This window comes from Tenacibaculum gallaicum (assembly GCF_003387615.1).
GTDB classification, from domain to species: domain Bacteria; phylum Bacteroidota; class Bacteroidia; order Flavobacteriales; family Flavobacteriaceae; genus Polaribacter; species Polaribacter gallaicus.
On record NZ_QUNS01000006.1, the window covers coordinates 115,344 to 227,957 of the forward strand.

A 112,614-nucleotide genomic window follows, 5' to 3' on the forward strand; every position below is an offset into this window, starting at 1 on the left:
AGCTTTTCGTATAGCTGTTTTGTTTTTTGATATACTTTCTTCACTTCAGTAAATTCAGAAGCATTTTCTAAGCTTACTATTTTATGAGTTAACTCATTAAGTTGTTCTTCTGTTTTAAGGTAGAATTCGTTTGTATCTAACACATCAAATACTGGCGGAACAAAATGTTGGTGTTGTGTACTATCAGCTAATTTTCCTGAAAAAGCAGCTAAATACCCTAAGGTTCCATCTTGTTGTTGTACAATCAAAACTCCAAACATTTTTCCAAGTACTTCTGCATCCTCAGGGGTTTTGATTCCGAAGTTGTGAGAAAAGTGATTTTGGTTTGTTAAATACTCTTGTAATTCTTCAGCAGCTATTTGGGCTAGGATATGAGGATAATAATTATAAGGATAATCGAATTTTTTAGGTAATTCAATGTTAGAAATATCCGAAGAAAAAGAAATGAGTTTTGTCATGTTAAAAAGAAAAAAGTGTTGCTTTCACAACACTTTAAACGATTACTGTCTGTAAATCTTATCGTATAAGTCTTTGTAAATATCTTTTATTATTTTTCGTTTCATTTTCATAGTAGGAGTAAGGTGACCACTATCAATAGACCATTCTTCTGGGGTTAATTCAAACTTTTTAATAGTTTCCCATTTTCCAAATTTAGTGTTGGCATAATCTACTTCTTCCTGAATACGTTCTATTACTTTAGGATTACTTACTAAATCTTTATTGTCACCTAAAGTAACATTATGTCTTTGCGCCCATTCACGTACAAACTCGAAGTTTGGTTGAATAAAAGCTGAAGCCATTTTTTCTCCTTCACCAATAACCATCACTTGTTCTATAAAGCGAGATTGTTTTAATTGCCCTTCTAACAATGGTGGAATAATATATTTACCACCTGAAGTTTTAAACATTTCTTTGGTACGTCCTGTAATTTTTAAGAATCCATCTTCACATAATTCACCTTTATCACCTGTGTGGAAATATCCGTTTTGTAATGCTTCAGCAGTTTTTTCAGGATCTTTGTAATACCCTTGCATTACGTTTGGACCTTTTACTAGAATTTCTCCAGTATCGGCAATTTTAACCTCAACACCATCAATAAGCCTACCTACAGTCCCTAATTTGAAGCCACCATCGCGCATATCATTTACAGCAATTACAGGAGAAGTTTCAGTAAGACCATACCCTTCCATTACAGGCATTCCAGCAGCTGTAAATACCCTAGTTAAACGTGGTTGTAATGCGGCAGAACCTGAAACCATTATTTTTAATTCTCCACCTAAAGCAGCTTGCCATTTAGAGAAAATAAGTTTGCGAGCAATGCTTAGTTTCTTTTCGTACCACCAGCCATTAGCTCCGTATGGTTCGTATTGTAAACCTAATTCTATAGCCCAAAAGAATAATTTCTTTTTAACTCCTGTTAATTCAGCCCCCTTAGCATATATTTTATCATAGATTTTTTCATAAAGCCTAGGTACAGCAGTCATTACATGAGGTTTTATTTCTTGCGCATTTTCACTTAATTTATCAATAGCTTCAGCAAAATAAATAGAAATACCACAGTATTGATATAAATACAAAATCATACGTTCAAAAATGTGACAAACAGGTAAGAAGCTTAGAGCTCTACCTTGACCGTATTCTAACGGAACACGTTTTTCACTGCTTAATACATTTGAAACTACATTTTTATGACTTAACATAACTCCTTTAGGACGTCCTGTTGTTCCAGAAGTATAAATTAAGGTGGCTAAATCGTCAGTTGTAATAGCATTTTTACGCTCTTCAACTTCATTTTGATTGCTGTCATCTTCACCTAAGGTTAAAATTTCTTGCCAGCTTTTTTCTCCTTGGATGTCATCAAAAGTAAAAATTCCTTTAAGCTTTGTATTTCCTTTTATTTGGTTTAGCTTTTCTAAGATGGTTTCATCTGAAACAAAACAATAAGTCGCTTCAGAATGATTTAAGATATATTCGTAGTCTTCTTTGGAAATAGTTGGATAGATTGGAACGTTTTGAGCTCCTGTTTGTAATATTCCAATATCACAAATATTCCATTCAGTTCTATTGTTAGTTGAAATTACAGCAACTTTATCATTAGGTTGTACTCCTAATCGTAATAAACCTCTACTTATAGCGTTGGCTTTTTTTATATATTCGTTTGTTGATATAGATTGCCATTCACCATTGTATTTAGTGATAAATGCTTTTTCTAAATTATATTTTTCTTGTTGATAATAAGGAAAGTCAAATAAACGAGTAATTTCAATCGACATATGTTCAAATTTTTGGGCTTTGCAAAGTATGAAAAATACCCCGATTGCACAAGTTGTAGTTTACTGGTTGATTTATTGAGGATTATATATTTTTTGGTATAAACTATTATATTTTTCTAAGATAATTTTTCGTCTCATTTTCAATGTCGGAGTTAAATGCCCCGAATTTATAGTCCATTCATCAGGGGTAATTTCAAAACGCTTTATTTGTTCCCATTTACCAAACTTTTCGTTACAAAAGTTGATTTCTTTTTGAATTCGTTCGATTAGTTTTTCGTCGGAAGTAATATCCGTTATTGTATGATTGTGTCTTTTCGACCATTCTTGAACAAACTCTGAAGCTATTTGAATAAGTGCAGCGGGCATTTTTTCTCCTTCACCTATCACCATAACTTGTTCTATAAAACGAGATTTTTTTAGCTCACTTTCTAAAATAGCAGGAGCTATGTATTTCCCTCCAGAGGTTTTGAAGATTTCTTTTTTTCTATCCGTAATCTTTAAAAAGCCCTCATTATCTAGTTCTCCAATATCTCCTGTATGAAAGTAGTTATCTACAATTGACTCACTAGTTTTTTCCGGAGACTTGTAATAGCCTATCATTACGTTTGGACCGTTAACTAAGATTTCTCCATCTTTAGCTATTTTTACAGTTACATTTTCAATTATCTTTCCAACAGTTCCTATTTTAAAACCGTTGTTGCGCATATCAGTAACAGAGATAGCGGGCGAGGTCTCGGTAAGTCCATAACCTTCATAAACAGGTATTCCTGCTGCTGTAAATATTCTTACTAATCTAGCTTGTGTTGGAGCACTTCCCGCCAGCATAAATTCTAATTGACCTCCTAGGGCTTCTTTCCATTTAGAAAAAATAAGTTTCCGCGCTATGGAAAGTTTGAACTCATACCACCAACCATTTTCTTTATAAGGTTTGTATTGTTCACCTAATTGCAATGCCCAGAAGAACAATCGTTTTTTTATTCCAGTTAGGTTACTTCCTTTATCAACGATTTTATCAAAAATTTTTTCTAACAACCGAGGAACTACAGCCATAAAGTGAGGTTTTATTTCACGTAAACTCTCTCCAACCTTTTCTATGCTTTCTGCGAAATGAATTTCAAAGCCCATGTATTGACAATAGTATGAAGCCGCACGTTCAAAAATGTGACAAATGGGTAAATAGCTTATTACTCTTTTTTGATTGCCTTGTAAATTGAGCCTTTTACCAACAGCAAAAACATTACTAACAATGTTATGGTGTGAAAGCATAACCCCTTTTGGAGTTCCAGTAGTACCCGAGGTATAGATAATTGTAGCTAAGTCAGATGGTTTTATAGTTTCTTTTAATTCATTCACTGTTGTTTGATGGGTTTCATCTTTACCAAGGCTTAGGAAAGAGTTCCATCCATAGTTTGTCTCTAGTTCTTCAAAAGTAAATACTTTTTTAAGCTGTGTTTGCCCTTGAACTTTGATTACTTTTTGGTAGAGTTCATCATCAGAAACAAAACAATACATACTATCGGAATGGTTTAAGATATAAGCGTAATCTTTTTCTGAAAAAGTAGGATATAAAGGAACGTTTACTGCACCAATTTGCATAACTCCAATATCTAGCAAATGCCATTTTGGTTGATTTACAGAAGTAATTACTGCTATTTTATCTCCAGGGTTCACTCCAAGATTTAATAAAGCTTTACTTATGATGTTAGCATCTTCAATATATTTTTTAGTAGAAATACTTTTCCATTCATCATTCTCTTTAGAAACTAAGCAATCTTGTTGCGGATAGTTTTGTAATTGGTGGTATGGAAAATCAAAAAGGCGCGTAACTTTTGAAGATATATGCATGTAGTTAGTTTTGATGATGCATAAATCTATGAAAATAAAAGAGATAAATGAAAAATAAAATTACTCCTAATTGTAGAGTTTACCAACGGTGCTTTTATAGGTTTGACCAATGGGTACTTTATGTTCGTGGATAATGATACGATTACCTTCTATAAACTTTATTTTATCAATAGCAACAATAAATGATTTATGTACTCTTAAAAAGAGAGTAGTATCTAATATCGATTCATAATGAGAAATCTTTTCGTGGCTTACAATCATTTCATCGGCTAAAAATAGCTTCGTATAGTTTCCGTAAGCTTCTATAAATAACAAATCACTTAAATCAATTTGATGGTGTTTTTTGTCTCCTTTGATAAAAAGTCGAGTATTTGTTTGATTTGTGTTTATTATTTCTTTGTGAATGATTTTTTCTGATGATATATCAGATACTTTATTAACGGCTTTTACCAAACGGTCAAAACTAAAAGGTTTTAAAAGATAATCTACAACATTTAATTCAAACCCCTCAATAGCATATTCCTTATAAGCAGTTGTGATAATGGTTTTTGGTGGATTGGATAATGTTTTTAAAAAGTCTAAACCTTTTAGCTTAGGCATGTTTATATCCAAAAACATAAAATCAACGGTGTTTTCATTTAAAAACTGCATAGCTTCCATAGCATTGTAACAACTTTTTTCTAATTGTACATGCGGTAGCATGCTGCAAAACTCGGTAATGATTTCATGCGCTAAAGGTTCATCATCAATAATTATATATTTAAGCATGCTTAGGAGTTTTTAACAGTGTTTTGTAGATATTATTCTTAGAATCAATAATTAATTCGTGCTGTTGATTGTACAACAAAGATAGCCTTCTTTTTAAGTTTTGTAAACCAATTCCACCAGTGCTATTTCTTTCGTTAGGATCAAAATTATTTTCTATTTCAAAGTAAATGTAATCAGTATCTTCATACAGGTTAATGTGTATGAAAGCGTTTTTTGTAAGTGTTTCTATACCATGTTTAAAAGCATTTTCAAGCAAGATGATATAGAGTAATGGAGGGACAGTTAAATTAGTATCAGTGTCATGATTAAAGGTAATTTCTACTGTTTTTTTATATCGTATTTTATGTAATTCGATGTAATTTTTCAGGTATTCTATTTCTTCTGAAATTTTCACTCGTTCCTTTTCTCCATCATAAATAGTATAGCGCATCATGTCAGATAGTTTTAAGATAACTTCTGGTGCTTGTGGGGAGTTTTTTACCGTTAATGCATACAGGTTGTTGAGCGTATTAAAGAAAAAATGAGGATTCATTTGTGTTTTTAAGAGTGATAATTCTGTATTAGATTTTTCTTTTTTTAACTCTTGTACCCATTTCCATTGCTCAAAAATCCAAAGAAAGAAGAAGATTGGAATGGGTAAGAAAAAAATGTAGAAAGGTGTTTCTTGCTTAACTTTTAAATAAGCTTCTAAATCACCAGAAAATAATCGTAGATAAAAAAAGTATAAGAGTAACGGTGTATATAGAAGAGCTATAAATTTCCAATATTTTTTTATGAAGTTAGGCACTAAAAAATAGGCAAGTCCACACCAAAATACTATTAATAAAATGAAGGTGATAGGGTTGTCTGGGAGTTTCATAAAAGAATCAATCAAGACTGTAATAAAAAGCAATACAAACAGAGTAGTAATACCTATTACAGCTTTCTTTTTCCTTTTTAAGTATTGATAATTATGTAAAGGCAAGCCTATAACTAATGCCCAAAAGACAGTAATCACAATAACTTCACCTGGTTGGTCTCTCGGAATATTTATTAAATTGAGATAGTCCAATAAAACGAATATTGGGACTACAATTATAAATCCGATAAAAAAGGCGTTGTACTTCTTTAAAAAATCAATCATACACCAAAATTACTCATGTAAAACTGTTCTCACAATTATATTGACAAACACTATTGTTTTTAATACCAATAAGTAGTTTTTTTAGTCGAACATAGGTTAGCAATTAAATGAGTACTATGTATGCTAAAAATACCAAGGTATATCATTTTTAATTTTTACGGAAGGGAAGATACTAGAGATTTGTTGTAAACAAAAAAACGAATCTCATATGAATACATTAACTATAACAAACCTTACCAAGACATATTCTAACGGAGTTAAAGCACTAAACGGAATAAATTTAAATATTTCAAACGGAATGTTTGGTTTGTTAGGTGCTAACGGAGCAGGAAAATCTTCTTTAATGCGTACCATAGCTTCTTTACAAGAGCCTTCTTCTGGAAAAATTGTATTTAATGACTACGATATTATTAATACCCCTCATGAAATAAGAAAAGATTTGGGTTATTTACCACAAGAGTTTGGTGTGTACCCTAAAATATCAGCTGAAAAATTGTTAGACCATTTAGCTATTTTGAAGGGAGTTACAAACAATACAATGCGTAACAACCAAGTGACCTCTTTATTGCAGCAAGTAAACTTATATCAGCACAGGAAGAAATCGGTACATACATTTTCAGGAGGAATGCGGCAGCGTTTTGGAATTGCTCAAGCTTTATTAGCAAATCCAAAACTAATTATTGTTGATGAACCAACAGCAGGATTAGACCCTGAGGAAAGCAATCGATTTTTAAACCTTTTAAGTGAAATAGGAGAGAACGTAATTGTTATTTTATCTACTCACATAGTAGAAGACGTTAGAAACTTATGTACTAAAATGGCAATTCTATCAGAAGGGCAGATTATTTCTCAAGGAAATCCAAGAGAATTAGTAGCCGGTATACAAGATAGCATTTGGACTAAAATTATTGCTAAAAGTGATATTGAACATTACAAAAAGGCCTATGATGTTATTTCAACCAAATTAGTATCAGGAGAAACACAAATAAGAGTCTTCTCAGAAACCACTTTATCTAATGGATTTGAAAAAATCAATCCAAACTTAGAAGACTACTACTTCGCTACATTATTTCATCAAAAAAACGCCTAATCTATGTTTAAGAAATTATTACAATTTGAAATTTACTATCAGTTAAAACAAAGAGCTTTCCCAATATTTGCAGTCTTATTTTTAGGTTTAGGATATTTTACAGGAAGTCAAGGTTATGCACCTACATCGGTAAACTTTAATTCCGTTTATCAAGTGTATTTTCATACAGGCCTTTTTACATTAGGTAGTGTTTTTATTACCATGTTTTTTGCAGTAACAGCTATCATAAGAGATAAGCAACACAACATGGAAAGCTTAATTTATAGTTCGCCTATAACAAAGCATCATTACTTTTGGAGTCGTTTTTTAGGGACTTTAATCTTTAGTGTCGTAGCTTTTTCTCCTTTTGTTATTGGGTATATTTTTGGAAACTATTTTTCTGGTTTAGATACTGAAAGGTTAGGAGCTTTTAATTTATTGAATTATCTACAACCATGGTTGTATTTAGTGTTACCTAATATTTTTATCTGTACTTCTTTAATATTCTCTGTAAGTACGCTTACCAAGAATAGTATTGCTACCTATGCAAGTGCTGTATTTATTTACATGTTATATTTTGTGAGTTCTATCTTTTTAAACTCACCATTATTAGCACAATCTGTTCCAGCATCACCAGAAATGATGTCTGTAGCAGCAATTGTAGACTCTTTTGGAGTAGCCGCTTTTTTTGAACAAACCCAATATTGGACTGCTTATCAAAAAAACACACAGTTACTTTCTTTTTCAGGTTTGTTTTTATTGAATAGATTAATCTGGGTAGTACTTTCTATAGGGATACTGTTACTAACGTATAGAAGTTTTTCTTTTAGAAAGATCACAAAAAAAGTAAAGAAAGAAAAAGAAATAAGCAATAAGGATAAACAACTCATACCTTATAAACCTATAGATGGAACATACGGTGTAAAAGCGCAAATAACATCATTGTTATCTCTAATACGATTAGAGCTAAAGAGCGTATTTAAAAGCTTGCCTTTTTTAGTAATTGTAGTGATGTGGCTGATAATTGTTTTTTCAGAGCTGTATGCAACTGTTGTTGAAGGAAGTGAATATGGAGTAAGTATATATCCTTTAACTAACCAATTAATAGAATTAATAACAAGCCCGCTAACACTTTTTGGACTCATACTACTAATTTTTTACGGTTCTGAGATTGTATGGAGAGAGCATAGTGTGAATTTTAATTTAATCATAGGAGCTACTCCAGTAAAAAATTGGGTTCTTTTTACGGCTAAATTTATCAGTTTATCCCTGTTACCTATGTTGTTAATTACATCAGGAGTACTTATGTGCATAGCTTTTCAAATAAGTTTAGGTTTCACAAATATAAATTTAGGCATGTATGCATCAGTGTTTTACTATTACGGTTTGCAATTAGTTACATATGCTATGTTAGCCATATTTATAAACAGTATAGCTAAAAGTAAGTATATAGGAATGGGAGCTTTTGGTTTGTTAGTTATGGTAAGTATGAAAGCAAACCTTTTAGGGTTAGCACATCCTTTAACAAGCATCGGTTTTATGCCTAGAGTAACTTTTAATGGTATGAATGCCTATGCCAATAATGCTAAGTTATTTAATCATTTAGGATTGTACTGGCTAAGTATAGGAGCGCTATTAATTTTATTAGCATTTAAGATATGGAACAGGGGAATGGTAAAAGGTTTTTCGTATAAAGTAGAGCAACTAAAACAAGGATGTAATTTAAGCGAAAAGGTATTGTTTTTAACTTTCTTTTCCGTAGCTGTTGGTACGGCAAGTTTGGTCTTTTACAATACCAATTTTGTTGGTGATTATCAAACTGATAATGATAACTTAAATTTTAGCGAAAATTATGAACGCATGTATAAGCAATATCAAGTATTAGAAAAGCCTTATCCAATTTCACAAAAAACAGAGGTAGCTATTTTTCCAAAAGAGAGAAAATATACAATCAAAGCAAATTACATTTTAAAAAATACGAGTAATGAAGCAGTGTCCAAACTACTAATAACCGAACGAATCCCTGTAAAGCGTATTCATATAAAAAATACTCGTTTGACTACGAAAGATACCATACATGGAGCATATGTATTTGAATTTAAAGAAAAACTACAACCCAACGATTCTGTAGCTTATACTTTTGTTATAGAAAAAGAACTAAAAGGATATGAAGAAGACAAAAGTATTGTTAACAACGGTACTTATATAACTTTTAGGAATTTTGAGCCTATTATAGGGTATGCTTCTGGATTTGAAATTTTGGATAAAACAGAACGTAAAAAAAGAGGATTACCAGAAAGAGATGAGGATGATAACTCAGATGTGCATATAGCCTTAGAAGATATTAAAATTGAAAAAGTGCGTTTTGAAACAGTTGTTTCTACACATAAAGACCAAATAGCCATAAGCTCAGGAGATTTAATTAAAACTTGGTCAGAAAACGATAGAAACTATTACCACTACAAATCAAAAGGAAAAATATTACCTATGGTAGCCTATTTTTCTGCAAAATATACAACTAAAAAAGCAATATATAATGGAATCTCTATAGAACAATATTACAACGCTAGTCACGATTTTAATATTGATGAAATAGAGAAAAGTACAAAAGAAACCTTAGCATATTGTCAAGAAAATTTTGGAACGTATAATTTTAAACATGTTCGAATCGCAGAAGTTCCTTCACATTGGGGGTTTGGTGGATTTGCACATCCAGGGGTTATTAGTATGACAGAAGATCGTTTATACTTGTCAGATGTTCGTGATGAAAATACCTTTAATTTAGTCGCTAAAAGAACAATTCATGAAGTAGCGCACCAATGGTGGGGACATACATTAACAGCCAAACCTGTTGCAGGAGGTTCTTTATTTGTAGAAGGGCTAGCGAAATATACTGAAGCTATGGTACTAGAAAAAATGTATGGTAAACGAGCTTTATACGAATTAGCAGAAGCAGCAAGAAGGCGTTATTTCTTTGGAAGAGCTTTTGGCGGAACTCCAGAACCACCAATTTATAAAGTACAGGATGAAGGGTATATATCATATGGAAAAGCATATACCGTATTCATGGCATTAAGAGATTTGATAGGAGAGAAGCAAGTAAATAAAATATTAAAAACTATTACAGACCGACATCGATTTGAAAATTCTCCCAAAGTACATACTCTTGAGTTGTTAGAAGAAATATATAAGGAAACGCCTAAAGAAAATCATCATTTGATAGATGATTGGTTTAAAAAAGTAATTACCTATGATTTGGCTGTAGAAAAAAGTTCATACAAAAAACTACCCAATGATACATACGAAGTTACTGCAACCATAAAAGCTAAACGAGTTGAAACACAAGAAAACGGAGAACCTAAAGAAATAGGAATTCATGAGCCAATTAAAATAGGAGTTTTTACAACGCATCCATCACTTGTAAAAGACAACAGCACTGTGTTACACTATGCTTCTAAACAAATCAACAAAGAGCTCACTGAAGTTTCGTTTATAGTAAATGAAAAACCTAATTATATAGCTATAGACCCCTATGGTACTAGGAATGATGAAAATTTAGTAGATAATATAGAAAATTTTTAATTTTAGTTAAAAAAATTATAAAAAGACTCAAATGCTAATTATATGGCAATCATATTTTTACATTTGAGTTTAAACCTTTTACAAATGACTAAATATATTACGCTATTACTAACTTTAATTTACTCCATTTATTCATTCTCTCAAACACAAGAAAACAAGGTTGTTATAGGAGCTAATTACACTATTAAATCGACTATTTTAAATCAAGATAGAGAGATTCAAGTTTATTTACCTGATAACTATACTACTTCAAAAGAAGCATATCCAGTTCTGTACATTTTAGACGGTCAATGGTTTTTTACCAATGGTGTTGCTATTCAGAAATCATTGAGAACTCCAGGAGCAATTCCAGAAATGATTGTTGTAGGAATAAAAAATGAAAATCCTTTAAGAAGAACATTATTTAATGGAGAGAGACAAAAGTTCACCTCTTTTTTAAAAGACGAAGTAATCAAATTTATAGATGATAAGTTTAGAACTACGAACGAACGTGTTATTTATGGTTGGGAGGCTGCTGCATATTATATAAGTAAGCTTATTTTAGAAGAAAAAGACTTATTTCAAGGAGCAATTATAACGGATGGAGGCTATGCTTCTGAAAAGCTAGTTGAAAATTTTAAATCAGATAGTCATGTGTACTTATACATAGCGAACTCTAAAAGAGATATATATTATATTGATTCTACAGAAGAGTTTAATAGAATATTAAAAAAACACAACCCTAAAAATTTACTTTGGAAATATGAGCTGTTTAATGATGAGGTACATGAAACAATGCCGCATTTGGCTATGTATAAAGGAATCATGTATTATTATCACAATTACGATTCATTGGTGTTTGAGAGTATTGAAGCCTATGAAAAAGCAGGAGGAACCCCTTATCTAAAATCTTATTTCAAAGAAAGAGCTAAACGTTTTGATGGTGACGGAAAAATAGATAATAGTACAAAAAATGCATTGATTTGGTTAGCATGGAAACGTGATAACTTTAAATACTTTAGTTTTTTTATGGAAGAATTTAAAGACGTTTTAGAAACCAATAGATATAAAAGCGCATACTGGCAAAACAGGCTGGGGCAGTTTTATTTAAAGTATAAGGATTATAATAATGCCAGTAAGTATTTTGAAAGAGGTATAAAAGATTATCCAAACTCTCAATTTGACGAAGTTATGAAAGAAGGCTTACAAGAAGCAAAGGGCAAATTGTAAATGAACCTTATAAAATTTAAAATGCCTCACTTTTGAGGCATTTTTTGTGTTAAGCATTTAAAAAATCTTTCAATTCTTGATAGGAACTAATTTGTATAGCTTCTTTTTGTTTGTCTATTACAGATGCTATTTGTGGTGGAATTTCAACAGTTACATTTAAAACTTCTTCTACAACATCTAAAAACTTTACGGGATGTGCTGTTTCTAAGAAAATTCCATACTCGTTTTGTAATTCGTGTTTTTTCAAACCTAAATACCCAACAGCTCCGTGTGGATCGGCAATATAACTTGAGTTCTTATAGATGTTCTTCATAGTGTCACGAGTTTCGTCATCAGAAAAAGAAAAAGAAGAGAATACTGATTTTAAAGTATTTAAATCATTATCAAATAATTCTTGTATCCTGATAAAATTACTTGGATTCCCAACATCCATGGCATTAGAAATGGTTGCTTTAGATGGTTTAGGGTGATATTCACCACTTGCTAAATAATTAGGAACTGTATCATTTACATTGGTCGAAGCCACAAAATGTTTGATAGGTAATCCTAGTTTTTGCGCCATAATTCCTGCGCAAATATTCCCGAAATTTCCACTAGGTACTGAAAAAACTACTTCTTTATGTTGCTTATAAACTTGTTTATAGGCAAAGAAAAAGTAAAACATTTGGGGTAACCAACGAGCAATATTAATAGAGTTTGCTGAGGTTAACGTACGGTTGATTTCAGCATCTAAAAAAGCAGTTTTAACCATATCTTGACAATCATCAAAAACACCATCAACCTCTAAAGCAGTAATGTTTTGTCCTAAAGTAGTCAATTGCTTCTCTTGAATATCACTTACTTTTCCGCTAGGGTAGAGGATGACCACATCTACACCTTTTACTCCTAAAAATCCATTAGCAACAGCACCTCCAGTATCGCCTGAAGTAGCTGCCAATACGGTTACTTGTTGATTTTTATCGCGATTAAAGTACCCCAAGCAACGAGCCATAAAACGAGCTCCCACATCCTTAAAAGCCATGGTTGGTCCGTGAAATAATTCTAGTGTACCGATATTTTCTTCAATAGATACCACAGGAAACTCAAAATTGATGGTTTCTTTAATGATTTTTTGTAAAATGCCTTGCGGAATTTCATCACCTACAAATTGTTTAATGGCTTCATACGCAATTTCTTCATTAGAATACTCATCAATGTTTTCAATAAATTCTTTAGGTAATGGAATTATGTTTTCAGGGAAATACAATCCTCTATCTGGAGCTAATCCGTTTACTACAGCTTTTTCAAAGCTAACGTTAGGTGATGTATGATTGAGACTATAATAGTTCATAATTTCGTGTTTGTTTTTCACTTCGACTACGCTTAGTGAACATTTAATATTAGTTAGTTTCTAAAATTTTAATTCCTTCTGTATTGATTTTTGAAAGAATCATGTTAAAATCAATTTGTTTGCCTTGATACGTGTTTTGAATGGCTTTATAAATGTTTTCGGCAGTTGCATCTCCTTTACACAATGTGAAAATAGTTGGACCCGAACCTGAAATTCCTGCTCCTAAAGCTCCTGCTTTAATTGCTTGTTGCTTCACTTCATCAAAATGAGGAATCAGATGTTTACGAGCAGGTTCAACAATGATATCTGTTAAAGAGTCTGCGATTAATTGATAATCGTTGGTATACAATCCACTAATCAATCCGCCAACATTCGCCCATTGTGTAACCGCATCTTTTAAAGGAACTTTTTTCGGTAATACCTCTCTAGCGTCTTTGGTTTTTACTTCAACTTGAGGATGGATAGCCACCACTCTTAAATCAGCAGGTACAGGAATCTTTACAATACTCAAAGGTTTGTAACTACGTACCAATGTAAAACCACCATAAATAGCGGCAGAAACATTATCAGCTATCGGAGTTCCGCAAGTGGCTTCTTCTCCTAGCATAGCAAACTGAGTCAATTCAAGAGGAGAGAAGCTATTTCCTAATAACTGATTTACACCAAACGCAGCTCCCGCAGCACTGGCAGCACTACTTCCTAAACCACTTCCTGGAGTATATCCTTTGTGAATGGTGATGTCGATACCAAAATCAACTGGATGCTTTTCTAACATCGCTAGCGCAACCACTCCCGCAGCATTTATTTGTGGGTCAGATGGTAAATCAGCTCCAGTTATTTTTGTGATTTTAACACCTTTTGTAATTGTTTTGGTAAAAGTCATCGTATCACCAACCGTTTCGAGCGCTAAGCCTAAAGCATCAAATCCGCAGGAAACATTGGCAACGGTTGCTGGTGAAAATATTTTTAAATAGTTCATTTTTATATATTATTTCCAATTCGTATCACATCAGCAAAAATTCCAGAAGCAGTTACTTCAGCACCTGCACCGGCTCCTTTTATTTGTAGTGGATTTACAGGGTATCTATCTGTAAAAAACAATACGATATTGTCACTTCCTTCTAAATTGTAAAAAGGATGGTCAAAGGGAATATGCTGAAGTCCCACATTAGCTTTTCCATCGTTAAATTCAGCGACATATTTTAAGCGACAATTTTTATCAGCAGCTTCTTTGTATACTTGTTGAAATTGTGCCTCAAACTCAGTCAAAGAAGCGTAAAAATCATCATTATTGGTAGTTTCTAAACTCTTTTTAGGTAAAAAAGCATTGTTTTCAATATCTGAAAGTTCTAGTTCATAACCACTTTCACGAGCGAGAATCAATATTTTTCTGGCAACATCTACACCGCTTAAATCAATTTTAGGATCTGGTTCCGTGTATCCTTGTTCTTGGGCTTGTTGCACAACATCATGAAAAGAAACATTCTCATTAAAATTATTGAAAACAAAGTTTAAAGAACCCGATAACACCGCTTGTATTTTATGTACTCTGTCACCAGAAGCAATTAAGTTTTTAAGCGTATCAATAATAGGTAAACCAGCACCCACATTGGTTTCAAATAAAAATGGTGCACTGTATTTTCGTGAAATGTGTTTTAACTTTTTATAATTGTTGAGTTCAGAAGCACAGGCTATTTTATTGCACGTAACCACTCCAATATTGTTGGCTAAATAGTGTTCATATACTTCAGAAACTTTTTGATTAGCCGTATTGTCAATAAAAACTGAATTACGAAGGTTCAACGCTTTTGTTCTTTGGAAAAAAAGCTCTAAAGAACTTTTTTCTCCGTTTTGTAATTGTTTTTTCCATGATTTTAAGCTGATACCATCTTCATCAAAGACCATTTGTTTAGAATTGGAAATCCCTACAACACGTACATTCAGTTTTAACTGTTCTTTTAAGTATTTTTTCTGCTGATGTATTTGCGCTAAAAATCGCTCTCCTACATTTCCTACACCCGTAACAAACAAGTTTAATTGCTTAACATTCTCTTCAAAGAACTGTTCGTGTAGGGTATTTAACGCTTTTTTGGCATCTGAACTATTGATAACAGCAGAAATGTTTTTTTCTGAAGCACCTTGGGCAATGGCACGAATATTTACGTTGTTTTTGCCTAAAGAACTGAACATTTGTCCACTCAAACCTTGGTGATTTCTCATATTATCACCTACTAAAGCGATAATTGCCAAGCCTTGCTCTATACTAATCGGATCTATTTTATGGCGTTCTATTTCTACTGCAAAAGCTTCATTAATTTTTAAAGTTGCTTTTTCTGCATCTTCATCATAAATCCCCACACAAATAGAGTGTTCAGAAGAAGCTTGCGTAATTAATACCACATTGATATTATGTGTCGATAACGTTTCGAATAAGCGTTTAGAAATGCCAGAAACGCCCACCATGCCACTTCCTTCTAAGGTTAATAGCGTAATATTTTCGATATGAGAAATTCCTTTTACTGGTTTTCCGTTTTCGGTAATTTTTGAAATAAGAGTACCCACACTTTCTGGTTCAAACGTGTTTTTTATTCGAATGGGAATTTCCTTTTCCAACACTGGTTGAATGGTAGGAGGGTAGATAACTTTTGCTCCAAAATGTGACAATTCCATGGCCTCTTGATACGAAATATGTGGAATAGGAAATGCCTGCTTTACCATATGTGGGTTTGCAGTGTACATACCACTAACATCTGTCCATATTTGCAATTCATCAGCATTTACAGCAGCCGCATAAATGGCAGCAGAATAATCAGAACCTCCACGTCCTAAAGTAGTTGATTTCCCTTCTTTTGTACGAGCTATAAACCCAGGTAACAAAGTTACTCGGTGTTCGTTATTTTTAAAATACTCCTTGCAATTAGCGTTGGTTAGTTGAAAATCAACTTGTGCTTTATCAAAGGCATTGGAAGTGATGATTAACTTTCTACTGTCTTTATATACGATATCCAGCTCTTTACTGGCTATACTTGCAATGATGTATGAAGATAATAGTTCGCCAAAACCACTAATGGTAGCTAGTGTTTTAGGGGTAATTTCGTTTAATAATAAACAACCTTCTAACAAGGTTTTCAATTGTTTAAAAAGCGATGCTATATAGGTTTTAACCTCTTCTTGCTGATTTTCAGGGACTAATTTTTCAATTACGTCAAAATGTACTAACTCAACTTCTTGGTAGTTTTTAAGGTAATTAGTATTGTTTTGGGCGGCTAGTTCTGCGGATGCAATGAGTTTATTTGTTGTTTTACCAAAAGCAGAAACCACTACAATAAGTGGACTATTTACAGACGCATTGGTAATAATTTCTACTACTTTTTCTATATTTTGTGGATTGGCTACTGAAGAACCACCGAATTTTAAAACGTTCATTTTAAAATGAATAATAAATTAAAAATAAGATTTTTTAAGCTATTTATCTGTTTTCAAGTCTTTTGAAAAAATAAATATATACGAATGATGATATGTAGAAAAATAACCCCTAAAGGGTTGTAATAATAATTGTAGCTGTTGTGCCAACAAAAGAAGCCGTAGTTACAGCTGGAATAGAAATGATATGTCTTTTGTTATTTAACATTGAGCCAAATGTATACATTATGTTCTAAATAACAAGAAAAGTTGTTGTTTTTTTGTTAAAAAAATATTTGGATAGTACATATAACATAATCTTTTTGCTAAAAAAATAAGAAGAATAACATTGCTAAGAACTTCTGCACATCCTGCCAAAAAAGGAGTATAACGGTAACTTATGATGCATATAAACTAATTGTAAACAATACCAAAACACCAATTAAATTGATAAAACTTTTTGACCAAACTGAAGAAGTTATAAAAGAACCATCTAAAAACAATGAAAATATCTTTAGCTTATATCCTAAGAAAAAAATAATAACATAGTAGTGAAAAGTATTAACTAATCGTGCCGTGATAGTAGCGACCCGTGCCGTGGTGTCTTCGGAGCACGCCGTGATATCAGCGACCCATGCCTTGGTGTTAACGGAGCATGCCGTGATATCAGCGACCCGTGCCTTGGTGTTAACGGAGCACGCCGTGATATTAGCGACCCGTGCCGTGGTGTCTTCGGAGCGCGCCGTAGTATCAGCGACCCGTGCCGTAGTGTCTTCGGAGCATGCCGTAATATCAGCGACCCGTGCCGCGGTGTCTTCGGAGTACGCCGTGATATCAGCGACCCATGCCGTGGTGTCAACGGAGCATGCCGTGATATTAGCGACCCGTGCTGCCGTAGTGTCTGGGAGTATTCAGTAAAGTGTGTCAACTTGTTTAAAGTTACTTCTATTACTGAGGAGGGAAAAGCGACCCGATTAGGCTTCGTTTATAGTCCGATAAAAAAAATGCACTTTTTTATCTTATTTCCTTATATTTGAAAGTGTTAAAAAAATTGCTAAAAGTTCCGCATATCCTACCGTAAAAGGAATATATAAGTAATTTTATTACGTATATAAACTAGTTGAGCATTATTTAGGAAATGACAATCATAGAAAAATTTTGTAAAATATTAAGAGCAAGGTCTATCGAGAATAAAAAGTCATTTGATGTTTTATTTGGGGATAAACTTTATGGAAATTGTTTTTCCATTTTGAGACAAGAACTAGATTCAATGATTCGAGTGATTTATTTACTAAATATTCCTCAAATTTCGGAAAGAGAATTGTTGATTCAAAAAACTTTGAATGGAGATAAATGGACTTTTGTAAATCATAATAATAGAGTGCAACCAATTACTGATAGAGATATGGTCAATATTGCAAGCGAATTGTGGGGATGGACTCAAAATGTTTACAAATTTGGTTGTGCATTTATTCATTTATCTAATTATCACAACTATTTGACTGAAGACCCATTTATGGCATTATCAGAAAATGAAAAGGAAGATATAATTAATCAAATCAATAACTATCACTTTGCGAACTTAAATCTAAATTCAAACCTAGATGATATAATTCCTTATTTACCTAAAATAATGGAGAAAATCACAGCTAATTTTGAATGTAATATTTCGAATCTTGAAAAGAACGGTAATAACGATTAATAATAAATGGCTGAATTAGTAAAAAATTTTCCAGAATGGTTCAAAGTCCTAATAGTTCTAATACCTGTTATTAGTGTATTAGTTGCGTCTTTAGCCTTTATCCTTAACCTTAGACAATCACTTCTTAATAATAAAGTTGCAAGGTCAAAAATAATTTCTGATACTCTACATTCTTTTATGGACGATGAAACAATTCAGAAGGCATTCTATCAAATAGAATATAATGAATTTAAGTATACATCAAATTTTCACGGGTCTGATGAAGAAAAAGAAATTGACAAACTACTAAGACATTATTCGAACTTAGCACTGATGTGGAAAAATGGACTTTTAACCTTAAAAGATATTTATCCTGTTCAATATTATATAACGAGGATATATCAAAATCAAGAAATAATTAAGTATTTTGACTTTATGAGAAATTGGACTAAAACAGCAAGAATATCTAGCCATCCATTTTTAGCACTAGAAGAACTTGGAAAAGAAATAAGTAAGAAAAATAATGTCTAATAAGATGTCCTATGAAAAGAACTAGTCCAGTTATTCAAAGTTACTATATTTATTTTTTAACTCTTACATATTAATAATTTTAGGGTGTTGAATTGTTGGTGAACTACAATTTGTCCAACTCACTTACAATAAGATCACATCCTTTTTCTATTTCCTCGTCAGAAATAGTTAGTGGAGGCGTAATACGAATTGCTCTTCCTTCAAAAAGTAACCAGAATAAAATTAGCCCTTTGTCTAAACAGTTTAAAATTACTTGTGAGGCAGCTTCAGGAGTATCTACTAATAAAGCAAGCATTAATCCTTTTCCTCTAATTTCTTTAACAACAGGATGATTTTTAAAGGTATCTCGAATAATTTTTTCTTTTCGTAAGGCTTCATCCATTAGGTTAGTAGCAATAATTTCTTGCACCGTAGCTAAACCAGCACTCGCAATAACAGGATGACCGCCAAACGTGGTAATATGCCCTAATTTCGGGTGTTCTTTTAAACAATCCATTATTTCAAAAGAAGCAATAAAAGCTCCGATAGGCATTCCGCCACCTAATCCTTTACCTGTAATAATAATATCTGGGGTAACATTGTAATTTTCAAACCCCCAAAATTTCCCTGTACGTCCAACTCCTGATTGAATTTCATCTAAAATTAACAAGGCGCCAACTTCTTCACAACGTTGTTTTACTTTTGTTAAATAATTATTTTTAGGTTCAATAAATCCTGCACCACCTTGAATAGTTTCAAGGATAATACCCGCTGTATTGGTAGTGATTTTTTCTAAATCTAGCTCGTTGTTGTATTCAATAAACTTACTTCCTGGAATTAACGGACGAAAAGCACGATTTTGTTGTTCTGCTCCACAAACACTCATAGCACCTTGTGTATTTCCATGATACGCATTTTTAGCCGCAATAACTTCACTTCTGCCTGTAAAACGTTTGGCTAATTTTAGAGCTCCTTCAGTCGCTTCGGTACCTGAATTTACTAGGTAAACAGATGATAGGTTAGGAGGTAAGGTAGCAGCTAAAGTTTTACACAATTCTAATTGTGGTTTTTGGATAAACTCTCCATACACCATTACATGGGTATATTGTTCCAATTGATTTTTTATAGCTTCATTTATCCTAGGGTGGTTATGTCCTAAACTATTTGCAGAAACTCCTGCAACAAAGTCTAACATCGCTTTTCCGTTGCTATCATAAATATAACTTCCTTTGGCGTGTGAAATTTCAATAGCTAATGGGTGAGGTGTGGTTTGACCTTGGTATTTAAAAAAATCGTCTTTCACAGGAACTATTTTAACTTTTTAAGATTTGGATTTTGTTGTTCTTTCTTGTTTTTTGAAGTTTCTTCGATAAACTGTTCCCTAGCTTCTTTAACAACATCAGGTTGTTTTTTTCTTTTTGAAGGAACGGTAGAAGTAGCGTCTTTCAAAAAAATATCTTCAACAGTTAGGGGCTGTTCATCTCCTCTCCATAAAAAGCCTTTAAATTTTTTCTCATCTGAAGGGAATTCAGAAGGAGGAAAAGTTTTTCCTTCAGATTTTTTAAAGTATTTAGTTTGTGTTATTTCTCCATCTTCTAAAATAAACTCAATATCACTTGCAATTTCTTTTGTGATAGTTTCTAATTCTTGTGTTTTTTCGTTATTACTGTAGTATAAAGATTCAGCATTACCCTTAACTAACATTGTTCTTAATTCTCCTTTTTCAAACTTTCCATAAATATTCCTTCCTTTAATTTGATTAAAGTTTTCTGTATGAACGGAGTCTTGTTGAATCATAAAACCATTTTGTAATACTTTTAAAGAGTCAAGTTTGTTTGTTTCTTTATTAGATACTAACTGAATACTGTCACCTGTTATTTGGCTATTATTAGACCACAGAATAGGTCTGTTAAACATTCTGGTTAACCCTGTTTCTTGACTAGTATGAATGGAGTCACATTTACCCTGTAAATCGGACTTGAATATTTTTACATTGTTAAAAATTCTAGCAATTCGTTTTTCAGGTTTACCGGTTAATAAAATTTTATCGCCTGCAACATGCATAGAATCTTTTTCAAATACAGAAATAGCAACGGCTCTATCAATTATAAATAATGAATCTTTGAGTTCATATAACTCAGCATAATTTCCTTTAGCAACCATATTTTGAACGGTATCAACTACTTTTATATTGTTGGTTGCTGAGGCAAAACCGTTACGTTTATCGTAGTACAAGCTATCAGCAGAAACGGTTCGCTCTTTCAAGAACAATTTTGCGCGTTTTACAAAATAAGAAATATCGGTATTTGTGTCGTAAAAACCTCTTTCAGAATATACTTTTGTACTATCTTTTAAATTAGTAATGGTACTTGGCCCGTATAAGTAGGCTAAGTTAGTATTGGTATAATAGTCTAAATGGTCAGACTCTAAATGGTTTTCTGGATTAACAACTGTTACTTTAGATTTTGCAGTGAACTTTTTTTCTCTTAAAAGATAGGTTCCTTTTTCACTTTTTAAGGTGTTTTTAGTATCGCGAATAGTTCCTCCGTTGGGATAATATAATATTTGATTAATTCTATCAAAATGAAGCGTATCTGTTTTTAGCGTCATTTCTTTATCGTTTATTTCTACATTTCCCCAAGATTTAGCTTTTTTAGTGTTTCCGTTATAGGTAGCAAAATCACTATATTGAATAATACTATCTCCTTGTTCGATAATAACTTCTCCAATAGCTTTAAATAAATTTTTGTTTTTATAAAGTAACGCTCTTTTACAATCTAAAGTAGCTCCTTCGTGAGACATTTTAACTTTCCCTATTAATAAGGTAGCTCCTGGGTATTTACTTTCATCAGCAGTACTTATTTCAGTAGAAAGTATTTTTATTTTTTTTGTTTGAGAAAAACTTACAACAGAGAATAATATAAAAATTAGTAGAAATAGTTTTTTCAAAATAATACGATTTAATGCACAAAAATAATGAAAAGAATATGCCAAAATCTTAATAAAGAAATAAAATTATCAAGATAAATAAAAGGTTGTCACTTAGTAAATGGTTAATTTTGTAACAAATTAAAAAATTATAAAGATATGAGCGCTCATTTTGATTTATCAAAAGAAGAGATGAAATCTTACGGATATAAAATTGTTGATATAATTGCAGAACATTGGGCTACGTTAGAGCAAAAAAAGCCTGTAGCCAGTGCCTCTAGAAAAGAAATGGACAGTATTTTCTTACAAGAAGCTCCAAATGATGGTATGCCAGCCGAAAAGGTGTTAGATTTTGTGATGGACAATGTAATACCTAATAGTACTGTTGTTTCGCATCCTAAAGCGTATTCATTTGTACCTGGACCGAGTAACTTCATTAGTACCATGGCAGATAGCTTAGCAACAGGATTCAATATTTTTTCTGGTGGATGGATGGTTTCTCCTGCAGCAGCAGAGTTAGAAATTGTTACAATGAACTGGTTATTAAAAATGTACAATTTTCCTATAGAAAAAGGAGGAGGGATTTTTACCAGTGGTGGTTCTATGGCAAATTTAACAGCTTTGGTTACTGCTAGACGCTTAAAATGTGGAGACGATTTTTCTAAAGCCGTAATTTATTTGTCAGATCAGGCACACTCTTCAAATATTAAAGCAATTCGTGTTTTAGGATTTAAAAAAGAGCAAATTAGAGTTTTACCAACTGATTTAGAGTTTAGAATTAGTATTAACAAACTAAAAAATGCTATCGCAAAAGATCGATTAGAAGGTTTACAACCGTTTTGTTATATCGCTTCTGCAGGAACTACAAATACTGGTACTGTAGACCCTTTAGATGAAATAGCAGATATTTGTGAAGAAGAAAATTTATGGTTCCATATTGATGGGGCATATGGTGGAGCAGCTATTTTATCAAAAAAAGGAGCAAAAGCTTTGCGTGGAATTGAACGTGCTGATTCACTTACTGTAGATCCGCATAAATGGTTTTATCAACCTTATGAAATTGGATGTTTATTAGTAAAAGATGCTTCTTGGTTAAGTGGCACTTTTAGTGAAAAACCTGAATATTTACGTGATATTGAAGGAAATGAATCTGAGATTAACTTTTACGATTATGGAATTCAGTTAACAAGACGTTTTAGAGCACTAAAGTTTTATATGTCTATTAAAACATATGGATTAAATGCTTTTAAAGAAGCTGTAACTTACAACATTCAATTAGCTGATGATGTAGAGAAAATGTTACGCAAGAGTAGAGACTGGGAAATTATTTCTCCTGCAACCTTAGCAGTAATCAATTTTAGGTATAACCCTATCGGGTTGAATTTATCAGAAAAAGAAATTGATAAATTAAATCAGAAAATTTCTCAAAAGATAATGGACTCTAGAGAAGCGTTTTTAGTAACTACTATATTGAATAAACAGGTAGTGCTTAGAATGTGTTTGATTAACCCTAAAACGACAATGGGAGATATTAATGAAACCTTGGAGCTGTGTAGCCAATTTGGTGAAGAAATTTTAAAAGATAAATAATTAAAAAGGGGCTAAAAGCTCCTTTTTTGTTTTCATGATAAAAATCATATTTCATAAGCTTTTCTGTTAGTAGTTTTGTTTAATAAAAGATAAAAAAGTCTTTTATTAAAGGTATTAATAACTACATCAATAGAGAGAAATGAAACAAGTGAAAACAATTTCAATGATTTTAGCAGCTATGTGTTTAATAACAAGCTGTAAAAATGAAAAACCTGAAGGCTTAGCCATGAAAGATGCTTCAGGTATAGCAATTAAAGGAACTATAGAAGCTGAGTTAACTGCTCCACCTCATGTTCCAGCACCTGTAGGCAACAGAACAGCTAAAAAGTTATTAGTAAACATGGAAATTCTTGAAAAAGAAGGAACTATGACAGATGGTGTAGAGTATGTGTATTGGACGTTTGGAGGCTCTGTTCCAGGGAGTTTTATAAGAACTAGAGTAGGAGATGAAGTAGAATTTACACTATCAAATCACCCAGATAATAGATTACCTCATAATATTGATTTACATGCAGTAACAGGTCCAGGTGGGGGAGCAACTTCTTCATTTGTAGCTCCTGGTCATGAAAAAACATTTTCATTTAAAGCCTTAAATCCAGGGTTATATGTGTATCACTGTGCTACTGCGCCTGTAGGAATGCATATTGCTAACGGAATGTATGGTTTAATTTTAGTGGAACCAGAAGGAGGATTACCAAAAGTAGACAAAGAATACTACATTATGCAAGGTGATTTCTATACAAAGGGAGAGAATGGAGAACCAGGTTTACAGGCTTTTGATATGAGAAAAGCAGTAAAAGAAGATGCCGATTATGTAGTGTTTAACGGAAGCGTAGGAGCTTTAACTGGAGATAATGCAATTACTGCTAATGTAGGAGAAACAGTACGTTTATTTGTTGGTAATGGTGGACCTAATTTAACGTCGTCTTTTCACGTAATTGGTGAAATTTTTGACAATGTTCATGTTGAAGGGGGTTCTGTAATTAATAAAAATGTACAAACAACATCAATACCAGCAGGTGGAGCTGCTATTGTGGACTTTAAAGTAGATGTTCCAGGTACGTTTATTTTAGTAGATCATGCTATTTTTAGAGCTTTTAACAAAGGAGCTTTAGGAATGTTGAAAGTAAAAGGTGAAGAGAAAAAGAAAATTTATTCAGGAGTAAAACAAGAGGGAATTTACAATCCTGAAGGAGGTACTATTCAAGAAATGCCTAATGGTAAAGAAGAAGAGGTTGTAGTAAAGCCACAAGATAAATCATTAGCACAGAAAATAGCAGACGGAAAACAAATTTATACAAAAACTTGCTTTGCATGTCACCAAGCGAACGGAGAAGGAATTCCAAATGCATTTCCTCCTTTAGCAAAATCAGATTATTTAAATGCTGACGTTAAGAGAGCTATTGATATTGTTTTACACGGTAAAACAGGAGAAATAACAGTAAATGGTCAAAAGTATAATAGTGTAATGACCAAACAAGCTTTAAACAATCAAGAAGTAGCAGATGTTCTTACTTATGTTTACAATTCTTGGGGTAATAATAAAACCAATGTTAGTGTAAATGCTGTACTAGAAGTAAAAAGCGCTCACTAAAAACGTAGTTAAAATTTAAATTAAAAGAAATGAAAACTATTTTAAGATTGACAATTTGTATATTTTTCTTAGGCATTTCCCATATGAATTGTCAATCTAAAATGGTTCCTATTAAAGGAGGTGATTATATTCCTTTGTATGGAAGGGATTCAGCAAGAGTAACTATTCAAGAGTTTTTAATAGATGTATACCCTGTAACGAATGAAGATTTTTTACAGTTTGTAAAAGAAAATCCGAAGTGGAGAAAATCTAAAGTAATTAAGCTGTTTGCAGATAAAAGCTACCTTATTAATTGGGAAAATGATATTGAAATAGGAGGTAAGCTTAAATTAAAATCACCAGTTACCAATGTTTCATGGTTCGCTGCCAAATGTTACTGTGAAAACAAAGGAAAACGTTTGCCTACAGTTGATGAATGGGAATATGTAGGAATGGCTAATCAAAAATTAGCAGATGCAAGAACCTTAAAAACATACAATGAGTACATTTTAGGATGGTATGAAAAACCTAGAACTTTTAATGATGTTATAGGGTCAACATTTAAAAATTATTGGGGAGTTTATGATATGCATGGTTTAGTTTGGGAATGGACTTCCGATTTTAATTCGGTATTGGTATCAGGAGAATCTCGAAAAGATGTTGATAATGATAGTAATTTATTCTGCGGTAGTGCAGCAATTGGGTCGACAGATTTAATGAATTATGCAGCTTTTATGCGCTATGCTACTCGAGGAAGTCTAAAAGCTAGGTACACGATGCGAAACTTAGGTTTTAGATGTGTAAAAGATAAAAATACAGAACAATGAAAGTAGTAAAATATATAATGATACTTTTTTTTTCAATTACGCTATTAAGTTCTTGTAAGAGAGAAAAAAATAATACAAACCTAACAGCATATGAATGTCCTATGCTTTGTGAAGGTGATAAAACGTATGCTGAAGAAGGAAGTTGTCCAGTTTGTAAAATGGATTTAACACAAAAGAATCAAAAAGAGGTTAAAGAGTTAGCTACTGATATTTCTGAAAGTTCTATATTTAATTTAACGTCCGTTTGGAAAACAGAGGAGAATGAAAGTATTCATTTAGAAGATTTAAGAGGGAAAACTTTGGTAATGGTAATGATTTACACAACCTGCAAAGCTGCTTGCCCAAGATTGGTTGCTGATATGCGTAATATTGAATCAAAGATACCAAAAGAGTATAACGACAATTTACAATACGTTTTAATTAGTATTGATCCTAAAAATGACACTCCAAAAAGGTTAAAAGTATTTGCAAAAGAGAACTATATGGATGGTGAGCATTGGACTTTTTTACAAGGAACAGAAGAATCTGTTAGAGAGTTTGCAAATGTATTAGCAGTAAAGTACAAACAAATTTCTCCATTAGATTTTTCACACTCAAATATTATAAGTGTATTTAACCCAGAAGGAGAGTTAGTGCATCAACAAGAAGGTTTGGGGGTAGATAACAAAGAAACAGTAGCAAGTATTTTGGAAACAGTAAAAAATTAGCTGCCATATATTTCCTAATTAAAAACGTCTTTTAGAAATTTCTAAAAGACGTTTTTTTTATTTGTTTTTGTCAAATTGAGTCTGTATAAACTCTTTAGACTTTCCTTTGGCAATCGAAGCCGCTTGCCATTTGTCATTTAAAATCATTTTACCAATATAGGCTATTTGACCAATGTGATAAGGGTAATGAGCTATTTGCCTTGTAATGCTTTCAATTAACTTAACTTGTTTATTTCTTATAAGTATAGGTTGATTGAAGTTTTCTTCATTTAATGAATCTAACGCTGAAAAAAGAGAATCCCATCCTATTTCCCATTGAGCTATCAATTCTTTTTTTGATAAATCATGAGTTTCAAACTCAGCATCTCTATCTCTCCATTCTTTTTCTCCATCAGAAGTAAAAAAATCTGTCCAACGCGACAACATATTTTCTGAAACATGCACAACAATAGCAGCTATACTATTGCTTTCTTCATTGTATTTCCAGTGTACGTCTTTTTCTCCTAGTTGGGCAATCGTTTTATCAGCTACTTCTTTATATGATTTAAATTGAGTAGTGATATTTTCTAAATATTCTTTTATCATCATAAAAAAGGAGCTCAATTGAGCTCCTTTAAATTCTTATCTATTAATTGTTTGTTTTCTATCAGGTCCTACTGAAACTATTTTTACAGGTACACCCGTTTCTTTTTCAATAAACGAGATGTAATCTAATAAGTTTTGAGGTAATTCATCAGAAGAATTCATTTTTGTTAAATCATCTTCCCAACCTTTGAATTCAGTATAGTTTACACTTACGTTTTCTGGTTCAATATTATAAGGTAAATGAGAAATTTCTTCACCTTTGTAATTGTAAGAAGTACAAACTTTTAAAGTGTCAAAACCAGATAAAACATCACCTTTCATCATCATTAATTGTGTAACACCGTTTACATCAACAGCATATTTTAACGCAACTAAATCTAACCATCCACAACGACGAGCACGTCCAGTTGTAGCTCCAAATTCATGACCAACTTCTGCCATAGTAGCTCCGTCTTCGTCAAATAATTCGGTAGGGAAAGGCCCAGAACCTACACGAGTAGTATATGCTTTAAAAATACCGAAAACCTCACCAATTCTGTTAGGGGCAACTCCTAAACCAGTACATGCACCGGCAGCAGTGGTATTTGAAGAAGTTACGAAAGGGTATGTTCCAAAATCGATATCTAATAACGATCCTTGAGCTCCTTCAGCTAAAATAGTTTTCCCTTCTTTAATAGCGCTGTTTAAAAATTCTTCAGAATCAATAAACTGTAATGTTTTTAATTTTTCAATTCCTCTAGAAAATTCAGCTTCTAACTCGTCTAAATCATAATCGATTTGAACATCAAAGTATGCTAACATACTTAAGTGCTTTTCAGTTAAAGCTCTATATTTTTCTTTCCAGTTGTCTAATTCTAAATCACCCACACGCATTCCATTTCTACCAGTTTTGTCCATGTATGTTGGTCCAATTCCTTTTAATGTAGATCCGATTTTAGCTTTTCCTTTTGAAGTTTCAGAAGCTGCGTCTAATAATCGGTGCGTTGGTAAAATTAAGTGCGCTTTTCGAGAAATTAATAATTTAGAAGTATAATCAATATTATGCGTATCTAAATTCTCTAATTCTTTTTGAAAGATAACAGGGTCAATAACCACTCCGTTACCTACTACATTTAAAGCTGTTTTATGAAAAATTCCAGATGGAATAGTATGTAATACATGCTTATTTCCGTCAAAAATTAGCGTGTGACCAGCATTTGGACCTCCTTGAAAACGTGCAATTATATCGTAGTTTTTTGTTAAAACGTCTACAATCTTACCTTTTCCCTCGTCTCCCCATTGTAGTCCGAGTAATAAATCTACTGCCATTTAGTGTGTTGTTAAGTGTGTTTTTATTTGTTGTTTCTTTTTGTTCCGTAGAAATAAAGTGAGTGGTTATGAATATCTATATCAAAAACATCTTCAATTGTTTTTTTGATAATTTGAATTCGAGGATCGCAAAATTCTTTTACTTCGCCACTATCTGTAAGTATTACATGATCGTGGTTTTTATCGAAGTAACTTTTTTCGTAGCGCGCCATTGATTGCCCTTCAAATTGATGTTTACGAACCAAACCACAGTCTAACAATAAATCTATCGTATTGTAAAGTGTAGCTCTACTAACACGATAGTTTTTATTTTTCATCTTAATGTATAAAGATTCGATGTCAAAATGTTCTTCAGCATCGTAAATCTCTTGTAAAATAGCGTAACGTTCTGGTGTTTTACGATGTTTATTCTCTTCTAAAAAAGAAGTGAATACTTTTTTTACAATTTCTTGATTTTCGGCTGAATTACTCATTTATTTTTAAATTTTACGAAAGGACAAATTTACGTTTATTTCTTGATAAAATACAAGGATGTTAAAAACGAAATTTACAAAGTATTAACACGCTCAACTTTTTGAAGGCCTTCTACTTGTTTCATGTTATTAATTAATTTATCAAGTTGGGTTTTATTTTTTACACTTAACGATAGCTTTCCTTCAAACACACCATTATCTCCAGAAATATTTATACTATGAATAAACACATCCATACTATTAGAAATTATTTTGGTAATGTTGTTAACAATTCCTTTATTATCAATACCAGAAAGGTGTAAAATAACTGTAAACTCTTGCTTAGTAGAATCAATCCACTTCGCAGGCATAATTCTGTAAGCATAGTTTGACTGTAGCGAAATAGCATTAGGACAATCGTTTTTATGTACCTTAATTCCTTCGTTAATAGTTACAAAACCAAAAACTTTATCGCCAGGAATAGGGGAACAGCATTTAGCTAAAGTATAATCTAATGTTTGTTCTTCTTTACCAAAAACTAAGGCATCATATTTATTAGTAACCTCTTCTTTTTCGGATATTTCTTTTGAAGGAGAACGTTTAAATGTACTTTTAATAAAGCCCATAATACGGTTACTTCTCTGGGCAACAAAATCTTTAAGCTGGGTGTTGTCTATAGCTCCATTACCTATTCGATAAAATAAATCAAAGCTAGTTTTTAATCCGAAATAGCTGGCTAATTCATGAATTACTTTTTCATTAGAATTAATCTTTAAGTGACGTAGTTTTCGTTGTAAAATAGCTTTTCCTTCTTCTGCTATTTTCTTTTCTTCTGCTTTTAAAGCTGATTTTATTTTAGCACGTGCCCTGGCTGTAATAACAAAATCTAGCCAACGTACATTAGGCTTGTTGTTAGATGCAGTAAGTACTTCTACCTGATCTCCACTTTTTAACTCGTAACTCAACGGAACCAGTTTTCCGTTTACTTTTGCTCCACGACACTTTAATCCAACGTCGGTATGTACAGAAAAGGCAAAATCTAATGCTGAAGCTCCTTTAGGAAGTGATTTTAGGTCTCCTTTTGGAGTAAATACATAAATTTCTTTAGCATAAAGGTTCAATTTAAAGTCTTCAACAAAATCTACTGCATCTAAACTATGGTTTTCTAAACTTTCTTTTAAACGATTTAACCACCCTTCTAAACCATTTTCTTTTACAGAGCCTTGCTTGTATTTAAAGTGGGCAGCATAACCTTTTTCAGCAATTTCATCCATTCTTTCAGAACGAATTTGAACTTCAACCCATTTAGCTTGAGGTCCAATTACTGTTATGTGTAATGCTTCATATCCTGTTGATTTTGGTTGTGAAATCCAATCTCTTAATCTGGCAGGATTTGGTTTGAAAAAATCAGTAACTATAGAGTATATTTTCCATGCATCGAACTTTTCATCGTCAGAAGTAGGTTTGTAAATAATACGAATCGCAAACTTATCGTACACTTCATCAAAAGTTACGTTTTGCTTACGCATTTTTCTACGGATAGAAAAAATAGATTTAAAACGTCCTTTTATTTCATAATTAAAGCCTTCTTTATTTAAGGCTTCATTTAAAACACTAGTAAAGCTATCAATATATTTTTGTTGATCTTCTTTACTATCTTTAATTTTAATTAAAATATCCTTATAAACATCGGGTTCGGTATATTTTAACCCTAGGTCTTCCAACTCAGTTTTTATGTTATAAAGTCCTAAACGATGAGCTAATGGCGCGTAGATATACAAGGTTTCAGATGCTATTTTTACCTGCTTGTGAGGTGGCATAGAGTCCATAGTTTGCATATTGTGTAACCTATCAGCTATTTTAATCAGTATTACTCGGACATCATCATTCAGGGTCAGTAACATTTTTCTAAAATTCTCTGCTTGTATAGAGAAATCTTGATCCTTTTTTAAATTAGAAATTTTAGTGAGTCCGCTAACAATACGAGCAATTTTTTCACCAAACAAGCGTTCCATATCATCAATTGTATAGTGGGTGTCTTCCACAACATCATGAAGTAGGGCAGAAGCAATAGAAGTGGCTCCCAAACCTATTTCATCAGCAACGATTTTTGCCACAGAAATAGGATGGTAAATATAAGGTTCACCTGATTTCCTACGTTGTTCAGAATGTGCTTCTACAGCAATATCAAAAGCTTTACGTATCAATTTTTTATCATTTTCTGATAACGTTTGATATGTACCTTTTAATAAGTTTTTATACCTATTTGCTATTTCTTTGTTTTCTTCCTCTATCGTTGCATTATAATTCATATAATAAAAACTCTTTTACTCATTAGGTTTATAATAAAAGTAGTACAAAGAATTATATTGGGCAAGTTTTGTAAGAAAATGTTTTTAAATGAATTTTTAATGTATATCTAGGTTTTTTCCTGTAAATATATTTGTTGATATAGCATAACTTTGCCACATAATTCAGAGGAGACAACAAAAAGAGCTAGTCCCCCTGAAATATCATTTAATTATGGTATTTGAACCTCCGGTCTTATAACAAGTTCGGAGGTTTTTTTATTCTTCAGGCAACCTTTTTTCAAGTTCGGTAGTCTTTATATTTGTAAGGCTATAAAAAACGTAACTATTGATTTGAAAATTATTTTATTACATAACAAAGAAGCTTCGCTTATAAAACAAGCAAAAAAACAAAGTAGAGAAGCTCAGCAACAAATATTTGAGCAACATTCTCCAAAAATGTTAGGAGTTTGCAGGCAGTATGTAAAAGATTTACATCATGCAGAAGATTTAATGTTACAGGGCTTTTTTAAAGTTTTTACGAATATTGAGAAGTTTAAAGAAATGGGGAGTTTTGAAGGTTGGATTCGTAGAATCATGGTAAATACCTGTATAAGTTATTTACGAAAAAAGAACCCTGTTCAAGTATCGGATGAAGATTTTGTTTTTAATGAAGCTGCAACAGTAAACCTTGAAAATACCTCGGTAGAAGATATTCAAAGATTAATAGATGAGTTACCTGAGGGGTATAAATTAGTGTTTAATTTATATGCTATTGAAGGATATAAACATTCAGAGATCGCAGAAAAATTACAGATTTCTGAAAGTACCTCAAAGTCACAATTATTTAAAGCTCGTAAATGTTTACAAGCTAGTTACGAGAAAATTAATAAAGTAAGAAATGTCAAGCAATAATATTGATAAGCATATAGCTGAAAAGCTTAAAAACAGAGAACTAAAACCATCTAATTCAGCATGGGAAAGGTTAGAGACTCGTTTAGATAGTCGAGAAGTAACAAAAAAAAGGAGCTGGTTTTTATATGTAGGGTATGCAGCAGGTTTTACTTTGTTAATAAGCTTTGTAGCCTTCTATTTTACAGATTCAGAGTCAAAAACACCAATTGAAGATGTTATAGTTGATACTCCAATTGATGCACTGAAAATTAATAATAAAGGCATAGAAAAGTTCCTTAGAAATACAGATGAAGCTGTAGTGCAGACAGAAGAAAATCAACAAGAAAAACAATTAAAGAAGAAGAAAAAGATTACTGTAATTAAAAGTTCTACCTTAAAAGAAGAAGATAAAGTCTTTAAAAACATCCAAAAAGAAGAACTACCAAAAGAAGAAGTAGTAGTAGGAAAATTGGATAAGCCAATAGAAACAAAAAAGAAAGAATCTAATTCAAGAGTAAAAGTAAATAGTGACGATTTGCTATTTGCAGTAACACATAGTTCTGAAGAGGTTAAAGAATACTATGCAAAGCATAAAGTAAAGAGAGAAGATGTGTTAAAAACTATTGAAGACGAACTAAAAAAGTCTAACTTAAAAATAGATCCTAATACTATTTTAGCAGAAGTTGAAAGAACGATTGATGATGAAGAGTTTAAGGGAAACTTTATGCAAAAACTAAAATCAAGAATATCCGATATTGCTGTAGCAATTGTAGAGAGAAATAAATAAAAGCGCTTATTTAATTATCGATAATTAACCATTCCAAATTATTATCAATTTAAAATTATCAAAATGAAAAGAATACTATTGTTAGTGTTGTTTGTAACAACTATTGCCCAATCTCAAGAAAAAGTATTTGAAAAAGAAGTCAAGAAAATTTCAATGAGTATTGATAGTATTACTAAGCAGCAAAAAGACTCTTTAAAGGTTAAAATAAAAGAGATTAATGCAAAATTAGAAAAGAATACAATATCGTTTGATGAAGCAACAGCTTTAAAAAAAGAAGCAGCGGTTTATCACGCAGCTAAAATAGAGAAAAAAGTTAGTTTTCAAGAACAAAAACTACAACAACTTGTCCAAGACAAAATTGATGGTAAAATATTTAGTAGTGAAGAAAATTCAAACGAAAGTACTTTTAGTATAGCAGGAGCTAAGTTTAAATTAGATTTTTCTAAAGATGACATAGAAAAAGAAAAGAAAAGAAGAAAAAAAAGGACCACAACACAGTTTGTTTTTGCTTTAGGCGTAAATAATACATTAACAAATAATAAGTTAAGTTCTTTAAACGATTCAGACTATAAGTTTTGGCAATCGCACTTTTATGAGTTAGGTTTTACATGGAAAACACGTTTATCGAAAGAACCATCAAGAACATATTTTAAATATGGTTTATCTTTTCTGTGGAATAATTTAAGAGCTGAAAATAATCAATATCATGTTGTAAATGGAGAAGAAACGAGTTTGAATGTTCATCTAGAGCAACTTTCTGAAAGTAGGTTACGTCATGTACAAATGTCATTTCCTATGCATTTAGAATTTGATTTTTCAAAAAACAAAAAGTATTCTGATGGAGAAGTTGTCGATAGAACAAATAAAGGATTACGTGTGGGAGTAGGAGGTTTCTTTGGTTTTAAATTAGGAACTCGCCAATATTTAGAATACAAAAATGCGCAAGGAGTTACGGTTGAAGAAGTTCAGAAGAATAATTTTAATATGAATAAATATAACTACGGATTAAGTGCTTATGTTGCTTACCAAGGAATTGGGTTATATGCTAAATATGATTTAAATCTATTATTTAAAGATACTGATACAAGAAATATTTCATTAGGAGTTCGATTTGATATTAATTAGTAAAATTAAGGCAAACCCAAGAGGTATCTATAGGACAATTAAATTAAATTTTGAGGTAAACCTCGGGGAATTATATCCCTTTGGAGGTGACAATAAAAAAGGAGAAGTTTAAACTTCTCCTTTTTTATTTTCTTCCCATTCTTTACGTAAATGCATTGAAAGCTTTCCAGTACCGTCGTGTTTCCAACCAGGAGGTTTAAAAAAATACAGTAGTCTTTTTCTTAGTGTAGTTTTACTGGTAAAAACATCGTTAAACATATTGTACCATTCAATAAAAGCCACTTTAATAGGGTTGTAAGTATTGATGTTTTTAACTAAACCATATACCGGTTTTTCAACTTCAGGTTCAAAAGTTCCAAAAAGTTTATCCCAAATAATAAAGATTCCTGCATGATTTCTGTCTAAATATTGAGGGTTGGTAGCATGATGTACTCTATGGTGACTTGGTGTGTTAAAAACAGCTTCAAACCATTTAGGTAGTTTATCAATGAGCTCGGTATGAATCCAGTATTGATATAATAAACTAATACTCATTTGAGTAACTATCATTAATGGATGAAATCCTATAATTGCTAGTGGCGCCCAAAATATAAATGTATAAAAACTACCTGACCAAGTTTGGCGTAATGCCGTACTTAAATTATATTTTGTTGAAGAATGATGCACCACATGACTCGCCCAAAATAGTCTACTCTCATGTGCAACCCTATGATTCCAGTAGTACGCAAAATCTTCAGCAAATAATAAAATCAACCAAGCCCACCAAGTAAAAGAGATAGTGAACAATCGGTATTGATATAAAAAGAAAAACACTCCAAAAATTAATCCTTTTGTAAGTAATCCTATAAAAACATTACCTAATCCCATAGTAATAGAAGTAGCTGCATCTTTAAATTCATAATCTTCTAGTTTTACTTTAACCGTTAATATAACTTCTATAATAACAGTCAAAATAAAAAAGGGAATAGCGTAATGAACCAAATTAGGGATTTCAGGGATTTGCATAAAAAAGAGTGTTTAGTTACAAACGTACACAAAATCATTAAATTATTTAAGTAGTAGAGTTTGTTTATGGATTAAAAAGCAGTATATTTGCAGGCTTAAAAATAAATTTTAAATAATTTAATTATGAATCATTACGAAACTGTTTTCATTTTGAATCCCGTTTTATCTGAAACTCAGATAAAGGAAGCAGTAAAGAAGTTTGAGGACTATTTACTTTCTAAAGGTGCAGAAATGATTTCTAAAGAAGATTGGGGCTTAAAAAAATTAGCGTATCCAATCGAGAAGAAAAAAAGTGGATTTTACCACTTATTTGAGTACAAAGTAGCAGGTGATGCAATTGCTCCGTTTGAATTAGAGTTTAGACGTGACGATAGCGTTATGCGTTATTTAACTGTAAAGTTAGATAAGCATGCTGCAGCTTGGGCTGAAAAGAGAAGAAACCGTGTTAAATCTGCAAAAAAGTAAGAAATGGCATCTATAGAACAACAAGCAAAAGGAAACAAGCAAGGAGAAGTACGTTACTTAACTCCGCTTGATATCGAAACTAAAAAGGAAGCTAAATACTGTCGTTTCAAGAAAAACGGTATTAAATACATCGATTACAAAGATGCAGACTTCTTAATGTATTTAGTAAACGAACAAGGTAAAATTTTACCAAGACGTTTAACAGGAACATCATTAAAATATCAACGTAAAGTGGCTCAAGCTATTAAGAGAGCTCGTCACTTAGCTTTAATGCCTTACGTTGGAGATATGTTAAAATAATAAAGAAGTAGAAACATGGAATTGATATTAAAACAAGACGTAGAAAACTTAGGTTTTAAAGACGATGTTGTAACTGTTAAGAATGGTTATGGACGTAACTACCTAATACCTCATGGATATGCAATTTTAGCTACTTCTTCAGCTAAAAAAGTATTAGCAGAAAACTTAAAGCAACGTGCTTATAAAGAAGCTAAATTAATAGAAGACGCTAACAAAATAGCTGAAACTGTTAAAGGTTATGAAATCAAAATAGCTTCTAAAGTAGGTTCTGGAGATAAATTATTTGGTTCAGTAAACAACATTGATGTTGCTGCAGCATTAGCTAAAGCAGGTACTGAAGTAGACAAGAAATTTATCAAAGTTACTGGAGGTAACGTAAAAAGATTAGGAAAATACAACGCTGCTGTACGTTTACACAGAGCTGTTGTAGCTGACATCGTATTTGAAGTAGTTGCTGAATAGTAGCTAAATTGTTAAATACATGTTAATAAAGAATAAATCCGCTCGGTCGAGCGGATTTTTTTTATGCTTAAATTTGAGATGTAACATAAACAAAATCAGAACTATTATGAAGAAAATACTAATTTTTTCTTTTGTTTTTTTGAGTTTATCCATCTATTCCCAGGTAACCACATCAAAAATAAAAGGAGTTGTAACAGACAATCAAGGTGAACCTTTGTTTGGTGCTAACATTGTCGTTTTGCATGAGCCAACAGGTACTATATCAGGAGCTGTAGCTCAAGATAATGGTAGATATACCATACCTAATTTAAGAGTAGGAGGGCCATATAAAGTAACGTTTAGTTACATAGGGTTTGAATCGCAAGAAGTAACCAACATTTATTTAACTTTAGGTAAAACAACCAATATTGACGGTATTTTATCTGAGGATGGAGAGCAATTAGAAGAAGTTGTTATTTCTTCTTCAAGAAGTAAAGTTTTTAATAATGATAGAACAGGAGCACAAACTAGTGTTAGTTCAATTCAGCTAAAGACATTACCTACTATTTCACGTTCAGCTGCAGATTTTACTCGTTTAGAGCCAACTGCTAGTGGAAATTCTTTTGGAGGGAGAAACGACCAGTTTAACAATTTTTCGTTAGATGGATCTATTTTTAATAACCCTTTTGGTCTAGACTCTCCAACACCTGGGGGACAAACAGGTTCTCAACCAATTTCGTTAGATGCAATTGAACAAATTTCAGTTTCTACAGCGCCGTATGATGTAACTTTATCAGGGTTTACAGGTGCTTCTGTAAATGCTGTAACCAAAAGTGGTACTAACGAATTTACAGGTACAGTTTATGGGTTTTACAGAAATCAAGATATGACTGGAGGAAAAATTAAAGGGCAAAAAGTCGTAAAACCTAAGTTAAGTCAAAGTCAATATGGAATTAGTTTAGGAGGGCCTTTAATTAAAGATAAGTTATTTTTCTTTGCTAATTTTGAAAAAGATGATAGAGAAGATTTAGGTACAGCAGGTTGGGTACCGAATACTGGTAGTGGAGCTATTAATGAATCTAGAGTATTAGAATCTGATATGATAGCTGTCCGTGATGCGTTAGCAGCTTTAGGATATAATACAGGAGCTTATAAAGGGTTTACCTATGGTTCGGAATCAACTAAAGGAATTTTTAAGTTAGATTGGAACATTAACGATAAAAATAGATTAGCATTAATTTATAACTTTTTAAGAGCTTCAAAAGAAACTCCAGCTCATCCAACAGCTTTAGGTAATAGAGGTCCAAGTTTTTCTACATTACAATTTGCAAATTCTGGGTACGAAATTAATAACAATCTAAACTCTTTTCAGCTAGAGCTAAACTCTAACTTATCAGAAACAACAACCAACAAGTTACAAATAGGGTATACGCATTTTGATGATTTTAGAAATCCGTTATCTGCACCTGCACCAGTAATTACAATACAAGACGGGAATCAAAGTAATTACATAATTGCTGGTCATGAGCCTTTTTCTATTAATAATAAATTAGATCAACGAGTTTTTCAATTGACTAATAATATGAATTTTTTCAAAGGAGACCATACGTATACTGTTGGTTTTTCATTTGAACAATTTGAATTTGAAAATTCATTTAACTTAACAAATTATGAGTCTTTTAACTTCGGAATTTTCCCATATTACGGTTTGTTTAGCCCTTATCCAGATGTAGCCACTTTTTTATCAGCAGCACAATCAGGTGGAGTAGTAGAACAATATCTGACAGCCACTCAAAATGCTTATAACTCTTTTAATGCTAATGGAGATGGTAATGACGGCGGTTGGAAATTATCTGAATTAAATGTAGGTCAATTAGCTTTTTATGTACAAGATGAATGGGAAGTGAACGATAAGTTTAAGTTAACTTATGGTGTTCGTTTTGATAAGCCTTTGTATTTCAACACTTCTAGTTTGATTCAGAAATTTATAGATACTGATAATGGCGCAACAAGAGATAATTCAGTATTGTACTACAACCCTAATACAGGTGAAGAACAACAATTACTTTCAACCAAAATGCCTACAAATCAATGGTTAATTTCACCGAGAGTAGGTTTTAATTGGGATGTAAAAGGAGATAATACGATGCAGCTTCGTGGAGGTTCAGGTGTATTCACAGGACGTTTACCTTTTGTGTGGATTGGAAATCAGGTAAGTGGAGCAGATGATGGTTTTTTCCAATTGGTTGATCCAGATTTTAAATTTCCACAAGTATGGAGAACAAATTTAGGTTTAGATTGGAAGTTTGAAAATGGAATTATAGCGACTACTGACATTTCTTATACAAAGGATATCAATGGTGCACATGTACAAAACTGGGGACTAAGAGAGCCAAGTGCGACTTTAAATACGCCATTTGATACTAGAGAAATATATGACGGAAGTGATAAAGGAAATAATGCTTACGTATTTACAAACTCTGATAAAGGTCGTGTTTGGAATGCTTCTTTAAAGCTTCAAAAAACTTTTGATAACGGGTTGTATACAAGTGTAGCCTATAATTACTTAAATGCACAGGATGTAAACTCAATTGAAGCAGAAATCACGGGAGATGCTTTTGCATTTAATCCTGTTGTAGGAAATGCAAATAACGACATCTTATCATATTCTAAATATGGTGATACGCATAGAGTTATTGGTATACTTTCTAAAAAGTTTACTTATGGAGGAAATAAGTTTGCAACAACTATCTCAACTTTCTTTGAGTATGCACAAGGCGGAAGGTTTAATTATACTTATGGAGGAGATATTAATAACGATGGTTCAGCTGTAAATGACTTACTATATGTTCCAACGAGTTCAGAAGTAAATCAAATGCAATTTAGTGACCCTGCCCAAGCAGCAGCTTTTGAAAGTTATATACAACAAGATGATTATTTAAAAGGAATTAGAGGGCAATATGTAGAGCGTTACGGAGCTTTAGCACCATGGAGAGGTAAATGGGATTTAAAAATATTACAAGACTTTAATTTTAATGTGTCTGATGAAAAACAAAATACAATACAGTTAAGCCTTGATGTTTTAAATGTAGGAAATTTAATTAATTCTGATTGGGGAGTGGTTCAGCAACCTAATAATTTACAGCCTTTAGGTGTTAGTTTAGACGCAGGTAACACTCCTACATATTCATTTAACACTAATCAAGAGCAAACATTTGGTTTTGATTCTAGTTTATTGTCTCGTTGGCAAATGCAAATAGGATTACGTTATATTTTTTAAACATAAAATTAAATAATTTATAAAACCGTTCTTATTTTTGAACGGTTTTTTGCTTATTACTAATAAATCTAGTAATAAAGGGTGCTTTTCCTGTGAAAAATTTAAAATAAATAAGTGATATTTGTAGATGTAAATAAAGATAGGGGACTTTAATTACAACGTTTTAAAATATAGTCTTTGAGGGGTTGATTATATTTTAAAAAAACTCTGGCCTTATTAGGTCAGAGTTTTTAAGTGTAGAATTATAGTGTAATACTTTCTTGATTCTTAAGAAGATCTTCCATAGTTTCTCTCTTCCTAATTAAATAATCTTTTCCTTTATAAATCATAACTTCAGCGGGTTTATACCTTGAATTATAGTTAGAGGCCATAGAGAAACAATAAGCACCTGAATTATGGAAACATAAAATATCATCTTCAGATATTTCACTTATTCTTCTATTAGATCCAAAAGTATCATTTTCACAAATATATCCAACTATACTGTAAAAACGTTCCCTTCCTTTTGGGTTAGACAGGTTTTCGATGTAATGATAAGAATTGTAAAACATTGGACGTATTAAGTGATTTAAACCGCTATCAATACCAGCAAAAACAGTTGAAGTTGTTTGTTTAATAACATTTACTTTTGCTAAAAAATATCCAGCTTCACTTACCAAAAATTTTCCAGGCTCAAACATTAAAGTAACTTCTCTTCCGTAATTTTTACAGAACTCATTAAACCTCGTAGATAGTTTTTTACCTAATTCATTTATATCGGTTGAAATATCGTCTTTTTTATAAGGAACTTTAAAACCACTACCAAAATCAATAAAATCAATATCTTTAAACTGTCGAGCAGTATCAAATAAAATTTCTGTAGCTCTTATAAAAGTATCGATATCCAAAATATCAGAACCTGTATGCATATGCATTCCGTTAATATGCATTCCTGTATTTTCAACAACTCTTTTTATATGAGGTACTTGGTGAATTGAAATTCCAAATTTAGAATCTATATGCCCAACAGATATTTTACTATTTCCACCCGCCATTACGTGAGGGTTTATACGAATACAAACTGGAATTTTAGGATGCTTTTGCCCGAATAATTCTAAAATAGATAGATTGTCAATATTAATTTGTACCCCTAATTTAGCAACTTCCTCTATTTCCTGTAGAGAAACTCCGTTAGGAGTGTATATAATTTCATGAGGTTCAAAACCTGCAAGTAATCCAAGTTTAACTTCTTGAATAGAAACTGTATCTAATCCGCTGTTTAGCTTATTAAAAACCTTTAAGATATTAATGTTTGATAAAGCTTTAACTGCATAATTAATTTTTACATTTTTTATTTTAGAGAAAGCGGTTGTTATTTTTTTATACTGAGAAATGATTTTTTCTGTATCGTAAACATACAAAGGTGACTGATACTTGTCAGTTAGCTTTAAAAGGTCTTGTCTATTCATTTACTTTAATATTTATCGGCAAAAGTATAGAGGAGAACTATGACAAAAAATAAAATGAAAGAAATTCACAAATTTGTGTTTTTTTGTAAAATTAGGGGTTTTACGTCTAGGCAAAAGGGAGTTTTCCTATAATATTATCTTTTAAAAAGACTCATATTTGCGACGAAATAAATTTAAGGGGATTTATTTCAAACAGAATGATATTTTTTTAAGGGGTAAAAATATCATAAAAAAACTCTAGCGAAAGCTAGAGTTTTTGATTTTATAAAGTGATGTGAAATTAATTAAACTTTACAGCTACTTTTTGAGTAATTCCTACAATTACCTCACTAGCTTTTACGATACTTTCAGCAGGAACATACTCGTAACGTCCATGGAAATTGTGTCCGCCAGCAAAAATGTTAGGACATGGTAACCCCTTATACGATAATTGAGAACCATCTGTACCACCACGAATAGGTTTAATTAATGGAGTCATTCCCATGTCTTTCATTACTTCTTCAGCAATATCAACAATATGCATTAAAGGAGTTACTTTTTCTTTCATGTTAAAATATTGATCTTTAATATCAACACTAATTAACTTTTGCCCACGTTTAGCGTTTAAAACTTCTGCTAAATCTAACATTGCTTTTTTACGGTTGTTAAACTGGTCCATATCATGATCTCTAATAATATAGCTCAACGTAGTTTGTTCAACTTTACCTTCCATATGATGTAAGTGGAAGAAACCTTCGTAACCAGTAGTTTTTTCAGGTACTTCATCTTCAGGTAAAGCATTTATAAACTCACTAGCAATAAGCATTGAGTTAATCATTTTTCCTTTTGCATATCCAGGATGTACAATTTTACCATTAATAGTAACTGTTGCACCAGCAGCATTAAAATTTTCGTATTCTAATTCACCTATTTGACTTCCATCCATTGTGTAAGCCCACTCAGCTCCAAATTTTTCAACATCAAACATATGTGCACCTTTACCAACTTCTTCATCAGGAGTAAAGCAAATACGGATTTTTCCATGCTTAATTTCTGGGTGTTGGATTAAGTACTCCATTGCAGAAACAATTTCAGTAACACCAGCTTTATCATCAGCACCTAATAAGGTAGTACCGTCAGTAGTGATTATAGTTTGTCCTTTATATTGTAGTAAATCATCAAAATAATCAGGAGATAAAACGATGTTTTCTTCTTTGTTTAATAAGATATCTTTTCCGTCGTAATTCTCATGAATTTGAGGCTTTACATTAGCTCCTGTAAAATCTGGACTTGTATCAATATGAGCAACAAAACCAATAGTTGGTACTTCGTAATTTAAATTACTAGGTAAAGTTGCCATTAAATAACAATTCTCGTCTAACTCAACATCTTCCATTCCTATTTCCTTTAGTTCTTTTTCAAGGACCTTAGCTAAATTCCATTGTTTTTCGGTACTAGGAAATGCAGGGTTGTTAGGATCACTTTCAGTATCAATAGTTACATATTTTACAAATCGGTCGATTATATGTTGTTTGTCCATCGTAGTATTTTTAAAGCATCAAAAATAGCCAATTCAAATGTATTTTGTCAATTGAAATACAATGAAATTTTCAGGAATCTTTCTTTTTATAATATGCTATTAATAAATCAACAACATAACTGTATGATTGAATTCCTTTTGATTGATTATTGGCTTTAAGGTAAGAGTTGTACCCTTTTTTTAAATACGGCTCAATAGGGTTTTTAAACTGCTTCCAATGTAAATAAGTCGCTTTATAGTCCTTATATACACCTTTATTTACTGTTTTGGCAATTTCTTTACCTAATGTTTTATCTCTCTTGTAAACTTGACCAATACAATAATTATAAGCCATACGATATCCAGAATACTTAAAATACAAGTCTTTATTAGCTATTGAAGCTAAAAAACTTACAAAATTAGCATCGTTTTCAGCAGCCCAACCAATTTGATGCGCCATTTCATGACAAGTAGTTGCGGGATAACCAGTTTTAGGAATCATATTATTTACTTGAGCTTCTCCCGTTATTGGATTTAAATACCCAGATGTTCCATTGTATGACTGAAATAAACTTACCAACGAACTTTTAATTGAGGAAGTTTGATAAGCTAATTGAGGATAAGTTTTTGATAGCTCTTGAAAACCGTTAGGAGCTAAACTGTAAATTTCTCTTTGAGAATAAGGAACAATTATAGCTACTGAATCATTTTTTGTTATTTGTAAATGAACTTTGTTTAATTCTGTTACAATCTTCTTAGTAGTTGAAATTAATTCTTCAGTTGTATAGGTAGATTGTTTTAGTTTAAGATTTTTAGCTAAAGGCTCTCTAAAATAATTTAATCCCCAAAAAGCATAAAAACAAAAATAAATAATAGATAGAATTGCGATAAATTTTACTAACTTAGGGAGGAAGTTTTGAAACCTTTTTTTAATTAAAAAATAGATAGATTTTAATAAAAGGTATAGTAAATAAAAACCAATTACATCCCCAATGGAAAAAGGAATCCAACCTAGAAAGGATCTGAAAAACTGTGAAATATATGGGTAAATTCCATTGCTATAATAAAACTCAATCCATTGTGATTTTTGACTTAAAAAAAGTACTAAAATCACCTGAATAGGTAAAAATAAAGCGACAAAAAAATATTTTTTTAGGTTATGCATGCCCTCAAAAATAAGAAAGTTGTAACGTTATCAACAAGTTAATAACAGTTTATTTACAAAAAATGTGCATAAAGAAAATTGAGCATAGTCTCTACAAATATCATCTTAAAAATTTACTTTTGCTGTTATGGAAAAAACCCAATCTCTTAGAGGAACAAAAATAGATAAAGCTAGAATTATAAGCTTAGAAAAAGGGAAATTACCACCGCAGGCTTTAGAATTAGAAGAGGCTGTTTTAGGTGCTATGATGATTGACAAAAAAGGGATTGATGAAGTAATTGATATTTTACACCCTGATGCTTTTTATGATAAGAGACATCAAGAAATTTATGCGGCAATTTATGCGCTCTTTCAAAACTCAGAACCAATTGATTTACTTTCAGTATCAAATCAGTTAAAGAAAAATGGAAAATTAGATTTAGCAGGAGGAGATTTTTACTTAATCGGTTTAACTCAAAAAGTAGCCTCATCTGCACATATTGAATTTCACTCTAGAATTATTCTTGAAAAATTCATTCAGCGTAAGCTAATTACTATCTCTTCAGAAATTATTGAAAATGCGTATGATGAAACAGTTGATGTTTTTGATTTATTAGATGACGCCGAAGGAAAACTATTTGAAGTAACACAAGGAAACCTAAAAAAAGGAGCAGAAAGAGCTGATTCGTTAGTACAACAATCGATTAATAAAATCCAAGAGATTTCTACCAAGGAAGGAATGAGTGGTTTGGCCACTGGATTTACAAAACTAGATGCTTTAACATCAGGTTGGCAGCCTTCCGATTTAATTATCATTGCAGCTCGTCCTGGTATGGGTAAAACGGCCTTCGTAATATCGATGGCAAAGAACATGGCAATTGATTTTAATCATGCCGTAGCTGTATTTTCATTAGAGATGTCATCTGTACAGTTAATTACCCGTATGATTTCTTCTGAGACAGGATTGACATCAGAAAAATTACGTAAAGGAAATTTAGAGCCACACGAATGGGAGCAGTTAAACGTGAAAGTGAAAAAACTTTCTGATGCACCTATTTTTATTGATGATACACCTGCATTATCTATTTTCGATTTACGTGCAAAAGCTCGTCGTTTAGTGTCACAACACGGAGTTAAAATATTAATTATTGATTACTTACAGTTAATGACAGCTGGGGGAGCAGGAGGTAACCGTGAACAAGAAATTTCGACGATTTCACGTAACTTAAAAGCACTAGGTAAAGAATTAAATGTACCTGTAATTGCACTTTCTCAGTTATCGCGTGCGGTTGAAACCCGTGGAGGAAGTAAACGTCCGTTACTATCCGATCTTCGTGAATCTGGAGCGATTGAGCAGGATGCCGATATTGTATCGTTTATTTACCGTCCTGAATACTACGGAATGACTGAATGGGACGATGACGATCATTCACCATGTGAAGGACAAGGGGAGTTTATCGTTGCAAAACACCGTAACGGTGGATTGGATAATATCCGTTTGAAGTTTACAGGACACTTAGCAAAATTCTCAGATTTAGAAGAAGGTTTTAGTAGTGAATTCCAATCGAGTATGAACTCAGGGTTTAATGAAGAAGTATCTTCTAGTAATTTTGCTTCACCAGAAGATGCTTTTGGACCTAGCGACGATGATGTTCCGTTTTAACCTTTAAATAAAACTTAAAATACAACTAAATACACAATTGCTAAAAAGTAATTGTGTATTTTAGTTTTTGATATGAAACAATTTCTTTACATACTAACATTTTTCCTTTTTTCAAACTCGTTATGGGCTTCTTTTATTTATGTACCTATGAGTAATGAAAATCAAAAAAATCACTTAAAAGCATACGGCATTGTATATTATGCTTTAGAAAATGGTTTAAAAGCCAAGTGGTTGTTAAATTATGATGGAGGAGCTTTTTTAATTGAAAACAATGAATCAGTTGAAAAAGAATGCAAAATACGTGGCGTATCGTATCAAATTATTTCAGATGCTAAATCAGCATTAATTTTAGAAGAAATTTCTTCACCTTCAAAAAACCAAGAAGCAGTAACTTTAGAAAAAGCACCAAAAATAGCGGTGTATTCTCCTAAAGATAAAATGCCGTGGGATGATGCGGTAACGATGGTATTAACGTATGCTGAAATACCTTTTGATGTAATATATGATGAAGAGGTGTTGAATGATAAATTGTTATTGTATGAGTGGCTGCATTTACATCATGAAGACTTTACAGGGCAGTATGGACGTTTTTATGGAGCTTTTAGAACAGCTCCTTGGTATATTCAACAAAAAAAAGATGCTGAAGCTTTAGCGAAAAGATTAGGGTATAGTAAAGTGTCTGAAGAAAAAGGAGCAGTAGCCAAAAAAATACGAGATTATGTAGTTGGTGGAGGGTTTATGTTTGCGATGTGTTCTGCTACCGATAGCTTTGATATTGCACTAGCTGCTGATGGGGTAGATATTTGTGAAGGAATGTTTGATGGAGATGCTTCAGAACCTAATTATCAATCGAAAATTAACTTTAATAAAACACTTGCGTTTAAAGATTTTGAATTGATTCGTAACCCTACTACCTATGAGTTTTCTTCAATAGATATGACTCGTAAGCGAAGAATCAGAAAAGAGGTAGACTATTTTGTGTTGAAAGAATTTTCGGCAAAATGGGATCAAGTTCCAACAATGCTTACCCAAAATCATACTATGTTAGTTAAAGGTTTTATGGGACAAACAACTTCTTTTAATCCTAACACAATAAAATCTACAGTCATTGTTTTAGGAGGCAATAAAACCAATGGAGAGGGACGCTATATTCACGGAACTAAAGGGAAAGGAATGTTTACTTTTTATGGTGGTCATGATCCTGAAGATTATCAGCATAGAGTAGGAGACCCTAAAACAGAGTTAGACTTACACCCAACCTCTCCTGGATATCGTTTAATATTAAACAATGTATTATTTCCTGCAGCTAAAAAGAAAAAACAGAAAACATAGTTTATACATGTAATTATCTGCTTTTTAGTGTCTTATGTTGTTTTTTAGTTAAGCCTTGTACCTTTTTAATACTACTTAATGTATTAATAAACAACGTTTAAGGTTTTTGTAAAGTGATTCGTTTGTTATTTATATAACTTAGTAAAAGTAAAACCAAAATTCGTATTGTATTGAATGGTTTATGATTAGCGCGCAACTTTATACTTCATATATCATTCTTTAATTTAATAGCTTGATCATCTGTTAAATAGTTTTGGATTTTTAGGCGTATACCGAAAAGCCTAAATAGAGTAGGTAAAAACTAAACTTAAAACTAAATTATCATGGCAACAAAACTTACAGAACCATCTAATGGTGTCGTAAAAGAACAAGTTGGAGCAAATATGGAAACTCCAACTAATGGAATGTACAATACCCTTTGTCAATCATTAAACTTAAGTGACAAAAGCTTTCAAATGATACAAGGTGTATTACCAGTTCAAAGTTCAGCGTCAGAACTATATAACTATTTTGATGGTGTTCCCCCAAAATCTGTAGGAGTATTGTATGAAGGTAACCCTTTAAATACTTTAAGCGGTAATTATGCTACAATGCTAAGTAAAACAGAAGATACAGGTACATTCTTGTATAAAATAGCAATGAGTAATTATACAAACTCTAACAATTGGATTGGAGGTAACATGGGAACTAACCCTATATATACTCCAGTCTTTGAAGAGTTAAAATTACAAGTTGAAAAAGGTTCTTCTGCGGCAATTCATTTTGATTCTCAAACGTCTAATGATGATATTCAAAACTCATGGGCACAAAGCAACGGTTCTTCAGGAGTTGGTTTCTGGGGAAAGAAGTCTAATAGTGTTTCAAAATCATTAAATGAAAAAGCTTCTGCAAGTAGAATTACTGTAGATATGAATTTTAATAAGTATGCTTTTCTAGCTGTTAGAGCAGGAGGATGGTTTTTCTCTGGTTATTTTACAGATATGTACCAAAACCCTGATCAATTTCAAAATCAAGATGATTGGAATAATTTATTTGGTCCATCTGGTTCTTTACAAAGAGTAACCAACCAAGCTTTACTTGTTTCTGGTTACACAATTACTGTAAAATCTTGGGCTACTTATAGTCAATCTGACTTTGAAGAAATTCAAAAAAGTACAGAGACCAATGTATGGCCATTCTATACATCAGGATCATCATCAAAAGCTACATCTAGCTATAAGTTTAATGATGATAAAACGATTTCTGTAACAATTACATCTGCACCAGGAGATTTACAAATTTTTGGTATGGGAGTAATTCCAACAGATAGAGCTGTAACAGGTGGTAGCACAAATCATGCTTTAAAAGCACCTTCAAGATTAATTTAATCTTATAGTTAAGAGAGCACATGATTTTCATGTGCTCTACTTAACCTTTTACATAAATTTATTATAGTTAACTTAAAATAATGAATAATGAAGTCCCCCGAGAGTTTTAATTATTTAGTATTAAACGAACTGGCAGAGTTATTTAACGCACAATTAAGTAGTTTTACATTCTATGCATCTTTACCAAATTTACCCACAAACGAAGCTGATTTTTCAGTTTTATTAGATACTATTCCAGTAGGAACTGAGTTTTTTGATAGCGCCCTTCCACTAAATTATTTTAGTGAGGTGTATGGAAGAATTTTAAAAGCTCAAATAAAACAACCTTTAGCCATTCAAATAGGACTGAATGATTATTATGATGCAACAAACTGGATAGTTCCATATACAATACCAAAGTATACACCAAGCTTAAGTACTTTTAAAGGAGCAATAGAAAACTCCTTGCAGTCAAAAGTTGTTATAAAGTCAAACGAACAAACTATACGCATTCCAGTTTACCCAGAATTTCCTGTTTTAGTTGTAAATACCTCGTTAGATAATTTTACTAATGAAGTGGCAAAATCAGTTGTAACTGTAGCCATAGCTTTTAGTGAATCTACTACACAGAAAATTAACTTTGGAAATTGGTTTTCATCTGCTGCTTTTTTATACGCATACCAGACTCCAAGCAATTGGGATGACTCTGTAATATCTTGGGATGAAGTTTTTAACCCCAAAACAGGAATATTAAAAAATATTAATTCATATATATCTGCTGTTTCAGATATGACAATAAAAATTCATATCTCTGGAACATATACAGAAGAAACAGTAAGTTTATTAACATCTATTCCAGAACAAGTAATATTCCCTTTTTATCAGCAAATAAATGGAGCTACTATAGAGTACACTTTAGAAACTGACAAAAGCTTAACAATAACGTTAAAAGTTCCTAAAAATAACGAATACTATCTTTTTGGAGTTCAGTATCAAAATGTAGAGGAATTGTTAACTTAATACTTAAAAATTAAGAAGACTTATAGCTATTTACCTTTACTAATTCTTTTATAAAATAAGATGGTTTTAGGCCTGTATGTTTAAAAAACGCCTTAGAAAAAGATTCAGCATTTTTAAAACCAACTTCTTGTGCGATGGCTTTTATAGTATATTTCCTCCACAGAGTATCATTTTTAAGTTTTTCAATCGCGTATTTAATTCTAAGTTGATTGACATAATTAGAAAAAGAAGTGTTTTTATATTGATTAATGACTTTTGATAAATAGCTAGTATTAGTATCTAACCGGTCAGCCAATAGTTGTAAGTTGATTTTAGAGTCTAAAAAATCTGTGTTTTTTTCAAAAGTTTCAAGCCCTTTCATAATAGCGCTAATTGTTTCATAAGAAAGTTCGTATTTGTTGGTCGTTTTTGTAACAGGCTGTATTTCTTCTTTATCTACAACTTCTTTTTGATTAACTAATGCTATAAAACGCTTTTTAAAAGTTCTCTTTCTTTTAATTTGATACCCTATTAAAACAAATGATAGTAGTAATAAAGAAATATAAATTATTTTATTTTTTCTAGACTCACCTACTTCATTTTCTAGTTTCTCTATAACCTGTTTCTTTTCTAATATTAGGTTAGGGATGTCGTATTCTTCAGTAAACGTTTTATTGATTTTATTTTTTTCATTTAAATTGAATTTTTTTAATTCTAATAATCTATTTATGTAAAATAATTGCTTCTTTAAATTATTTTTTGCTTTGTAGTGTTTTAAAAGAAACTTAAAACTGTCTTCTAATCTTTTAGAAGATATATTTTTTATAGAATAAATAGAATCAGCTTTTTTATGATATTTTAAAGAATAACTATAATTATTAATAGAATCATAAGTTATACCTATAAGGCTGTATGTTTGATTAAGTAAAACATAGTTTTCATCTTCTGTTATAATTGGTACAAATCGAAGAAACCCAGTAAGGGCTTTTTCATATTTTTTATTATCAAAATCAATCAACGACCTCATAAAATAAGAAAAGTTTTCGAAAAGAGTATCTCTTGATTCTATACTTGCTCTAATGCTTTTTTCATTATAGTAATATGCTGAATCTAAGCTTCCTTTTCTTAAATGTATTGAGGTTATATTGTTAAGCAAAGAAAGGTATTCACTTGTCTTATGTAGCTTGTTCTTATTTTTAAGATAATTAAAAGCTTTTAGATAAAAAAAGAGAGCATTTTCTTTTTCATCTACTGACGACTTTATCAAACCTAAGTACATGTTTTTGTATGCGCTAGTGTAACCTTCTGCATTATCAATTAAAAGAAATTCTTTAAGAGCTTCACCATTTCTTCTTCTATGGAAGAAAAACTTTCCTTTACGAAAGTGGATAATTGAAGGGTATTTTTTTGAAAGATATTTTTTAGTTATTTCAATTAACGAGTCACAAAAATTTAAATAAATATTCTCATCATTTAAAATATCTGCTAATAAGTATTTTCCATTCAACATTTCTAATGTGTCTTTTTCATGTAAAGCTTTTCTATATTTTGCTTTTGCGTAAATAACAGCTTTTAATGTATCAGGTTTACTATTATAAAATAAATCGGATAATTCTTGAAAACTTTTTCTTAGTAAGGTGTCTTGTTTTATATGATTTTGAGAATAAACTTTTAAACTTAATCCAATAACTAGGAGTAAAACAAATATCTTTTTCATAAAAAATAATTAAATAGAGGCCAAAAGTACCAAAAAATCATGATTTTTTGGTTTTTATTAATATGTTGTAAATAAGTGTTTTATTCGTTTTTAAAAGTCGTTTTTTATAAAATACGTGTACAACTGTTTGTGTATCAAACAAACAAATAAGTTATTTGAATCACGTAAATAAAGGGTTCAATAACGATTCATTTAGAAAAGGGAAAATTAAACGAAAAAGAAAACGTAACTCACTTGAACCCTTTTTCTTTTTACTTAAATAAAAAAGTAATTGCTCATTTTTACATAATCAATTACATTTGTGGGCATAAAACAAAACAATAATGCCAACAACACAACAATTACAAGAGTTTACACAACAAGTTCGTAGAGACATCGTACGCATGGTACATGCTGTAAATTCAGGACATCCAGGAGGTTCTTTAGGATGTGCAGAATTTTTTACGTGTTTATACCAAGAAATCATGGACTATTCTACTGATTTTTCTATGGATGGTAAAAACGAAGATTTATTCTTTTTATCAAACGGGCATATTTCGCCAGTTTATTATAGTGTTTTAGCCCGTAGTGGATTTTTTCCGGTAGCGGAGTTAGCTACTTTTAGAAAATTAGACTCTCGTTTACAAGGACACCCAACTACACACGAGCATTTACCAGGAATACGCATTGCTTCAGGATCGTTAGGTCAAGGTATGAGTGTTGCTATTGGTGCAGCTCAAGCAAAAAAGTTAGACGGCGACAACAAAGTGGTATATTCATTACATGGTGATGGGGAATTACAAGAAGGTCAAGTTTGGGAAGCTGTAATGTATGCTGCAGCTAAAAAAGTCGACAACTTAATCTCTACAGTAGATGTAAACGAAAAACAAATTGATGGTTCTACGGATGAAGTTTTAGCTATGGGAAGCTTAAAAGCTAAATTTGAAGCTTTTGGTTGGGATGTTGTAGAAATTGCTGAAGGTAATAATATAGAAGCTGTTTTAGCAGGAATGGCAGAAGCAAAGTCACGTACAGGAAACGGAAAGGCAGTTTGTGTATTATTACGTACAGAAATGGGGAATGGAGTTGACTTTATGATGCATACACATGCATGGCATGGTAAAGCACCTAACGATGAACAGTTAGAAGTTGCTTTAACTCAAAATACAGAAACTTTAGGAGATTACTAAAGATATAATCAATACCATAAACGCCATTACGAATTACGTAATGGCGTTTTTTTTTATGAAAAACTTTACAAAAAAAAGTAAGTAATACCGTAAATTTACGTCTGTAATCATATTCAAAAAATAATCAACAGATACAGATGAAAATAGGAATTGTATGTTACCCTACCTTTGGAGGAAGTGGAGTAGTGGCGACCGAATTAGGAATGGCATTAGCAGATAAAGGGCATGAAGTACATTTTATAACTTACAATCAGCCTGTTCGATTAGATTTCTTTTCTCATCGTTTACATTTTCATGAAGTTGTTTTAGAAGAATATCCACTATTTCAATATCAGCCTTATGAATTAGCTTTATCAAGTAAAATGGTAGAAGTAGTTCAAAAATATGAACTTGAAGTGTTACATGTACATTATGCTATTCCGCATGCATACGCTGCCTATATGGCAAAAAAAATGCTTGAAGATAAAAGTATTGATATAAAAGTAGTAACAACACTACACGGTACGGATATTACTTTGGTAGGAAGTCATCCAACCTATAAAACTGCTGTAGAGTTTAGTATAAACAAATCAGATGAAGTAACAGCTGTATCCAATAGCTTAAAAGAAGATACACTTCGATTATTTAATATTGAAAAAGATATTAAAGTAGTATACAACTTTATTGATGGAGAAAAATATGACAAGGCGCATGAAGGAGAGTGTAAAAGAGAAGCGTTGGCACAACCCGAAGAGAGAATTTTAACACATATAAGTAATTTTAGACCTGTAAAACGAACCGATGATGTAATTCGAATTTTTAATAAGGTTCAAAAAGAAATTCCTTCAAAATTACTAATGGTTGGTGATGGTCCTGAACGTTTAAAAGCGGAGAATTTAGCTAAAGAATTACAAATAGAAGATAAAGTACTATTTATGGGAAATAGTACAGAAGTAGCAAAAATATTATGCTATACAGATGTGTTTTTATTACCGTCTGAAACGGAAAGTTTTGGGTTGGCAGCCTTAGAAGCCATGGCAGCAAGTACACCTGTTATTTCTACAAATACAGGAGGGTTACCAGAAGTAAACATTAATGGTAAAACAGGTTTTTTAAGCGAATTAGGCGATATTGACGGTATGGCTAACAATGCTATTGATATTTTGAAAGATGATGTGGTTTTAAATAAATTTAAAGAAAACGCTAAAGAACATATTAAGCTATTTTCACTAGATAATATTCTACCAGCTTATGAGAAACTCTATAAAAAATGTTCAGTAGAAGCATAAAAATTATACTATCTTAAAAAAAGCTAATAAATAGAGAAAGATGATTAAAGAAAAGTACCAATGTTCTCTTGAAAAAATAAAAACTTTAGACACTAAAGTACCTATAAATTTAGTGCTAAGTGGAGGAGCAGAAAAAGGAGTAGCACATATTGCTTTATTAGAAAAACTGGAAGAGTTAAATATTAAAATTAATGCTATTTCGACTTGTAGTTCAGGTTCTTTAGTAGGATCTATGTATGCTTCTGGTATGAGACCAAAAGAAATATTAAACTTTTTTAAAACGACTGAGATATTTCAATTTTCTTGGATAACAATAGCTAAACCAGGAATTTTTAATTCCTCCAATTATGCAAGATTAATTGAAGACAAAATTAAATCCACATTTGAAGAGTTAAAGATACCCTTAACGGTTTCCACAACTAATTTAAATAGAGGAACCACTCAGTATTTTCATGAAGGTTATTTACTAAAACCTGTATTAGCCTCATGTGCATTACCAGGCTTATTCAACCCTGTAAGGATAGATGGTATGCTTTACTCTGATGGTGGAATTATAGATAACTTTCCAACCACACCATTTAAAGATTCAGAATATCCCATTATTGGAAGTTATGTGGTGTATCCTTCAGAAAAAACAAGCGAAGAGTTGAATACCACCTTAAAAGTTTTAGCCCATACATCTAAATTATTAATGTTATCTTCTGAAGAGCATAAGTTTTTTAAAACATACGCTACTATTTGTTTTCCTTTAGGAGAATACAGTGGGTTTAGCACAAAAGAAGTAGATGCTATTTATGAAACAGCTAAAAAGTATATAAACGGAAGACTAAAATAAAGAAAAGAGGTGTAAAAACTCTTTATGAATTATAAAACTGTAAACTCTCTTTGATTAATTCATCAGAAGCCTTACTATTTATTTTAAAGCTTTCATAATCGTTAAGGAGTACAAAGTTAATTTCTCCACCAACATTCTTTTTATCATGTTTCATCAACTCAAGAATTGGCTGAAAATCATCTTCAGATAAACTAACTTTACCATATATTTTAATAATAGCTTCTTTTATTTCAAACACTTTATCTTCTGGGAAGTTTAAAACTTTTGAAGATAAGTAAGCTTCACAAACCATTCCAATAGCAATAGCCTCACCATGTGTTAAAGTTTCTTTTTCAGGAGCTTCTAAAAAATATGATTCTACACCATGACCAATGGTATGTCCCCAGTTTAACACCTTACGAACCCCTTGTTCTTTAGGATCCTCTAAAACAACTTCATTTTTAATTTCTATTGAACGATGAATCAAGTCAACAATATTGAGTTTATCGTTATTTTTAATTTCGTTAAATAATTGAATGTCGTGTGTCATTCCATATTTAATGATTTCCGCAGTACCAGAACGAATTTCCCTTGCGGTAACTGTATGTAAATATTCAGGATCTATAATTATTAATTCTGGATTTGCAAATACTCCAATTTGATTTTTTAAAACCCCTAAATCAACACCTGTTTTACCACCAACAGAAGCATCTACCATACTCAACAAAGTAGTAGGAATATTTACAAAGTCAATTCCACGCTTAAATGTAGAAGCAACAAAACCACCCAAATCAGTAATAACACCTCCACCTAAGGTAATTAATAAGCTTTTTCTATCAGAACCTAATTCAGTCATTACATTCCATACACCCATACAGGTTTCCATATTTTTATGAACCTCGCCAGCATCAATTTGAATGACTTCAATAGGTTTATCGGTAGCAAATAACTGTATAAATCGAGGATAGCAACAATCTAAAGTGTTGTCATCCACTAAAATAAAAACTGAAGAATAGTTTTTACTAGAAATTAAAGAAGTTAATTCATTATACCCTTTTTCATTAAAATGAATAGGGTATGTTGCTGCGTTAATTGTGGTCATAATAACAAAAAAATATAAGGCGAAATTAAATAGAAAAAATTAAAATATATCAGTCTACTCAATTATATTTGTCTCAATAAATTAAAGATATAATATTACCTCGATAATGAGACTTTTTGACAATACAGAAACTGCTTTTAAATTAAAATCTGACTCAGAGTTAGAACGTGCATATTTTTTGTTTAAAATGATTCAGAACCAACCAATGGTTCGAATAGGTACTGCGGTAACAAATTTTGCTTTAAAAGCACATTTACCAGTTGAAGGGTTAATCCGTTCAACAGTTTTTGATCATTTTTGTGGAGGAGTAAGTGAAGATGATTGCTTACCAAATATCGAAAAAATGTACGAGCAAGGTAACGTACATAGTATTTTAGATTATTCAGTAGAAGGTAAAGAAGATGAAGCGCAGTTTGATGACGCTTTAAAAATGACGTTAAAAACGATTAATTTTGCTGAAGAGAAGCAATCTATTCCTTATGCTGTTTTTAAACCAACTGGTTTTGGTCGTTTTGCTTTATATCAAAAATTAACAGAAGGAAAAGAATTAACTTCAGAAGAAAAAGTAGAGTGGGATAGAGTTGTAGAACGTTTTCACATTGTGTGTAAAGCAGCAAAAATAAAAGATGTTCCGTTATTAATAGATGCAGAAGAAAGTTGGATGCAAGATGCGGCTGATGATTTAATTGAAGAATTAATGGAAATCTACAATAAAGAAAAAGCCATTGTTTTTAATACATTACAAATGTACCGTCATGATCGTATGGAGTATCTTCGAAATTTACACAAAAGAGCACATCAAAAAGGATATCATATCGGAATGAAAGTTGTTCGTGGTGCTTATATGGAAAAAGAGCGAGAAAGAGCCAAAGAAAATGGTTATGAATCTCCTATTTGTGTAGATAAACAAGCAACTGACGACAATTATAACGAAGCTGTTCGTTATATGATGAATCACAAGAACATGGCAATTTTTGCAGGAACTCATAATGAAGAAAGCTCATACTTATTGATGGATTTAGCCAAAGAACACAATATTACAGCTAACGATAAGCGTATGTGGTTTGGTCAATTATATGGAATGAGTGATCATATTAGTTTTAATTTAGCTAAAGAAGGATATAATGTTGCAAAATACGTTCCTTTTGGACCCGTTCGTGATGTGATGCCATATTTAATACGTAGAGCAGAAGAAAATACTTCAGTTGCAGGACAAACTTCAAGAGAATTGAACTTACTTAAAACTGAAAAAGCACGTAGAAAGCTTTAATGAATACAGTTGATGAAATAAAAGAAGCAATCTATAAAAATAAAAAAAGATTAGCTAAAGAGCTCCAAGAAAGTAGGGAGCTTCTTTTTCTTGTGAGAAAATCGCTAACTACATCATTAACAGACGAAGAAAAGGCAAAAGTAAAAGAACAAACACTCGATATTTGTAAAGCTATTCCAGCTTTTGCTGTGTTTATGCTTCCTGGTGGGGCTTTACTTTTGCCTTTACTTATAAAATTAATTCCTGATATTTTACCAAGTGCTTTTAAAGCAGATGATGAGGAATTAGAAGATTCTAACCCAGAATAATATTTTTCAAACTCCAATATTTACAATTTTATCCTAAAAAAGAAGTTAATTAAAATTACTTGAATCTCTTTTAAAACAAGAGAAAAGTACATAAAATGATGTTTTTATAAAGCTTCGAATGAAACATTACGAATTCATAAATAAAAATTCGTAATTCATAAATAATAAAACACTACTTTTGCAGCTTCAAAATAAGCACGAATGCAATCAATAAGAAACATTGCTATTATAGCACACGTTGACCACGGAAAGACAACCTTGGTAGACAAAATTATAGATCAAGCTAAAATTTTAGATGAGCGTAAAGAACGTACTGATTTATTATTAGATAACAACGACTTAGAGCGTGAACGTGGTATTACCATTTTATCTAAAAATGTATCAGTAAACTATAAGGGAGTTAAAATTAATGTAATTGATACTCCTGGGCACGCCGACTTTGGTGGTGAAGTAGAACGTGTATTAAAAATGGCAGATGGAGTTTTATTATTGGTTGATGCTTTTGAAGGACCAATGCCACAAACACGTTTCGTATTAGGAAAAGCAATCGAATTAGGATTAACTCCTATCGTAGTAGTAAATAAGGTCGATAAGGAAAACTGTACACCAGATTTAGTACATGAAAAAGTATTCGATTTAATGTTTGCTTTAGAAGCAAATGAAGATCAATTAGACTTTACAACTATTTATGGTTCGGCTAAAAATGGATGGATGAGTACTGATTGGCAAGACCCAAAGGAAGATATCATCGATTTATTAGATGCTGTTATCGAGACTATTCCTGAAGCACCTTACCGTGAAGGTTCTCCTCAAATGCAAATTACATCATTAGATTATTCTTCTTTTAAAGGAAGAATTGCTATTGGACGTGTATATCGTGGAGACTTAGAAAAGAATCAAGAATACATGCTTTGTAAAGCAGATGGATCGACGAAAAAAGTACGAATCAAAGAATTACACGTTTTTGAAGGAATGGGTAAAGCAGAGACAGATAAAGTACGTAGTGGAGATATTTGTGCTATTACTGGTATTGACGATTTTGAAATAGGTGATACAATCGCTGATTTAGAAAACCCAGAAGCATTACCAAGAATTGAAGTAGATCAACCTACCATGAGTATGTTATTTACAATTAATAATTCTCCATTCTTTGGTAAAGAAGGTAAATTTGTTACTTCTCGTCACTTACGTGATCGTTTATTTAAAGAAATGGAGAAGAACTTAGCGTTACGTGTTGATGAAACGGATACTGAAGATAAATTTAACGTTTTCGGACGTGGAGTATTACACTTATCAGTATTGATAGAAACAATGCGTCGTGAAGGGTATGAATTACAGGTTGGACGTCCACAAGTAATTTTAAAAGATGTTGACGGAGTTAAGAGTGAACCATACGAAACATTATCTATTGATGTTCCTGAAGATGTATCTTCTAAAGCTATTAACTTAGTTTCTTTAAGAAAAGGTGATTTATTAGTAATGGAGCCAAAAGGTGACTTACAACACTTAGAATTTACAATTCCATCTAGAGGATTAATTGGTTTACGTAATAAAATATTAACTGCAACTGCAGGTCAAGCAATTATAAATCACAGATTTAGCGAATACGGACCATATAAAGGAGAATTTGCTGAAGAATTAAAAGGAGCTATCATTTCTTCTGAAACAGGAAAGGCTACTGCATATGCAATTGACCGCTTACAAGATAGAGGACGTTTCTTTATTGACCCTAACCAAGAGATTTACAAAGGTCAGGTAGTTGGAGAAAATTCGAAGTCGGATGATATGGCTGTTAACCTAATTAAAGGAAAAAAATTAACAAATGTACGTTCATCAGGAAACGATGATAGTGTTAAAATTGCTCCAAAAATAGATTTTTCTTTAGAAGAATGTATGGAATATATTAGAGCTGATGAGTACCTAGAGGTTACTCCAGAAAGCTTACGTATGCGTAAAATTGATTTTAGATAATAGAATATTTCTAAAAGAAAATATAAGAAGAGCCACCTAGTTTTAGGTGGTTCTTTATTTTTATTAAAAATAACTTGCATAATTAAAAATAAATAACAAATATTTGTAGCAACAAAATAAAAGACATGAGTTTTATTCAATTACATCATCATCATTTTCATATTTGCACTCAAGCGAACTGAAAATGTATTGAATAAAATCAAAATATATTTTAAACCCGTTTGAGTAAATCAAACGGGTTTTTTATTTCCAAGGCGCCAGGAAAAAATCTTCTCAAAACGATTTACTCAAACCCATTCAAAACTAAAATGAGTAAATTAAAAATAGCCATACAAAAATCAGGAAGACTCAACCAAGAGTCTCTACAAATTCTTAAAGACTGTGGAATTTCTATCGATAATGGTAAAGATCAATTAAAAGCTTCAGCAAACAATTTTCCATTAGAGGTTTTTTATCTAAGAAATGGAGATATTCCACAATATCTAAAAGATGGCGTAGTAGACGCAGCGATCATTGGTGAGAACTTACTAATTGAAAAAGGGGAAGAAATTCAATTTATTGAAAAATTAGGTTTTTCAAAATGTAAAGTATCATTAGCAGTCCCAAAAAACGAAGAATATACAAGAATAAACTACTTTCAGAATAAAAAAATAGCTACCTCATATCCAAACACAGTTTTAAAATATCTACAAAAAAACAATATCCAAGCACAATTACACATTATTAATGGTTCAGTTGAAATAGCCCCTAATATTGGGCTAGCCGATGGTATTTGTGACATTGTTTCAAGTGGCTCAACCTTATTCAAAAATAATTTGAAGGAAGTAGAAGTCTTATTAAAATCAGAAGCTGTGTTAGCGGTTTCTCCTCAAATAAAAGAACAACAACAAGTAATACTTAACAAATTACAGTTTAGAATTCAATCTGTACTAAAAGCTAGACAATCAAGATATGTGTTATTGAATGCACCAAATGAGAAACTAGAATCAATTATTAATATTTTACCTGGAATGCGAAGCCCAACAGTACTTCCTTTAGCTGAAGAGGGGTGGAGTTCTGTACACTCAGTATTAAATAAAAATCAATTTTGGGAAATTATAGATGAACTAAAAAGCAATGGAGCTGAAGGTATTTTGGTGTGTCCAATAGAAAAAATGGTTATTTAATCACAGGGCGATAGCCAAGGATTTGATTCCTATATCTGTGCCGATTACAGAAGAAGGATAATAGTTAAAACAATAAAAATAAACAGATGAAAATTATAAAAAACCCAACAATAAAAACTTGGAATTCATTGTGTAAAAGAGCTACTTTAAGCGAAAACAGTTTACAAGAAACGGTACAAACAATATTAAATGATGTAAAGCTTAATAAAGATAAAGCCTTAAAAAAATATACACAATTATTTGATGGAGTGTTGTTAACCGAGTTAGAAGTTTCTAAAAAAGAGTTAGAAGAAGCACAAAACTTAGTTTCAGAAGAATTAAAATTAGCCATACAGTTAGCAAAATCTAATATTGAAACATTTCACAACTCTCAAAAGGAAGCACCTAAAAAAATAACAACTACAAAAGGTGTTACTTGTTGGAGAAAAAGTGTAGCAATAGAAAAAGTAGGTTTGTACATTCCAGGAGGGTCTGCACCATTATTTTCTACGATTTTAATGTTAGGGATTCCAGCAAAAATTGCTGGTTGTAAAGAAATAGTACTATGTACGCCAACGAATAAAGAAGGAAAAGTTAATCCGGCTATTTTATACACTGCTACTTTGGTGGGAGTGACTAAAATTTTTAAAGTAGGAGGCGCACAAGCTATTGGTGCCATGGCGTATGGAACGGAAACCATTCCTCAAGTATATAAAATTTTAGGGCCAGGGAATCAGTTTGTAACCAAAGCAAAAGAACTAGTACAACAACAAGGGGTAGCTATTGATATGCCTGCAGGACCTAGTGAAGTGTTGATAATAGCTGATGAAACAAGTAATCCTGTTTTTGTAGCAGCAGATTTATTATCGCAAGCAGAACACGGAGCCGATAGTCAAGCAATTTTAGTAAGCACTTCTGATAAAGTTGCTCAAAATGTAATAGGAGCACTCAACAAGCAAATAGAAGAATTATCTAGAAAAGAAATTGCTAAAAAAGCAATTGAAAATAGTTTTGCAGTGGTATTAGAATCAAAAGAAAAATGTATTGATTTTAGTAACGAATATGCCCCAGAACACTTAATTATAGCTTCAGAAAAAACTTCTGAATATATTGAAGAAATCATAAATGCAGGCTCAGTATTCTTAGGGAATTATAGCTGTGAAAGTGCTGGCGACTATGCCAGTGGAACCAATCATACATTACCGACTAATGGATATGCTAAAAATTATAGTGGAGTTTCATTAGACAGTTTTGTAAAGAAAATTACCTTTCAAGAAGTAACCAAAGAAGGTATTGAGAATTTAGGTGGAGCTATAGAGCTTATGGCAGGAGCAGAAGGCTTACAAGCACACAAAAATGCAATTACGGTAAGATTAAAAGAGATTAGCAATGTTTAGTTTAGAAAAAATAGTACGTCCAAACATTCAGCAATTAAAAGGGTATTCTTCGGCTAGAGACGAGTTTAAAGGAATTGCTGAAGTGTATTTAGATGCAAATGAGAATCCTTTTGGAATTTTAAATCGTTATCCTGATCCACAACAAATAGCGATTAAAGAACGATTGTCAGAAATTAAAGAAGTTGATACAAATCAAATTTTTATAGGAAACGGAAGTGATGAAGTAATCGATTTAGCTTTTCGAATATTCTGTAACCCAGGAAAAGATAAAGCGCTGACTTTTACACCATCTTATGGAATGTATAGTGTTTCGGCAGCTATAAACGATGTTGAATTGATTGAATTAGCTTTGACCGAAGATTTTCAGATTGATGAAAATACTTTAGACAGTTATTTCGAAGATGAAAAACTAAAGCTAATTTTCATTTGCTCACCTAACAATCCTACAGGGAATTGCTTTAAAGATGAAACAATTGAGTTTATTCTTAGTAAATTCAAAGGAATTGTAATTATTGATGAAGCATATATTGATTTCAGTACCAAAGAATCTTTTATAAGTGAATTGAAAAACTATCCTAACTTAATCGTAAGTCAAACCTTTAGTAAAGCTTGGGGATTGGCAAGTGTTAGAGTTGGAACAGCATATGCTAGTCAAGAAATTATAGATCTATATAATAAAGTAAAACCACCCTATAACGTAAGTACTTTAAATCAAGAAGCTGTACTTAATAAGCTAGATAATTTAGCACAGTTTGAAATTGAGAAAAACATAATTCTCAATGAGAAGGAAAAATTAGAGAAGCAGTTGCAAAAAGTGGGATTGGTAAAAAAGAGATATCCATCAGAAGCTAATTTTATACTAATAGAGGTTACAAATGCTAATGAATTGTATAACTTGTTAGTAGATCAGAAAATTATCACTAGAAATCGAAATAACTTAGTAAGCAACTGCATACGAATTACAATAGGAAGCGAAAAAGAGAATAAAAAATTAATAGAAGCACTTCAACAATTAAGTGTTACATCAAGTGAAATAGAGAACTCACTTTAAATTTTAAGAGAAAAATGAAAAAAATACTATTCATAGATAGAGATGGTACCTTAATCAAAGAACCGGCAGACGAACAAACAGATTCATTTGAGAAATTACAATTTTACCCGAAAGTTTTTCAAGGGTTAGGTAAAATAGCTAAAGAATTAGATTTTAAACTAGTATTAGTGACCAATCAAGATGGGCTAGGAACAGAAGTATATCCTGAATATACCTTTTGGCCAGTACACAACTTTGTGATGAATACGTTGAAAGAAGAAGGTATTGTATTTACAGAAGAGATTATCGATAGAACTTTTGCTAAAGACAATCAACCTACAAGAAAACCAAATACAGGGTTACTTACCAAATATTTTTCTAAGGAATATGATTTACAAAATTCTTTTGTAATAGGAGATCGTTTAACTGATGTTGAATTAGCTAAAAACTTGGGAGCTCAAGGAATTTATATAAACGATGAAACGAATTTAGGTACTGATGAAATTACTGTAAAAAGAGAGGAGTTAGATAATTTTATAGCTTTAGAAAGCAATGATTGGAATGCTATTTACGAGTTTTTAAAACTAGAAGATCGTTCAGCATCTATTGAGCGAAACACGAACGAAACTCAAATAAAAATTGATGTAAACTTAGACGGAACAGGAAAAAGCACCATTAATACTGGGATTGCTTTTTTCGATCATATGTTAGATCAAATAGCACGTCACGGTCAAATGGATCTGAATATACAAGTAACAGGTGATTTAGAGGTAGATGAACACCACACTATTGAAGATACAGCGATAGCATTAGGAGAAGTATTTTATAAAGCATTGGGAAATAAACTAGGGATTGAACGTTACGGGTTTTGTTTGCCAATGGACGACTGTTTAGCGCAAGTAGCTATTGATTTTGGCGGAAGAAATTGGTTGGTGTGGGAAGCTGATTTTAAACGAGAAATGATAGGTAAAATGCCTACGGAAATGTTTTATCACTTTTTTAAATCGTTTACCGATGGAGCAAAATGTAATTTGAACATCAAAGCAGAAGGTACGAACGAGCACCACAAAATTGAAGCTATTTTCAAAGCTTTTGCAAAAGCTATAAAAGTAGCTGTAAAAAGAGATGTAGAGAAGATGATTTTACCATCAACAAAAGGAGTTCTGTAATCAATTATGAATTAAAGATTATGAATTACTCAATGAGTGTAAAAAAGTAATTTGTAATTAAAAATTCATCATTCATAATTAAAAATATGATAGCTATTATAAAATATAATGCAGGAAATATACGATCGGTACAAAATGCGCTAATTCGCTTGGGATACGAAAGTATTATTACTGATAATCCAGAAGAAATAAAATTGGCAGATAAAGTAATATTTCCGGGGGTTGGAGAAGCTAGTTCAGCAATGCAATATTTAAAAGAAAGAAACCTTGACGAGTTAATTATTTCATTAAAACAGCCTGTTCTGGGAATTTGTTTGGGCTTACAATTAATGTGTACATCTTCTGAAGAAGGAAATACCAAATGTTTGGGCATTTTTGATGCGTGCACGAAACAATTTCCTCCAAAAGAAAAAGTCCCACACATGGGATGGAATAATTTTTCTGAATTAAAATCTTCTGAATTGTTTACAAATATAGCTGTGGAAGATGATGTATACTATGTTCATGGGTATTATGCAGAAGTATCTAAAAACACACTGGCTACCTGTGATTATATTCTTCCGTTTAGTACCGTTATGAAGCAAGATAATTTTTACGCGATGCAGTTTCATCCAGAAAAATCAGCAGCTATAGGAGAAAAACTTCTAGAAAACTTTTTAAACTTATAAACAATTAAACCCGAACGAAGTGAGAATCATACCCGCAATAGATATTATAGAAGGTAAGTGTGTCCGATTAACAAAAGGAGATTACGGTACCAAAAAAATATATAATGAAAGTCCGTTAGAAGTAGCCAAAGAATTTGAAGCTAACGGCATACAATGTCTACATTTAGTCGATTTAGATGGAGCAAAATCCAATCGAATTATAAACAATAAAGTGTTAGAACAAATTGCTACGAAAACCAATTTAAAAATTGATTTTGGAGGAGGTTTAAAGTCTGATGAAGATGCTCGAATCGCATTTGAAAGTGGGGCAAATCAGATAACAGGAGGAAGCATAGCGGTAAAAAATCCAGATACATTTATTGGATGGCTTACTAAATACGGAAAGGATAAAATAATCTTGGGAGCCGATTGTAAAGAAAGAAAAATTGCGACCAATGGTTGGTTACAAACTTCAGAAGTTGATGTTATTGATTTTATAAATGAATATGAAGAAATAGGTGTTGTAAATACTATTTGTACCGATGTAGCTAAAGACGGAATGTTACAAGGAGCTTCTTTAGATTTATATTTAGAAATTTTGAGTAAAACTTCAGTCAACTTAATAGCGAGTGGGGGAGTAGCTAATATCAATGATTTACGCAGGTTAAAAGAAATAGGCTGCGAAGGTACTATTGTAGGAAAAGCTATCTACGAAGGGAATATTAGTTTAAAGGAATTACAAGAATTTATAAGTTAAAAGATGTTAAAGAAAAGAATTATTCCATGTTTGGATATAAAAAATGGAAGAACGGTTAAAGGGGTCAATTTTATTGATATTAAAGATGCTGGAGATCCAGTTGAGTTGGCTAAACAGTATGTGAAGCAAGGAGCTGATGAATTGGTTTTTCTAGACATTACAGCTACGTTAGAAAACAGAAAAACCTTAGTAGAATTGGTAAAAACAATCGCTCAAGAGATTAATATCCCGTTTACTGTTGGTGGGGGAATCAGTACTGTAGAAGATGCCGTAGCTTTAATCCAAGCAGGGGCAGATAAAGTAAGTATCAATTCTTCCGCAGTTAAAAACCCGCAATTAATTACCGATTTAAAAAACCGATTCGGAAGTCAGTTTGTAGTGGTTGCTATTGATACCAAAAATGTAAATGGAGAGTGGAAAGTGTTCACTAAAGGAGGAACTTTTGAAACTAAACTTGATACTGTAAGTTGGGCTATAGAGATTGAAAAATTAGGTGCAGGTGAAATTCTCTTGACCTCTATGAATAGTGACGGAACCAAAAACGGATTTGATATTGATGTAACCAACGTAGTGAGTAAAACGGTAAACATTCCTGTAATCGCTTCAGGAGGTGCAGGAAAAGTAGCGCACTTTGAAGAAGTCTTTACAAAAACAGAAGCAAGTGCTGGTTTAGCGGCTAGTATTTTCCACTTTGGTGAAATACCAATACCAACACTAAAAAATGAATTAAAATATAAAAACATAGCTATACGATGAATATAGATTTTTCAAAAGGAAAAGGTTTAGTTCCTGTAGTAATTCAAAATAACACCACCTTACAAGTATTAATGTTAGGGTATATGAATGAAGAAGCATTCACTAAAACACAAAGTGAAGGGAAAGTTACTTTTTATAGTCGAAGTAAAAATAGGTTATGGACAAAAGGTGAAGAATCAGGAAACTTTTTATGGGTAAAAGATATTCAGGTAGATTGTGATAATGATACTTTGTTGATTAAAGCTACTCCTGAAGGACCTACTTGTCATAAAGGGACAACTTCTTGCTTTGCTGAAGAGACTTCTAAAGGTTTTTTATACGAATTGGAAAGTGTTATTACTGACCGAATAGATAATGATGTAGAAACTTCTTACACTAATAAACTTTTTAAAAGAGGTATTAATAAAGTAGCTCAAAAAGTAGGAGAGGAGGCTGTAGAAGTAGTCATCGAAGCTAAAGATAATAATGATGAGTTATTTAAAAATGAAGCTGCTGATTTATTATATCACTATTTAATTTTGTTAAAAGCCAAAGATTTTACGTTAACCGATATTGAAAATATTTTAAAAAACAGAAGCTAATATAAAATAGAGGGTAACCCCTCTATTTTATACTGTCATAACTAACTTTTTTCCTCTAACTTGATTATTTTCCATGAGTTGATGTACTTTTTTTAATCAATAGGATTAAATGTAGTTGCCTTTATTTTAACTAAAATCTCATTATCGTTTAATTTAGGATCATCTACTTCAACGAGTTCAAAATTTTCAACTCCTCCAAAGTTTATTAAAGTAATTGTTTTCAATTTTTTTATGATTTAGGGTTATTGATTTAACTTATTTTGTACCTACTATCTCCGTCGTACCTCCAGAAACTAGAATAGCTTCTGTATTACTTATAGGAAGTAAATTTATTTTGTTGTTATAATCTGTAATAATTTCTTCAACAATCTGTTTAAAAGGCTCATTAGTATGATGTGGTAAAGTGTAAAAATCAACCAAGTTTAAAGCATCATAATTCACTAATTTTTCAGCTTTGGATTTATCATCCATTTTTTCTACAAACTGTATGTTTTTAGATAAGATTATAGAACCTGCTGAAGCTCCTACGTATGGTTTCCCTTTTTTTATTTCGTTTCGTATAATTTCATCGCTACCAGATACCTTTAATTCCTGAAGTAAGTAAAATGTATTTCCTCCTGAAATATAAATAAAGTCATTCTTTTGAATTGTTTCCTCTATTTTGTTTTTTGAAGTATTAGAAATATCTAACTCATCAATAATTACTCCAAGCTCTTCAAAAGCTTTTCTATCATTATCTACATACCCAGTATATTCTTCTTTAACGCTTGCTGTTGGGATAAAAGTGATTGTTTTTCCTTTAGTATTTCCCACAAAAGATTTAAAATATTTATAAACATCAATAAAAGAAGATGTTAGGAAAAGTTTTTTCATAGGTTAAGTGTTATTTTACTTGTAATTTTAATTCAAGTATTTCTCCTGGTAATCCATCAAACTCCTTAAACTCTTTTGATTTAAATCCGTTATTCATTAAAATTTTTCTAGAAGGAATATTTTTAGGGTCTATGATAGCATAAATTCGTTTTAAAGATTGGTGATTTTCACCTATATTAATAAGTTTTTCTCCAACCAAACTAGCAATTCCTTTTCCCCAATATTTAGGTAAAAGCATGTATCCAAGTTCAGCTTCTTCGCTATTTATTTTTTGAATTTCTAATTTAGCTAATCCAATAAATTCATTTGTATCTTCTTTTATTATTTTAAAACTTCCAAAGTTTATGTCAAGCTTACTGTTCTCAATTAACTTGTGGAAATCTTTTTTAGCCTCCTCTAGTTCAATAGCTCTTTCTGTTATCATTTCCATTACTTTTTCGTCATTTACCAACTGGAAATAGAATGAAAAATCAAGGTGATTAAATTTTTCTATTTTTATTTTCATGCGCTTATACTCGTTGTATTTTAAATAGTTATGTGTAATTTTTGGACACAAAAATTACCTCATACTATCTGTGTTAATTCTGTTTTCTATAAGAACTAAGATAATAAAAGAGGACTATTTATTTATTGACTAATACGAAGTATTTTTAGCTTGATTAAGTTTTTAAAAAACTAAAAAAGTATTTTGAATAGTAACTAATTAAAAGGTAGCTAGTTAAGATTTGTGGTAGAAAAAGATATTTTCTACCACATTTTAAAAAGTATATTTTTATTGAAATACTTTATTTACTTAGTAGTTTAAATACCAGTGAATTCCAAATTTATCTTTTACACAAACTAAATTAGTATCAATTGTTGTTTGAAAAAAATCAAAAGTTACTTTTCCTCCTTTTTTTAGTTTTTCAAATACTACTTCATGCTCTTCAATGGTATCAAAATTAATTGTCATACCAATTCCATTTCCAAAGGTTATTTCTTCATTTTCAAATCCATCTGATACATAAAAGCAAATATTTTCTGCTTTAAATTCAGCATGAGCTATTTTCTTTTTATAAGTTTTAGAAACTTGGTAAGGTGTTTCTGAAAAACGTTGTATAAAAGTTGTTTTTCCTTCAAAGCAATTTTCATAAAACTTTAAGGCTTCTTCAGCTCTTCCTTTAATTGTAAAATAAGTGACTAATGTTTTCATGTTTATCTATTTTAAACAAAGATTAGTCTTTAAGAAATGAAAAAATTGAACGCAGTTGCTATTTTATACTTTGTGAAGGTAAAATACCGAAAGCCTTATAATAGGTTCGTGTAAAATGTGCTTGATCTGCAAAACCTCCATAATAAGAAGAGTGTGTAAAGTTTTTATTTTCACAAATTGATTTTAAGGATTTTACTAATTTAGTGTATAAAACAAACTTTCTAAAAGAAGTTCCTGTTTGTTGCTTAAAAAGGTGAGAAAATCTATATGTTGATAAACAGACGCGCTCTGATATTTCTTTTAACGTTATTTTATTTGAAGTTTTAATTATTTTTATAGATTCCTTAATCCGTTCATCTATTCTAAGGTCAGAAGAAATTTCTGTTTTCAGAAAGACTTCATTTATTACCTTTAAAATTGTTTTTTCATCAATTTCATTATTAGAAAACCATTCTTTTAAAGTTTTAATGATGCTTTTTGTTTGAATAAGTGTTAGCTTTTTATAAGGCTTATTTTTATTGGTAAGTTGTAAGCCTTGTTCGGAAAAAGGCTCGATATGAATGAAAGCAATGTAATTATTCTCTGGGTTTACAATTTTTCGGAGAGTATTAGCTTGCATAACTATACCAGTAGAAGAAACATTTAGATTGTCTACCCTGCAATGAAAAGGCTTCCCGAAAGAAATAGCTATAGTTATAGCGTTATGTTGATGTTTATTTGTTTGAATATTTTGGCCAACGTAAATACCACCAACATCAGAAAAACCAATTTTTGATTTTCTATTTATCATTATTAAACATATTCATCTTTGTAATACTATGTTGTGTATTCAAATTCAAAACTATAATTTTTTTCTGTTTTTCCATTGAAACTTTTCTTTATTAGCATCATTCCAGTTAGCTACTTTTAAAAGCATAGTGTCGATTTTAGTTTTATCAAGCCACTTTCCATTTACAAATACATCAGATATTGTACGTGTGTTATTAATGTTTTCTAGTGGGTTTTTATCTAGTAAAATTAAATCAGCAAATTTCCCAGTTTCAATAGTTCCTATTTTATCACCAATTTCTAACCATTCAGCAGGCAATCTAGTTGCAGAAGCTAAAGTTTCCTCAGTTGTTAACCCTGCTTCTACTAATAGTTCCAATTCATCATGAAGAGAAAATCCCCAAATAATACCAGAAATACCAGCATCTGTTCCTGCAAGCATTGGTACGCCTGTTTCTTTAAAAGCTTTCACAATCTGGATATGGAATTTTTTTTGTTTATTATAGTATTCAATTAATTTGGGAGAAGCTCCATAATAACGATTTGAGGTTAACCATTTATTTTGCATTAGTGGATGTACATACTTTAAACTTTGTAAATTTTGAATACTTTCTAATGATTTAGCCTGTTTTGAAATCCAGACCATGTTGGATAGATTCGGAATTAACCAAGTATTATTTTCTTTAGCTAAACGAGCAAATTCTTGTGCTTTTTCATAACTGAAATCATTCGTCTGTTTCGATAATTCTTCAGCATGCGCTATGAGTCCGAATTGAGGTACAAATAAATCTTCAGCAGGTTTTCCTTCAAAGACTGTAGGAATGTGGCCAACAACTTTCATATCCTGTTTTTCAGCTTCATCAATAACTGCTTTAAAAGTTTCTTCATTTAACCAGGTATAAACCTTTATGAATCTATAACCTAAACCTTTAGCATTTCTAACCGATTGTCGCCCTTCTATAGGAGTCGTAGCTTTAATTTCATTGCCTTTGCCATCAATTACAGCAGCTATTGCCATACGAGGGCCAATAACACTTTTTTCCATTATTTTATCTCTTTGTGAAAAGTGTCCAAGTCTTCCACTTAATTCAAATACTGTGGTGACTCCATTAGCTACATATGGTGTCATTAGGTTTTGAGTATTAAAACTTACTGTAGAACCTCTAGTTGGATATCCTTGTGAGAAACTCCCGTTACTAAGGGTATGTACATGCATATCAATTAACCCTGGAATAAGCCATTTACCTTTTCCATCAATTATTGTTGCTTCAGAAGGAATAGAATCATTTATAGATTGTATGATGTTTTCATGAATGACTACTGTAGCGTTTTCAATAACGTTATTGCTTTTAGTCATCGGAATTATGTTTACGTTCTTTATAACGTATGTATTATTTTCTTTTTGAACTTCAGGGTTGCTGTTTTTTACGCAATTAAATAATAAAAAAGAGACTGTAAGGAGTAGTAGGATACTAATTTTTAGATGTTTCATGCAGTTTAGTTTTCTTAAAGACGTATTAAGAATAAAAATGTTACAAGAAAACCAGCATTTAAAAAAAATGACTGAATTTAGTATTTAAAAATTTAGTCATTGATGTGCTTATATGTTTATTATGTTATTTATTTTTTAGTTCAGCTATTTTGTTTTTCATTTGCTCATTATAATTCCATTGATTGTCTTCATTGAGTAGAATTGCTTTTTTATAGTTTTTAATTGCCTTAAGACTATCATTTTTCATTTCATAAGCTTCAGCTAAACTCGCTTTTGACACCCACCAATTAGGATTAACTTCGGCATTAAACTTAAATACATCAATAGCATTTTCAATGTTATTTTCACTATAAGCATAAGAATTACCTATACTGTTAATATTCCATTTTAAATTGTAGAAGTTAGAATTTGGGTTTTCTTTTTTTAATTTTTTGAATGATTGTATAGCTTCGTTAAATTGATGGCGAATAACAAAATTCAGAACATCTTCCTCCTTTGCTAATTTTTTTGCTTTAAGTTCAGGGATTGAAATTCTTGCTATATCATTAATAATAATGTCATAAGCAGGTATTGTATAACCGTTTGATAATAAAATAATCGTTGTTTTATCATTTATAAACTTTCTAAAAGAAGATAAATTTCCACCCGAAAATCCATAAGAGTCCAATCCGTTTACTTGAATGCTATTCCAACCATGTAAAAAATGGTCTTTTTTATTCGTGAAACTGAAAGGTTCCCACATTTCTGTTTTCATCTTATCACTTAACAAGATATCGTCGTTCAATTTCTTGTTCCATTCAATAAATTTTTCAAGAGTGATGTTTAGCCCGTTTCCTGAATGTCCTCTTTTACCACTATTATTAGTATCCTTTTCAAATTCTTTTGTCTTTTCATTATAAAAATATCTAGTAGCACGATTTGGAATAGTTTCTTGTGAGTTAGAAGAAAACAAGACTCCTTTTGTAGAATTATCAAACTGATTTTTAAGAATATAATCATCAAAAGACATTCCTGTAATTTTTTCTATAATTCGAGTGAGTAACCAATAGTTTGTTTGATTATATTGAAACTGTTTTCCAATAGCAAAATTCATTTTGTCATTGAATAGTTTTTCCATTAATTCCTCGTCAGTTAACATACTTTTATATCTTACAATATCAGGTAAACCTGAAGAATGACTTAGTAAATTTTCAACTTTTATCTCCTGCCATAGTTGTGGTAAATTATCTATGTATTTTGAAATTTTATCTTCTAAACTTAGCTGTTTGTTTTGTATAAGCTGAAATACTCCTGTGGAAGTTATAAGTTTTGTCACTGAAAAAACTCTAAACAATGTATTTTCATCAATAGGTTTGTTATTCTCTAATGATGATTTGCCTAAATAATTTTTATAAACTATTTCATCATCCTTAATTACTACTAAAGCTAATCCAGGAATATTATGTAGCTTCATAGCTTTTGTTAAATAAGAGTCAATTTCATTTTTAATGGTAGCAGTATTGTTTTCTTTCTTTTGGTTAGAGCAAGAAAAACTAGAAAACAATAGAAAAAGGGAAAAAAGTGTGATTAATTTCTTCATAGTATTTCATTATTTATGTTAATAGAAACGATAACTTTTATTTAGTGTTACAGTTTTTATAAAAATGATAGCACTTTTTATTTGTTATTAAACAAATTCGATTGTCTATTTTTGTAGTATGAAAGAAGCCTTACATCAATTGTTTATCGAGTTTCAAAACAGCATACAAAAAAATGATTTTGTAAAATTAACTTTGAGTAAACCGATTCGTAAAAGTGATGAACTGTCAAATGTATATGTTCGTCAAATAACGTTAAAAGGAGACGTTTGTTTTCAGTTTTTATATAGATATAAGACTAATGATCAGACAAAAAACTATTCATTTGAAGAGAGTATTGAAGAGCTTACCGATTTACTTTCAGAAAAGTTTAGGGCAGTAACATTGTTTACGCTAGAAAATGATTTGTTGGTATTTATTTCTAAAAAGAAAAAAGTAAGTTATAAAACTACACAGCCTAGTTTTAAGAATAAATTACCTGAAACCCACGATAAACCTAAAGAAAAAAGAGCTGAGAATAGCGAATATTTATATCATTTAGGGGTAACGGATAAAGAAGGTAAAGTAATTCCTAAAATGGCGGATAAATATCGTCAAATTAACAAGTATTTAGAGATTATTGAAGCACAGATACAATCGGTTAAATTACCTAAACATATCAATATTGTAGATATGGGTTCTGGAAAAGGTTATTTAACTTTTGCTCTGTACGATTATTTGGTAATCCAAAAGGGGTATACTGCAAGTATAACAGGTATTGAGTTACGACAAAATTTAGTTGACTATTGTAATGATATTGCCCAAAAATGCAGATTTAAAGGGCTACTTTTTGTAGCTCAACCAATTCAGGATTATGATAACAATAAAATTGATATTTTAATTGCTCTACACGCTTGTGATACAGCTACTGATGATGCTATTTATAAAGGCTTAGTGTCAAAAGCAGAATTGATTGTTTGTGCTCCGTGTTGTCATAAACAAATTCGTCAACAAGTGAAAGGGAAAGAGCAGGAGAGTCCCTTATTAAAATATGGGATTTTTAAAGAACGTCAGTTTGAAATGGTTACCGATACCATTCGTGCTTTAATTTTAGAGAAGAATAATTATACTACTAAAGTTTTTGAGTTCATTAGTAACGAACACACTCGTAAAAATGTGATGTTGATAGGTACTAAATCATCTAAAAAAGTAAATAAAAAAAGTATTGAAGCTAAAATTTCAGACTTAAAAGAAGCATATCAAATTGAACAGCACTATTTAGAAGGGTTACTATAATATTTTACAATGAGTACATCTGTTAGTAATGTGTTTAAAGATCTTCATTTAGAGAGGGAAGAGTTAGAAATAGTAGAAAATATTTATTCTGAAGTAGTATATAAAAAAGGAGATACTATATTACATACTAATGAGAAAGTATATTACCAATATTATGTAGTAAAAGGTTGTTTACGAACGTTTTTTATGGATGCTAAAGGAAAAGAACATACTATACAATTTGCAATTCACGACTGGTGGATTAGTGATTATATAGGTTATTTTTCCGAATCAGAATCTGTACTTTCTATAGAGTGTATTACAGATGCTATTGTGTTAAAAGTAGCCAAGAGTGATTTGGATAATATCTATGAAAAAGTACCCAAAATAGAACATTTTTTTAGAAAAAAATTAGAGCGTTCAACGGTACGATTTCAAAAAAGAATTTTAAATAACTTAGTTTTATCAGCAAAAGAAAGGTATCACCTGTTTTTACAAAGTTATCCAAATATAGAACAGCAAATTAAAAACTACCATTTAGCATCATATTTAGGAATAACAACAGAAAGTTTAAGTAGAATACGAAAAGAAATCTCTTAAATTCCTTTATTACCATACATCAATTTTTTTACAACTTTCATATACTAATTTTGAGGTAACTTAAAAATAGAAATAATATGAAAAAAGTAGTATTTGTACTTACTAGTCATGAAGAGCTAGGAAATACGGGAGAAAAAACAGGATTTTGGATTGAAGAATTTGCCGCACCTTATTATTTGTTAAAGGATAAAGGAGTGGAAGTAACTTTAGCATCTCCTAAAGGAGGACAACCACCAATTGACCCTAAGAGTAACGAACCAGATTTTCAAACACCAGCTACACATCGTTTTAATAAAGATGAAGCACTTCAAGCTATATTAGCCAACACAATACAATTAAGTGAAGTTAAAGAAGGTGACTATGACGCAATTTTTTATCCTGGTGGACATGGACCTTTATGGGATTTAGCCGAAAATAAAGATTCTGTAGTTTTAATAGAAGCTTTTTATACAAGCAATAAGCCAGTAGGAGCTGTTTGCCATGCACCTATTGTGTTAAAAGATGCTAAATTAAATGGAGAACCTTTAGTTAAAGGTAAAAAAGTAACAGGTTTTTCTAATACAGAAGAAGATGCGGTACAATTAACTTCAATAGTACCATTTTTAGTGGAAGACGAGCTAAAAAATAATGAAGGAATCTATAGCAAAGCAGGAGATTGGGAAGAGTACGTAATTGAAGATGGAAATTTAATTACAGGCCAAAACCCAGCATCATCAGAATTAGTAGCTGAAAAAATATTAGCTAAATTATAATTATCAATAATAACTTTTTTAGAAAAATCGGTTAAAAATATTTTAACCGATTTTTTCTTTTTCAAAAAAAATGTAAAAAGGTTTTATTGTATTTTTAGCTCATTAGAATTTAGATAATAATGAAAGAATCTAAACCGCTTATTATAGCTGCTTTTATTGCCATTTATGTCATTTGGGGATCAACCTATTTGTTAAATAAAATTGTTGTAACAGAGGTTTCTCCGTTGTTGTTAGCTGCTATTCGATTCTCTATATCGGGAGTGCTAATTATGTTAATTGCTAAGCTTTTAAAAAGATCAATTAAAGTAACTAAGAAACAACTTTTAAATTCTGCGATAGCAGGTTTCCTTTTTTTAGTATATGGAAATGGAATGTTTGTTTGGGCATTAAAGTTTGTAGATAGCGGTTTGGGGGCTTTATTAGCTGCAACACAGCCTTTATTTGTTTTATTACTTCTACGTTTAATTGATGGAAAAAAAATGCAAAGACAATCAATTATTGGAGTTATTTTAGGAATCATAGGAATGTACTTGTTGGTAAGTCAAAATGAAATAACTACTTCAAAAGATATGCTAATAGGGGTTTTTATGATTTTTTCTTGTGTCTTAAGTTGGAGTTATGGTAGTGTTTTTGTAGCCAAAGCTACACTTCCTAAAAACTTTTTTGTAAGTACAGGCTATCAAATGCTTTTTGCAGGAGTTTTCCTTTTTATAGGTTCAGTTTTATTAAAGGAAACTTGGTCTTCACCCCTAGATTGGTCTTTTAAAGCACAAGGAGCTATGTTTTTATTAATTGCTTTTGGAAGTATTGTTGCATTTACATCTTTTAATTATTTATTAAAAATTGTTCCAACAGAAAAAGTATCAACATCAGCGTATGTAAATCCTGTTGTAGCCTTATTTTTAGGATGGTATTTTTTAGATGAAACTTTAACAACACAGTCTGTTGTAGCATCTATTGTATTATTATCAGGAGTTTATTTTATTACATCAAGAAAACGAATATCTAAACTTAAAGTAACTAGTAAACCACAAAAAGTTTGATTTATAGTTTAATAAAGTGTATTTATGTTTTTAATACACCAAGTATTTAAAACTATGTTCCCTCACCTGATAGATTAATAACCAATTCTCCCACCTCATGCCTTATTACAATGATTCCTTTTCTAGTACCCAATTGTGTTGGAGTAAAAATAACATCAAAGTGAGTGTCTTTTGTAATACTTGTACCTATTGATAAACCACTAATATGAAAGTCTTCATAATGTTGACCTTTAACTTTTATTCCAGTTACTCTTATATCTAAATCACATTCATTTATCATTTCAATTTCTATATAGTTACTTGTATAGATTTTAGCTTCTAATTTATAATAATCATCTTCAAAAGCTATGTCGACATCAATACAAGAAGGTGTATCTTCTTCAACTTCAAAACAAGATGTAAATGTGATTAAAGTGAATAGGAGTAAAAAAGAGAATTTGAAAAATTTCATAGTTTTTTAGTCAGTAAATTTAATTAGGAATTTGAAATACACTAATTATTCCACCAAACCACAAAAAACTTAAAAAGTTCGCCGTTTGGTTTTTTTAGCCAACAAAGAGGAGCATTTTCTTCGTTTAAAAATTGATGAAGTTTATTTTGAAAAGCTTCATAAGTTAACCAGTTAATATTTGAATGTGGATTTACTAACCAGTTATGTTTAGTTGGAATATAGAATTTACAATCGGAAAATTGTTGTAGCTCTTTCGGATAGATGTAAAACCCATAAATACACTCATTATTTAGTTGTTTAAAGCTTTTTCCGAAGTCCTTTAAAGGAACAAATAATTGTGCTTTAAAATATACTTGTTGTACTATTTCATCAACATTTAATTTTAATTCATCTAGGTAACTTTTAGTATAATGGGAGTAGAGTAGAGGTAATTGTTTTTCTTGAAGTTTGGTTAATTTTTGTATAAGAGAATCTCGTCTATTTGGTCCAATCCAATGTTCAATTTCAGAATTTCCAACAGAAGCATCATATAAATAGAATTTATAAATAATTTCTAAGTGAATTGGGTTTTCGTTTTTCAAGAGTAAACAATCTAACTCACCAACAGTTATCTTTTCTCGTTGAATTTGAATGTTTTCAGCAAGGATTGATACAGTTTTATCTTGACTTAGTTCAAGAGAAACAAAACGTTCCACCAATTTACCCAAACGTAGTTTTTGTGTGATTTCTTGATTAAAAGAAGTTGTTTGGGTAGTTAAAGTAGGGTATTGCTCTAAATCAAAAACACCTTTTCCATACCATAGAAAAGGTGTTTTAAAAAATCCTTCGTACTGTAATTGTAAATCTTTTTGTTTTTGATACATAAAAGAATTACTCTTTAATTCCTAGTTTATCTAATACTAATTGAGTGATATCAAAGCGTTCATCAATATATCCAAATTCGTTTCCAGTTGTTGTTAAAATTTGAGTATATCCGTTTGCTTTAGCTACTTCAGCAATTACTTCTCTTAGCTTTTTATATAAAGGTCGTAAACTCTGATCTCTTTGTACTTGCATCATAGTAGTTCCATTTTGACGAAATTTTCCCATTTCTTGTTCAAGGGTTCTTAATTCTTGAATTCTAGCTTTCTTATCCTCTTCCGTCATTAGTTTTTCTTCAGCCTTAAAAGAATCAACCTTAGTTTTATATTCTGTAGCTTTTATTTGAAAACTAGAGTCTAGTTTTTTACCGTAGCTTTCTACTCGTTGTAAAACTCCTTTCATCTGTGGCATTTTACTAATGATTAATTCGCTATCAACAGTACCTACTTTAGTTTGAGCATTTGAAAACCCGATAAAAAATAAAGCAAGTATAAAAGTGATTTTTAGTTTCATGTATTTCTGTTTTTTGACAAATATAAAAAAGTGATTTTTGTGGTGTTCTTAAAAAGCGTTAAAGTTTATTTTCAATAGTTTTTATAATATCTTGAATATCTTCCTGAAAATCAAACCATAAAATGTTTTTTTCTTTACGAAACCAAGTTCCTTGTCGCTTGGCAAATCTTCTTGAGTTTTTCTTAATTTCTTCTACAGCAAATTCTTTAGTAAAGTTATCTTCAAAATACTCAAATAACTCTCTGTATCCTACCGTTTGTAGTGCATTTAGGTTTTTATGAGAGTGTAGTTTTTTGGCTTCTTCTAGTAAACCTTTTTCAATCATAATGTCTACGCGACGATTAATACGATCGTACAGAATCTCTCTGTCTGCCGTTAATCCTATTTTGATGGATTGAAAATTACGAGGAGCTTTTGGCTTCTTTTTAAAAGAACTATATGTTTTTTGGGTACCAATACAAATTTCTAAAGCACGAATTAATCGATGTGGGTTATCAATAGCAATCGTATTATAAGCTTCAATATCAAGTTCTTTTAATCTTTTTTGAAGATACTCTATTCCTTCATGCTCTAAATCGGTAGCTAAATCAATTCTTATTTGTGGGTTTACATCAGGAAAATAATCTAAACCTTTTAAAACAGCATCTACATATAAACCACTTCCGCCCACCATAATTTGCATAGGGTTTTTGGTAAATAATTCATCTAGTTTAGCCAATGCGTCTTTTTCAAACTGACCTACTGAATAGTCTTCAAAAATACTCCTATTTTGGATAAAATGATGTGGAGCTGTAGCTAGCTCTTCAGAATTAGGAACAGCGGTTCCTATAGTCATTTCTTTATAAAATTGACGAGAATCACACGAAATAATATCACATTTAAAGTGTTGTGCTAATTTAATACTAAGTGCTGTTTTACCAATAGCCGTAGCTCCAACAATTGTAATCAACGTATTTTTTTGTGACATTTAGTTCAGTTTTGTTCCGCAATGATAACAAAATTCTGCCTCATCTTTATGTTCTTCATACGAGCAATTTGGACAAGATTGTGTGTTTAGGTGTACTTTTTTTTTAGTCATTTCAGAACTTACTATTCCTGTAGGAATTGCAATAATAGCATATCCAATAATCACCGTAATACTTGCAATAAACTGTCCTAAAGCAGTTTGAGGAGCTATATCTCCATAACCAACAGTGGTAAGTGTTACTATTGACCAGTAAATACTTCTAGGAATACTTGTAAAACCGTTATCAGCACCTTCAATAAAATACATTACTGAGCCTAAAATGATACAGATAATCAATACGAAATAAAGGAATACTCCGATTTTAGCTTTACTGGCATTTAATGCTTTTATTAATTGATTTGACTCACCAATATATCTAGATACTTTTAAAATTCTAAAAACTCTTAATAAACGTAACGCTCTTAAGGCTATTAAACTACTGTGTGTACCTACAAAGAAGAATGTTAGGTACATAGGAATGGTAGAAAGTAAATCTATAATACCATAAAAACTAAAAACATATTTTGTAGGCTTGTTTATTGAAATAATTCGAAGGATATATTCAATGGAAAAAAAAATGGTAATGATCCATTCAGACACGTATAGGAAATCATGGTGTTTATTATCAAAACTTTCTATACTTTCAAGCATAACAAGTATGATACTTGCCAAAATTGCAAATAATAAGACTATATCAAATAGCCTACCAGCAGGGGTATCTGCTTCATAGATTACTTCATGCAATTTATCTCTCCAATTAAGTGTTTTATTATCCAAAAGATCAGGGTTTTGAATGCTTTAAAGCAATATTACAAATTATTTTCAACTTGTAATCGTACTATTTTAGACACTTTATTTTTTAATAAATAGTTTTTAATTATTGTTTTAGCCAACTCTTTGTTTTCAATAGGGGTTAGCATAGATTTTAAAATAGGTATTTGGTTTTCTTGAAAAGCAAGATTGGTATAGGTATATCCTACAACTTCGTTTTTTTCAATTAAAATTACAGCATGCTCTTCAGGTGTTCTACCTTTATCAATAATAAGCATATCATCGTGATTAAAATTCTTATCTGTAATTTTTCTTTTTCTTATGATGTTATATTTAGGTCTTAATTTTTCAAGCTCTAAATGGTATTTTAAACGCGTAAAAAGCATATTTCCTGTTTCTTCATAAGAAACTTTGGTTACTCTTTTTATTACTTTTAAAGCTTTTCTGGTTTCTTTTAAAAAGAGCTTGTTTGTTTCTTGTTTAACATTTTTACCTCTACCGATAAAAATGATAGTTCCCTCATTATTATGTACATAAAATATACCTTCCTTTTCAGGTAAACTATCTAATATTCTTTGAAAACGAAATTTTTCGTGTCTATTGTCAAAATACTTTATAGATTGTTGAATAATTTTTTTCTCAACATCTTTATCTATTAACAGTTTGAATAGTTGTATAGTGGCTAATGCATCGCCCGTTGCTCTATGGCGATCAGACATTGGAATTCCTAAAAATTTACATAATTTACCAAGGCTATGAGATGGTGACTCAGGAATTAGTTTTTTGCTTAAACTAACTGTACAAAGTGTATTTCGTTTGTATGCATACCCTAATCGGTCAAATTCGGTACGAAGAATACGGTAATCAAAATTAGCATTGTGTGCTACAATAAAACAATCTTGAGTTATTTCAACAATTCTTTTCGCTATTTCATAAAATTTAGGTGCATTTCGCAACATTTTGTTATTAATACCGGTAAGTTTTACAACAAATTCTTGAATTTCCTTTTCTGGATTTACTAAACTAATGAATTGATCTACAATTTGATGTCCATCATATTTATAGATAGCAATTTCTGTAATTCCTTCTTCGTTATATTTTCCTCCAGTAGTTTCAATGTCTAAAATAGCGTACAAATCTCTCCCTTTTTTAAGCTGACTTATGTAAATCTAAGCAATATAATTTCTAACTCCAAAAATAGAGCTTCCTATTCGTACCATAGTACTACCATTTTTAATGGCTAATTTATAATCTCCACTCATTCCCATTGAAAGGATTGATAAATCTGAGTATTTTTCCTGATTCTTATTGAAGAAACTAGCTAATGATGAAAATTCATCTTGTAATTGCTTTTGGTTGTTTGTAAAGGTAGCCATCCCCATTAGGCCTACAATTTTTACATTTTCTAACTCTTTGAATTCATCTGAAGCTAAAATATCTTCAATATCAGTAAATGGTAACCCAAACTTGGTATCTTCTTTAGCAATTCGAGCTTGTAACAAACAATTGATAACTCTATTATGCTTTTTAGCCTGTTTATTTATTTCTTTTAGTGTTTTAAAGCTGTCGACTCCATGAATTAAATCAACAAAATGGGCCATGTACTTTACCTTATTACGTTGTAAATGCCCAATCATATGCCATTTTATGTCTTTAGGTAATTCATCGTATTTAGCTACCATTTCTTGAATTTTATTTTCACCAAATACTCGTTGACCAGCATCATAGGCTTCTTGTAAATCAGTGATAGGTTTGGTTTTAGAAACAGCAACTAATGTTACGCTTTCTGGTAGTGTTGATTTTATTTTTTGAAGATTTCCCTTAATTCCTGTAATCATAATAATTGTGTGTCAAACATTGAACTAAAACTCATAAATAGTTAAAGCACTTCTTAATTTTGGTTCTATGTACGTAGTTTTTGGTGGCATCATTAAACCAGCATCAACAATGGTTTTTAGTTCTTGAATATTAGTAGGTAACATTCCAAAAGAAACTTTAAACTGACCACTGTCAACCTTTGTTTTTAATTCTAATCCGTCAGATTTGTCTTGAGAGTATACAATTTTAGAAGCATTTCTAATATCATTTATTCCTAAAATGGGCTCTAAAACAGTTGTATATAAAATATAAGCATCTAATTCACTCAAACAATCAGTAAATTCATAAGCTGACTTACGTAAGTATAACGCGTAAAATTCTCCATTCAAATACATACTAAAATGATGTCTCTCTTTAGGTCTGTATAATTCTTGTCCACGGTTTTCAATTCTAAAATAAGTATCTAACTCCATTAAAAGTCCTTCAGGAGTTAATCCATTTAAGTCTTTGATGAACCTATTAAACTCATAAATTTTCACTTGACTTTCTGGTAACAGATAACTCATAAAAAAGTTATAATCTTCTTTTCCTGTATGTTCAGGGTTGCTTTTAGCTAAACCTTGAGCTAATAAACAAGAAGATGTTGAGCGATGATGTCCATCAGCAATATATAGCGTATTAACCTCTTTAAAAGCTTTTGCTATCTGTTCCACATCATTTTTATCGTGTATAATCCATAAAAAATGTAAGTCTTTATCTGATGTTGAAAATTCGTACTCAGCTCTATCTTTCTGATATTTTTCTATGATTGAATTAATCACATCATTATCAGGGTAGGTGAGTAGTACAGGTTCTGCATTAAAGCCTGTGTTTTTTAGGTAATTTTCAAATAGTAATTCACGTTCTTTTAGAGTGTCTTCGTGCTTTTTAATTACTTCATTATTATAATCTTCAACAGAAGTAGCTGCAATTATTCCGCAGAAGTTATCATTAGGTGTTCTTTTTTGATAAACATAATAAGCAGGAGCTTCATCTTGTTTAAAAACCTCGTTTTCTTTGAATTCTAAGTAGCGATTATGTACCAATTTAAAACGCTGTTCTCCTGTTATATCTTGTTTGTGATATTTATAACCTGGGTTGATTACATGTAAAAAAGTATACGGATTAAAATCAAGTTTAGCTCCGATTTCCGCAGGTGTATAAATTTCATAAGATTTAGAAGATACTAAAGCAACTTTATCACGTGTAGCTCTAACAGCTTTAAATGGTTTTACAATAGCCATATATTATTCGCTTAGTAATTCGATGATTTTATTTGCTAATTCGACCCCAGTTCTATTTTGTGCTTCAATTGTTGAAGCTCCAATATGAGGTGTCATCGATATTTCAGGATTCATTAATAATTGGATTTCAGGTCTTGGTTGGCTTTCAAAAACATCTAAACCTGCATATTTAACTTTTCCTCTTTCTATGGCTTTTACTAAATCAACCTCATTTAAAACACTACCGTGAGACGTATTAATGATTCCTACTCCATCTTTCATTTTATCAAACAAAGAAGTTTCTATAACGTATCCATCTTGCGGAGGCAAGTGTAGCGTTATAAAATCTGATTTTGATAATAAATTATCTACAGTTTCTGTTTCAATAAAGAAATCTACTGATTGTCCATCGAAAAAAGGAATTGTGATAGTTGCATTGTCTATTTCAACATCGGTTGCTATTACTTCCATACCTAGAGCCAGAGCGGTTTTTGCTACTTCTTGTCCTACCGTATCAAACCCAATAACTCCCAATGTTTTACCTCTTAACTCAGTTCCTTGTGAATACTGCTTTTTTAAGGCATTAAAACGCATATCTCCTTCTAAAGGCATTTCACGGTTTGATTGGTGTAAAAAACGAACCATTGTAAATAAATGTGCAAATACAAGCTCTGCAATTGAACTAGCAGAAGCATCTTCACTGTTCACCACATGAACACCATTGTCAATAGCATAATCTATATCAATATTGTCCATTTCTGTTCCAGCACAAGCAATAAGCTTTATACTTGGACATGCATCGATTAATTCTTGACGTATTTGTGTAGTATTTCCTACAGCAATAGCATCAATAGTATAATCGTTTATATAGTTTTCTAATTGTTCTTGAGCAACTTTTGTGTTTATAACTTCAAAACCTTTGTTTTCTAAAGCCTGCATTCCGCTAGCGGAAATCCCTTCGTTTACTAATATCTTCATCGTTCTTTATATTAAAATGTCATTATAAAAAATGACGTTGTATCTAACTTATTCTTTCTAATTCTTGCATTACATCTACTAAAGCTTGAACACTGTATAGGGGTAAAGCGTTATACATACTTGCGCGGTAACCACCAACACTTCTATGACCACTCAATCCATTAATGTTAGCTTCTTGCCACATTTTATCAAACTTGGCCTGTAAGCTTTCATCCACTAAAGTAAATGTAGCGTTCATATGACTTCTGTATTCTGTAGCAGCAACTCCTTTAAATAAAGAGTTTCTATCTATTTCACCATATAATAAAGCTGATTTCTTTTTATTCACCTTTTCAATGAATTCGATACCTCCTAAATCTTTTAACCATTCTAATGTTAACATAGAAGTATATACTGCAAATACAGGAGGAGTATTAAACATACTTTCTTTATCTATGATTATCTGATAGTTTAACATTGAAGGTATTTGACGTTCTACTTTCCCTAAAATATCTTCTTTTACTACAACAAGCGTAGTTCCCGCTGGTCCCATATTTTTTTGAGCTCCCGCATAAATCAAATCAAACTTTGAAAAATCTAATTGACGTGAAAAAATATCAGAACTCATATCACATACCATAGGAACTGAAGTTTCAGGAAAACTCTTCATTTGCGTTCCATAAATAGTATTATTACTAGTACAATGGAAATAATCTACATCTGTTGGAACTTTATATGATTGGGGAATGTAGTTGAAGTTTTGATCTTTTGAAGAAGCAACCTCTACCAATTCACCAAATAATTTAGCTTCTTTTATAGCTTTATCACTCCAAGTTCCTGTATTTAAGTAGGCTGCTTTTTTATTTAGCAAATTATAGGCAACCATTAAAAACTGCATACTGGCTCCCCCTTGTAAAAACAATGCTTTATAACCTTTGTTTTCTAATCCTAATAATTCTAAAACTAAACTTCTTGCGTTTTCAATTACATCAACAAAAGGTTTACTTCTGTGCGATATTTCGATTAATGACAGGTTATCATTATTGAAATTGATAACGGCTTCTGATGCTTTTTTTAGTACCTCTTCGGGTAAAATACAAGGCCCTGCACTAAAGTTATGTTTTTTCATTTGTGTTGTTGTGTTTTGCTACACAAAGGTGCAAATTTATATAGAGACTCTTTTATATTTTAGATAAAAAATCTAGTGTATTTACGCCATCAGCATAGTCCCATAACTTTGGATGTTGTGTTTGTCCGAAAGCTACTTCTTTTTCAATAAAGTTATTGGCTACAATACACTGAATTTGTTCTCTATCTTCCCACAGTTTAATTTTTAAATCATCCATGCTATCATAATATTCATAGAAAACAGAGGCAATAGGAGAGGCGTAGCTTTTATCTTCCTTAATCATTAAAAAACCGTTTTCTAGAATATCAAATTCACTCATTAAATACACCGCTTTATTATAATCATAATTGTTGGCATATTTGGTATTATTAATGATTTCATGTTGTTGATACATTCCGTTGAAAAAAGCATCAAAACTATAGTCTCTTGGGATGAATACTTTAGAAACAGAACGACAACCTAATCCGAAGTAGCGAAAAACATCTTCACTTAAGTTTTGTAATTGTTCTTCTGATTCGCTTCCTGTTAAAACAGCAACAGAGTTTCTATTCTTTCTTATGATGCTAGGTTTATCCTTAAAGTAGTATTCAAAATAACGTGCTGTATTGTTACTGCCAGTCGCTATTACTGCGTCAAACCCTGTTAGTTTTTCTTCAGTAAACATAATTTTTCCTTTTAATTCAGGCTCAACATATTCTAAATATTTTGCTAAAAAAGGCAATAAATGTTTATCGTTAGACGATTGCTTAACTAATACTGAATGCCCAGATATTAAAACTGATAAGAAATCATGAAAGCCAACTAAAGGAATATTTCCAGCCATGATAACAGCAACTAATTTAGGCTCGTTGTTACCTAAATTTTCGTTAGTTATCCATTTAGTTAAGTTTTCTGAAGTAAGTGCTTTTGCCCAGCTTTCTATAGAGAATACTATATTTTCTCTAGTAAACCAGGTGTTGTATTCTCCTGCTATTTTTAATTGATGTTTAAATCCATCAAAAAATAACTCATTATGTTCTATATGTTCTTTTTTCTCTATTTTTTCTTGAGAAAATTGACTTAAAAATTCTCCTAGTTTATGAAAAGCGTTAATTCTACTTTTTATACTATCCATTTATTTGGTTCTAAATTAAATTGGAACTATTTTTGCAAATGCAAAGTTACAAAACTGAAAGAGATTAATTATGGCAATTATAATAACTGATGAATGTATAAACTGCGGGGCTTGCGAACCTGAATGCCCAAACACAGCTATTTATGAAGGTGCGGATGACTGGAAGTATGCTGATGGAACTGATTTAACAGGAAATGTGGTTTTACCGAATGGTAAATCTGCCAATGCAGATGAAGATCAAGAGCCTATTTCGGATGAAATTTACTACATAGTTGTTGATAAGTGTACTGAATGTAAAGGTTTCCATGAAGAACCTCAGTGTGCAGCAGTTTGCCCAGTTGATTGTTGTGTTCCTGATGAAGATAATGTAGAAACAGAGGAAGAATTATTAGCAAAACAGCGTTTTATGCATAACGATTAATAAAATATAAGCTTCTAGCTAGAGTAAAGAAATAAAAAAATCCTGAGAGTATTCTCAGGATTTTTGTTTTTATGAAAATTTATTAAAGTTTAAATCCTAGTCTAGTAAAAAAATAAGCACCGTCTGATCCCATTTGAACAGAATCCGCTAATCCTCCTTGATCAGTCCATCCGTCAAATTGTGGAGTAGGATATACATTAAAAATATTATTCCCTCCAATTGTAAAGGTTATTTTATCCGTAAAAGCATAACTTAAACTTAAATCGGTAGTAATTTTACTTTTATAAACATCAGTAGCCACAGGATATAAGGCATCAGCTTCTGCTTGGGTTGTCGCTGGTGTATCTACCCATTGAAAATCTTGTAATTGAACCTCACTAAATTTTGTAAGACTTAAAGCAACATCTAGTTTTTTATAGCCATACCCAAGATTTAATCCAAATTTATGATCTGGAGCAGCAGCTTTTAAATAAGCTTCTGAAAATGGACTAAAAAAAGTAAATCTGTTTAAATTTCCGTTCTTAATCTTTTCAATTTTAGTATCGTTAAAATTCCCTACCAATCCAACATCAATTCTATGGTCCTCAAAAGATTTTTTATAGTTTAAAACGATGTCTAATCCTTGCGTTTTTGTATCAACACCGTTTGCAAAGAATTGTGCTGCATCTACACCTAAATTTAATCCTGAAGCATCAAAGTTATCTGTTAAAATAATGCGATCATCAACTGTTATAGAATACGCATCTATCGTTGCAGTGAATCCACCAATTTTATAAGTAAATCCTAAACTAGCATTGAATGCTGTTTCTTCTTTTAATTGCTCTATTCCGAAAGCTCTAGTTACTGTACTATTATTAGCAGATAATAATGAAGGAAGTGATTCACCATTAACAATATTTGTAAATTTCAGGTTATAATATAATTGAGCTAAAGATGGCGCTCTAAAGCCAGATGAGATAGAACCTCTTAAGGTTAAGTTGTCACTAGCTTTAAACCTTGAAGCTAATTTAAAATTAAATGTGCTACCAAAGTCACTATAATCCTCAAAACGAATAGCGGCTCCTATTAAAAATTTTTCTGTAATGTTAAATTCAGAATCAAAATAAACTCCTACATTGCTTCTAGAGCGATCTACTTCATTGTCTGGTCCGTATCCAGGAAAACCTTGTGAACCACCTGATAGTTCATCACCGTTGCTATCTACAGCAACAGGTTGAACTGCAGGGTTTGTTAATAAAATTCCGTTGTCATCATACAGCCCGTAAGAAGCTTCTTCACCTGAAAAAATGATGAAATTTTCAGTTCGATATTCTAAGCCAAAAGCAAGGTTAACACCACTTAGTAAGTTTTCTAAATACTTAGAAAAGTCTAAACCAGTTGTATTTTGTGATAAACTATGACCTCCTGCATTAAAATCGGTAGGAGAAGCGTCTTTTAACGAAGCATTATTAGAATCTTTAATAAAATAATGGAACTTATTTTCTCCGTAAGTATTGTTGAAATCAATCTCCCAACCATTTTCCAGTTTATGTTTTATGCCTGTAGACACTGAAATATCAGTAATATTTGAAGTAATTCTAGGAGTAAAACCATTTGGATGTATACTAGGAACACTTCTATTATCACCATCATCAAAGCTGTCTCTAGAAAAAGCATAAGCATCGGTATCTCTATAATTCCTTCCTCCAAAAGCATATACTTCGGTATTGTCATTTATAGGTAAACTAGCATTTACCATAAAATTGAATCCATCAATAGCGGCGCTTCCATATCCTTTACGCCAAGAAAAACCAGGTCTTAATGTTCTTTCTTTTGATAATAATTCGGTAGTAAAGTTTACAAAACCTCCTTTATCATTCAACTTAGCTCCATAATTTAAATCTAATTTAAAAGTTCCACCATCAAAACTTTTGTCTTCTCCATCCAATCTATTTTTTCCTTCAACATTGTATAGAGTTTCACCTGTAGCTTCTGCCCATCCACTTCCTATGGATGTGCTATAAACTCCATAACCAATACTTCCTGAAACGCCGTCGGTATTATCTTTTAAAACAATATTAATAACTCCTGCAATAGCGTCAGAACCATACTGAGCAGATGCTCCATCTCTTAGCACTTCAATTCTTTTAATAGCAGCAGCAGGAATAGCATTTAAATCGGTTCCTGAATTTCCGCGTCCACGTGTACCAAAGATGTTAACAAGCGATGATTGATGACGTCTTTTTCCATTAATTAATACTAAAGTTTGATCTGGTCCTAAGCCTCGTAAAGAAGCTGGTACTACATGGTCGGCTCCATCTGAACCTGACTGTTTGGTTGCGTTGAAAGAAGGGGCAGCATATTGTAATATATCGTTTACTTCTACTTTACCATTTTTAGTTGCTAGATCTCCTACATCAATTATGTCCACGGGTACAGGAGTATCAATAGCAGTTCTTTTTGGGTTTCTAGATCCTACTATAACAACTTCATCTAACTCTAAACCTTCTTTTAAAACAATATTTAAATTAGTTTTTCCATTAATAGGAACTTCTTGTGTCTCAAACCCAGAAAAACTAATTATTAAAGTTCCATTAGTATTAACAGTAAGAGAGAACTCTCCGTTAAAATCTGTAGAAGTTCCGTTAGATGTTCCTTTCTCTACAATGTTTGCCCCAGGCAAAGGTTCATTATTTATATCTTTTACTGTTCCTCTAATTAGTGTTTGAGCATTTAATAAGTAAAGTCCACCAAAAAATAGGTAAATAATAAGAAGGGTACGTTTTTTCATTTAAAAAATATTTTTAGTTAATTTTTTAAAAGTAGTAAAAATTCAAATTAAATCTTAAAAAAATGTTAAAACCATAAAAATACAGATTGAAAACAAACTTAAATGAATATGAAATAATTGGAAATTTTAGAAAGCAAAGCACTATATTTGCACTCGCAAAATTTCAATAAAAACAATAGAATGAAAGCTGGAATTGTAGGATTACCAAACGTAGGAAAATCAACCTTATTTAACTGTTTGTCTAATGCAAAAGCGCAAAGTGCAAACTTTCCGTTTTGTACCATTGAGCCTAACTTAGGAGTAGTAAATGTGCCTGATTCTCGTTTAGAAAAACTAGAAGAGCTAGTAAATCCTGAAAGAGTTTTACCTGCAACTGTAGAGATTGTAGATATTGCTGGATTAGTAAAAGGGGCTAGTAAAGGTGAAGGTTTAGGAAATCAATTCTTAGCTAATATTCGTGAAACAGATGCTATTTTACATGTATTGCGTTGTTTTGATAACGATAATATTGTACACGTAGATGGTTCTGTAGACCCTATTCGCGATAAAGAAACTATTGATATTGAGCTTCAATTAAAAGATTTAGAAACTGTTCAAAAACGTTTAGAGCGTGTAAAGAGAACTGCTAAAACAGGTAATAAAGAAGCACAAGTAGAATTAGAAATTTTATTGAAAGTAGAAGCTACTCTGTTAGAAGGGAAATCTGTTCGTTCTATTGAATTTACAGAAAAGGAAGAGGAATTTGTAAAACCATTACAATTCATTACAGCAAAACCAGTTCTATACGTTTGTAATGTTGATGAAAATTCAGCTGTTTCAGGAAATGCTTATGTAGATAAGGTAAAAGAAGCTGTAGTACATGAAAACGCTGAAGTTATTGTATTGGCAGTGGGAACTGAGGCAGATATTACAGAGTTAGATGATTATGAAGAACGTCAAATGTTCTTAGCAGATATAGGACTAGAAGAAGCAGGAGTTTCTCGTTTAGTTCGTTCAGCTTATAAATTATTAGATTTACAAACCTATTTTACAGCTGGAGTTAAAGAAGTGAGAGCTTGGACAATTCCTGTAGGGGCAACGGCACCACAAGCAGCAGGGGTTATTCATACCGATTTTGAAAAAGGATTTATCCGTGCGGAGACTATTAGTTATGATGATTATGTATCATTTGGTAGCGAAGCTAAGGTGAAAGAAGCAGGTAAAATGAGAGTAGAAGGGAAAGAGTATATTGTGAAAGACGGTGATATTATGCACTTTAGATTTAACGTATAATTTTCTTTATTAATAAAGCATAAACTCCACTAAATTTTAGTGGAGTTTTTTTGTACCTTAGAGGTTCAAAACACGCTTAAGATGCAACTAGAAAAACAAACGTTTCTATTTTTAAAGGACTTAAAAAAAAATAACAATCGCGAATGGTTTACTGAGTTTAAACCACGTTATACAGAAGCTCAAAATAACGCAAAAGCTGTTTATAAAACGATTGAAGAAAACTTAAAGAAGCATGATGAGATTGATAAATTTAAGTTGTTTAGAATTTATAGAGATGTACGTTTTTCAAAAGATAAAACACCTTATAAAACACATTTTGGAGGCTCTTTTCATAGAAAAAAACCAGAACTAAGAGGTGGTTATTATTTGCATATTTCTCCTGGGGATAGTTTTGTTGCTGGTGGGTTTTGGGAACCAAATAAAGAAGATCTTTTACGTATTCGTAAAGAATTTGAAGTAGATGCTTCGGAAATTAGAGAAATTTTAAAAGAAAAAAATTACACACAACATTTTGGTGGTAAGCTAGAAGGAGATGAGCTTAAAACTGCTCCTAAAGGGTTTGATAAGCAGCATCCAGACATAGATTTAATCCGTAAAAAAGGGTACATTGCTATTCAACGCTTTTCAGACAAAGAAGTGTTAGCTCCTGACTTTTTAACAAAAGTAGACGATGCTTTTAAAGCCTTACGTCCGTTTTTTAATTATATGAGTGATGTACTAACTACAAATTTGAATGGAGAAAGTATTTTAGATTAATTTAGGTTTAACTTAACTTCTCTTTTCAAGTAAGCATATGTAAGTACTGTGGATAAAACATCAGCTATAGGAAAAGACATCCAAACACCATTTATCCCATAAAACCTAGGCAGAATATACACTAAAGGAATTAAAAAGAAACCTTGTTTTAATAAGGTTAGTAATAATGCAGGTAAAGCTTTACCTGCAGCTTGAAAATAGGCAGCTCCAATTAATTGAGTGGTTATTACTGGTGTTGCTAAAAAAGCTACGATTAGTGCATTAGGTGTAAGACTTAATAATTTTTCATCTTCTGTAAAAACACCAACCAATTCATTAGGAAATAACATTATCATAATAAAAATTAAAACAGCGATACCAGTACCATAAAGTATGGATGTTTTTATAGTCTCTTTAACTCTTTCAGTGTTGTTGGCTCCATAATTGTACCCTGCAATAGGTAAAAAACCTTGCGTAACTCCTAAAACAGGAAATAAAGCAAATAACATAACCCTATTAATAATACCATAGATTGCAATTGAAATTTCACCACCGTACTTAAAAAGAGAATAGTTTAAGACTATAGTTAATATACTTATTGTTCCTTGTCTTACTATAGTTACTCCTCCTAAAGAAACAATCTCTTTTACAATTGAAAGGTTTAATTTTAGATACTTCGGAATAATTTTTAATGGCGTATTTTTTGAAATAAAAAACCATAAAATAAATAATCCACTAACAGCATATGAAATAGAGGTTGCTAAACCAGCACCAAACATTCCTAAATTCATAAACTTGATAAAGACAACATCTAAAAAAATATTAGCTATTGCAGGAAACAACATGGTAAGCATTGCATAATTAGGTTTTCCTACTGCTCTGATAACTGGATTTCCCATCATAGCAAAAGCTAAAAATGGAACTCCCCAAACAATTACATCAAAATACTCAGTTGCAGGTGATATAATGTTTCCATTCGCACCAAAAAGTTGTAAAATAGGAGTACTGAAAAATGTTCCTACAAACACAAACAGAATAGATAATACAATAGTTAATGAAATTTGATTTCCAAAAACCTCAAAAGCTTTGTTTTCTTTATTAGCTCCTAACGCTCTAGAAATAATAGAGCTTCCTCCAATTCCAACTCCCATACCAATAGATGAAATTAAAAAAGCAATGGGTAATACTACAGTAATTGCAGCAATAGCGAGTACACCAATCCATCTTCCAACAAAAATGGTATCAACAATCATATTAATCGACATCACCAAAATTCCGATAGAAGCAGGAATAGCTTGTTTTAAAATAAGTTGACTAATACTTTTAGTACCTAAGTCGTTAGCGATTTTATTCATGCTGACTAAATTAGTGTGAATTATTCATCAAAAATAAAAAGCAGGTTAGATTTAAGTAATAATTAACATCAATCCTGTAAGTTTGTGGTATGAATTTATTTGAACAAAAACATCTTGTAACTCCAGAAGAGATAGATGAATACAACCATGTAAATAATGTGGTATATGTACAATGGATGCAAAATATTTCGGATGCTCACTGGAAAGAACTTTCTAAGAATGTTAAGAACATTGATTATGTTTGGTTTGTTATTAAGCATGAAATAGATTATAAAAATCAAGCAGTATTAGGAGATGAAGTAACACTTAGAACTTGGGTAGGAAAAACAGAAGGAATAAAATCAATACGCCATTTTGAGATTTACAAAAACGAAACACTTTTGGTAAAATCACAAACTACCTTTTGTTTATTAGATGCTAAAACACATAAACCCAAAAGAATTACGAAAGAAGTAACAAACTTATTGTTACCGTAAAAGAAAGAATATCTTTGCACTTAATAATTTAAAGAGAATGACGACATTTACAGCATTAGGAGTACGAAAAGACTATGTTAAGGGATTGAAAGAGTTAGGAATAACAACTCCTACTGAAGTACAAGAAGAAACTATACCTTATTTACTTGAAAATAATTCAGATTTTATTGGGTTAGCACAAACAGGTACTGGTAAAACTGCTGCTTATGGTTTGCCTATTTTGCATAAAATAGACGCTTCAAAAAGCAATGTTCAGGCATTAATTTTATCACCTACGAGAGAACTGGTACAGCAAATAAAAAAACAACTATTTAAGTTTACCAAATACATAGATGATAAGATTTTTGTAGAAGCTGTTTATGGAGGAGAAAAAATTGAACGTCAAATAAATAACCTAAAAAGAACTACACATATTATTGTTGCAACTCCAGGGCGTTTAATTGATTTAATTGAAAGAGGAGAGGTAGATTTAAAAAATATTAAGACCTTAGTATTGGATGAAGCTGATGAAATGCTAAGCATGGGGTTTAAATTAGAGTTGAATCGTATTTTAAAGTATACTTCAGGGACTCGTAAAACATGGTTGTTTTCGGCAACAATGCCAGATGAAATTCGAAGTATTATAAAAAAATACATGAATGCTTCAGCAAAACAAGTTGAAGTAAACAAAAATGTATTGGTGAATGCCAACATTACGCATCAGTTTGTAACAACAACAATTCCTGAAAAAACAGATATTATTGTTAAATTTTTAGAAAAAAGACATGCTGAAAGAGGTATTATTTTTTCAAGAACCAAAGCAGGTGCTCAAAAACTAACAAAAGAGTTGAAAGAAGAAGGTTTTTCAGTAGAAGCTTTAGAAGGCGATATGCAACAAAAAGAACGTGATAAAGTAATGCGTGCTTTTAAAAATGAAAACCTTCAGGTTTTAGTGTCTACAGATGTAGCAGCTAGAGGAATCGATGTTCAAAATTTAGCTTTTGTTATCCATCATCAATTGCCAGAACAATTAGAATATTACACACACAGAAGCGGTAGAACGGCTAGGGCTGGGAAAAGAGGAATTTCATTAGCGCTAATTCTTCAAAATGAAAGAAATCGTTTAGCAGAAGTAGAAAGAACATTACAAATACAATTTTCTGAAATATCAATATAAATGGATGTAATTTACGCCATAGACATTGCCGGAACTTTCGCCTTTGCCATTAGTGGAGCATTGGTTGCTATTAGAAAAAAGTTTGATGTTTTTGGAGTCATTATCATCGCTTTTGTTACCGCTGTAGGAGGTGGGATGACAAGAGATGTACTTATTAATGCACACCCTATAAACTGGATTGGAGATATTAATTATATCTGGACAATACTAATAGCAGTTGTGATTACTTTTTTCTTTAGAAGTAAAATAGCTCCGTTACGACGTACCATGTTCTTATTTGATACAATAGGTATTAGCGTATTTACACTTATAGGAGTTCAAAAAGGAATAAGTTTTAATTTACACCCTTTTGTAGCCTTAGTTATGGGGATGTCTTCAGCAGTTATGGGAGGAGTAATTAGAGATGTTTTAACAAACGAAATTCCACTAATTTTTCATAAAGAAATATATGCATCTGCCTGTTTAGCAGGGGGAGTTGTATATTTACTCTTATATCCATTAGAAATGAATGAAGACCTACTCTTTGTTATTTCAGCAGGAATTATTGTTATTGTAAGAACAATTGCTGTACAATACAAATTGGAGCTTCCTCGAATTAAAAAAGATATTTTTGGTAAACAATAGAGTATGGAAAAATTAGTTTTTGAAAATTTAGAAGAACTTTCTAACATAGAAGGAAAGCAATTACCAGTAGGAGAATGGTATACTGTAACGCAACAAATGATTAATGATTTTGCAAACGCTACTCTTGATAAACAATGGATTCATATTGATGAGGAAAAAGCAGCTAAATATTCACCAACAAGAACAACAATCGCACACGGATTTATGTCTGTTTCGATGTTATCGGAGCTAATATCTAAACAATTTGAAGTAAAAAGCGTAACAATGGGTTTGAACTATGGACTGAATAAAGTTCGTTTCCCTAATCCTGTACCGGTAAATAGTGAATTACGTTTAATCAGTTCTATTAAGCAAATAGAAGATTTTCAAAGTGGTAAAAAGTTAACTTTTGATTGTATGATAGAAATAAAAGGACAAGAAAAACCAGCTTGCGTTGCTGAGTTTATTTTCGTTTTATTCGAGTAAAAAAACTGTCTTTCTTAGACAGCCAATAATTAGGTACTTTTAAATGCTATGACAACCAGCCTTTGGCTATTGTCTTTTTTGAATACATCAATAAAAGCACCCCTATAATAATCACCATTATAGGCATTACAATACTTCCTGGTCTATATACTTCAGCAGCTTTACTCATAAATAAATTATACGACATTTGAGCAATGATAGCTATTAACGAAAGTAAAAACATAGGTCTTGCTAACTTTTTTCTCATTAGTAAAAAAGCACTACCTAGTAATCCAGCAAAAACAGCAATAGCAAAAGCAGCAGTAACCCAAGTAGGAACGTTTTCATATAAAGCTCTTTCTGCTTCAGGTAAAGCAGCTTTAACTTCATCAGTCATATAAGCTTGACCAATATAAGACATAACACCTAGTCCATTCCAAACTAAGGCAGCAACACCAATAACCCAAAAAAGCGTTGTAGGTTTGTTTGAATCTGTCATAAAAATAGTTTTTAGTTAGTTATCGTATAAAGCTACATATAAAAATATAGAAAAAGTAAAGGTTTATAAATAATTTAAGTATAAAAAAATGTATGTTTAAATTCTAGTAGAAGGAAAAGTGTTTTAAGTTACTACTTTATGGTTGTTAGTCTATTTTTTTTGTGTTTTAAATTTTATCTCTCTAGTTTTTAAGCAAATAACTTAAAACTAAAACATATGATACCCTTCGTATTTGTAAGAAAAAAACTATTAATAGTTTTTTTCTTAATGACATCATTTGTGTTCTCCCAAGTAAATACAGGCGGAACTGCAACAACGGCAAACCATCAAAAACAAGTTATAGGATATATAACAAATTGGGATGCATGGAAAACAACATCGGCAGGAGTCCCCAGTGCTGGGGCTTTAACTCACTTAAACATTGACTACTCAAAATATACAATTTTGAATTATTCTTTTTTTGGTGTTGCCAATGACGGATCACTACATAGTGGTGATCATAGAAACAAACAAATTTATCAAGAAGGAACTGTACAAGCTCCAAACGATATTTTTATGAAAGACATTTATAGTAGTTGGGATATGCACATTCTCTTTGGAGAAATCGATCCAATTCAACATGTAAATGAAGCTGCGAAGAAAAGAGCAGAAGCACAAGGTTTTCAAGTAATGTTAAACGGAAGTTCTTGGACACAACCTACATGGGGTTTAAGCGGACAATTACCTATACCCTTACACAAAGAAAACGGTGCTCCTGGCTTGATTGAATTAGCGCATAAAAAAGGTGTAAAGGTAATGGCGTCTATTGGAGGATGGAGTATGTGTAAACATTTTCCAGAAATGGCTGCTGATCCTGTTAAAAGAGCCAGATTTATTAAAGACTGTAAAAAACTTATAGCTACTGGATTTGATGGTATAGATTTAGACTGGGAATATCCTGGTCCTTACTCAGGTATGAATTTTACCGGATCGCAAGCTGATTTTGCAAATTTCGAAACACTTGTACAAGAAATTAGAGCAGCTATTGGACCAGATAAATTAATTACAGCAGCAATGTCTGCTGACCCAAGAAAACTAGAAGGATTTAATTGGAGTAACTTGTCTAATAATATGGACTATTTTAATATGATGACCTATGATATGAACGGTGGTTGGTCAAATAAAGCAGGACATAATGCACCCATATATCCATACTCAAATGCAGAGGTGTCTTTTTTTAATTGGCAATCAACGCTGCAAAAACTTGAAGAAAAAGGAGTCCCGAAAAATAAAATCTGTTTTGGTGCTCCTTTTTATGGAAGAGGAGTAATAACTGAAGGTACTGCTGATTTGAATGTAAAAACAGTAAAAAGAGCAGTAACCATTCAACCAGATGGTCCAATACAAACAGCCTCAGATTATACAAACTGGAAGCAAGAAGTATATGATGGTACACCAAACTATTTTTTCATAAAACAAAAGGCACTAGCTCCTAATAGTGGGTGGACAAGAAAATGGGATAATGAAGCAAAAGTACCATACTTAGTAAAAGGAAACTTCTTTTTAAGCTATGATGACGAAGAATCTATAGGCATTAAAGCACAGTTTATTAATGATAATCAACTTGGTGGCACTATCATTTGGACGGTTTATGGAGATTTAGAAATAAGCGGTACAGCTACTTCTTTTGGAACGAAACTAAAACGATGGTCTAATGTAAAATCTCCTTTGGTAAACAAGATTAATGAGGTTTTTGCCAATGGTAATACAGGAGAAAATAAATTACCTGTAATTAATATTACTGCTCCTTCTAATAATACAAATTATAATGAAGGTGATACTATTATCATCAAAGCTGACGCTACAGATAGCGATGGAGTTATTAGTAAAGTGGAGTTCTTTAACGATAATATTAAGTTAGGAGAAGATACTACCTCACCTTACGAGTATACATGGCAAAACGCTACTGTAACAACTCACAAATTAACAGCTAAGGCAACAGATAATGATGGTGGTTCAACCACATCTTCAATAATATCAATTGTCGTAAATGGAGCTAATTCAAACAAACCTCCTGCAGTTATTTTAGCCTCACCAGCAGATAATGCTGTTTTTGATGAAGGACAGACCATTGAGTTGATAGCTAATGCAAGTGATATAGATGGGACTATAAGTAAAGTTGAGTTTTTTAATGAAACAACTAAATTGGGTGAAGATTTAACAAACCCTTATAGTTATAGTATAGTCAATGCTTCAATAGGAACTTATACTTTAACAGCAAAGGCTACTGACGATAAAGGGTTAAGTAGTACTTCTTCTGTAAGAACAGTTAAGGTTACTGCAGATACAATTGACAACTGTAATGGTATTGCAGATTGGTCGGCAACAACAACTTATAATGGAGGAGAAAATGTAAAGTATAAAAATGTTAACTATCAAGCTAAATGGTGGACAAAAAACAATGTACCAGATACTCATACAGGTGATGGTCAGCCTTGGAAAAAAGTAAAAGATTGTTCAGGAGCTGGAGATAATATTGCACCAACAATAAATATAACCTCTCCTGTTAGTAATAGTTCTTTTAAAGAAGGAAGTAATATTGAAATAACAGCCGATGCTTTTGACGATGATGGAAGTGTAAGTAAAGTTGAATTTTTTAATGGTAGTATAAAACTAGGAAAAGACACAACAAATCCTTATAACTTTACTATATCAAATGCAGGAATAGGGACTTATTCTTTAACAGCTAAAGCTACTGATGATAAAAATGCATCAACAACTTCTGTAGCAGTGCAAATAAATATTGAAAAAGATAGTACAGGTGGTGATGGTCAAGGTTGTAATAATGTACCTAATTACATTGCAGGAACTTCATATAATCAAAATGAAGAAGTACAGAATGAAGGAAACAAATATAAATGTAATATCGCTGGTTGGTGCTCTTCGTCAGCAGCATGGGCATATGCACCAGGAACAGGAACTTATTGGAAAGATGCTTGGTCTAAAGTAAGTAGTTGTGAAGTAACAGGAAGCAACCCTAAAGTTAGTATAATATCTCCTCAAAACGGTGCTATATATGTTGTTGGGAGTTCTATTGAAGTAAAAGCAACTGCAACAGATGATGAAGCTATAAGTAAAGTAGCGTTTTATAATGGTTCTACTAAATTAGGAGAAGATACTGCTGCTCCATATACATATACAATAACAAATGCACAAGCAGGAAGTTATTCTCTAACAGCAAAAGCTTATGATAATGAGAATAACTCAACTATATCTTCTTTAGTGGTTGTAACAGATGGTGTGAAACCACCTATTTCAAATAAGATTTTAGTAGGTTATTGGCACAATTTTAACAATGGTTCTACAATTCCTAAACTAAGAGATGTTTCAAAAGATTGGGATGTTATTTGTGTGGCATTTGCAGAGCCTAAGTCAGGTAGTAAATCAGAGATGAAATTTACTCCTTTTGAAATTTATAATGGAAATATAAATGAGTTTAAAAATGATATAAGAATCTTACAAGGAAGAGGGCAGAAGGTATTAATATCAATAGGAGGAGCTAATGCTCATGTAGAGTTAAATAACAATACTGAAAAGAATCAATTTGTGAGTTCAATGACTAGCATTATTAACACCTATGGATTTGACGGCTTGGATATTGATTTAGAAGGAAGCTCCTTGTCTTTAGCCCCAGGTGATACAGACTTTAGAAACCCTACAACACCAAAAATTATTAACCTTATAGAAGGTACTAAAGCAGTAATTAATAATGTTGGAGCTAGTAAATTTACCTTAAGTATGGCACCAGAAACAGCTTATGTACAAGGAGCATATGGTAATTATTCTGGAGTATTTGGAGCTTATTTACCAGTAATACATGCCTTACGAAATCAAATGGATTATATTCATGTGCAACATTACAACACAGGTTCAATGTTTGGAAGAGACGGTAAGATATATCAGCCAGCTACTGCAGATTTTCATGTAGCCATGTCGGAAATGTTAATAACCGGATTTAAAGTTGGACAAACTGGTTTAAATTTTCCAGGGTTAAGAGCAAATCAAGTAGCGATAGGTTTACCTGCTGAACCAAGAGCTGCTGGTAGTGGTTATACATCAGAAACTGTTGTACAACAGGCATTAGATTATCTAATAAAAGGAGTCTCATACCCTAATAGAACCTATACAACAAGTACTACATATCCAGAATTTAGAGGTTTGATGACCTGGTCTATTAACTGGGATTTAGCAAATAACGCTGTTTTTTCTACTAGTCATAGAGCTTATTTAGATAATTTGGGGCTATCTGGTAAAGTAATAGAAAAAAATGAAGTTTTAAGAGAAAGCTCTGTAACAGTATACCCAAATCCTATTGTTAAAGATGTAATTACTTTTAAGATTTTTAAAAAAGAAGGCTCTAAACAGGAAAATCTAGTTGATTATAAATTGCAAATTTTTAATGCAACAGGAAAAAATATTTTAACAACTAAAATCAATTCAAAAACAACTCAAAAACCTTTAAATATTGAGTTTTTGGAAAGCGGCCTGTATTTTTATATACTCAAAAATGGCGCAAAAAAACATTTAGGGAAATTTATTAAAGCTAATTAAAAAATAGCTTATACTATCTAGATAAGGACTTCATATAACTTTCGCATAGTTATATGAGATTCTTCTAAATAATAACATTCTTAAAATAATGTTAAAGACTAATAATTAATGTAACGACATTAGAAAATAGTCGTCATATAAGTATATAATTACTTAACAAGTAATGTTTGGTGATTAGTTAGTTTTTAATAGTTGATTGAAAGGAAAGGCTCGAGATATTATCCCGAGCCTTTTTTAATATAGTATATTTTAGGTACTTATTTTCTTTCTAGAAGCGCCATATAAAACCCGTCGAAACCAGATTTATGTGATAATACTTTTTCGTCTTTAACAAACTTAAAATCTTTTCCTTCATCAGAAGCTAAAAAGAATTCTATTTGTTGTTGGTTTTCAGACGGTAATACAGAACATGTAGCGTACACTAGTTTACCTCCTGGTTTTACCATTTTAGAGTATTTTTGTAATACTTCTTGTTGTGTACCACGAATTTTATCTAAAAACTCAGGTTGCAATTTCCATTTACTATCTGGATTTCTTCTAATAACTCCTAAACCAGAACATGGAGCATCGATTAAAACTCTATCAGCTTTACCTTGTAACTTCTTTATTACTTTGGTAGAGTCTATTACACGAGTATCAATATTATGAGCGCCGTTTCTTCGAGCACGAACTTTTAGTTTTTTCAATTTACTTTCGTAAATATCCATTGCTATAATTTGTCCTTTATTTTTCATTAAAGAAGCTAAGTGTAACGTTTTACCACCAGCACCAGCACATGTATCTACTACTTTCATACCTGGTTCAACATCTAAATAAGCTGCAACTAACTGAGAAGATGCATCTTGCACTTCAAAGAAACCTTTATGAAAAGCTTCAGTTTTAAATACATTAGCACGTTCTACTAAACGTAAGGCATCATCATAACCTTTGATAAATTCAGTATCAATCCCTTCTGTTTTTAAATCTTTTTGTAAATGCTCTTTTGTTACATTTAAAGTATTTGTGCGTAAAATAACTTCAGCTTTTTTATTTAAAGCAGCGATTTCTTTTGTCCAAACTTCTTCTCCCAATTCTTGTACTCCAACTTCATCAATCCAATCAGGAATTGATTCTCTAAATTTTCTAATTTTAGATAACTCATCAAATTTACCTTTAATTCTTCTTGTAGGAGTAGGTTCTATTTGATTCCAATCAGGTAATTTAATTCCTCTTAAAACACACCAAACAACAAACAAACGCCATAAATCAGGACGTGCATATGGTACTTTTACATTCGCAATTTCAGCATATAAGCGTTGCCATCTAACAATATCATATATCGTTTCAGCAACAAACTTTCTATCGCGTGCTCCCCAACGCTTATCTCTCTTTAAAGCTTTCTCTACAGCTTTGTCAGCATATACACCTTCGTTAAATATATCACGTAAACTATCAATAACAGCGTACGTTAAATTTCTATGTAATCTCATTTGATGAATTTAAGAGTGCAAAGATAGTTGATTTTAATGGCTTTTTGTATTTTCGTTCTTAATGAATTTAAATAACCCCGTAACATATATAAAAGGAATTAGTGTTGCCAGAGCAGAGTTATTATTTACCGAACTAGGTATTAAAACCTGTAATGATTTATTACATCTTTTTCCGTTTAGATATATCGATAAAACCCAGTTTTATACGATTAATCAGTTACAACAAAACTCCGCTGAAGTACAAATTGTAGGAAAAATAACAGGAGTTACAACAGTAAAACAAAAAAGAGGAAGTAGGTTAGTGGCTACTTTCTCAGATGCTACAGGTACTATGGAATTAGTTTGGTTTAAAGGTGCCAAATGGATAAAAGATAGTTTAAAAGTAAATGTTCCGTATGTTATTTACGGAAAACTGAATTGGTATAATGGTATTCCTAATATGCCACATCCAGAAATGGAAACGGTAAAAGAATACAAAAGTAAGCTACAAATGGCTATGCAACCAGTATACCCTTCTACCGAAAAGTTAAGCACGAAAGGAATAAGTAACAAGGTCATGCGTACGATGATCCAGAATTTATTTCAGCAAGCATATACTAATATTGAAGAAACTTTTCCTGATTACTTTATTGAAGAGCACCAGTTTTTAGGTAAAAAAGATTCATTATTAAATATCCATTTTCCGAAGAATCAAGAATTATTAGCCAAAGCACAATACAGGTTGAAGTTTGAGGAGTTATTCTTTATTCAATTACAATTATTACAGAAGAAACTTATTCGAAAATCAAAACTAAAAGGATTTGTTTTTGAGCAAGTAGGAGAGGAGTTTACTAGTTTTTATAATAATCATTTACCTTTCGATTTAACGAATGCTCAAAAAAGAGTATTAAAAGAAATTCGTAAAGATGTAGGCTCCGGAGCACATATGAATCGATTATTACAAGGTGATGTAGGTTCTGGAAAAACGATTGTAGCGTTACTAACGATGCTTTTAGCTATCGATAACGGTTATCAGGCCACAATTATGGCTCCAACGGAAATTCTAGCAACACAGCATTATAATGGGATTGTAGAACTGTTAGAAAACACTAATATTAAGGTTGAACTACTTACAGGCTCTACCAAAACAAAAAAACGTAGAGAAATTCATGAAAGCTTAGAAGATGGTTCATTGCATATACTTATAGGAACGCATGCTATTTTAGAAGACAAAGTGCAATTCAAAAAACTTGGTATTGCGATTATTGATGAACAGCATCGTTTTGGGGTGGCTCAACGAAGAAAGTTATGGGAAAAGAGCCCAACCGCAGCCCTTCCCAAAGGAAAGGGAGAAGGAGTTCGTAAAAAATATATGACAGCTCGTCCTTCAACATATAAACTTTTAAAAGAACTACAAGAACAACGTAAAAAGCAGGTAACACCTGCTGAACGAGTTTTATGGGAAAGTTTAAAAACAAAACAATTAGACTATAAGTTTAGAAGACAACATATTATTGATGAATTTATAGTTGATTTTGTTTGTTTAGGGAAAAAACTTATCATTGAAGTAGATGGAAAATATCATGAAATCCCTGAACAAGAAGAAGCAGACAACTTACGTACTGAAATTTTAACTGATTTTGGATATAAGGTAATTAGATTTACCAATGAAGAAGTTATTGGAAACATTGATAATGTTCTGGAAAATATAAAAGAAACTTTAGAAAGTCTCCCTTCAGGGGAGGTTGGAGGGGCTGTTGTTCCTCCACATATTTTGGTGATGACAGCAACACCAATTCCAAGAACATTAGCGATGTCAGTTTATGGAGATCTGGATATTTCAGTAATTGATGAGTTGCCTCCTGGTCGTAAAGAGATTAAAACTGTACATCGTTATGATAGTAACCGTTTGGGAGTTTTTAAATTCTTGAAAGATGAAATAACTAAAGGACGACAAGCTTATGTAGTATATCCGTTAATCCAAGAATCGGAAGCTATGGACTACAAAGATTTAATGGATGGATACGAAAGTATTTCTCGAGAGTTTCCTTCTCCAAAGTATCAAATAAGCATTGTTCATGGACAAATGAAACCTGTAGATAAAGATTATGAAATGGAACGTTTTGCTAGAGGGGATACTCAAATTATGGTAGCTACTACAGTGATTGAAGTAGGAGTGAACGTACCTAATGCTTCTGTAATGGTAATTGAAAGTGCAGAACGCTTTGGGTTAAGTCAATTACATCAATTAAGAGGTAGAGTAGGGCGTGGAGCTGAACAGAGTTACTGTATTTTGTTATCGAGCTATAAATTATCTTCAGATGGAAAAACTCGACTACAAACCATGGTTGAGACTACTGACGGGTTTAAAATTGCTGAAGTAGATTTAAAACTTCGTGGTCCAGGAAATATTATGGGAACACAGCAAAGCGGTGTTTTAAATCTTAAAATTGCTGATGTAGTAAAAGATAGCCCTATATTACATATAGCACGAAAAGCTGCTATAAATTTACTGCAAGAAGACCCTAACTTATTAGAAACAAAAAATTCCAACTTGCTCAAAGCTTATGAAAAACTTAGAAAAACAAGTGGAATTTGGAGTGAAATAAGTTAAAAAATTAAGTACTGTTTTTAATTAGTACTTAATTCTTCTTTTTTATTTTGATCGTCTTCATTGGTATCACTCTCACTTTTGTTATATCTTAATATTAGGTACCCTATTATTGCAGAAACAAGAGATCCTAGTAATACACCAATTTTAGCAGACCCTAAGAACTCAGGGCTTTTAGCAAAGGCTAAACTAGCTATGAATATTGCCATCGTAAATCCAATTCCTGCTAAGAATGATACTCCAACAATATGTCGACTATTTATGTCTTTAGGAACTTCTATTATTTTAAGCTTTTTAACCGTAGTTATAATTGTAGTGATTCCAATACTATTTCCTAAAACTAAACATAAAGCGATGTTTATTATTAAGGCAGTATCTAAATGTGCATCACCATCTATTAAAACACCTGCATTAGCTAGAGCAAAAATAGGGATTATAGCATACGCTACTAAATCGTGTAGCTTATGCTCTAAAAGCTGAAGAGGTGATTGGTAGTCTTCTATCCAGTGATCCAAGTTATCTATTTCAGCAACTTGCTCTTTTGATAATATTGGCTTAGGTGCAACCTTAGCCTTTTTAATATTATCCATTATTTTTGATAAATTAGCGATAAACTCAGGAGTGTGTACTTTTTGTCTGATAGGAACTGCAAAAGCCATTAAAATTCCCGCAACTGTTGGGTGTATTCCTGATTTAAGGAATAAAACCCAAATTACAGCACCAAATAAAAAGGTTACATACTTAGAGTAAAAACCTCTGTGAGCTATAAAATATAAGAATGCTAACAGAGCTATAGCGATTGATATTAAAGTAATATCTATACTACTACTGTAAAACAAAGCAATTACTAAAACAGCTCCTATATCATCAACAATTGCAAAAGCAGTTAAAAATACTTTTAAACTAAGCGGTACTCTTTTACCTAAAGTGTTTAAAACAGCTAAAGAAAAGGCAATGTCTGTAGCCATTGGAACTCCCCACCCGTGTGCTGTATCAGCACTTTTATTTAAAAAAAAGAAAAATAAAATAGGGAATAACATACCTCCAAGAGCCCCGAAAAGTGGAAAAGCTAGTTTTTTGGTAGTATTTAGTTCACCTATTAAAAACTCTCTTTTTATTTCTAATCCAATTAAAAAGAAGAATACTGCCATTAACCCATCATTAATCCAAAGTATTAATGGTTTATATAGTTCAAGATGTTCAGACTTAAAACCTATTTTATATTCCCATAAAGCATTATAACTATCTTTAAAAGGGGAGTTTGCCCAAATAAGGGCTAATAAAGTAGCTGCCAACAATAAAATACCACTAGCACTTTCAGTTTTTATAAAGTTTTGAAGTGGAGATATAATTCTCTTTTTAATCATGTTTATATATAATAGATTGTGACTTACTTTTTTAAGAGTAAAAAGTAAGGATATTAATTTTTTTGTTTTAGATAGCGAAGATAATTCATCAAACTTTAACGAAAAGTTAAATTTTTAAAACTTTTTAACACTTAAGAAGGAAAAACGATACGAAATTCCCAAATTTAATTGAGTGTTACTTAATTTTCCTCCTCTTGCTTTTACATAACCTGCTCCTAATCTTAAATTTAGGTTATTAGTAAGTTTTTGATTAATCCCAACACTAGGTTTAATAATTAATCCTTGTCCTGTACTAATACCTCCGCCACCAGCTGCACCTCCTAAAACTTGTGCAAAAAGAGAGGTTCTTCCTTTAAAGAAGTCATTTGTTTGAACACCTAACCCCACAATTCCTTCTGCATAAGCTCCTGCACCTCCAAAGTTAGCAAAAGAAGTTTGACCTGCCGCATATAAATACTTGTTTAAGAAAAAATTTAACTGTAATGATATTTGATGCATGTTTTGATTAAACCCACCATCTCTAGCAGCATTTAAATATAAATCTTGTTTAACAATTGCGTCAAACCCTTTAAATTTTCCTTCTGAAAATTCTCTTTCATCTGATAAAACTCCATCTCTATCCACATAATACTTTAATCCTAGACCAAAAGTTGAAGAAACAAAATGAGAATCAGGGCTCATCAAGTACCCTTTGTTGATTGATGCATACACATTATCAAATAGCTTTTGCTCTAAAGAGATGTCTGGATAAATTAAAAAACCTCCTTTGGTATCCACGCCGCCGCCGCCGCCAGCGCCTACCCCAAATTTAGCTAAAATATTTGTACGATTCTTATTCATTGACAAATGATAACCTCCACCTAAGAAAATATCCATGTAACCTGCCTTAATTCCATGATAAGCACCATCAGCTTTAACAAAAAAGAAAAAGTTATCTGTAAGATATGAATTTAATTCAAATCCTGCTAAACGTATTGTATTTCCTTTATAAGACCCTTTAGTTACCTTAGCATTATTCAGGTGAACTAACAATGAAATTCGATTACTTAAGGCATTCCAAGAATTTTTCTTTAAATCTTCTACAGAAAAAGCACTTTCTCTATCTTTAAAATTTGCTATCTCAAAAGAAAGAGGAATTTGTACGGCTACATTGAATTGACTACTGTTAATGGTACCTCCATCAAAAAAGTCAACATAACTGTATCCTGCAGTTGCAGAAAAATGTTTAAAATCATATCCTAAATTAAGATGTGGGAGTATAAACGCTCCTCCACCATCAGGAGCAGATGCACCACCACCACCACCAAAATGAAGTCCAGCATCAATAAAAAGTTTATCGGTTATTTTTTGTTGAATTCCAGCATTTACACCTAACGTAAAAAAACCTCCTCTAATACCCCCTACAGCTCCATATAAACCAACTCCTGCATAACTCCAATCATTTAGTTTGAGGTTGTAATGAAGCCCTGTGTAGTCCATATTTTGTTCTCCTTCAGGCATTTTAATTGATAAGAAATCAATTTGACCAAAACCAAACTGTGTTTTTCTTTCAGGAATGGTATTTGTTTGTGCGTAAAAAAAATGAACACTCATTAGTAAACTTACTACGAGTGCTCTTTTAAAAATAATGTTAAGCATTAAATATTATTTAATTATGTATTTTTTGACGTTCTCCGTTTATGTATGAAGCAACGAAAGCATCATTGAATCCAATTTTAATTAATTCTTTTTGTAAATCTTTAGCTTCATCTAAAGTAGTATATAAACCTAAAGAGTATTTAAAATAACCATCATTAGTTGTAACTGTTGATGGGATAACTTCTGATGACAATAAAGGATATTTATTTTCTGAAAGGACTCCTATTTGTACTGAATAGATTGTTTCCCCTGTAGTGTTTTCTGCTACTTCACCTGCTACTGTTTCAGTATTTATATCAGACGATATGCTGTTGTTATCAGGTTCTTCATCATTTCTAGCAGCTCTAGCTTGAGCTCTATTTATACTATCTAATACTCTGTATGCTTCTTTCTTTTTTACAGCTTCTATATCTACGTTATTAATAGCACTACTACCTCCATTTGCGTAAAAGTAATACGCAGCCCCTAAAGCAAGGCCTAACAGAAGTCCTAAGAAAATAGGCAGAGTTTTCGAGCTCTTTTTTACCGCAGCTAATTCTTCTTGTGTGCTACTTAATTCGCTTTCTGCTTCTTCTCTTTTTAATTTAGCGTTGTCTAAGTCTTCTTGCATTAACTTAAACTTATCTTCTTCTATAAAAGGCATAAGTATATGGATTGGTTAGTAATTATTAAAAGCACTAAAATACAAATCTTTTTTAATTCGTGAGTTTTAAAGAGAATAATAGGGACTAAAGACAATTATTTCTTGTGAAAAAACATTATCCGTGAGGTGTAGAATAGATTGTCATTTTATTATTTCTACTAAAACCGATAAGGAAAATCCCAAATTCTTTTGCGAAATCTACTGCTAAAGAAGAACAAGCAGAAACTGCTATTATTATCGGGATTTTAGCTAAGAAAGCTTTAGATACTATTTCATAAGAAACTCTTCCACTAACTAACATATAATTAGCTTCTTTTAGCTTGTTTTGATTGATTAAATCACCAACACATTTATCTACAGCGTTATGACGACCAATGTCTTCTTTAATGGTTAATAGTTTTTTATTGGTATTAAAAATAGCACAAGCATGACTGCCTCCTGTAGATTTAAAAACAATTTGCTTATCACTCATTTCCATAAACATATATGATGTAGCTTTAACTATATCTTCAATTATTTCGTTAGAGTTACTTTTTAAAGTTTTTCCTTTAACTTTTAAATCTTTTAATTCTTTTTTTCCACAGATTCCACACGAAGAAACTGATAAAAGAGTACGTTTATTCAGGTATCCTTTCCCTAATTTTTCTTTTAGAATTTCCATGTTTATAACTGTAGAAAAGTCTTTCTCAGTTTTGATTATATCTACTTTTACTCCATCTTTTTTTTTGTAGATATCTTCTGCATACAATAAACCTCTTACTAATTCTTCATCGCTCCCAGGAGTTCTCATAACTACTGTATATGGCTCTTTGTTAATGTTTATTTGTAGTGGGGCTTCTACTACAAGAGTATCATCAAACTTCTCTAAAGAGTTATTAGAGAGTTTAATTGATTGGTAGCTTTGTGTTTGTTTCATGATAAGAACAAATGTATGTAAAAAAGCAAGTAAAAAGAAAAGCCCTGATATTAAGATCAAGGCTTTTAGTATGTTTTATCGCCCCTAAACAATAAAACATACTTTTCGATAGGGGCTTCTATCAACTAGATAAACGGTAAATTACAAATAATAGTATAAATATTAATCACTTTTTGTGCAGTCAATAACTATTAATTCGTTGTTTAGGTTTGTAGTAAAAAACAAATAAGTGTTTCCTCCGTCTTTAAATTTTGTTTCTTTTCTAATCTGAGCCACAGTTTTCGGAAAATTACGTGTTGTAATGTTTGCCTTGGATTCCGTTATTTGCTTTTTTATTCTTTTTTTATTGTAAGCAAATACATTGTTAATTTTAAAGATTCTTCCTGGGAAATCTTCAATTAAATTTTCTGAAGTATACAAATGAGAATGTTGATGTAGTTTGCCTATTTTTTGTTGACTTGCTATTTCGTTAAACCCTCCAGATTTTAAAATAGCAGCATTGGGTTCATAAAGATATTTTAGCGGTAGATAATATTCAAAATCAAAATCGCTATATAGCTTAAAAATAAATTTTTGTTTTTTGTTTTTCAACACATTACATGTTTTTACCTCAATAAACCCTTTAAATTTTTTTTTTAATAAGAAAAGTAGTTCTTTTACTTCGTTATTAACTGCTATAACATGAACTTCTTTTACAAATTTTAATTCGTTTATGGTTGATGTGATATCTAAAATAGGGGAGTTTTTAATAAGAATTGTGTTTGACTTTTCAAATAAAAAATCTAAGTTTTCAGGTACGTTTGGTGCACAATCACTTAATAAAAAAACTTTTCCTTTTTTTTCATTTCTTCGAGAAGGATCAATGTAAATACAATCGAATTTTTCAGAGGTGTTTTCTAGGTATTCTAATCCGTTTGTAGCTACAACTTCAATATTGAATATTCCCATTTGCTCATAGTTGTATGAAACAATTTCTGAAAGTTCTTCATTTATCTCACAATGTACAATCTTTTTAAATCGTTTTGAAAAAGCATAACAATCAATACCAAACCCTCCAGTAATATCAATTATTGAATCTCCATCAATTAATTTAGACTTGTACTCAGCTGTTATTTCAGAAGAGGTTTGTTCAATGCTTAATTTAGGTGGGTAATAGATGTTTTTTGTTTGAAACCAAGCAGGTAATTTTTTCTCTGATTTTTGTTTAGCAACGATTTGATTGGCTAACTCTTGAATAGAAACTTCTTTAAAAGGGCTCCCCTTAAAAATCAATTGTTCTATATTGGATGTTAGGTTATGATTAATATAATCCTGAACCTCAGTATGTAAAATATTTTTATTCAAAAAAAAGTTATTTTTAGAGTGCTTTTAACTACAATAATACTAATAATTTAACAGTTATAAAGTCCTGCTAATCGTAGATTTTTACTACGTTTGTTTACTTATTATCAATTTAAAGTTAACAAATAATTTATTATGAAAAAAAGTATTTTAATGCTTGCTATGATTTTAGCAACAATGAGTGTAAGTGCTCAATTTTATGTTTCTGCTAGTGGAGGGTATTCAATATCTAGTGCAGGAGTACGTTTTGGAACAGAAACTACTACATCAGGAGTAGAGAATACCTACGGTAGTTATGGTGAAGGTATGCATACTCAATTAAGAGGTGGATATTTTTTCAATGATACCTTTGGAGTTGAAGCTGCTTTTGGTTATTTACATGGAGCAGATCAAACTATTAGAAAAGTAACAGTACCAGGAAATGATGTTGATGTAATTGCTAGAGCTAGAGCTTATGGAGCTTCTGCATCTTTAGTTTACAAGTTTACTAACAATATTTATGGTCGTTTCGGAGCTTTAATTAAAGTTGGAGGAGAAACTGAAGCTAAAGGGTATATTAAGCAAGATATTTCTGGGCAACCAACTCCTAATGGCGGAAATTTCCCTGATGGAACATACAATGAAACTACTTTTACTCAAGATTACAAAGGTCGTTTACCATTAGGTTTTATAGGTGCTATTGGTTATAAACATGAGCTTTCTAATAAAGTTTCTTTATTTGCTGAATTAGAATATATGGGAATTAGTGTAACTAGAGATAAAGCTATTTTTAAAGAGTTTAATTCAGAAGTTGTTACTCCTGATGGAAATAGAATGACTGTAGCAACTATTAATAATTTACCTGATGGTTACTCTAAAGAAATTTTATATGTTGATGAGTTAACTATTGCTGAATATCAAGAGGCACAAGGAAACCCTTATGCTCGCAAGCAATTATCTGAAAAAGTACCATACTCTTCTTTTGGTATTAACTTTGGAATCTCTTATAGCTTCGGGAAATAATATTTTCGAATTATATAAATATTAAAAGAGCAGCAATTTTGCTGCTCTTTTTTATTGTTTATAAGTTATAGAAAAACTAATTATAAGCTTTTACATCACCCATATCTAATGTTCCAACAGGCATTTCATGCTTTGTAGGTAATATTGCTCCAGACTCAGTTGTTATCCAATCATTCCAAGTAGCTTCCATTCCTCCAGTAGGAATTATAGAAACCCACATTTTATAGCTAGTAGGTTTACCATTCTCGTCTAAAATCCATAAATAGGAATCACCTGGTGTTGAACCTCCTGTGATATAAGTAATTAATAAGGCTTCTTTTCCCTCATACATTACTATTCTTCGTTCAATTCCGCCTTCAAAAATTTTATACGGAGCTACTAACCAAAAACTATCATTATTAAAATAATCTATTGCTTTTTGAAGTATTTCTTTATTTTTAGTTTCTTTTTCGTCTACTAAAACAATACTTTTCTCTGGATTTTTTGTGTGTAAAATCACTTTGTTTATGTCCCATGATACTTCAACAATATTTTCTTGCTTATTCCATTTATAAAAATGTTTTCCTCTAAAACTCCATTCTATAAAGCGAGTATTTTTATAAGCTTCATAATTTAATACTTTAAGCATTTTGGTAGCTAAAGCATCTGCTTTTGGCCCTTGTTCTCCTGTAGGAAGACTTTCGTTGTTTTTAAAATAAAAAACAGCTAAAACAATAGTTCCAATAAGTAATAATGCACCTAGTATTTTAAATAACTTTTTCATTTTTGTTGATTAATTGTTTAATTCCTTTAGCTAGTTCATCTGCGGCAGCAGGGTAATTTCTAAACCAAAGCTCTGGTTCTATTAACTCCAATTCTGCAATAGCTAATTTACCATTATTATCAGTAAAAACATCTACTCGTGCATAAATAGGAAGTTCTACACAGGCTTTAACAGCATTTTCAGCGAATAGAATTTCTTCTTTCGTAGGTGTGTAGTTATAAACTGAACCTCCAAAATCGTCTTGTACTCTAAAATCTCCAAGTTTTGCTACTTTTAAAACTGCATGTGTAAATTTACCATTCATAACGATCAACGACATTTCTCCCTTTTCAACAATTTTATACTGAAAAGGCTGTATAATCATAGCTTCATTGGTTATTAAATCTGAAAATACGGTTTCGTATTCAGTAATATTTTCTGAATTAATTTTATAAGTGTGTCTCGCTGCTCCAGAAACACAAGGTTTTAAAACAAACTCTGTTAAGTTATACTTTTGTGAAAGTTCTTTTAATGTGGATTGAGTCTCTTTTTCTATAAAGTAGGATTCGCAAATATGCACCCCATTTTGTTGTAAATCTTGTAAATAGTGCTTATCAATATTCCAACGGATAATTTTTTCTGAGTTTAACAATGTTGTTTGATTGCTAACAATATTTAACCATGTTGAAAATTCAGGAAACCGATCAAAGTAATCCCATGTGCTTCTAAATAAAACATACTTTGTTGTAGACCAATCAAAAGTGGCATCATCCCATGAGAGGCGAATTGCTTTTAAGCCTTGGTTTTCAAGCGCTACTTTCACATAGTTATCTTCATCTAATACATTTTGAATATAGTTATCAAGCTTTTGAGGATTTACATACCTTTTATCTGTAAGGATAATAACATCGTATTTTTTCATATATGCAATGTAATGTTATTTTTAAAATTATAAACTGCTTATTTATGCATATTATAATACTCTATTACGTGGTTAGGCACTTGTATACCTTCTTTTAAGTTTTTATCAGAAATAGGAGGAAGGACTATCTGTTTTAAAGGCATTAAGCCTGCCCAAATAGGTAAATTATAATCTTCTGGTTCGTCATTTACACCAACGTCTCTTACTTTTGCTGAAGCAGTTTCAATGGTCATTTCTGTAAAGGTTAACTAATTCGTTGACAAAATCTTATATTTTGTTATGCGTATAAATACAGATGATTTAACTCTAGTTCGAAGCTATTTACAGAAAT

General features: G+C 31.5%; 98 protein-coding genes (1 of these 98 cut by a window edge). 48 read left to right on the top strand and 50 right to left on the bottom strand.

Annotated features, from left to right (window positions below; all coding sequences use genetic code 11):
- The 5 genes from C7448_RS11760 to C7448_RS11780 all read right to left on the bottom strand — a co-directional run.
- A protein-coding gene (locus C7448_RS11760; protein ID WP_115901582.1) for an RluA family pseudouridine synthase crosses the window boundary here: on the bottom strand, nucleotides 1-458 show its beginning. It extends 1,165 nt beyond the left edge of the window; only the first 458 of its 1,623 coding nucleotides appear in the window; it begins with the start codon at nucleotides 456-458; the stop codon falls past the left edge of the window.
- Between the two features lie 42 nt (nucleotides 459-500).
- Entirely contained in the window at nucleotides 501-2,273 is a 1,773-nt protein-coding gene (locus tag C7448_RS11765) for an AMP-dependent synthetase/ligase (RefSeq protein ID WP_115901583.1), read from the bottom strand.
- A 72-nt stretch (nucleotides 2,274-2,345) separates the two neighbouring features.
- Nucleotides 2,346-4,118, bottom strand: coding sequence for an AMP-dependent synthetase/ligase (locus tag C7448_RS11770; RefSeq protein ID WP_115901584.1), 1,773 nt, complete (start codon nucleotides 4,116-4,118; stop codon nucleotides 2,346-2,348).
- 66 nt (nucleotides 4,119-4,184) lie between these two features.
- Nucleotides 4,185-4,886 (bottom strand): LytR/AlgR family response regulator transcription factor, encoded by a 702-nt coding sequence (locus C7448_RS11775; protein ID WP_115901585.1) that lies wholly within the window; start codon nucleotides 4,884-4,886, stop codon nucleotides 4,185-4,187.
- Nucleotides 4,879-6,009, bottom strand: a complete 1,131-nt coding sequence (locus C7448_RS11780; protein ID WP_115901586.1) for a sensor histidine kinase — start codon at nucleotides 6,007-6,009, stop codon at nucleotides 4,879-4,881. Before C7448_RS11780 ends, C7448_RS11775 begins: the two co-directional genes overlap by 8 nt.
- 208 nt (nucleotides 6,010-6,217) lie before the next feature.
- On the opposite strand from C7448_RS11780, the gene C7448_RS11785 reads away from it, so the two are divergent.
- From C7448_RS11785 to C7448_RS11795, 3 genes are all read left to right on the top strand, one after another.
- Entirely contained in the window at nucleotides 6,218-7,099 is an 882-nt protein-coding gene (locus C7448_RS11785) for an ABC transporter ATP-binding protein (protein ID WP_115901587.1), read from the top strand.
- 3 nt (nucleotides 7,100-7,102) lie between these two features.
- On the top strand, nucleotides 7,103-10,660 hold the full coding sequence (locus tag C7448_RS11790; protein WP_115901588.1) for an ABC transporter permease/M1 family aminopeptidase: 3,558 nt from the start codon (nucleotides 7,103-7,105) through the stop codon (nucleotides 10,658-10,660).
- 84 nt (nucleotides 10,661-10,744) lie between these two features.
- Entirely contained in the window at nucleotides 10,745-11,869 is a 1,125-nt protein-coding gene (locus C7448_RS11795) for an alpha/beta hydrolase-fold protein (protein ID WP_115901589.1), read from the top strand.
- Between the two features lie 49 nt (nucleotides 11,870-11,918).
- Here the strand turns inward: C7448_RS11795 and thrC are convergent, their stop codons facing one another.
- Genes thrC through thrA form a run of 3 tightly spaced genes read right to left on the bottom strand, consistent with a single transcriptional unit; the run spans nucleotide 11,919 to nucleotide 16,625 of the window.
- Nucleotides 11,919-13,199, bottom strand: a complete 1,281-nt coding sequence (thrC, locus tag C7448_RS11800) for a threonine synthase (RefSeq protein ID WP_115901590.1) — start codon at nucleotides 13,197-13,199, stop codon at nucleotides 11,919-11,921.
- A 49-nt stretch (nucleotides 13,200-13,248) separates the two neighbouring features.
- Entirely contained in the window at nucleotides 13,249-14,178 is a 930-nt protein-coding gene (locus tag C7448_RS11805; RefSeq protein ID WP_115901591.1) for a homoserine kinase, read from the bottom strand.
- Nucleotides 14,179-14,180: 2 nt separating this feature from the next.
- Nucleotides 14,181-16,625 (bottom strand): bifunctional aspartate kinase/homoserine dehydrogenase I, encoded by a 2,445-nt coding sequence (thrA, locus tag C7448_RS11810; RefSeq protein ID WP_115901592.1) that lies wholly within the window; start codon nucleotides 16,623-16,625, stop codon nucleotides 14,181-14,183.
- A gap of 1,225 nt (nucleotides 16,626-17,850) precedes the next feature.
- On the opposite strand from thrA, the gene C7448_RS11815 reads away from it, so the two are divergent.
- Both C7448_RS11815 and C7448_RS11820 read left to right on the top strand, forming a co-directional pair.
- Nucleotides 17,851-18,303, top strand: a complete 453-nt coding sequence (locus C7448_RS11815) for a hypothetical protein (RefSeq protein ID WP_147300530.1) — start codon at nucleotides 17,851-17,853, stop codon at nucleotides 18,301-18,303.
- Between the two features lie 6 nt (nucleotides 18,304-18,309).
- Nucleotides 18,310-18,813 (top strand): hypothetical protein, encoded by a 504-nt coding sequence (locus C7448_RS11820; protein ID WP_115901594.1) that lies wholly within the window; start codon nucleotides 18,310-18,312, stop codon nucleotides 18,811-18,813.
- A gap of 103 nt (nucleotides 18,814-18,916) precedes the next feature.
- Here C7448_RS11820 and C7448_RS11825 read toward each other — a convergent pair whose 3' ends face one another.
- Together C7448_RS11825 and C7448_RS11830 are read right to left on the bottom strand one after the other, a co-directional pair.
- Complete coding sequence (locus C7448_RS11825) at nucleotides 18,917-20,095, bottom strand: aspartate aminotransferase family protein (RefSeq protein WP_115901595.1); 1,179 nt, start codon at nucleotides 20,093-20,095, stop codon at nucleotides 18,917-18,919.
- A gap of 5 nt (nucleotides 20,096-20,100) precedes the next feature.
- Nucleotides 20,101-21,741: an OstA-like protein gene (locus tag C7448_RS11830; protein WP_115901596.1), complete on the bottom strand. Its 1,641-nt coding sequence runs from the start codon at nucleotides 21,739-21,741 to the stop codon at nucleotides 20,101-20,103.
- Between the two features lie 138 nt (nucleotides 21,742-21,879).
- On the opposite strand from C7448_RS11830, the gene C7448_RS11835 reads away from it, so the two are divergent.
- The 4 genes from C7448_RS11835 to C7448_RS11850 all read left to right on the top strand — a co-directional run bounded on the left by C7448_RS11835 (nucleotide 21,880) and on the right by C7448_RS11850 (nucleotide 26,417).
- Nucleotides 21,880-23,310, top strand: coding sequence for a pyridoxal phosphate-dependent decarboxylase family protein (locus tag C7448_RS11835; RefSeq protein ID WP_115901597.1), 1,431 nt, complete (start codon nucleotides 21,880-21,882; stop codon nucleotides 23,308-23,310).
- Between the two features lie 139 nt (nucleotides 23,311-23,449).
- Nucleotides 23,450-24,904, top strand: a complete 1,455-nt coding sequence (nirK, locus tag C7448_RS11840) for a copper-containing nitrite reductase (RefSeq protein WP_115901598.1) — start codon at nucleotides 23,450-23,452, stop codon at nucleotides 24,902-24,904.
- A gap of 83 nt (nucleotides 24,905-24,987) precedes the next feature.
- Nucleotides 24,988-25,710, top strand: coding sequence for a formylglycine-generating enzyme family protein (locus C7448_RS11845; RefSeq protein ID WP_245939477.1), 723 nt, complete (start codon nucleotides 24,988-24,990; stop codon nucleotides 25,708-25,710).
- 101 nt (nucleotides 25,711-25,811) lie between these two features.
- On the top strand, nucleotides 25,812-26,417 hold the full coding sequence (locus C7448_RS11850) for an SCO family protein (protein ID WP_115901678.1): 606 nt from the start codon (nucleotides 25,812-25,814) through the stop codon (nucleotides 26,415-26,417).
- 57 nt (nucleotides 26,418-26,474) lie between these two features.
- On the opposite strand, the gene C7448_RS11855 is transcribed toward C7448_RS11850, so the two are convergent.
- From C7448_RS11855 to C7448_RS11870, 4 genes are all read right to left on the bottom strand, one after another.
- A complete protein-coding gene (locus tag C7448_RS11855; protein ID WP_245939478.1) occupies nucleotides 26,475-27,005 on the bottom strand; it encodes a DUF1572 family protein in 531 nt (176 codons plus the stop codon).
- Nucleotides 27,006-27,038: 33 nt separating this feature from the next.
- The gene (locus C7448_RS11860; RefSeq protein ID WP_115901601.1) at nucleotides 27,039-28,310 is read right to left on the bottom strand and encodes an adenylosuccinate synthase; all 1,272 of its coding nucleotides are present in this window, start codon (nucleotides 28,308-28,310) and stop codon (nucleotides 27,039-27,041) included.
- Between the two features lie 23 nt (nucleotides 28,311-28,333).
- Nucleotides 28,334-28,783, bottom strand: coding sequence for a Fur family transcriptional regulator (locus C7448_RS11865; protein ID WP_115901602.1), 450 nt, complete (start codon nucleotides 28,781-28,783; stop codon nucleotides 28,334-28,336).
- Nucleotides 28,784-28,857: 74 nt separating this feature from the next.
- On the bottom strand, nucleotides 28,858-31,074 hold the full coding sequence (locus tag C7448_RS11870) for a RelA/SpoT family protein (protein ID WP_115901603.1): 2,217 nt from the start codon (nucleotides 31,072-31,074) through the stop codon (nucleotides 28,858-28,860).
- Nucleotides 31,075-31,404: 330 nt separating this feature from the next.
- Here C7448_RS11870 and C7448_RS11875 point away from each other — a divergent pair, with 330 nt between their 5' ends.
- From C7448_RS11875 to C7448_RS11885, 3 genes are all read left to right on the top strand, one after another.
- Nucleotides 31,405-31,965, top strand: a complete 561-nt coding sequence (locus C7448_RS11875; RefSeq protein ID WP_115901604.1) for an RNA polymerase sigma factor — start codon at nucleotides 31,405-31,407, stop codon at nucleotides 31,963-31,965.
- Complete coding sequence (locus C7448_RS11880; protein WP_115901605.1) at nucleotides 31,952-32,731, top strand: hypothetical protein; 780 nt, start codon at nucleotides 31,952-31,954, stop codon at nucleotides 32,729-32,731. Before C7448_RS11875 ends, C7448_RS11880 begins: the two co-directional genes overlap by 14 nt.
- Before the next feature lie 63 nt (nucleotides 32,732-32,794).
- Nucleotides 32,795-33,856, top strand: a complete 1,062-nt coding sequence (locus C7448_RS11885; RefSeq protein WP_115901606.1) for a hypothetical protein — start codon at nucleotides 32,795-32,797, stop codon at nucleotides 33,854-33,856.
- 108 nt (nucleotides 33,857-33,964) lie between these two features.
- Here the strand turns inward: C7448_RS11885 and C7448_RS11890 are convergent, their stop codons facing one another.
- Complete coding sequence (locus tag C7448_RS11890) at nucleotides 33,965-34,861, bottom strand: sterol desaturase family protein (RefSeq protein WP_115901607.1); 897 nt, start codon at nucleotides 34,859-34,861, stop codon at nucleotides 33,965-33,967.
- A gap of 123 nt (nucleotides 34,862-34,984) precedes the next feature.
- On the opposite strand from C7448_RS11890, the gene rpsF reads away from it, so the two are divergent.
- The 4 genes from rpsF (at nucleotide 34,985) to C7448_RS11910 (ending at nucleotide 39,347) form a co-directional block, all read left to right on the top strand.
- Entirely contained in the window at nucleotides 34,985-35,326 is a 342-nt protein-coding gene (rpsF, locus tag C7448_RS11895) for a 30S ribosomal protein S6 (protein WP_099214475.1), read from the top strand.
- Nucleotides 35,327-35,329: 3 nt separating this feature from the next.
- A complete protein-coding gene (rpsR, locus tag C7448_RS11900) occupies nucleotides 35,330-35,626 on the top strand; it encodes a 30S ribosomal protein S18 (RefSeq protein ID WP_028892048.1) in 297 nt (98 codons plus the stop codon).
- 15 nt (nucleotides 35,627-35,641) lie between these two features.
- Complete coding sequence (rplI, locus tag C7448_RS11905) at nucleotides 35,642-36,088, top strand: 50S ribosomal protein L9 (protein WP_115901608.1); 447 nt, start codon at nucleotides 35,642-35,644, stop codon at nucleotides 36,086-36,088.
- A gap of 106 nt (nucleotides 36,089-36,194) precedes the next feature.
- Nucleotides 36,195-39,347 (top strand): TonB-dependent receptor, encoded by a 3,153-nt coding sequence (locus C7448_RS11910; RefSeq protein ID WP_115901609.1) that lies wholly within the window; start codon nucleotides 36,195-36,197, stop codon nucleotides 39,345-39,347.
- A 242-nt stretch (nucleotides 39,348-39,589) separates the two neighbouring features.
- Here the strand turns inward: C7448_RS11910 and lysA are convergent, their stop codons facing one another.
- The 3 genes from lysA to C7448_RS11925 form a co-directional block, all read right to left on the bottom strand.
- Nucleotides 39,590-40,795, bottom strand: a complete 1,206-nt coding sequence (gene lysA, locus C7448_RS11915; RefSeq protein WP_115901610.1) for a diaminopimelate decarboxylase — start codon at nucleotides 40,793-40,795, stop codon at nucleotides 39,590-39,592.
- Between the two features lie 280 nt (nucleotides 40,796-41,075).
- Entirely contained in the window at nucleotides 41,076-42,314 is a 1,239-nt protein-coding gene (pepT, locus tag C7448_RS11920; RefSeq protein WP_115901611.1) for a peptidase T, read from the bottom strand.
- A 70-nt stretch (nucleotides 42,315-42,384) separates the two neighbouring features.
- Nucleotides 42,385-43,458 carry a DUF3810 domain-containing protein gene (locus C7448_RS11925; protein WP_115901612.1) on the bottom strand — a complete coding sequence of 358 codons (1,074 nt, stop codon included), beginning with the start codon at nucleotides 43,456-43,458 and terminating at the stop codon, nucleotides 42,385-42,387.
- A 127-nt stretch (nucleotides 43,459-43,585) separates the two neighbouring features.
- On the opposite strand from C7448_RS11925, the gene dnaB reads away from it, so the two are divergent.
- The 4 genes from dnaB to C7448_RS11945 all read left to right on the top strand — a co-directional run bounded on the left by dnaB (nucleotide 43,586) and on the right by C7448_RS11945 (nucleotide 48,798).
- Complete coding sequence (dnaB, locus tag C7448_RS11930; RefSeq protein WP_115901613.1) at nucleotides 43,586-45,100, top strand: replicative DNA helicase; 1,515 nt, start codon at nucleotides 43,586-43,588, stop codon at nucleotides 45,098-45,100.
- A 147-nt stretch (nucleotides 45,101-45,247) separates the two neighbouring features.
- Complete coding sequence (locus C7448_RS11935; protein ID WP_115901679.1) at nucleotides 45,248-46,432, top strand: asparagine synthetase B; 1,185 nt, start codon at nucleotides 45,248-45,250, stop codon at nucleotides 46,430-46,432.
- A 323-nt stretch (nucleotides 46,433-46,755) separates the two neighbouring features.
- Nucleotides 46,756-47,799, top strand: coding sequence for a hypothetical protein (locus C7448_RS11940; protein WP_115901614.1), 1,044 nt, complete (start codon nucleotides 46,756-46,758; stop codon nucleotides 47,797-47,799).
- A gap of 87 nt (nucleotides 47,800-47,886) precedes the next feature.
- A complete protein-coding gene (locus C7448_RS11945) occupies nucleotides 47,887-48,798 on the top strand; it encodes a hypothetical protein (RefSeq protein ID WP_115901615.1) in 912 nt (303 codons plus the stop codon).
- 10 nt (nucleotides 48,799-48,808) lie between these two features.
- Here the strand turns inward: C7448_RS11945 and C7448_RS11950 are convergent, their stop codons facing one another.
- Nucleotides 48,809-50,494, bottom strand: a complete 1,686-nt coding sequence (locus C7448_RS11950) for a helix-turn-helix domain-containing protein (RefSeq protein ID WP_115901616.1) — start codon at nucleotides 50,492-50,494, stop codon at nucleotides 48,809-48,811.
- A 323-nt stretch (nucleotides 50,495-50,817) separates the two neighbouring features.
- Between C7448_RS11950 and C7448_RS11955 the strand changes: the two genes are divergently transcribed.
- From C7448_RS11955 to C7448_RS11965, 3 genes are all read left to right on the top strand, one after another.
- A complete protein-coding gene (locus C7448_RS11955; RefSeq protein ID WP_115901617.1) occupies nucleotides 50,818-51,663 on the top strand; it encodes a transketolase in 846 nt (281 codons plus the stop codon).
- A gap of 137 nt (nucleotides 51,664-51,800) precedes the next feature.
- The gene (bshA, locus tag C7448_RS11960; RefSeq protein WP_115901618.1) at nucleotides 51,801-52,931 is read left to right on the top strand and encodes an N-acetyl-alpha-D-glucosaminyl L-malate synthase BshA; all 1,131 of its coding nucleotides are present in this window, start codon (nucleotides 51,801-51,803) and stop codon (nucleotides 52,929-52,931) included.
- 40 nt (nucleotides 52,932-52,971) lie between these two features.
- Nucleotides 52,972-53,766, top strand: coding sequence for a patatin-like phospholipase family protein (locus C7448_RS11965; protein WP_115901619.1), 795 nt, complete (start codon nucleotides 52,972-52,974; stop codon nucleotides 53,764-53,766).
- A 22-nt stretch (nucleotides 53,767-53,788) separates the two neighbouring features.
- Here C7448_RS11965 and aroB read toward each other — a convergent pair whose 3' ends face one another.
- Nucleotides 53,789-54,847, bottom strand: a complete 1,059-nt coding sequence (aroB, locus tag C7448_RS11970) for a 3-dehydroquinate synthase (protein ID WP_115901620.1) — start codon at nucleotides 54,845-54,847, stop codon at nucleotides 53,789-53,791.
- A gap of 103 nt (nucleotides 54,848-54,950) precedes the next feature.
- Here aroB and C7448_RS11975 point away from each other — a divergent pair, with 103 nt between their 5' ends.
- From C7448_RS11975 to hisIE, 11 genes are all read left to right on the top strand, one after another.
- Complete coding sequence (locus tag C7448_RS11975; protein WP_115901621.1) at nucleotides 54,951-56,117, top strand: proline dehydrogenase family protein; 1,167 nt, start codon at nucleotides 54,951-54,953, stop codon at nucleotides 56,115-56,117.
- Nucleotides 56,117-56,425 (top strand): LETM1 domain-containing protein, encoded by a 309-nt coding sequence (locus C7448_RS11980; RefSeq protein ID WP_115901622.1) that lies wholly within the window; start codon nucleotides 56,117-56,119, stop codon nucleotides 56,423-56,425. The genes C7448_RS11975 and C7448_RS11980 overlap by 1 nt, the downstream gene beginning before the upstream one ends.
- 201 nt (nucleotides 56,426-56,626) lie before the next feature.
- Nucleotides 56,627-58,396: a translational GTPase TypA gene (gene typA, locus C7448_RS11985; protein WP_115901623.1), complete on the top strand. Its 1,770-nt coding sequence runs from the start codon at nucleotides 56,627-56,629 to the stop codon at nucleotides 58,394-58,396.
- A gap of 308 nt (nucleotides 58,397-58,704) precedes the next feature.
- A complete protein-coding gene (hisG, locus tag C7448_RS11990; protein WP_115901624.1) occupies nucleotides 58,705-59,562 on the top strand; it encodes an ATP phosphoribosyltransferase in 858 nt (285 codons plus the stop codon).
- Between the two features lie 86 nt (nucleotides 59,563-59,648).
- Nucleotides 59,649-60,938, top strand: coding sequence for a histidinol dehydrogenase (gene hisD, locus C7448_RS11995; protein WP_115901625.1), 1,290 nt, complete (start codon nucleotides 59,649-59,651; stop codon nucleotides 60,936-60,938).
- Nucleotides 60,931-61,989: a histidinol-phosphate transaminase gene (gene hisC / locus C7448_RS12000; RefSeq protein WP_115901626.1), complete on the top strand. Its 1,059-nt coding sequence runs from the start codon at nucleotides 60,931-60,933 to the stop codon at nucleotides 61,987-61,989. The genes hisD and hisC overlap by 8 nt, the downstream gene beginning before the upstream one ends.
- 14 nt (nucleotides 61,990-62,003) lie before the next feature.
- A complete protein-coding gene (gene hisB / locus C7448_RS12005; RefSeq protein ID WP_115901627.1) occupies nucleotides 62,004-63,137 on the top strand; it encodes a bifunctional histidinol-phosphatase/imidazoleglycerol-phosphate dehydratase HisB in 1,134 nt (377 codons plus the stop codon).
- A gap of 86 nt (nucleotides 63,138-63,223) precedes the next feature.
- Nucleotides 63,224-63,805 (top strand): imidazole glycerol phosphate synthase subunit HisH, encoded by a 582-nt coding sequence (hisH, locus tag C7448_RS12010; protein ID WP_115901628.1) that lies wholly within the window; start codon nucleotides 63,224-63,226, stop codon nucleotides 63,803-63,805.
- A 19-nt stretch (nucleotides 63,806-63,824) separates the two neighbouring features.
- On the top strand, nucleotides 63,825-64,541 hold the full coding sequence (gene hisA, locus C7448_RS12015) for a 1-(5-phosphoribosyl)-5-[(5-phosphoribosylamino)methylideneamino]imidazole-4-carboxamide isomerase (protein WP_115901629.1): 717 nt from the start codon (nucleotides 63,825-63,827) through the stop codon (nucleotides 64,539-64,541).
- A 3-nt stretch (nucleotides 64,542-64,544) separates the two neighbouring features.
- Nucleotides 64,545-65,297 (top strand): imidazole glycerol phosphate synthase subunit HisF, encoded by a 753-nt coding sequence (gene hisF / locus C7448_RS12020; protein WP_115901630.1) that lies wholly within the window; start codon nucleotides 64,545-64,547, stop codon nucleotides 65,295-65,297.
- A complete protein-coding gene (gene hisIE, locus C7448_RS12025) occupies nucleotides 65,294-65,878 on the top strand; it encodes a bifunctional phosphoribosyl-AMP cyclohydrolase/phosphoribosyl-ATP diphosphatase HisIE (protein ID WP_115901631.1) in 585 nt (194 codons plus the stop codon). The genes hisF and hisIE overlap by 4 nt, the downstream gene beginning before the upstream one ends.
- Before the next feature lie 92 nt (nucleotides 65,879-65,970).
- Here the strand turns inward: hisIE and C7448_RS16105 are convergent, their stop codons facing one another.
- From C7448_RS16105 to C7448_RS12055, 7 genes are all read right to left on the bottom strand, one after another.
- On the bottom strand, nucleotides 65,971-66,102 hold the full coding sequence (locus C7448_RS16105; protein ID WP_262510989.1) for a hypothetical protein: 132 nt from the start codon (nucleotides 66,100-66,102) through the stop codon (nucleotides 65,971-65,973).
- Nucleotides 66,103-66,133: 31 nt separating this feature from the next.
- On the bottom strand, nucleotides 66,134-66,751 hold the full coding sequence (locus C7448_RS12030; RefSeq protein WP_115901632.1) for a Type 1 glutamine amidotransferase-like domain-containing protein: 618 nt from the start codon (nucleotides 66,749-66,751) through the stop codon (nucleotides 66,134-66,136).
- A 10-nt stretch (nucleotides 66,752-66,761) separates the two neighbouring features.
- On the bottom strand, nucleotides 66,762-67,256 hold the full coding sequence (locus C7448_RS12035; protein WP_115901633.1) for a GNAT family N-acetyltransferase: 495 nt from the start codon (nucleotides 67,254-67,256) through the stop codon (nucleotides 66,762-66,764).
- 288 nt (nucleotides 67,257-67,544) lie between these two features.
- Nucleotides 67,545-67,943: a VOC family protein gene (locus C7448_RS12040; protein WP_115901634.1), complete on the bottom strand. Its 399-nt coding sequence runs from the start codon at nucleotides 67,941-67,943 to the stop codon at nucleotides 67,545-67,547.
- Nucleotides 67,944-68,001: 58 nt separating this feature from the next.
- Entirely contained in the window at nucleotides 68,002-68,733 is a 732-nt protein-coding gene (locus C7448_RS12045) for a helix-turn-helix transcriptional regulator (RefSeq protein WP_115901635.1), read from the bottom strand.
- A gap of 51 nt (nucleotides 68,734-68,784) precedes the next feature.
- Nucleotides 68,785-70,203 carry an amidohydrolase family protein gene (locus tag C7448_RS12050; protein WP_115901636.1) on the bottom strand — a complete coding sequence of 473 codons (1,419 nt, stop codon included), beginning with the start codon at nucleotides 70,201-70,203 and terminating at the stop codon, nucleotides 68,785-68,787.
- A gap of 124 nt (nucleotides 70,204-70,327) precedes the next feature.
- Nucleotides 70,328-71,782 carry a serine hydrolase domain-containing protein gene (locus C7448_RS12055; RefSeq protein WP_115901637.1) on the bottom strand — a complete coding sequence of 485 codons (1,455 nt, stop codon included), beginning with the start codon at nucleotides 71,780-71,782 and terminating at the stop codon, nucleotides 70,328-70,330.
- Nucleotides 71,783-71,900: 118 nt separating this feature from the next.
- Here C7448_RS12055 and C7448_RS12060 point away from each other — a divergent pair, with 118 nt between their 5' ends.
- The 4 genes from C7448_RS12060 (at nucleotide 71,901) to C7448_RS12075 (ending at nucleotide 75,429) form a co-directional block, all read left to right on the top strand.
- The gene (locus tag C7448_RS12060) at nucleotides 71,901-73,055 is read left to right on the top strand and encodes a class I SAM-dependent methyltransferase (protein WP_115901638.1); all 1,155 of its coding nucleotides are present in this window, start codon (nucleotides 71,901-71,903) and stop codon (nucleotides 73,053-73,055) included.
- Nucleotides 73,056-73,064: 9 nt separating this feature from the next.
- Nucleotides 73,065-73,634, top strand: a complete 570-nt coding sequence (locus C7448_RS12065) for a Crp/Fnr family transcriptional regulator (protein WP_115901639.1) — start codon at nucleotides 73,065-73,067, stop codon at nucleotides 73,632-73,634.
- A 77-nt stretch (nucleotides 73,635-73,711) separates the two neighbouring features.
- Nucleotides 73,712-74,386: a type 1 glutamine amidotransferase domain-containing protein gene (locus tag C7448_RS12070; RefSeq protein ID WP_115901640.1), complete on the top strand. Its 675-nt coding sequence runs from the start codon at nucleotides 73,712-73,714 to the stop codon at nucleotides 74,384-74,386.
- Nucleotides 74,387-74,505: 119 nt separating this feature from the next.
- The gene (locus C7448_RS12075) at nucleotides 74,506-75,429 is read left to right on the top strand and encodes an EamA family transporter (protein ID WP_115901641.1); all 924 of its coding nucleotides are present in this window, start codon (nucleotides 74,506-74,508) and stop codon (nucleotides 75,427-75,429) included.
- A 52-nt stretch (nucleotides 75,430-75,481) separates the two neighbouring features.
- Here C7448_RS12075 and C7448_RS12080 read toward each other — a convergent pair whose 3' ends face one another.
- The 11 genes from C7448_RS12080 to C7448_RS12130 are packed head-to-tail and all read right to left on the bottom strand — an operon-like array spanning nucleotide 75,482 to nucleotide 85,311.
- Entirely contained in the window at nucleotides 75,482-75,880 is a 399-nt protein-coding gene (locus C7448_RS12080) for a hypothetical protein (RefSeq protein ID WP_115901642.1), read from the bottom strand.
- A gap of 41 nt (nucleotides 75,881-75,921) precedes the next feature.
- On the bottom strand, nucleotides 75,922-76,743 hold the full coding sequence (locus C7448_RS12085; protein ID WP_115901643.1) for a DUF1853 family protein: 822 nt from the start codon (nucleotides 76,741-76,743) through the stop codon (nucleotides 75,922-75,924).
- A 7-nt stretch (nucleotides 76,744-76,750) separates the two neighbouring features.
- On the bottom strand, nucleotides 76,751-77,254 hold the full coding sequence (locus tag C7448_RS12090; RefSeq protein WP_115901644.1) for an OmpH family outer membrane protein: 504 nt from the start codon (nucleotides 77,252-77,254) through the stop codon (nucleotides 76,751-76,753).
- A gap of 58 nt (nucleotides 77,255-77,312) precedes the next feature.
- Complete coding sequence (gene miaA / locus C7448_RS12095) at nucleotides 77,313-78,221, bottom strand: tRNA (adenosine(37)-N6)-dimethylallyltransferase MiaA (protein ID WP_115901645.1); 909 nt, start codon at nucleotides 78,219-78,221, stop codon at nucleotides 77,313-77,315.
- Entirely contained in the window at nucleotides 78,222-79,037 is an 816-nt protein-coding gene (locus C7448_RS12100; RefSeq protein WP_115901646.1) for an ion transporter, read from the bottom strand.
- Nucleotides 79,038-79,069: 32 nt separating this feature from the next.
- Nucleotides 79,070-80,167: an exonuclease domain-containing protein gene (locus C7448_RS12105; RefSeq protein WP_115901647.1), complete on the bottom strand. Its 1,098-nt coding sequence runs from the start codon at nucleotides 80,165-80,167 to the stop codon at nucleotides 79,070-79,072.
- 33 nt (nucleotides 80,168-80,200) lie between these two features.
- Nucleotides 80,201-80,869 carry a YggS family pyridoxal phosphate-dependent enzyme gene (locus C7448_RS12110; RefSeq protein ID WP_115901648.1) on the bottom strand — a complete coding sequence of 223 codons (669 nt, stop codon included), beginning with the start codon at nucleotides 80,867-80,869 and terminating at the stop codon, nucleotides 80,201-80,203.
- 24 nt (nucleotides 80,870-80,893) lie between these two features.
- The gene (locus C7448_RS12115) at nucleotides 80,894-82,132 is read right to left on the bottom strand and encodes a DUF1015 domain-containing protein (RefSeq protein WP_115901649.1); all 1,239 of its coding nucleotides are present in this window, start codon (nucleotides 82,130-82,132) and stop codon (nucleotides 80,894-80,896) included.
- Nucleotides 82,133-82,135: 3 nt separating this feature from the next.
- The gene (locus C7448_RS12120) at nucleotides 82,136-83,089 is read right to left on the bottom strand and encodes a D-2-hydroxyacid dehydrogenase (protein WP_115901650.1); all 954 of its coding nucleotides are present in this window, start codon (nucleotides 83,087-83,089) and stop codon (nucleotides 82,136-82,138) included.
- 43 nt (nucleotides 83,090-83,132) lie between these two features.
- Complete coding sequence (serC, locus tag C7448_RS12125; protein WP_115901651.1) at nucleotides 83,133-84,197, bottom strand: 3-phosphoserine/phosphohydroxythreonine transaminase; 1,065 nt, start codon at nucleotides 84,195-84,197, stop codon at nucleotides 83,133-83,135.
- A gap of 52 nt (nucleotides 84,198-84,249) precedes the next feature.
- A complete protein-coding gene (locus C7448_RS12130) occupies nucleotides 84,250-85,311 on the bottom strand; it encodes an acyl-CoA reductase (protein WP_115901652.1) in 1,062 nt (353 codons plus the stop codon).
- A 70-nt stretch (nucleotides 85,312-85,381) separates the two neighbouring features.
- Here C7448_RS12130 and C7448_RS12135 point away from each other — a divergent pair, with 70 nt between their 5' ends.
- Nucleotides 85,382-85,732, top strand: coding sequence for a 4Fe-4S dicluster domain-containing protein (locus C7448_RS12135; RefSeq protein WP_115901653.1), 351 nt, complete (start codon nucleotides 85,382-85,384; stop codon nucleotides 85,730-85,732).
- Nucleotides 85,733-85,814: 82 nt separating this feature from the next.
- Here C7448_RS12135 and C7448_RS12140 read toward each other — a convergent pair whose 3' ends face one another.
- Nucleotides 85,815-88,502 carry a TonB-dependent receptor gene (locus tag C7448_RS12140; RefSeq protein ID WP_115901654.1) on the bottom strand — a complete coding sequence of 896 codons (2,688 nt, stop codon included), beginning with the start codon at nucleotides 88,500-88,502 and terminating at the stop codon, nucleotides 85,815-85,817.
- A 180-nt stretch (nucleotides 88,503-88,682) separates the two neighbouring features.
- Here C7448_RS12140 and ychF point away from each other — a divergent pair, with 180 nt between their 5' ends.
- Both ychF and C7448_RS12150 read left to right on the top strand, forming a co-directional pair.
- A complete protein-coding gene (gene ychF, locus C7448_RS12145) occupies nucleotides 88,683-89,774 on the top strand; it encodes a redox-regulated ATPase YchF (RefSeq protein WP_115901655.1) in 1,092 nt (363 codons plus the stop codon).
- A gap of 81 nt (nucleotides 89,775-89,855) precedes the next feature.
- Nucleotides 89,856-90,530 carry a DUF2461 domain-containing protein gene (locus C7448_RS12150; protein WP_115901656.1) on the top strand — a complete coding sequence of 225 codons (675 nt, stop codon included), beginning with the start codon at nucleotides 89,856-89,858 and terminating at the stop codon, nucleotides 90,528-90,530.
- Here C7448_RS12150 and C7448_RS12155 read toward each other — a convergent pair.
- Nucleotides 90,527-91,864 carry an MATE family efflux transporter gene (locus C7448_RS12155; RefSeq protein WP_115901657.1) on the bottom strand — a complete coding sequence of 446 codons (1,338 nt, stop codon included), beginning with the start codon at nucleotides 91,862-91,864 and terminating at the stop codon, nucleotides 90,527-90,529. The two genes, C7448_RS12150 and C7448_RS12155, sit on opposite strands and share 4 nt — an antisense overlap.
- A gap of 89 nt (nucleotides 91,865-91,953) precedes the next feature.
- Here C7448_RS12155 and C7448_RS12160 point away from each other — a divergent pair, with 89 nt between their 5' ends.
- From C7448_RS12160 to C7448_RS12175, 4 genes are read left to right on the top strand one after another with little or no spacing between them, the layout of a single operon-like run.
- On the top strand, nucleotides 91,954-92,340 hold the full coding sequence (locus C7448_RS12160; RefSeq protein WP_115901658.1) for an acyl-CoA thioesterase: 387 nt from the start codon (nucleotides 91,954-91,956) through the stop codon (nucleotides 92,338-92,340).
- A 37-nt stretch (nucleotides 92,341-92,377) separates the two neighbouring features.
- Nucleotides 92,378-93,496, top strand: a complete 1,119-nt coding sequence (locus C7448_RS12165; RefSeq protein ID WP_115901659.1) for a DEAD/DEAH box helicase — start codon at nucleotides 92,378-92,380, stop codon at nucleotides 93,494-93,496.
- Nucleotides 93,497-94,120, top strand: a complete 624-nt coding sequence (locus C7448_RS12170; protein WP_115901660.1) for a trimeric intracellular cation channel family protein — start codon at nucleotides 93,497-93,499, stop codon at nucleotides 94,118-94,120.
- A 3-nt stretch (nucleotides 94,121-94,123) separates the two neighbouring features.
- The gene (locus C7448_RS12175; protein WP_115901661.1) at nucleotides 94,124-94,585 is read left to right on the top strand and encodes a MaoC family dehydratase; all 462 of its coding nucleotides are present in this window, start codon (nucleotides 94,124-94,126) and stop codon (nucleotides 94,583-94,585) included.
- Nucleotides 94,586-94,631: 46 nt separating this feature from the next.
- Here C7448_RS12175 and C7448_RS12180 read toward each other — a convergent pair whose 3' ends face one another.
- Nucleotides 94,632-95,063: a hypothetical protein gene (locus C7448_RS12180; RefSeq protein ID WP_115901662.1), complete on the bottom strand. Its 432-nt coding sequence runs from the start codon at nucleotides 95,061-95,063 to the stop codon at nucleotides 94,632-94,634.
- Between the two features lie 216 nt (nucleotides 95,064-95,279).
- Between C7448_RS12180 and C7448_RS12185 the strand changes: the two genes are divergently transcribed.
- Entirely contained in the window at nucleotides 95,280-99,653 is a 4,374-nt protein-coding gene (locus C7448_RS12185) for a glycosyl hydrolase family 18 protein (protein ID WP_115901663.1), read from the top strand.
- 257 nt (nucleotides 99,654-99,910) lie between these two features.
- Here C7448_RS12185 and C7448_RS12190 read toward each other — a convergent pair whose 3' ends face one another.
- Nucleotides 99,911-101,122 carry an RsmB/NOP family class I SAM-dependent RNA methyltransferase gene (locus C7448_RS12190; RefSeq protein WP_115901664.1) on the bottom strand — a complete coding sequence of 404 codons (1,212 nt, stop codon included), beginning with the start codon at nucleotides 101,120-101,122 and terminating at the stop codon, nucleotides 99,911-99,913.
- A gap of 61 nt (nucleotides 101,123-101,183) precedes the next feature.
- On the opposite strand from C7448_RS12190, the gene C7448_RS12195 reads away from it, so the two are divergent.
- Nucleotides 101,184-103,715 (top strand): DUF559 domain-containing protein, encoded by a 2,532-nt coding sequence (locus tag C7448_RS12195; protein WP_115901665.1) that lies wholly within the window; start codon nucleotides 101,184-101,186, stop codon nucleotides 103,713-103,715.
- A 17-nt stretch (nucleotides 103,716-103,732) separates the two neighbouring features.
- Here C7448_RS12195 and nhaA read toward each other — a convergent pair whose 3' ends face one another.
- The 5 genes from nhaA to C7448_RS12220 all read right to left on the bottom strand — a co-directional run bounded on the left by nhaA (nucleotide 103,733) and on the right by C7448_RS12220 (nucleotide 109,620).
- Nucleotides 103,733-105,079 (bottom strand): Na+/H+ antiporter NhaA, encoded by a 1,347-nt coding sequence (gene nhaA, locus C7448_RS12200; protein WP_115901666.1) that lies wholly within the window; start codon nucleotides 105,077-105,079, stop codon nucleotides 103,733-103,735.
- 114 nt (nucleotides 105,080-105,193) lie between these two features.
- Nucleotides 105,194-106,717 (bottom strand): hypothetical protein, encoded by a 1,524-nt coding sequence (locus C7448_RS12205; RefSeq protein ID WP_115901667.1) that lies wholly within the window; start codon nucleotides 106,715-106,717, stop codon nucleotides 105,194-105,196.
- A gap of 10 nt (nucleotides 106,718-106,727) precedes the next feature.
- Entirely contained in the window at nucleotides 106,728-107,360 is a 633-nt protein-coding gene (locus C7448_RS12210; RefSeq protein ID WP_115901668.1) for an SPOR domain-containing protein, read from the bottom strand.
- A 115-nt stretch (nucleotides 107,361-107,475) separates the two neighbouring features.
- The gene (fdhD, locus tag C7448_RS12215; RefSeq protein ID WP_115901669.1) at nucleotides 107,476-108,276 is read right to left on the bottom strand and encodes a formate dehydrogenase accessory sulfurtransferase FdhD; all 801 of its coding nucleotides are present in this window, start codon (nucleotides 108,274-108,276) and stop codon (nucleotides 107,476-107,478) included.
- Nucleotides 108,277-108,438: 162 nt separating this feature from the next.
- Nucleotides 108,439-109,620 carry a class I SAM-dependent methyltransferase gene (locus C7448_RS12220; protein WP_115901670.1) on the bottom strand — a complete coding sequence of 394 codons (1,182 nt, stop codon included), beginning with the start codon at nucleotides 109,618-109,620 and terminating at the stop codon, nucleotides 108,439-108,441.
- A gap of 132 nt (nucleotides 109,621-109,752) precedes the next feature.
- On the opposite strand from C7448_RS12220, the gene C7448_RS12225 reads away from it, so the two are divergent.
- Nucleotides 109,753-110,619, top strand: coding sequence for an outer membrane beta-barrel protein (locus C7448_RS12225; RefSeq protein WP_115901671.1), 867 nt, complete (start codon nucleotides 109,753-109,755; stop codon nucleotides 110,617-110,619).
- A 76-nt stretch (nucleotides 110,620-110,695) separates the two neighbouring features.
- Here C7448_RS12225 and C7448_RS12230 read toward each other — a convergent pair whose 3' ends face one another.
- Genes C7448_RS12230 through C7448_RS12240 form a run of 3 tightly spaced genes read right to left on the bottom strand, consistent with a single transcriptional unit; the run spans nucleotide 110,696 to nucleotide 112,516 of the window.
- On the bottom strand, nucleotides 110,696-111,382 hold the full coding sequence (locus C7448_RS12230) for a hypothetical protein (RefSeq protein WP_115901672.1): 687 nt from the start codon (nucleotides 111,380-111,382) through the stop codon (nucleotides 110,696-110,698).
- Nucleotides 111,366-112,283, bottom strand: coding sequence for an ATP-grasp domain-containing protein (locus tag C7448_RS12235; protein ID WP_115901673.1), 918 nt, complete (start codon nucleotides 112,281-112,283; stop codon nucleotides 111,366-111,368). Before C7448_RS12235 ends, C7448_RS12230 begins: the two co-directional genes overlap by 17 nt.
- A gap of 38 nt (nucleotides 112,284-112,321) precedes the next feature.
- Nucleotides 112,322-112,516, bottom strand: coding sequence for a hypothetical protein (locus C7448_RS12240; RefSeq protein WP_115901674.1), 195 nt, complete (start codon nucleotides 112,514-112,516; stop codon nucleotides 112,322-112,324).
- Nucleotides 112,517-112,614: the final 98 nt, after the last annotated feature.

Coding starts and splice junctions, on each gene's coding strand:
- C7448_RS11765 (WP_115901583.1), bottom strand. CDS start 2,273: ATGTCGATTGAAATTACTCGTTTATTTGACTTTCCTTATTATCAACAA.
- C7448_RS11770 (WP_115901584.1), bottom strand. CDS start 4,118: ATGCATATATCTTCAAAAGTTACGCGCCTTTTTGATTTTCCATACCAC.
- C7448_RS11775 (WP_115901585.1), bottom strand. CDS start 4,886: ATGCTTAAATATATAATTATTGATGATGAACCTTTAGCGCATGAAATC.
- C7448_RS11780 (WP_115901586.1), bottom strand. CDS start 6,009: ATGATTGATTTTTTAAAGAAGTACAACGCCTTTTTTATCGGATTTATA.
- C7448_RS11785 (WP_115901587.1), top strand. CDS start 6,218: ATGAATACATTAACTATAACAAACCTTACCAAGACATATTCTAACGGA.
- C7448_RS11790 (WP_115901588.1), top strand. CDS start 7,103: ATGTTTAAGAAATTATTACAATTTGAAATTTACTATCAGTTAAAACAA.
- C7448_RS11795 (WP_115901589.1), top strand. CDS start 10,745: ATGACTAAATATATTACGCTATTACTAACTTTAATTTACTCCATTTAT.
- thrC (WP_115901590.1), bottom strand. CDS start 13,199: ATGAACTATTATAGTCTCAATCATACATCACCTAACGTTAGCTTTGAA.
- C7448_RS11805 (WP_115901591.1), bottom strand. CDS start 14,178: ATGAACTATTTAAAAATATTTTCACCAGCAACCGTTGCCAATGTTTCC.
- thrA (WP_115901592.1), bottom strand. CDS start 16,625: ATGAACGTTTTAAAATTCGGTGGTTCTTCAGTAGCCAATCCACAAAAT.
- C7448_RS11820 (WP_115901594.1), top strand. CDS start 18,310: ATGGCTGAATTAGTAAAAAATTTTCCAGAATGGTTCAAAGTCCTAATA.
- C7448_RS11835 (WP_115901597.1), top strand. CDS start 21,880: ATGAGCGCTCATTTTGATTTATCAAAAGAAGAGATGAAATCTTACGGA.
- nirK (WP_115901598.1), top strand. CDS start 23,450: ATGAAACAAGTGAAAACAATTTCAATGATTTTAGCAGCTATGTGTTTA.
- C7448_RS11845 (WP_245939477.1), top strand. CDS start 24,988: ATGAATTGTCAATCTAAAATGGTTCCTATTAAAGGAGGTGATTATATT.
- C7448_RS11850 (WP_115901678.1), top strand. CDS start 25,812: ATGCTTTGTGAAGGTGATAAAACGTATGCTGAAGAAGGAAGTTGTCCA.
- C7448_RS11855 (WP_245939478.1), bottom strand. CDS start 27,005: ATGATGATAAAAGAATATTTAGAAAATATCACTACTCAATTTAAATCA.
- C7448_RS11860 (WP_115901601.1), bottom strand. CDS start 28,310: ATGGCAGTAGATTTATTACTCGGACTACAATGGGGAGACGAGGGAAAA.
- C7448_RS11865 (WP_115901602.1), bottom strand. CDS start 28,783: ATGAGTAATTCAGCCGAAAATCAAGAAATTGTAAAAAAAGTATTCACT.
- C7448_RS11870 (WP_115901603.1), bottom strand. CDS start 31,074: ATGAATTATAATGCAACGATAGAGGAAGAAAACAAAGAAATAGCAAAT.
- C7448_RS11880 (WP_115901605.1), top strand. CDS start 31,952: ATGTCAAGCAATAATATTGATAAGCATATAGCTGAAAAGCTTAAAAAC.
- C7448_RS11885 (WP_115901606.1), top strand. CDS start 32,795: ATGAAAAGAATACTATTGTTAGTGTTGTTTGTAACAACTATTGCCCAA.
- C7448_RS11890 (WP_115901607.1), bottom strand. CDS start 34,861: ATGCAAATCCCTGAAATCCCTAATTTGGTTCATTACGCTATTCCCTTT.
- rpsF (WP_099214475.1), top strand. CDS start 34,985: ATGAATCATTACGAAACTGTTTTCATTTTGAATCCCGTTTTATCTGAA.
- rpsR (WP_028892048.1), top strand. CDS start 35,330: ATGGCATCTATAGAACAACAAGCAAAAGGAAACAAGCAAGGAGAAGTA.
- rplI (WP_115901608.1), top strand. CDS start 35,642: ATGGAATTGATATTAAAACAAGACGTAGAAAACTTAGGTTTTAAAGAC.
- C7448_RS11910 (WP_115901609.1), top strand. CDS start 36,195: ATGAAGAAAATACTAATTTTTTCTTTTGTTTTTTTGAGTTTATCCATC.
- lysA (WP_115901610.1), bottom strand. CDS start 40,795: ATGAATAGACAAGACCTTTTAAAGCTAACTGACAAGTATCAGTCACCT.
- pepT (WP_115901611.1), bottom strand. CDS start 42,314: ATGGACAAACAACATATAATCGACCGATTTGTAAAATATGTAACTATT.
- C7448_RS11925 (WP_115901612.1), bottom strand. CDS start 43,458: ATGCATAACCTAAAAAAATATTTTTTTGTCGCTTTATTTTTACCTATT.
- dnaB (WP_115901613.1), top strand. CDS start 43,586: ATGGAAAAAACCCAATCTCTTAGAGGAACAAAAATAGATAAAGCTAGA.
- C7448_RS11935 (WP_115901679.1), top strand. CDS start 45,248: ATGAGTAATGAAAATCAAAAAAATCACTTAAAAGCATACGGCATTGTA.
- C7448_RS11940 (WP_115901614.1), top strand. CDS start 46,756: ATGGCAACAAAACTTACAGAACCATCTAATGGTGTCGTAAAAGAACAA.
- C7448_RS11945 (WP_115901615.1), top strand. CDS start 47,887: ATGAAGTCCCCCGAGAGTTTTAATTATTTAGTATTAAACGAACTGGCA.
- C7448_RS11950 (WP_115901616.1), bottom strand. CDS start 50,494: ATGAAAAAGATATTTGTTTTACTCCTAGTTATTGGATTAAGTTTAAAA.
- C7448_RS11955 (WP_115901617.1), top strand. CDS start 50,818: ATGCCAACAACACAACAATTACAAGAGTTTACACAACAAGTTCGTAGA.
- bshA (WP_115901618.1), top strand. CDS start 51,801: ATGAAAATAGGAATTGTATGTTACCCTACCTTTGGAGGAAGTGGAGTA.
- C7448_RS11965 (WP_115901619.1), top strand. CDS start 52,972: ATGATTAAAGAAAAGTACCAATGTTCTCTTGAAAAAATAAAAACTTTA.
- aroB (WP_115901620.1), bottom strand. CDS start 54,847: ATGACCACAATTAACGCAGCAACATACCCTATTCATTTTAATGAAAAA.
- C7448_RS11980 (WP_115901622.1), top strand. CDS start 56,117: ATGAATACAGTTGATGAAATAAAAGAAGCAATCTATAAAAATAAAAAA.
- typA (WP_115901623.1), top strand. CDS start 56,627: ATGCAATCAATAAGAAACATTGCTATTATAGCACACGTTGACCACGGA.
- hisG (WP_115901624.1), top strand. CDS start 58,705: ATGAGTAAATTAAAAATAGCCATACAAAAATCAGGAAGACTCAACCAA.
- hisD (WP_115901625.1), top strand. CDS start 59,649: ATGAAAATTATAAAAAACCCAACAATAAAAACTTGGAATTCATTGTGT.
- hisC (WP_115901626.1), top strand. CDS start 60,931: ATGTTTAGTTTAGAAAAAATAGTACGTCCAAACATTCAGCAATTAAAA.
- hisB (WP_115901627.1), top strand. CDS start 62,004: ATGAAAAAAATACTATTCATAGATAGAGATGGTACCTTAATCAAAGAA.
- hisH (WP_115901628.1), top strand. CDS start 63,224: ATGATAGCTATTATAAAATATAATGCAGGAAATATACGATCGGTACAA.
- hisF (WP_115901630.1), top strand. CDS start 64,545: ATGTTAAAGAAAAGAATTATTCCATGTTTGGATATAAAAAATGGAAGA.
- hisIE (WP_115901631.1), top strand. CDS start 65,294: ATGAATATAGATTTTTCAAAAGGAAAAGGTTTAGTTCCTGTAGTAATT.
- C7448_RS12030 (WP_115901632.1), bottom strand. CDS start 66,751: ATGAAAAAACTTTTCCTAACATCTTCTTTTATTGATGTTTATAAATAT.
- C7448_RS12035 (WP_115901633.1), bottom strand. CDS start 67,256: ATGAAAATAAAAATAGAAAAATTTAATCACCTTGATTTTTCATTCTAT.
- C7448_RS12040 (WP_115901634.1), bottom strand. CDS start 67,943: ATGAAAACATTAGTCACTTATTTTACAATTAAAGGAAGAGCTGAAGAA.
- C7448_RS12045 (WP_115901635.1), bottom strand. CDS start 68,733: ATGATAAATAGAAAATCAAAAATTGGTTTTTCTGATGTTGGTGGTATT.
- C7448_RS12050 (WP_115901636.1), bottom strand. CDS start 70,203: ATGAAACATCTAAAAATTAGTATCCTACTACTCCTTACAGTCTCTTTT.
- C7448_RS12055 (WP_115901637.1), bottom strand. CDS start 71,782: ATGAAGAAATTAATCACACTTTTTTCCCTTTTTCTATTGTTTTCTAGT.
- C7448_RS12060 (WP_115901638.1), top strand. CDS start 71,901: ATGAAAGAAGCCTTACATCAATTGTTTATCGAGTTTCAAAACAGCATA.
- C7448_RS12065 (WP_115901639.1), top strand. CDS start 73,065: ATGAGTACATCTGTTAGTAATGTGTTTAAAGATCTTCATTTAGAGAGG.
- C7448_RS12070 (WP_115901640.1), top strand. CDS start 73,712: ATGAAAAAAGTAGTATTTGTACTTACTAGTCATGAAGAGCTAGGAAAT.
- C7448_RS12075 (WP_115901641.1), top strand. CDS start 74,506: ATGAAAGAATCTAAACCGCTTATTATAGCTGCTTTTATTGCCATTTAT.
- C7448_RS12080 (WP_115901642.1), bottom strand. CDS start 75,880: ATGAAATTTTTCAAATTCTCTTTTTTACTCCTATTCACTTTAATCACA.
- C7448_RS12085 (WP_115901643.1), bottom strand. CDS start 76,743: ATGTATCAAAAACAAAAAGATTTACAATTACAGTACGAAGGATTTTTT.
- C7448_RS12090 (WP_115901644.1), bottom strand. CDS start 77,254: ATGAAACTAAAAATCACTTTTATACTTGCTTTATTTTTTATCGGGTTT.
- miaA (WP_115901645.1), bottom strand. CDS start 78,221: ATGTCACAAAAAAATACGTTGATTACAATTGTTGGAGCTACGGCTATT.
- C7448_RS12110 (WP_115901648.1), bottom strand. CDS start 80,869: ATGATTACAGGAATTAAGGGAAATCTTCAAAAAATAAAATCAACACTA.
- C7448_RS12115 (WP_115901649.1), bottom strand. CDS start 82,132: ATGGCTATTGTAAAACCATTTAAAGCTGTTAGAGCTACACGTGATAAA.
- C7448_RS12120 (WP_115901650.1), bottom strand. CDS start 83,089: ATGAAGATATTAGTAAACGAAGGGATTTCCGCTAGCGGAATGCAGGCT.
- serC (WP_115901651.1), bottom strand. CDS start 84,197: ATGAAAAAACATAACTTTAGTGCAGGGCCTTGTATTTTACCCGAAGAG.
- C7448_RS12130 (WP_115901652.1), bottom strand. CDS start 85,311: ATGGATAGTATAAAAAGTAGAATTAACGCTTTTCATAAACTAGGAGAA.
- C7448_RS12135 (WP_115901653.1), top strand. CDS start 85,382: ATGGCAATTATAATAACTGATGAATGTATAAACTGCGGGGCTTGCGAA.
- C7448_RS12140 (WP_115901654.1), bottom strand. CDS start 88,502: ATGAAAAAACGTACCCTTCTTATTATTTACCTATTTTTTGGTGGACTT.
- ychF (WP_115901655.1), top strand. CDS start 88,683: ATGAAAGCTGGAATTGTAGGATTACCAAACGTAGGAAAATCAACCTTA.
- C7448_RS12150 (WP_115901656.1), top strand. CDS start 89,856: ATGCAACTAGAAAAACAAACGTTTCTATTTTTAAAGGACTTAAAAAAA.
- C7448_RS12155 (WP_115901657.1), bottom strand. CDS start 91,864: ATGAATAAAATCGCTAACGACTTAGGTACTAAAAGTATTAGTCAACTT.
- C7448_RS12160 (WP_115901658.1), top strand. CDS start 91,954: ATGAATTTATTTGAACAAAAACATCTTGTAACTCCAGAAGAGATAGAT.
- C7448_RS12165 (WP_115901659.1), top strand. CDS start 92,378: ATGACGACATTTACAGCATTAGGAGTACGAAAAGACTATGTTAAGGGA.
- C7448_RS12170 (WP_115901660.1), top strand. CDS start 93,497: ATGGATGTAATTTACGCCATAGACATTGCCGGAACTTTCGCCTTTGCC.
- C7448_RS12175 (WP_115901661.1), top strand. CDS start 94,124: ATGGAAAAATTAGTTTTTGAAAATTTAGAAGAACTTTCTAACATAGAA.
- C7448_RS12180 (WP_115901662.1), bottom strand. CDS start 95,063: ATGACAGATTCAAACAAACCTACAACGCTTTTTTGGGTTATTGGTGTT.
- C7448_RS12185 (WP_115901663.1), top strand. CDS start 95,280: ATGATACCCTTCGTATTTGTAAGAAAAAAACTATTAATAGTTTTTTTC.
- C7448_RS12190 (WP_115901664.1), bottom strand. CDS start 101,122: ATGAGATTACATAGAAATTTAACGTACGCTGTTATTGATAGTTTACGT.
- C7448_RS12195 (WP_115901665.1), top strand. CDS start 101,184: ATGAATTTAAATAACCCCGTAACATATATAAAAGGAATTAGTGTTGCC.
- nhaA (WP_115901666.1), bottom strand. CDS start 105,079: ATGATTAAAAAGAGAATTATATCTCCACTTCAAAACTTTATAAAAACT.
- C7448_RS12205 (WP_115901667.1), bottom strand. CDS start 106,717: ATGCTTAACATTATTTTTAAAAGAGCACTCGTAGTAAGTTTACTAATG.
- C7448_RS12210 (WP_115901668.1), bottom strand. CDS start 107,360: ATGCCTTTTATAGAAGAAGATAAGTTTAAGTTAATGCAAGAAGACTTA.
- fdhD (WP_115901669.1), bottom strand. CDS start 108,276: ATGAAACAAACACAAAGCTACCAATCAATTAAACTCTCTAATAACTCT.
- C7448_RS12225 (WP_115901671.1), top strand. CDS start 109,753: ATGAAAAAAAGTATTTTAATGCTTGCTATGATTTTAGCAACAATGAGT.
- C7448_RS12230 (WP_115901672.1), bottom strand. CDS start 111,382: ATGAAAAAGTTATTTAAAATACTAGGTGCATTATTACTTATTGGAACT.
- C7448_RS12235 (WP_115901673.1), bottom strand. CDS start 112,283: ATGAAAAAATACGATGTTATTATCCTTACAGATAAAAGGTATGTAAAT.
- C7448_RS12240 (WP_115901674.1), bottom strand. CDS start 112,516: ATGACCATTGAAACTGCTTCAGCAAAAGTAAGAGACGTTGGTGTAAAT.